At 56.9% G+C, this 115,343-nt stretch carries 92 protein-coding genes and 3 pseudogenes (2 of these 95 cut by a window edge); 64 read left to right on the top strand and 31 right to left on the bottom strand.

Annotation, left to right across the window (positions count from 1 at the left end; translation table 11 throughout):
* On the bottom strand, nt 1–727 hold the beginning of the coding sequence (gene recN, locus HWX74_RS14480) for a DNA repair protein RecN (protein ID WP_176014213.1). Its footprint begins 953 nt before the window's first position; only the first 727 of its 1,680 coding nucleotides appear in the window; its start codon is at nt 725–727; the stop codon falls past the left edge of the window.
* 103 nt (nt 728–830) lie between these two features.
* Between recN and HWX74_RS14485 the strand changes: the two genes are divergently transcribed.
* The 12 genes from HWX74_RS14485 (at nt 831) to HWX74_RS14540 (ending at nt 13,420) form a co-directional block, all read left to right on the top strand.
* Entirely contained in the window at nt 831–1,361 is a 531-nt protein-coding gene (locus HWX74_RS14485) for a methylated-DNA--[protein]-cysteine S-methyltransferase (protein ID WP_176014214.1), read from the top strand.
* A gap of 54 nt (nt 1,362–1,415) precedes the next feature.
* Nucleotides 1,416–2,489 (top strand): M42 family metallopeptidase, encoded by a 1,074-nt coding sequence (locus tag HWX74_RS14490; protein WP_217704966.1) that lies wholly within the window; start codon nt 1,416–1,418, stop codon nt 2,487–2,489.
* A gap of 162 nt (nt 2,490–2,651) precedes the next feature.
* Nucleotides 2,652–3,185 (top strand): FHA domain-containing protein, encoded by a 534-nt coding sequence (locus HWX74_RS14495; RefSeq protein ID WP_176014215.1) that lies wholly within the window; start codon nt 2,652–2,654, stop codon nt 3,183–3,185.
* Nucleotides 3,186–3,320: 135 nt separating this feature from the next.
* Nucleotides 3,321–5,390: an ATP-dependent zinc metalloprotease FtsH gene (gene ftsH / locus HWX74_RS14500; protein WP_217704967.1), complete on the top strand. Its 2,070-nt coding sequence runs from the start codon at nt 3,321–3,323 to the stop codon at nt 5,388–5,390.
* Nucleotides 5,391–5,405: 15 nt separating this feature from the next.
* Nucleotides 5,406–5,717: a DUF167 family protein gene (locus HWX74_RS14505; RefSeq protein WP_176014216.1), complete on the top strand. Its 312-nt coding sequence runs from the start codon at nt 5,406–5,408 to the stop codon at nt 5,715–5,717.
* 36 nt (nt 5,718–5,753) lie between these two features.
* Nucleotides 5,754–6,962: a cofactor-independent phosphoglycerate mutase gene (locus tag HWX74_RS14510; protein ID WP_176014217.1), complete on the top strand. Its 1,209-nt coding sequence runs from the start codon at nt 5,754–5,756 to the stop codon at nt 6,960–6,962.
* 11 nt (nt 6,963–6,973) lie between these two features.
* Entirely contained in the window at nt 6,974–8,428 is a 1,455-nt protein-coding gene (locus HWX74_RS14515) for a hypothetical protein (protein WP_176014218.1), read from the top strand.
* A 10-nt stretch (nt 8,429–8,438) separates the two neighbouring features.
* Nucleotides 8,439–9,200, top strand: a complete 762-nt coding sequence (locus tag HWX74_RS14520) for a CPBP family intramembrane glutamic endopeptidase (RefSeq protein WP_176014219.1) — start codon at nt 8,439–8,441, stop codon at nt 9,198–9,200.
* Nucleotides 9,201–9,333: 133 nt separating this feature from the next.
* Nucleotides 9,334–10,587, top strand: a complete 1,254-nt coding sequence (icd, locus tag HWX74_RS14525) for an NADP-dependent isocitrate dehydrogenase (protein WP_176014220.1) — start codon at nt 9,334–9,336, stop codon at nt 10,585–10,587.
* An 18-nt stretch (nt 10,588–10,605) separates the two neighbouring features.
* Nucleotides 10,606–11,517, top strand: coding sequence for a PTS sugar transporter subunit IIA (locus HWX74_RS14530; protein ID WP_176014221.1), 912 nt, complete (start codon nt 10,606–10,608; stop codon nt 11,515–11,517).
* 15 nt (nt 11,518–11,532) lie between these two features.
* Nucleotides 11,533–12,984, top strand: a complete 1,452-nt coding sequence (locus HWX74_RS14535; protein ID WP_176014222.1) for an ArsB/NhaD family transporter — start codon at nt 11,533–11,535, stop codon at nt 12,982–12,984.
* Between the two features lie 4 nt (nt 12,985–12,988).
* Nucleotides 12,989–13,420 carry a GNAT family N-acetyltransferase gene (locus tag HWX74_RS14540; RefSeq protein ID WP_176014223.1) on the top strand — a complete coding sequence of 144 codons (432 nt, stop codon included), beginning with the start codon at nt 12,989–12,991 and terminating at the stop codon, nt 13,418–13,420.
* A gap of 70 nt (nt 13,421–13,490) precedes the next feature.
* Here HWX74_RS14540 and HWX74_RS14545 read toward each other — a convergent pair whose 3' ends face one another.
* The 7 genes from HWX74_RS14545 to HWX74_RS14570 form a co-directional block, all read right to left on the bottom strand.
* Entirely contained in the window at nt 13,491–14,633 is a 1,143-nt protein-coding gene (locus HWX74_RS14545; RefSeq protein WP_176014224.1) for a metallophosphoesterase, read from the bottom strand.
* Between the two features lie 67 nt (nt 14,634–14,700).
* Nucleotides 14,701–15,654 carry a nucleoside hydrolase gene (locus tag HWX74_RS14550; RefSeq protein ID WP_176014225.1) on the bottom strand — a complete coding sequence of 318 codons (954 nt, stop codon included), beginning with the start codon at nt 15,652–15,654 and terminating at the stop codon, nt 14,701–14,703.
* A 66-nt stretch (nt 15,655–15,720) separates the two neighbouring features.
* On the bottom strand, nt 15,721–16,437 hold the full coding sequence (locus HWX74_RS14555) for a DUF4832 domain-containing protein (RefSeq protein ID WP_254872321.1): 717 nt from the start codon (nt 16,435–16,437) through the stop codon (nt 15,721–15,723).
* Entirely contained in the window at nt 16,434–16,601 is a 168-nt protein-coding gene (locus HWX74_RS20295; RefSeq protein ID WP_254872322.1) for a hypothetical protein, read from the bottom strand. The genes HWX74_RS14555 and HWX74_RS20295 overlap by 4 nt, the downstream gene beginning before the upstream one ends.
* A 52-nt stretch (nt 16,602–16,653) precedes the next feature.
* Nucleotides 16,654–17,334 carry a prepilin-type N-terminal cleavage/methylation domain-containing protein gene (locus HWX74_RS14560; protein WP_176014226.1) on the bottom strand — a complete coding sequence of 227 codons (681 nt, stop codon included), beginning with the start codon at nt 17,332–17,334 and terminating at the stop codon, nt 16,654–16,656.
* A 55-nt stretch (nt 17,335–17,389) separates the two neighbouring features.
* On the bottom strand, nt 17,390–18,454 hold the full coding sequence (locus tag HWX74_RS14565) for a substrate-binding domain-containing protein (RefSeq protein WP_176014227.1): 1,065 nt from the start codon (nt 18,452–18,454) through the stop codon (nt 17,390–17,392).
* A 355-nt stretch (nt 18,455–18,809) separates the two neighbouring features.
* A complete protein-coding gene (locus HWX74_RS14570; protein ID WP_176014228.1) occupies nt 18,810–19,520 on the bottom strand; it encodes a type II secretion system protein in 711 nt (236 codons plus the stop codon).
* A gap of 379 nt (nt 19,521–19,899) precedes the next feature.
* Here HWX74_RS14570 and HWX74_RS14575 point away from each other — a divergent pair, with 379 nt between their 5' ends.
* The 3 genes from HWX74_RS14575 to HWX74_RS14585 all read left to right on the top strand — a co-directional run bounded on the left by HWX74_RS14575 (nt 19,900) and on the right by HWX74_RS14585 (nt 26,550).
* Nucleotides 19,900–21,036, top strand: coding sequence for a GntR family transcriptional regulator (locus HWX74_RS14575; RefSeq protein ID WP_176014229.1), 1,137 nt, complete (start codon nt 19,900–19,902; stop codon nt 21,034–21,036).
* A gap of 63 nt (nt 21,037–21,099) precedes the next feature.
* Nucleotides 21,100–21,783, top strand: coding sequence for a type II secretion system protein (locus HWX74_RS14580; RefSeq protein ID WP_176014230.1), 684 nt, complete (start codon nt 21,100–21,102; stop codon nt 21,781–21,783).
* A 114-nt stretch (nt 21,784–21,897) separates the two neighbouring features.
* Nucleotides 21,898–26,550: a beta-galactosidase gene (locus HWX74_RS14585; protein ID WP_176014231.1), complete on the top strand. Its 4,653-nt coding sequence runs from the start codon at nt 21,898–21,900 to the stop codon at nt 26,548–26,550.
* 43 nt (nt 26,551–26,593) lie between these two features.
* Here the strand turns inward: HWX74_RS14585 and HWX74_RS14590 are convergent, their stop codons facing one another.
* On the bottom strand, nt 26,594–27,106 hold the full coding sequence (locus HWX74_RS14590; protein WP_176014232.1) for an AAA family ATPase: 513 nt from the start codon (nt 27,104–27,106) through the stop codon (nt 26,594–26,596).
* Nucleotides 27,107–27,276: 170 nt separating this feature from the next.
* Between HWX74_RS14590 and HWX74_RS14595 the strand changes: the two genes are divergently transcribed.
* Genes HWX74_RS14595 through HWX74_RS14605 form a run of 3 tightly spaced genes read left to right on the top strand, consistent with a single transcriptional unit; the run spans nt 27,277 to nt 31,964 of the window.
* Nucleotides 27,277–27,747, top strand: coding sequence for a MarR family winged helix-turn-helix transcriptional regulator (locus tag HWX74_RS14595; protein ID WP_176014233.1), 471 nt, complete (start codon nt 27,277–27,279; stop codon nt 27,745–27,747).
* Nucleotides 27,747–28,850, top strand: a complete 1,104-nt coding sequence (locus tag HWX74_RS14600; protein ID WP_176014234.1) for an efflux RND transporter periplasmic adaptor subunit — start codon at nt 27,747–27,749, stop codon at nt 28,848–28,850. Before HWX74_RS14595 ends, HWX74_RS14600 begins: the two co-directional genes overlap by 1 nt.
* A 3-nt stretch (nt 28,851–28,853) precedes the next feature.
* On the top strand, nt 28,854–31,964 hold the full coding sequence (locus HWX74_RS14605) for an efflux RND transporter permease subunit (RefSeq protein ID WP_176014235.1): 3,111 nt from the start codon (nt 28,854–28,856) through the stop codon (nt 31,962–31,964).
* Between the two features lie 96 nt (nt 31,965–32,060).
* On the opposite strand, the gene HWX74_RS14610 is transcribed toward HWX74_RS14605, so the two are convergent.
* From HWX74_RS14610 to HWX74_RS14625, 4 genes are all read right to left on the bottom strand, one after another.
* A complete protein-coding gene (locus tag HWX74_RS14610) occupies nt 32,061–34,868 on the bottom strand; it encodes a hypothetical protein (RefSeq protein ID WP_176014236.1) in 2,808 nt (935 codons plus the stop codon).
* 299 nt (nt 34,869–35,167) lie between these two features.
* The gene (locus HWX74_RS14615) at nt 35,168–37,507 is read right to left on the bottom strand and encodes a DUF4838 domain-containing protein (protein WP_176014237.1); all 2,340 of its coding nucleotides are present in this window, start codon (nt 37,505–37,507) and stop codon (nt 35,168–35,170) included.
* Nucleotides 37,508–37,571: 64 nt separating this feature from the next.
* Complete coding sequence (locus HWX74_RS14620) at nt 37,572–38,339, bottom strand: type II secretion system protein (RefSeq protein ID WP_176014238.1); 768 nt, start codon at nt 38,337–38,339, stop codon at nt 37,572–37,574.
* A gap of 311 nt (nt 38,340–38,650) precedes the next feature.
* Complete coding sequence (locus tag HWX74_RS14625; protein ID WP_176014239.1) at nt 38,651–39,586, bottom strand: DUF4434 domain-containing protein; 936 nt, start codon at nt 39,584–39,586, stop codon at nt 38,651–38,653.
* Nucleotides 39,587–39,779: 193 nt separating this feature from the next.
* On the opposite strand from HWX74_RS14625, the gene HWX74_RS14630 reads away from it, so the two are divergent.
* The 12 genes from HWX74_RS14630 to HWX74_RS14685 all read left to right on the top strand — a co-directional run bounded on the left by HWX74_RS14630 (nt 39,780) and on the right by HWX74_RS14685 (nt 57,652).
* Complete coding sequence (locus HWX74_RS14630; RefSeq protein ID WP_176014240.1) at nt 39,780–40,652, top strand: metallophosphoesterase; 873 nt, start codon at nt 39,780–39,782, stop codon at nt 40,650–40,652.
* Nucleotides 40,653–40,687: 35 nt separating this feature from the next.
* Nucleotides 40,688–41,413 carry a glycerophosphodiester phosphodiesterase gene (locus tag HWX74_RS14635; protein WP_176014241.1) on the top strand — a complete coding sequence of 242 codons (726 nt, stop codon included), beginning with the start codon at nt 40,688–40,690 and terminating at the stop codon, nt 41,411–41,413.
* Between the two features lie 52 nt (nt 41,414–41,465).
* Complete coding sequence (locus HWX74_RS14640; RefSeq protein WP_176014242.1) at nt 41,466–43,484, top strand: beta-galactosidase; 2,019 nt, start codon at nt 41,466–41,468, stop codon at nt 43,482–43,484.
* A 16-nt stretch (nt 43,485–43,500) separates the two neighbouring features.
* Nucleotides 43,501–44,046: a cysteine hydrolase family protein gene (locus HWX74_RS14645; RefSeq protein ID WP_176014243.1), complete on the top strand. Its 546-nt coding sequence runs from the start codon at nt 43,501–43,503 to the stop codon at nt 44,044–44,046.
* Nucleotides 44,047–44,317: 271 nt separating this feature from the next.
* Nucleotides 44,318–45,226 carry a DMT family transporter gene (locus HWX74_RS14650; protein ID WP_176014244.1) on the top strand — a complete coding sequence of 303 codons (909 nt, stop codon included), beginning with the start codon at nt 44,318–44,320 and terminating at the stop codon, nt 45,224–45,226.
* A 35-nt stretch (nt 45,227–45,261) separates the two neighbouring features.
* Nucleotides 45,262–45,459 carry a hypothetical protein gene (locus HWX74_RS14655; RefSeq protein ID WP_176014245.1) on the top strand — a complete coding sequence of 66 codons (198 nt, stop codon included), beginning with the start codon at nt 45,262–45,264 and terminating at the stop codon, nt 45,457–45,459.
* A complete protein-coding gene (locus HWX74_RS14660) occupies nt 45,443–45,619 on the top strand; it encodes a hypothetical protein (RefSeq protein WP_176014246.1) in 177 nt (58 codons plus the stop codon). The genes HWX74_RS14655 and HWX74_RS14660 overlap by 17 nt, the downstream gene beginning before the upstream one ends.
* 161 nt (nt 45,620–45,780) lie before the next feature.
* Nucleotides 45,781–47,859, top strand: a complete 2,079-nt coding sequence (locus HWX74_RS14665; RefSeq protein WP_176014247.1) for a TolC family protein — start codon at nt 45,781–45,783, stop codon at nt 47,857–47,859.
* Nucleotides 47,860–47,899: 40 nt separating this feature from the next.
* Nucleotides 47,900–53,410, top strand: a complete 5,511-nt coding sequence (locus HWX74_RS14670; RefSeq protein ID WP_176014248.1) for an MBG domain-containing protein — start codon at nt 47,900–47,902, stop codon at nt 53,408–53,410.
* An 11-nt stretch (nt 53,411–53,421) separates the two neighbouring features.
* The gene (locus tag HWX74_RS14675) at nt 53,422–54,195 is read left to right on the top strand and encodes an efflux RND transporter periplasmic adaptor subunit (protein ID WP_176014249.1); all 774 of its coding nucleotides are present in this window, start codon (nt 53,422–53,424) and stop codon (nt 54,193–54,195) included.
* Nucleotides 54,192–55,580, top strand: a complete 1,389-nt coding sequence (locus tag HWX74_RS14680) for an HlyD family efflux transporter periplasmic adaptor subunit (RefSeq protein WP_176014250.1) — start codon at nt 54,192–54,194, stop codon at nt 55,578–55,580. The genes HWX74_RS14675 and HWX74_RS14680 overlap by 4 nt, the downstream gene beginning before the upstream one ends.
* Nucleotides 55,577–57,652 (top strand): M50 family metallopeptidase, encoded by a 2,076-nt coding sequence (locus HWX74_RS14685; protein ID WP_176014251.1) that lies wholly within the window; start codon nt 55,577–55,579, stop codon nt 57,650–57,652. Before HWX74_RS14680 ends, HWX74_RS14685 begins: the two co-directional genes overlap by 4 nt.
* Here the strand turns inward: HWX74_RS14685 and HWX74_RS14690 are convergent, their stop codons facing one another.
* Complete coding sequence (locus HWX74_RS14690) at nt 57,653–58,789, bottom strand: MraY family glycosyltransferase (protein WP_176014252.1); 1,137 nt, start codon at nt 58,787–58,789, stop codon at nt 57,653–57,655.
* 114 nt (nt 58,790–58,903) lie between these two features.
* On the opposite strand from HWX74_RS14690, the gene HWX74_RS14695 reads away from it, so the two are divergent.
* Complete coding sequence (locus tag HWX74_RS14695; protein ID WP_176014253.1) at nt 58,904–59,866, top strand: radical SAM protein; 963 nt, start codon at nt 58,904–58,906, stop codon at nt 59,864–59,866.
* Between the two features lie 44 nt (nt 59,867–59,910).
* Here the strand turns inward: HWX74_RS14695 and mtnP are convergent, their stop codons facing one another.
* The gene (gene mtnP / locus HWX74_RS14700; protein WP_217704968.1) at nt 59,911–60,795 is read right to left on the bottom strand and encodes an S-methyl-5'-thioadenosine phosphorylase; all 885 of its coding nucleotides are present in this window, start codon (nt 60,793–60,795) and stop codon (nt 59,911–59,913) included.
* Between the two features lie 156 nt (nt 60,796–60,951).
* On the opposite strand from mtnP, the gene HWX74_RS14705 reads away from it, so the two are divergent.
* The 4 genes from HWX74_RS14705 (at nt 60,952) to HWX74_RS14720 (ending at nt 65,529) form a co-directional block, all read left to right on the top strand.
* Nucleotides 60,952–61,509 carry a UvrB/UvrC motif-containing protein gene (locus HWX74_RS14705; RefSeq protein WP_176014255.1) on the top strand — a complete coding sequence of 186 codons (558 nt, stop codon included), beginning with the start codon at nt 60,952–60,954 and terminating at the stop codon, nt 61,507–61,509.
* Nucleotides 61,506–62,585: a protein arginine kinase gene (locus HWX74_RS14710; protein WP_176014256.1), complete on the top strand. Its 1,080-nt coding sequence runs from the start codon at nt 61,506–61,508 to the stop codon at nt 62,583–62,585. The genes HWX74_RS14705 and HWX74_RS14710 overlap by 4 nt, the downstream gene beginning before the upstream one ends.
* A 90-nt stretch (nt 62,586–62,675) precedes the next feature.
* A complete protein-coding gene (locus HWX74_RS14715; RefSeq protein WP_254872357.1) occupies nt 62,676–64,679 on the top strand; it encodes an ATP-binding protein in 2,004 nt (667 codons plus the stop codon).
* Between the two features lie 112 nt (nt 64,680–64,791).
* Nucleotides 64,792–65,529, top strand: a complete 738-nt coding sequence (locus tag HWX74_RS14720; protein WP_176014258.1) for a hypothetical protein — start codon at nt 64,792–64,794, stop codon at nt 65,527–65,529.
* A gap of 212 nt (nt 65,530–65,741) precedes the next feature.
* Here the strand turns inward: HWX74_RS14720 and HWX74_RS14725 are convergent, their stop codons facing one another.
* From HWX74_RS14725 to HWX74_RS14740, 4 genes are all read right to left on the bottom strand, one after another.
* Complete coding sequence (locus HWX74_RS14725; RefSeq protein ID WP_176014259.1) at nt 65,742–66,407, bottom strand: type II secretion system protein; 666 nt, start codon at nt 66,405–66,407, stop codon at nt 65,742–65,744.
* Nucleotides 66,408–66,458: 51 nt separating this feature from the next.
* Nucleotides 66,459–67,607, bottom strand: coding sequence for a LacI family DNA-binding transcriptional regulator (locus tag HWX74_RS14730; protein WP_176014260.1), 1,149 nt, complete (start codon nt 67,605–67,607; stop codon nt 66,459–66,461).
* Between the two features lie 237 nt (nt 67,608–67,844).
* Nucleotides 67,845–68,420 (bottom strand): nitroreductase family protein, encoded by a 576-nt coding sequence (locus tag HWX74_RS14735; protein ID WP_176014261.1) that lies wholly within the window; start codon nt 68,418–68,420, stop codon nt 67,845–67,847.
* 14 nt (nt 68,421–68,434) lie between these two features.
* Nucleotides 68,435–69,604: a nucleoside-diphosphate kinase gene (locus HWX74_RS14740; protein WP_176014262.1), complete on the bottom strand. Its 1,170-nt coding sequence runs from the start codon at nt 69,602–69,604 to the stop codon at nt 68,435–68,437.
* A gap of 235 nt (nt 69,605–69,839) precedes the next feature.
* Between HWX74_RS14740 and HWX74_RS14745 the strand changes: the two genes are divergently transcribed.
* From HWX74_RS14745 to HWX74_RS14880, 28 genes and pseudogenes are all read left to right on the top strand, one after another.
* A complete protein-coding gene (locus tag HWX74_RS14745) occupies nt 69,840–70,442 on the top strand; it encodes an electron transport complex protein RnfA (protein ID WP_176014263.1) in 603 nt (200 codons plus the stop codon).
* A gap of 16 nt (nt 70,443–70,458) precedes the next feature.
* Nucleotides 70,459–71,301 carry an RnfABCDGE type electron transport complex subunit B gene (locus tag HWX74_RS14750; RefSeq protein ID WP_176014264.1) on the top strand — a complete coding sequence of 281 codons (843 nt, stop codon included), beginning with the start codon at nt 70,459–70,461 and terminating at the stop codon, nt 71,299–71,301.
* Complete coding sequence (gene rsxC, locus HWX74_RS14755) at nt 71,301–72,635, top strand: electron transport complex subunit RsxC (protein WP_176014265.1); 1,335 nt, start codon at nt 71,301–71,303, stop codon at nt 72,633–72,635. The genes HWX74_RS14750 and rsxC overlap by 1 nt, the downstream gene beginning before the upstream one ends.
* A gap of 16 nt (nt 72,636–72,651) precedes the next feature.
* The gene (locus HWX74_RS14760) at nt 72,652–73,776 is read left to right on the top strand and encodes an RnfABCDGE type electron transport complex subunit D (RefSeq protein WP_176014266.1); all 1,125 of its coding nucleotides are present in this window, start codon (nt 72,652–72,654) and stop codon (nt 73,774–73,776) included.
* Nucleotides 73,773–74,480 carry an FMN-binding protein gene (locus tag HWX74_RS14765; RefSeq protein WP_176014267.1) on the top strand — a complete coding sequence of 236 codons (708 nt, stop codon included), beginning with the start codon at nt 73,773–73,775 and terminating at the stop codon, nt 74,478–74,480. The genes HWX74_RS14760 and HWX74_RS14765 overlap by 4 nt, the downstream gene beginning before the upstream one ends.
* Nucleotides 74,477–75,166 carry an electron transport complex subunit RsxE gene (gene rsxE, locus HWX74_RS14770; protein WP_176014268.1) on the top strand — a complete coding sequence of 230 codons (690 nt, stop codon included), beginning with the start codon at nt 74,477–74,479 and terminating at the stop codon, nt 75,164–75,166. Before HWX74_RS14765 ends, rsxE begins: the two co-directional genes overlap by 4 nt.
* Before the next feature lie 234 nt (nt 75,167–75,400).
* Nucleotides 75,401–76,051: pseudogene (locus HWX74_RS14775) on the top strand (IS481 family transposase); the annotation flags it as partial.
* Between the two features lie 100 nt (nt 76,052–76,151).
* On the top strand, nt 76,152–77,306 hold the full coding sequence (locus HWX74_RS14780) for an IS4 family transposase (RefSeq protein ID WP_176014186.1): 1,155 nt from the start codon (nt 76,152–76,154) through the stop codon (nt 77,304–77,306).
* A gap of 117 nt (nt 77,307–77,423) precedes the next feature.
* A pseudogene (locus tag HWX74_RS14785) lies at nt 77,424–77,644 on the top strand (integrase core domain-containing protein); the annotation flags it as partial.
* Nucleotides 77,645–77,672: 28 nt separating this feature from the next.
* Complete coding sequence (locus HWX74_RS14790; protein WP_176014269.1) at nt 77,673–78,020, top strand: hypothetical protein; 348 nt, start codon at nt 77,673–77,675, stop codon at nt 78,018–78,020.
* A gap of 72 nt (nt 78,021–78,092) precedes the next feature.
* Nucleotides 78,093–78,485, top strand: coding sequence for a hypothetical protein (locus HWX74_RS14795; protein ID WP_176014270.1), 393 nt, complete (start codon nt 78,093–78,095; stop codon nt 78,483–78,485).
* A 204-nt stretch (nt 78,486–78,689) separates the two neighbouring features.
* Entirely contained in the window at nt 78,690–78,890 is a 201-nt protein-coding gene (locus HWX74_RS20720; RefSeq protein WP_368506829.1) for a helix-turn-helix domain-containing protein, read from the top strand.
* Nucleotides 78,796–79,449: an IS630 family transposase gene (locus tag HWX74_RS14800; RefSeq protein WP_176014271.1), complete on the top strand. Its 654-nt coding sequence runs from the start codon at nt 78,796–78,798 to the stop codon at nt 79,447–79,449. The genes HWX74_RS20720 and HWX74_RS14800 overlap by 95 nt, the downstream gene beginning before the upstream one ends.
* Nucleotides 79,450–79,709: 260 nt before the next feature.
* Nucleotides 79,710–80,921, top strand: a complete 1,212-nt coding sequence (locus HWX74_RS14805; RefSeq protein ID WP_176014272.1) for a GntR family transcriptional regulator — start codon at nt 79,710–79,712, stop codon at nt 80,919–80,921.
* Between the two features lie 36 nt (nt 80,922–80,957).
* Nucleotides 80,958–81,689, top strand: a complete 732-nt coding sequence (locus HWX74_RS14810; RefSeq protein WP_176014273.1) for a type II secretion system protein — start codon at nt 80,958–80,960, stop codon at nt 81,687–81,689.
* A gap of 236 nt (nt 81,690–81,925) precedes the next feature.
* A complete protein-coding gene (locus HWX74_RS14815) occupies nt 81,926–82,696 on the top strand; it encodes a hypothetical protein (RefSeq protein WP_176014274.1) in 771 nt (256 codons plus the stop codon).
* A 130-nt stretch (nt 82,697–82,826) separates the two neighbouring features.
* Nucleotides 82,827–84,953, top strand: coding sequence for a DUF6259 domain-containing protein (locus tag HWX74_RS14820; protein ID WP_176014275.1), 2,127 nt, complete (start codon nt 82,827–82,829; stop codon nt 84,951–84,953).
* A 133-nt stretch (nt 84,954–85,086) separates the two neighbouring features.
* Nucleotides 85,087–86,469: a hypothetical protein gene (locus HWX74_RS14825; protein ID WP_176014276.1), complete on the top strand. Its 1,383-nt coding sequence runs from the start codon at nt 85,087–85,089 to the stop codon at nt 86,467–86,469.
* A 123-nt stretch (nt 86,470–86,592) separates the two neighbouring features.
* Nucleotides 86,593–88,539 carry a sialate O-acetylesterase gene (locus HWX74_RS14830; protein WP_176014277.1) on the top strand — a complete coding sequence of 649 codons (1,947 nt, stop codon included), beginning with the start codon at nt 86,593–86,595 and terminating at the stop codon, nt 88,537–88,539.
* An 82-nt stretch (nt 88,540–88,621) separates the two neighbouring features.
* A complete protein-coding gene (locus tag HWX74_RS14835; RefSeq protein WP_176014278.1) occupies nt 88,622–88,828 on the top strand; it encodes a hypothetical protein in 207 nt (68 codons plus the stop codon).
* Nucleotides 88,829–88,857: 29 nt separating this feature from the next.
* Complete coding sequence (locus HWX74_RS14840; protein WP_176014279.1) at nt 88,858–91,140, top strand: DUF4838 domain-containing protein; 2,283 nt, start codon at nt 88,858–88,860, stop codon at nt 91,138–91,140.
* Nucleotides 91,141–91,243: 103 nt separating this feature from the next.
* The gene (locus HWX74_RS14845; protein ID WP_176014280.1) at nt 91,244–93,262 is read left to right on the top strand and encodes a beta-galactosidase; all 2,019 of its coding nucleotides are present in this window, start codon (nt 91,244–91,246) and stop codon (nt 93,260–93,262) included.
* Between the two features lie 35 nt (nt 93,263–93,297).
* Nucleotides 93,298–94,518, top strand: coding sequence for a Gfo/Idh/MocA family protein (locus tag HWX74_RS14850; protein ID WP_176014281.1), 1,221 nt, complete (start codon nt 93,298–93,300; stop codon nt 94,516–94,518).
* Between the two features lie 24 nt (nt 94,519–94,542).
* Complete coding sequence (locus HWX74_RS14855) at nt 94,543–96,063, top strand: DUF4838 domain-containing protein (protein WP_176014282.1); 1,521 nt, start codon at nt 94,543–94,545, stop codon at nt 96,061–96,063.
* Between the two features lie 152 nt (nt 96,064–96,215).
* On the top strand, nt 96,216–97,463 hold the full coding sequence (locus HWX74_RS14860) for a S9 family peptidase (protein WP_176014283.1): 1,248 nt from the start codon (nt 96,216–96,218) through the stop codon (nt 97,461–97,463).
* Nucleotides 97,464–97,537: 74 nt separating this feature from the next.
* Nucleotides 97,538–98,346 (top strand): annotated as a pseudogene (locus HWX74_RS14870) (hypothetical protein).
* A complete protein-coding gene (locus HWX74_RS14875; protein WP_176014285.1) occupies nt 98,339–99,262 on the top strand; it encodes a hypothetical protein in 924 nt (307 codons plus the stop codon). The pseudogene HWX74_RS14870 and the gene HWX74_RS14875 overlap by 8 nt, the downstream one beginning before the upstream one ends.
* Nucleotides 99,263–99,288: 26 nt before the next feature.
* Nucleotides 99,289–99,654, top strand: coding sequence for a hypothetical protein (locus tag HWX74_RS14880; protein WP_254872326.1), 366 nt, complete (start codon nt 99,289–99,291; stop codon nt 99,652–99,654).
* A 148-nt stretch (nt 99,655–99,802) separates the two neighbouring features.
* On the opposite strand, the gene HWX74_RS14885 is transcribed toward HWX74_RS14880, so the two are convergent.
* The 12 genes from HWX74_RS14885 to HWX74_RS14940 all read right to left on the bottom strand — a co-directional run bounded on the left by HWX74_RS14885 (nt 99,803) and on the right by HWX74_RS14940 (nt 113,608).
* Nucleotides 99,803–100,753: an IS4 family transposase gene (locus HWX74_RS14885; RefSeq protein WP_176014287.1), complete on the bottom strand. Its 951-nt coding sequence runs from the start codon at nt 100,751–100,753 to the stop codon at nt 99,803–99,805.
* 3 nt (nt 100,754–100,756) lie between these two features.
* Nucleotides 100,757–100,990: a transposase domain-containing protein gene (locus HWX74_RS14890; RefSeq protein WP_176014288.1), complete on the bottom strand. Its 234-nt coding sequence runs from the start codon at nt 100,988–100,990 to the stop codon at nt 100,757–100,759.
* Between the two features lie 77 nt (nt 100,991–101,067).
* Nucleotides 101,068–101,838, bottom strand: a complete 771-nt coding sequence (locus tag HWX74_RS14895; RefSeq protein ID WP_176014289.1) for a hypothetical protein — start codon at nt 101,836–101,838, stop codon at nt 101,068–101,070.
* Nucleotides 101,835–104,408, bottom strand: coding sequence for a glycoside hydrolase domain-containing protein (locus HWX74_RS14900; RefSeq protein WP_176014290.1), 2,574 nt, complete (start codon nt 104,406–104,408; stop codon nt 101,835–101,837). Before HWX74_RS14900 ends, HWX74_RS14895 begins: the two co-directional genes overlap by 4 nt.
* A complete protein-coding gene (gene hrpB / locus HWX74_RS14905) occupies nt 104,405–106,888 on the bottom strand; it encodes an ATP-dependent helicase HrpB (protein WP_176014291.1) in 2,484 nt (827 codons plus the stop codon). The genes HWX74_RS14900 and hrpB overlap by 4 nt, the downstream gene beginning before the upstream one ends.
* Before the next feature lie 57 nt (nt 106,889–106,945).
* Nucleotides 106,946–107,278 carry a hypothetical protein gene (locus tag HWX74_RS14910; RefSeq protein WP_176014292.1) on the bottom strand — a complete coding sequence of 111 codons (333 nt, stop codon included), beginning with the start codon at nt 107,276–107,278 and terminating at the stop codon, nt 106,946–106,948.
* Nucleotides 107,279–107,280: 2 nt separating this feature from the next.
* Complete coding sequence (locus HWX74_RS14915; RefSeq protein ID WP_176014293.1) at nt 107,281–107,850, bottom strand: flavin reductase family protein; 570 nt, start codon at nt 107,848–107,850, stop codon at nt 107,281–107,283.
* Complete coding sequence (locus HWX74_RS14920) at nt 107,850–108,395, bottom strand: hypothetical protein (protein ID WP_176014294.1); 546 nt, start codon at nt 108,393–108,395, stop codon at nt 107,850–107,852. Before HWX74_RS14920 ends, HWX74_RS14915 begins: the two co-directional genes overlap by 1 nt.
* Nucleotides 108,392–109,093: a uracil-DNA glycosylase gene (gene ung / locus HWX74_RS14925; RefSeq protein ID WP_176014609.1), complete on the bottom strand. Its 702-nt coding sequence runs from the start codon at nt 109,091–109,093 to the stop codon at nt 108,392–108,394. The genes HWX74_RS14920 and ung overlap by 4 nt, the downstream gene beginning before the upstream one ends.
* Nucleotides 109,090–111,042, bottom strand: coding sequence for an aconitate hydratase (locus HWX74_RS14930; protein WP_176014295.1), 1,953 nt, complete (start codon nt 111,040–111,042; stop codon nt 109,090–109,092). The genes ung and HWX74_RS14930 overlap by 4 nt, the downstream gene beginning before the upstream one ends.
* A 31-nt stretch (nt 111,043–111,073) precedes the next feature.
* Nucleotides 111,074–112,522, bottom strand: coding sequence for a methylenetetrahydrofolate reductase C-terminal domain-containing protein (locus HWX74_RS14935; protein ID WP_176014296.1), 1,449 nt, complete (start codon nt 112,520–112,522; stop codon nt 111,074–111,076).
* A 30-nt stretch (nt 112,523–112,552) separates the two neighbouring features.
* Nucleotides 112,553–113,608 (bottom strand): lysylphosphatidylglycerol synthase transmembrane domain-containing protein, encoded by a 1,056-nt coding sequence (locus tag HWX74_RS14940; protein WP_176014297.1) that lies wholly within the window; start codon nt 113,606–113,608, stop codon nt 112,553–112,555.
* 191 nt (nt 113,609–113,799) lie between these two features.
* Between HWX74_RS14940 and HWX74_RS14945 the strand changes: the two genes are divergently transcribed.
* On the top strand, nt 113,800–115,343 hold the 5' portion of the coding sequence (locus HWX74_RS14945) for a glycoside hydrolase family 3 C-terminal domain-containing protein (RefSeq protein ID WP_176014298.1). 997 nt of this gene lie beyond the right edge of the window; only the first 1,544 of its 2,541 coding nucleotides appear in the window; the start codon lies at nt 113,800–113,802; its stop codon lies beyond the right edge, outside the window.

Consider the following 115,343-nt stretch of genomic DNA (forward strand, 5'->3'; position numbering starts at 1 on the left):
CCGTCTCCGCTTCACAGAGCATCTGGCCGGACTGGCCGGTCAGTTCCAGCACCTGTCTGGCGTTGGCGGCCAGTTGGTGCTGGGCGGAAATCCGCTCGTCTTCGCCGGGTTCCGGCGAAACTTTTTCGATGTCGTAAACAACCGCTTCCAACTGTCTGGCTTCGGCGGCCGACGGCATCGCTGCGAACGCTTCGCTTCTGGCCTGTTCCAGTTGCTTCAATTCCAGGCAGCACTGCCGGCAGGCCGCTTTTTCCGCCTTCAAATTGGCATAGCGGTCGAGGATCGCCAACTGCCGGGCCCGGCTCAGCAGCGACTGGTGTTCATTGGCGCCGTGAATGTCGATCAACTGTTCGCCGAGCAGCTTCAACGTCTGGATGGTGACTGGCGTGTCGTTGACGAAATTGCGGTTCTGGGTTTTGGTGATGACCCGGCGCAGTTGGATTTCCGGGTGTTCCGGCTCCCACGGGATGCCGCAGTCGTTCAGCAGCCGGGCGAGCTCCTCCTGGTCCTCGGCGGAAAAGCTGATGCCGGCGCTGATTTCACAGCGTTCCTGGCCGGTGCGGATCAGGCTTTTGTCGGCGCGTTCGCCGAGCAGCAGGCCGACCGTCCCGAGCAGGATGCTTTTGCCGGCGCCGGTCTCGCCGGTGATGACGTTGAACCGGCTGCCGAATTCGACGTCGGCGCTTTCAATCAAAGCCAGATTGACGATTTTTAACCAATTGAGCATATTTTTATCATAAGGCGATTGCGTTGCGTTTTTTCAACGCTAAATTTACTTGAACAATGGATCAATACAAGTCCGTGAACGGAAGAATTGGGGGGGAATCGTCATGCGGAATACACCGGTGCAGTATCGCTGGACGACCGGCAAGGAACCGAAAATCGTGGAAATCCGGCTGGGGGTTGTCGCCGGAACTCCGCCGCCTCCGGCGCTGGCCGGCGCCGGCCGGAGTCTGGAGCGGCGGCTGGCGGGAGAGCTGCCGGCGTGGGATATGGCGCAGTTTGCCCTGGCCGGCGTCGGCGATTGGGCGCGGAAGGTGTTGACGCTGTTGTTCGCCCTGGTGCCGGCCGGCCGGGTGGTCGGCTATGGACAGTTGGCGGCGCTGGCCGGTCGGCCCGGCGGGGCGCGGGCGGTTGGCGGAGTGATGCGTTCCAACCCGTTGCCGCTGGTCTATCCGTGTCACCGGGTGGTGGCGGCCGACGGCAAATTGAACGGTTTCATGTGCAGCTCCGATGCGGCCGGAGCGGCGTTGCGGTTGAAGCGGTGGCTGTTGGAAACCGAAGGGGTGGAGTTCGATGCGGCCGGTCGGGTGAAAAAAGCGTTTTTTTTAACGGATCCGGTTGACATTTTGCCGGAATGAGGGAAGTTTATCAGATTGAATTTTTTATTTTATATTTGGAAGGAGAAATGAAAAATGTTGAAACAGGATAGTTTGCAGTTTCTGGAAGAGCTGCTGCGCAGCGCCAGTCCGTCCGGTTATGAGATGGAAGCCGCCGCGGTCTATCGCGAATACCTCGGCCGTTTTTGTCCGGAGGTGAAAACCGATGTGATGGGCAACACCATCGGCGTGCTCAATGCGGGTGCTCCGCTGCGGGTGATGCTGGCCGGCCATTACGACGAAATCGGCTTCCAGATCGTCTATATTTCCGACGAGGGATTGTTGTATTTCCGGCCGAACGGCGGTATTGACAAGCTCAATGTGCCGTCATCGGAAGTGGACATTCTGACCGCGGCCGGCCGGGTGCGCGGCGTGATCGGCAAAAAGCCGATTCACCTTTTGAAACCGGCCGAGCGCGATGTGCCGCCGGAATTGTCGGACATGTGGATCGACATCGGCGCCGAAGACCGCGAGGCGGCGGAAAAGCTGGTGGCGGTCGGCGATCCGGTGGTGATGCGGGCCAACTTCCGGCGTTTGAACGAGAACCGGGTGATGTCGAAGGGGATGGATGACAAGATCGGCGCTTTCGTCGTCGCCGAGACGATGCGGGAGTTGTCGGCGCGCCGGCTCAAGGTGGCGGTTTACGGGGTTGGAACGGTGCAGGAGGAGCTCGGCTTGCGCGGTGCGCATACCAGTTGTTTCGGTATTGATCCGGCAATCGGTTTTGCGGTCGACGTCGGTTTCACCACCGACATTCCGGATGTGGCGAAGAAAATCTGCGGCGATATCAAGCTGGGGAAGGGGCCGGAAATTACCCGCAGCGCCGACAACAATATTGTCCTGGGCCGCTTGATGCGCAAAGTTGCCGCCGAAAAGGAGATCGCCTGCCAGGAGTCGGTCGGGCACCGGGCGACCGGCGGGACCGATACGGCGCAGATGCAGATGACCCGCGCCGGAGTGGCGACCGCGCTGGTCAGCATTCCGAACCGCTATATGCACTCGGCGGTCGAAATCTGCGACCTGCGCGATGTCGAGGGTGCGGTGAGGTTGTTGACCGAGACGATCGCCGCCTTGCAGGGCAATGAAACATTTATTCCCGGAATCGATTGATAAAAACGGCGTTTTGTTTTTGCAATCGTCGATAGTGAGTGTTATATTTCTCCGGTCCCGGATTGCGCGGAAAAGTTGTACAGTCGGGCGCCGGGATTCCGGAGATGGGGTTTATTCATAATATTGAGAAAGTGATAACATCATAAGAGGGCGGCGGGTAAAATGGCAGGAAATCCGAAACTTATTGTACTGTCGGAGAAATTACGCGGCAAGAGCTTTGAGTTGACCAAGGAGGTCATGAGTGCGGGACGCAACGAACAGCGGGATATCTGCATCAAAGATCCGACTTTGAGTTCGCATCATTGCGACTTTGTCAAAACGGAACACAGCTATCTGGTGCGCGACAACGACAGTACGAACGGTACGCGGGTCAACAATGTGCCGATTACCGAGCAGGAACTGAAAAACTTCGATGTCATTCAACTGGGCGGTGTGGAAATCCTGTTCGATTTCGACGACGGGACGAATACCGCGGTCGGCTCCCGGACTGAAACCGGCATCGATCTGGATTCGACGACGAATACCGGATTGGCGACGGTGAAGCATTTTACGAATTATTCCCCCTTTGCCGAGCGGGATACGAAGCGTCAACTGCGCAATCAGAAGATGGTTTTGGTTTTGGTCGGCGTTCTTGGGATTGCGGTTCTGGCATTGTTGATTGCGCTGGTGGTCATGGCCATGAACAAAATGTCTTGATTTTTTGCCCGGACCGCGCCGGGCGGTGCGGAATCGATAGAGCAATATTGGGAACGAAGATGGGGAAAATGCAGCGGCATGTTCCATTTTCGTTCCGTTATTTTTTAATCTTGAATGAGGAGTCGTCTATTGAGTATGGATCAGAATGATAAAAAATCTTCGCCGGAGCAGAAAAAGCGTGGACCGGCCCTGCCGCCCGGCGGCCTGGGCGGGCCGCGGCGGGTGAACCGGGCTTCTTTGGTCTGGCTGGCGCTGTTTGCGCTGATGGCGGTGGCCGTCTGGATCAAGTTTGCGGAGCCAGCCGTCCAGCAGGAGTGGAACCAGACGGAATTCGAACAGCGTCTGGTGGCCGGACAGGTGCAATCCGCCGAAGCGATTCCCGATCCGGAAGGCGTCCTGAACATTACCGGCAAATTCGTTTTGCAGCCGGAGGACCTGCACAAATTGCCGGCCAAAAAGCGGCAGCAGAATGACGTCGGCTATTACAAGACCCGGGTGTTGAAGACGGAGCGGCTGGACGCGCTGCTGCAGGACAACCTGAAGGATTTCAAGGTGGAGCAGCAGAGCATGCTCGGCAGTTTCATCTGGATGGTGCTGCCGATGTTGCTGATCGTCGGGGTCATCTATTTCATGATTTCCCGGCAGTATAAAATGGCCGGCAAAGGGGCGATGCAGTTCGGCAAGAGCCGGGCGCGGATGATCCCTCCGGATGAGTTGAATGTGTCGTTCGACGACATCGCCGGCGCGGATGAGGCCAAGGAGGAAATCACCGAGGTGGTGGATTTCCTCAAGGATCCGTTGAAGTTCAAGCTGTTGGGCGGCAAGATTCCCAAAGGCTGCCTGCTGACCGGACCGCCGGGAACCGGCAAGACGCTGCTGGCCAAGGCGGTGGCCTGTGAGGCCAACGTGCCGTTTTTCTCGATCAGCGGTTCCGATTTCGTCGAAATGTTCGTCGGCGTCGGCGCCAGCCGGGTGCGCGATATGTTCGAACAGGCGCGCCGCTGTGCGCCCTGTCTGATTTTTATCGATGAAATCGACGCGGTCGGCCGTTCGCGTTTTTCCGGCATGGGCGGCGGCCACGATGAGCGGGAACAGACTTTGAATGCGATGCTGGTGGAAATGGACGGGCTGGAAAGCAGCCGCTCCAATGTCATCGTGCTGGCGGCGACCAACCGGCCGGATGTGTTGGATCCGGCTTTGCTGCGGCCGGGCCGTTTCGACCGTCAGATCGTCATGGATCTGCCGGATATCGCCGGCCGCAAACGGATTCTCGAAGTGCATGTCAAGAATATCAAGGTGGACGATAGCGTCAATTTGGAGGTTATCGCCAAAGGGACGCCGGGATTCAGCGGCGCGGACCTGGCCAATTTGTGCAATGAGGCTGCGCTGCTGGCCGCCCGCAACAATCAGGAAGTGGTGACCCAGGCCGATATGGAAGAAGCGCGCGACAAGGTTTGCTGGGGGCGGGAACGCCGCAGCCGCAAGATGAGCGAACACGAACGCAAATTGACCGCCTATCACGAAGCCGGCCATACGCTGGTGGCGCTGCACAGCGACAAGGCGGATGAATTGCACAAAGTGACGATCGTGCCGCGCGGCCGCGCGCTCGGCTTGACCTTCCTGCTGCCGGAGTCCGACGGCTATTCGATCAGCAAGCTGGAATTGCTCGACGACATGGCGCTCTGCATGGGCGGCCGGGTGGCGGAGGAGTTGACGATGGGCGACATCACCAGCGGTGCGGCGCAGGATATCGAGCAGGCGACCCGGCAGGCGAGGTTGCTGGTCTGTGTTTTCGGCATGGATGACAATATCGGACCGATCAAGTACGGCAGTTACGGTCCGGTCCATGTGCGCTACGATGCGCCGCCGGCCGACAGCTACAGTCCGGAGACCGCTCGGGAGATCGACTTGGCGATCAAGCATTATCTGCAGCAGGCGATGGATCGCGCCCGGCAGATTTTGAGCGACCACCGCGACGAATTGGAAAAACTGGCGCAGGCTTTGCTCGAACGTGAAACGCTGAGCGTTCAGGATATTTATGAGTTGTTCGGCTGGAAAGACGGCAAACCGGCGGCTTCGGCTTCCGCGGCCGCGGAAGCTGGAACGATCCGGAACGACGGCGACGCGGAAACGCCGCTGGAACAGCCGGCGGAGACGCCGAAACCGCTTGAAATCGTCAAGGAGCCGGAATCCGGCAGCTTATAACCGGGTTGTGGCAGGATGGCGGATTGGCGAACGGTGTTGCGGCCGGATGGCGCGGGCGGCTGTGTGGTGAAATGCCATGTGCAGCCGCGTTCCTCGCGCAGCCGGCCGGTGGGTCTTTATGAGGAAAGCCTCAAAGTGGCGCTGACGGCGCCGCCGGTGGACGGGAAGGCCAATGCGGAACTGATCGCCTGTCTGGCCAAATTTTTCGGCCTGCCCAAAGGACGGGTGTCGCTGTGGAAGGGCGCCGCCGCCAGGGACAAGCTGGTGGTGCTGGCCGGGCTGGCGCCGGAAGAGGCTGGCCGGCGGCTGGAAGAGAAGTTGAACTGAAATTTTGATGAAAATAAGGTTGATGGATTTTTTCCGATGAAAAGTATCATTTTCCTGGCGGACGGGATGGCCGACGAGCCATTGGAGGAGCTGGGCGGCAGGACGCCGCTCGAGGCGGTGGAAACGCCGGCGATGGACCGCATCGCCCGGCTTGGCGCGAACGGCACCTTTCTGTCGTTGCCGCCCGGCTTGCCGACCTCTTCCGATGTCGCCAACATGTCGGTGCTCGGCTTTTATCCGGAACGGAATTATCCGGGCCGCGGACCGATCGAGGCGGTCAGCCAGGGAATTGCCCTGGCCGATGATGATGTCGCCTGGCGCTGCAATCTGGTGACGGTGTCGCCGGACGGGATTTTGCTCGACTACTCGGCCGGCCACATCGACAATGCGGTTTCCGCCGAATTGATCGCCGCGCTGCAGCGGGAATTCGGTTCCGGGCGGGTGAGTTTTCATCCCGGCGTCAGCTACCGCAATCTGCTGGTGCTGCACGGCCGGGAATTTTCGGCGGACATCGGTTATCAGAAGCCGGATTCCTCGCAGGGCATCCCGGTCGATCAATTGCAGCTGACCGCGCTGGACGATTCGCCGGAAGCGCGTCATACGGTGCGGTTTCTGCAGGATTTGTCGCGGCGGGCCGCCGCTTTTCTGGCGGCGCATCCGCTGAACCGGGGCAAGACTTCGCCGGCCAATGAAATCTGGCCGTGGAGTCCCGGCCGCCGGCCGAATCTGCAGCCGTTCAGCCGGCGTTATGCCGGCCGGACCGGCGCGATCATCAGCGCCGTCGATGTCATCCGCGGCATCGGCAAGGCGGCGGGGATGACCGTCGTCGAGGTGCCGGGAGCGACCGGTTTTATCGATACCAATTACGAAGGCAAGGTCGCCGCGGCGCTGAAAGCATTGGAAGACCACGATTTCGTTTATATCCACGTCGAGGCGATCGACGAGTGTTCCCACATGGGTGATTTGGCGTTGAAAATGCGGGCGATCAGGGATTTCGACTGCCGGATCGTCGCGCCGGTGCTGGAGGCGCTGCGAGATCGGGAAGTGCTTTATGCGGTATTGCCGGACCATCCGGTCCCGTTGAAATTGCGCAAGCATACCCGTACGCCGGTTCCGGTGGCGGTCTGCGGTCCCGGCATCCCGGCCGACGCGGTCGGGGCCTACAGCGAGCGCCTGGCGCCACAGGGTGCGCTGGGGGCGCTCCGCGGCGACCAGTTGATGAAAATCATGTTGCAACTCGACTGACGCAGGCAGCGATGACCGCCGGGGAACAAGCAAGAAAACGTTGGGTGCTGCCGGTATTGTTGCTGGCGGCGCTTTTTTTCCTGCGTGGCGCCTTGTATCGCGATCTGTGGTTTGACGAGGCGTTGACAGTTTTGAATTTCATGCTGCCGTTGCCGGACGCCTGGGCGGTATACCGTTCCTATTTCATTCCCAACAATCAAATTCTTTATACGATTTTTCTGCAGAACTGGCACCACTTGGCGCCGGATTGGCTGCCGGTGGAATTGTTCTGGCGGCTCGGCAGCGTTGGTTTGGCGCTGCTGACGGTGAGTGTCCTGTTCCTGACCTTCCGGAAACGGCTGGGAAGCTGGCTCTGGGGCGGCGTGCTGGCGTTTTATGTCGCCTCGGTGCCGCTGGCGATCTACGGCACGGCGGTTCGCGGTTACATGCTCAGTTCACTGGCGCTCGCTCTGGCGCTGGCGGCCGGGCAGTCGCTCTGCTGCCGGTTGCGGCCGGCCAATCTGCTGGGCTATTTTGCCGCCTCGCTGCTGGCGGTGGGAACCATTCCGACCAATCTGGTGGCGCTGGGCGGCGTGGCGCTTTATTTCCTGCCGTATTGTCGGAAGAGGTTCTGGCGGGATGGCCGTTTTTACGCTTTGGTTTTGCTGCCGCCGGCGGCTGCCGCGCTGTTTTATCTGCCGATTGCCGGGGCGGTGCAGAAGGCGATGGCGCTGCAGGAGGGCTGGACGCAGCAGGGACGGGCGTTGCTCTACTTATATTGCGCGTTCGGATTCGCTTTCCTGCCGGTGCTGTTGCCGGCCTTGTGGGGCGGTTGGCGGTTCTGGCGCCGGAAGGCTTGCCGGCGGCGCTGGTGCTGGCGCCTTTTCATTCCGTTGCTGCCGTTGCCGTTGTGCCTGGGGTTGGCGGTGGCGCCGTTTCCGCGGATATTTTTCAATTTCTGGCCGTTGGGATTGTTGCTGCTGGCCGGGGGCATGCGTCATCTGACTGCCGCCAGACGGAAATCGTCCGACGGCCTGGCGCTTTTTCTGGCCGGCGTCGTGCTGGCCGGCGGCTGGGGTATGCTCCAGCGGGAGGCCGGCGGCTGGCTGGCCGGCCGGTTGAAGGCGTCCGGCCAGATGGACGATCTTTTTGAACCCTATTATATGCAGGATTCCTTTGCCGTCCAGCCGACGCTGGCGGAATTGCGCCGGCTGTTTCCGGAGCGTCTGCCGGTCACTTTCCTGACCTTCCGGGCGGATCCGTGGCCGGTGATGTTTTACGGTTCGTGGTATTACGGATTCGGCGAGGAATGGCGTTTCGACGGACCGCGGGGGCCGGTGGCCGCCCTGCCGAAGGACGCGCTGGTGATCATGCAGCGGCAGGAGGACCCGGTGGCGGTGCTGGACGAGCTGGACCGCCGTTTCGGCCGGCGTCACTGGGTGGAATTGTTCGAGAACGATTTTCACCGGGTTTACCGGAGTCGCTGAAGGGCTGGCCATGGCGGAAGAAAAAATGCCGGCGGATCCGGAAATGAGGGAGCCCGACAGATTGCTGTCGGCGGCCGGTCCGGCGGCGGTGTGCGCCTGGTTGTTCTTCTATCTACTGCTGCCGCTTCTGGTGGCCGGTTACGGTAGGGCTGAATTGGGTTGGGAGCGTCTGCCGGTCGGCTGGCAGGTCGGGTTGACGCTGGGGATGCCCTGCTGTACGCTGTTGACGGTGATGGCTTTTCTCCGGTGGCGGGCTGGCCGGCCGGTCGATTGGCTGGTTTTGTTCGGGCTGGCCGGCCGGAAAGACGACAATGTTTTATTCCGGGCGCTGCTGGCGGTCATCATCTGGCTGCCCTGGGTGGAATTGATCACCGGACTCTGGCAGGCGGTGTTGAATCAATTGCACTGGAGCTACGAATCGCAGCAGCAGATGGTCGCTTTGCTAAACGAGGTGGAAACGCGGCCGCTGCTGCTGGCGCTGCTGATTCTGGCAACCGTGGTGGTGGCGCCGGTAACGGAGGAGATTATTTTCCGGCGCTTGCTGTTCGAATGGCTGGCGCCCGGCTTCGGTCGGGCCCCGGCGGTGGTGCTGACCAGTCTATTGTTCGGTATCGTCCATTGGGCGCTGCTGCCGGCTCCCGGGTTGATTTTGCTGGCAATTGGATTCCAGTTGGGTTATCTCTGGCGGCGGTCGCTGCGGTTGCCGGTGATCTGGCATATGCTGCATAACGGTATCGCGCTGTTGGCGTATTATTGCTGGGATCTGGCCTGAATCTTGCAGATATCGCGCCGATTGACAGTACGGAAGCCGGAATGTTTCTGGTAAAAAGCCGGAAACGGTGGTATATTATCAGCGATATTGTTTGGGAATTTTGGATTATAACATAGAAAGGACGACGCGGGCCATGGCGACATTCGACAAGATCAACATTCCTTCCGGTGATAAAATTACTGTGAATGCAGCCGGGGAATTGAACGTGCCGGATCGGCCGGTTATCGCCTATATCGAAGGCGACGGCATCGGACCGGACATCACCCGGGCGAGCAGGTATATCTGGGACAGCGCAGTGGAAAAAGCCTATGGCGGCAAGCGCAGAATCGCCTGGATGGAGGTGTTTGCCGGCGAAAAGGCCAATGCCGTCTATGGGGAGAACACCTGGCTGCCGGAAGAGACGGTGCAGGCGATCAGCGAATATCTGGTGGCGATCAAAGGACCGTTGACCACACCGGTCGGCGGCGGAATCCGTTCGCTGAACGTCGCTTTGCGCCAGAAGCTGGATCTCTATGTCTGCCTGCGGCCGGTGCAGTATTTTCAGGGGGTGCCTTCGCCGGTGAAAGCGCCGGAAAAGACCGACATGGTCATCTTTCGGGAAAATTCTGAGGATATTTATGCCGGCATCGAATGGAACGCCGGGACGCCGGAGGCGCGGAAGGTCATCGAATTTCTGCAGCGGGAAATGAAAGTCGACAAAATCCGTTTCCCGGAAACCTCCAGCATCGGCATCAAGCCGATTTCCCGGGAAGGTTCCGAACGGCTGGTGCGGGCGGCGATGCGTTACGCGATCGCCAATAAGCGCCGCAATGTGACGCTGGTGCACAAGGGCAACATCATGAAATTCACCGAAGGCGGTTTCAAGAACTGGGGCTATGAGCTGGTGCGGCGGGAGTTCGCCGACGTGGCGGTGCCGGCGCCGGATTGCGACTGGCAGGCCCCGGCCGGCAAAATCCTGGTCAAGGATTGCATCTGCGACGCTTTCCTGCAGCAGATTCTGACCCGGCCGGAAGATTACGACGTCATCGCGACGATGAATCTGAACGGCGATTACGTTTCCGATGCGTTGGCGGCCTGCGTCGGCGGCATCGGCATCGCGCCGGGAGCGAACATCAATTACGTCACCGGCCATGCGCTTTTCGAAGCGACGCACGGGACGGCGCCGAAGTATGCCGGGCAGGACAAAGTCAATCCTTCTTCACTGGCGCTGTCCGGGGAGATGCTGTTGCGTTACATCGGTTACACTGAAGCGGCCGATTTGGTGCTGCGCGGCATTCAGCGGGCGATCGGCGACCGGGTGGTGACTTACGATTTCGCCCGCCTGATGGAAAATCCGACCGAAGTTTCCTGTTCCGGTTTTGCCCGGGCCGTGGTTGAACGGATGTAATATGGAAAGGTACGACAAATGAAACTGGTATCGTTGTTGAATGAGGAATTGATCTTCTGCGGGCTTACCGCGCCGGACCGTCGTTCGCTTTATCAAAAGATGGTGTCGGAGGCGTGCCGCCGGCTGGAAGACGTTTCCTGGGAAGTGCCGGCGCTGGTCGATTCGCTGATCGAACGCGAGGACAGTCTCGGCATGGCCTATGAAGGTGTGGCGCTGCCGCATACCCGGGTGGAGGAGTTGGACGATTTGTATATCATCATCGGCGTGCTCGAGGAGCCGATGACGATCAAGTCGGGAGACCTGAAACCCTGCCAACTGGTGATCATGTCGCTGATTTCCGGCAATACCTCGGCGACTTACTTGAAGATGCTTTCGGCGTTCACCCGCTATCTGAGCGATCCGGTCAATCTGCACAAGTTGACGGCAGTCGGCGACGCCGAAGAATTTCTGACGGTGCTGCGTGACGACGACGTCAAGGTCAAGCGCAACATCACCGCCGAGGATATGATGACGCGGGATTGCGCCCGGGTGCAGCCGGACGACAGTTTGTCGGTGGCGCTGGATATTTTCAACCGCGACAGCAGCGAGGTGCTGCCGGTGGTCGACGTGCACGGCAAGCTGGTCGGCGTGCTGGACGCGACCGAGGTGATCAAGAGTTTTATCCCCGATTACATTTTCATGATGGACCACCTGAAATTTCTGTCCAGTTTCGAGGTGTTCGAAAAGATTTTCAAGGAAGAGAATCGGCTGGCGGTCAAGGATTACATGCTGCCGGTCAAGGCGACGCTGGCACCGGAAACGCCGCTGATCCAATTCACCGTCGGGCTGGCGCGGCGCGAATGCTGGACCTATTATGTGGTGGATGCGTCGAATACGCTGCTGGGAGAAATTTCCGTACACAACATCATTCACAAAGTTTTGCGCGGTTGATCGAAGGATAGAAAAATGGCTTTTTGGTTTGCAACAATTGTTTTTTTCGGCACCTATATTTTGATCGCGTCGGAAAAAGTTCATAAAACGACGGCGGCATTGATCGGTTCTTCGCTGATGCTGCTTTTCATCCTGCAGGGGCCGCACCACGAGGCGGAACAGCATGCCGACCCGGTGCCGGCGGTGATCGAGCAGAGTATGGAGTCGACCGGCGGTGCGCCGACATTCGACCGGCAGACTGCGGAAGAGGGCGTGACGCCGGCGGCGACGGAACTGCGGCAGAAGTCCGGCCGTTACGACAAGCTGGACAGTTATGCGCGTTATGTCAATTTCGACGTTATTTTCACATTGGCCGGCATGATGGTGCTGGTCAACGTGCTCAGCGGGACCGGTATTTTCCAGTATATCGCCATCTGGTGCGCCAAGAAAGCCAAAGGTTCGCCGATCCGGACGATGATTCTTCTGGTGTTCGCCACCGCGGTGCTTTCCGCCTTCCTGGACAATGTGACGACGGTTCTGCTGGTGGCGCCGGTCACGCTGCTGGTGGCGTCCGAATTGTCGGTGTCGGCGATTCCGTTCCTGATGGCTGAGACGATGGCCTCCAACATCGGCGGCACGGCGACGTTGATCGGCGATCCGCCGAACCTGATCATCGGTTCGGTCGCCGGGCTGGATTTCGCGGCGTTTCTGGTCAATCTGGCGCCGTTCATCCTGGTGATTCTGGTGGTCTACTGCATCATCCTGAAACTTTATTACGGCAAACGCATGCATGTCACGCTGGAACAGCGGGCCCGCATCATGGAGCTGGACGAAAAAGCGGCGATCACCGATCCGGTGAACATGTGGCGTGGCGGCATCGTCATTTTGCTGACCATCTTCGGTTTTCTGATCCACGGCGCCGTCGGTCTGCAGCCGTGCGTCGTGGCGATGGCCGGCGCGGCGGTGGCGTTGGCGATCTGCAAAGTCAACGTCGACCAGGCGCTGGAGAAGATCGAATGGAGCACGCTGTTTTTCTTCATGGGATTGTTCGTGCTGGTTTGCGGCGCCGAACAGGCCGGCTTGATGAGGGCGTGCGGCAAACTGCTTCAATTTACCGACGGCTGGAATCCGCTGGTGATCGTGCTGGCGGTGATGTGGATCAGCGGCATTGCCGCCGCGGTGACCAACAATGTGTCGTTTACGGCGGCGATGGTGTCGATCATCGCGGCGTTCCTGGCGGAAACGCCGGCCTTCGCCTCCGTGGAACTGCAGCATCTGATGTGGTGGGGCCTGGCGCTGGCGGTCTGCCTCGGCGGCAACGGCACGCTGGTCGGCGCCGCCGCCAACCTGGTGACGGTCAACATCGCCAACAAAGCGGGAAATCATGTGACGTTCAACGATTTCCTGCGGTTCGGCGTGCCGGTGTCGCTGTGCAGCCTGGTGGCCGCGTCGGGTTATATCACAATCCGTTACTTCCTCTATTGCTGAGAAGATGGACGGCGGCGGAATCATTCAATATCGTCGGTTGACTGCCGCGGCTCCGGCCGCGGTGGGAAAACTGTATTGCTGTGCCGGCTGGATGAAGCCGGAGGACAATTTTGATTTCGTGCCGGCGATGATCCGCGGTTCATTCCGTTTTCTGGGGGCCTTCGACGGGGAAGAGCTTGTCGGGATGGCGCGGGCGCTGTCCGACGGCGTCAGCGACGGCTACATCCAGGATGTCGTCGTGTTGCCGGCATATCGCCATTGCGGCATCGGCCGGGAGTTGGTGCTGCATCTGGTGGCGGAGCTGAAAGCCGCCGGCGTCGATTGGATCGGCTTGATCGGCGCGCCGGGGACGGAGGCGTTCTATCGGCGCTTGGGGTTTGAACCGATGCGGCAATTTACGCCGTTCCATTGGGTGGAAGAATCCGGACAATCCTGAACCGCTTCGCCACAACGGTAGAAAACGTTACCCGACGCCTCGAAAATTCCGATTTTCGAGGCGTCTTTTTTTATTGGCCGGGCGCCGCGCGCAGGACCAGCCGGGTGATTTCCGCCGGCACTCCCAGCCGAATCGGGAAGCCGTTCCACAAGGCGGTGCCGGGACTGACGTAAAGCGGCATGCCGTCCACCTCGTACCAGCCGGAGACGAGGCCGTCGTTGAAGAGGGCGACCAGCCGGTCGAACAGCACGATCAAACCGCCGTGGGTATGGCCGGACAACTGCAGGTCGACACCGGCGGCCGCGTTGCGCGCCGCCTGGCGCGGCTGGTGGGCCAGCAGCAGGACCACCGTTTCCGGCGGCACGCCGTCGAGCGCTTTCCGAATGTCCGGCGGCTCGGCGTTGAAGCGTTCGGCGGCGTGATCGGCCAGCCCGGCCAGCGCCAGCGTGGCGCCGTTGTCTTCGATGAGAACGTGTTGATTGACCAGCAGCGGCAGGCCGAGTGCCGCGAAGTGCGCCTGCCATTCGTCAAACCCGGAATAATATTCATGATTGCCCGGCGAGGCGAAAACGCCGCAACGGGCTCTCAAATCCGCCAGCGGGGCGACGTCGGCCAGGCGGTTTGCCACTTTGCCGTCGACCATATCGCCGTTGAGGACGATCAGGTCCGGCTGCAGGGCGTTGGCTTTGTCGACGATCGCCCGCAGGAATGGTTCGGTGTTCAGCGCGCTGGCGTGCAGGTCGGCCAGCAGCACGACGGTGAAACCGTCGAGCGCGGCGGGCAGCCGCGGCAGGATGACCTCTTCGGTGCGGACGGCCGGGACGCGCAGCGCCTCCCAGGTCCCGTCGATGGCGAGCACCAGCGCGAGGATGCAGAGCAGGGCGGCGACCGGCCGGTGTGGGAAGGGGCGTCGCCACCGCGGCCGGAGCCGGCCGGCCAGCGACCAGACCAGCCGGATCAGGTCCTTGGCGATCAGCAGGAAAAAAAGCAGGATCAGCGCACCGTAGCAGACCGACGCGAAGATGATGAGCCAGCGCGGCAATTCCGGGGAGAAGAACATGCCGCCACCGATCCACAGAAAGACGGTATTCTTTTGCGCGATGAGCAGCAGCAGAAAGCCGGCGGACAACTGCCATCGCCATTTCCAGCGCAGCGGCAGGATCAGGCTGTAAAAGACATATCCGAAAAGAACCAGGGAAATCAACCACATCATCGGCCGCACTCCTCTCGCGTTTGGTTGTCCGGCAACCCTGCTACGATAGTACCGTGCGGCCGGTTTGTCAAATGGAAATTCGGGATCGCCCGGTTTCCGGTTCCGGCGGAAGCCGGCCCAGCAGCCGGTCGGTCAGGAACTTTTGAAACGCTTCCCGATCGGTCCAGCTCAGGGCGATGTCGACCGGCGGCGCGGCCGGATCCGGCCGGGTCCGGCCGTCATCGGCAATGCGGAGTCCCATCGTCCGGAACGCCAGGAATTGGCGGGAGAACGCCAGGAATACCGCGACAGTGTCGAACAGGATCGAACTGCGCGTTTCCGGCGACCAGTTGAGCTGCTGTTGATGATGCCACAGGCGGTATTGCTGGAACACCGCCGTCAATAACGGATCGCCGGAAGCGCGCAGGCGCTGATAGCCTTCTCCGCTCAGAACGACCTGGCCGCAGGTGTCGGGCGGGGTGATGACCGCCGAGTTCCAGGCGGCGGCGAAGACGGTCCGGGCGGCCGCCAGGTCGGCCCGGATGTTCCACTCCGCTTCCGGCGGCATTGCCGGGTCGCTGCCGTGCCGGATGCTGCCTTGCATGCCGACGAAATGAAGTTTGGCGGCCAGCTCCGGACGGCGCCGCAGCAATTCGCCCAGATTGGTCAGCGGGGCGATGGCGACGACAGTCAGCGGCACCGGCGATCGGTCGATCAGCTCGATCAGCGCGGCGATGCCGTCGCCGTGAACGGTGCCGGGATAATCGGCCAGGTCATAGCCGGCGACATAATCCCGGGCCGTCGGACGGTCGTCGGGCGTGTCGGTGGCCGGACCGATGCCGATCGGAATCCCGGTCCGGCCGGCGGCCGTCAAGATTTTGGCGGCAATCCTGGCCCGGTAAGTGGTATCGGCACAGGCGGTCATCACCATTTTCAGTTCAATTTCCGGACAGCGGAGCAGAAAAGCCAGCGCCCAGGCATCGTCGATGTCGGTGCCGAGGTCGGTGTCCAGTACGACGGGAATCGGTGTTTGATGCAGCATTTGATCGGACCGGTGGTTGGAATGGTTCATTGGGCGGCCGGCGTTTGGTCCGGCTCGACGGTGAATTCACCGAACAGGTTGATGCCGCCGTTGTCCTTCGGTATCAGCCAGGAATGTGACGTCGCCGTTGGCGAGCCGGATGGCGTAATCGCTGCGCCGGCGCAGGGAGGGGGCGGCGTCCGGCAGCCACAGACCCAGTCGGCAGCGGCCCGGCGCGATCGACTCCGGCAGCGGCAGGGCTGCGGAGGCGCGGTGAACGGCCGGCGGCTGTCCCGCTTCCGCCGGATACCAGCGGCGGGGATCGGTTTCGACCGGAAAGTCGAAACGCCGGCCGGCGGCGTCGATCAGGGTCAGGAAAACCGGCCGCGGATTGATTGGCGGGGCGAAACCGCGGTTGATCAGGGAGAAGGAGACTTCCAACGTTTCGTCCCGGTCGATCCGGGCTGGAAAGGCGGCCTGCTGCAGTTCCAGCCGGTAACCGAGATGATCGCGGATGTATTCATAGGCCGAACGCGGCACCGGCGTGCCGTCGCTGTCCTCGAAGTAACCGTCGGAGACCGGCAGGTTGGCGGCGGCCAGCTCTTCCGGCGTCAGCATGGCGGTCTGCCAGCGGTCGATGGAGTACGGTTCCCCTTCGAAACGGCTGTAGCTGTGCACCAGGCTGAAGGTGGTGTAATGGTGGTCGCGCAGCTGGGTGACGGCGGTCATCGCGTCGATTTCGCCGCCCTGATCCTTCCAGAAGAGTTCGCCGTCGACCGGCAGGAAACGGCTCTCGGCGGTCATCTGGTCGAAATCCGGATTGCCCGGCTGGCTGTAAGGCGGTTCCGGGAAGGTGCCGCCGCAATCCCGTCCGGCCGGATGCCGCGAAAGGTCCTGGTCGTGGCCGGCTCCGCGGCGATCAGAGCGCAGCAGGCCATGGCCAGCAGAAAGGTGGCTGATTTCAACATAAATTTCAATTCTCCGGGGTTTGATTGTCGATGAAAAATTTCAGAGATACGGTTAATTGCCGTAACCGCCGCGGTCGAAGAACGGCAGGTGGTCCAGCTTCACTTCCCAGCTTTTACGGGCCATGACATGTCCGTCGGCATAGAGCAGGTTGCCTTTCCGATTGTGGCGGTCGTCGAAATTCCAGTCGATGCCGTCGTAATTGGGGTAGCCGAACAGATCGGTGTCGGCTTCCTCCCGCTCGTCGGCGAACACCGGCGTCTCCGAAGCGGAATAGAACGATCCCAATGCCGGATAATGATAAGGCCCGCCGTCGCCGAACCAGTCGGAAAAAGTGGCCGGCGGCAGATAGATATTGTAAGCGTAGCCGAGTTTGCTCCACCAGCCCGGATCTTTTTCCCACAGCGGGCAGCTCCAGCAGGAAGCGAGCACGCGCCGCTTGTCTTCGGCGGTGAACGAACTTTGCGACGGCTCCGGCAGTCCGGTATAGGGCATCAACTGTTCGAGCCACATCACCGCGCCGTTCGCATAACGGGCGGCCGGCAGGCGGTCGCCGCTGTCGTTGGCGTACATGGTGGCCGCCAGGCCGCACTGTTTGAGATTGGACGTGCATTTGATGGCCAGGGCGGCGCTTTTGGCCCGGGTGAGTGTCGGCAGCAGCATGCTGGCTAGAATTGCGATAATAGCAATCACTATCAGCAATTCAATCAGTGTGAAATGTTTCTCCGTCGTCATTTCGGATTACTCCTTGGGGTTGAGTGGTTGAGGTTTTCTCTGGGATTTATAGAATTCAACGTTGAATGCTGGATCTGGCCGGAAGTTCGGCATGGAACCGGCCGCCGCCGTAAATCGCCTGTTGCGGCTGGATCTCCCGCGTCGGCGGCGCCGTCGTCTCCCGGAAGTGGCAAAGCGGCGGAATCGTGATTTTGCGATTTTTTTCGCCGGCGGCGAGCAGCTTGAACGCTTCTCTGGCGATGGCATCGACGGGATGTTCGATCGAACTGATGATTTCGGTCGTCGCGTCAATGCCGGCGATACTGATATCCCGGCCGATTTGGTAATTGGCTTTGGTGAAAGCGCCGGCCAGTTGCAGCGCGTAATAGTCGTGCGTGACCAGAACGGCGGTACAGGTGTCGTAGATGTCCTGGAGCAGTTCCGGCGAGAAGAAAATGTTGTTTTCCAGATCGGTGCGCAGCAGCGGCCGGGTGACCGCCAGACCGTTGTATTCCATGGTTCGGATGAAGGCGGCGATGATCTGCGGACTCATCGCGCCATTTTCATCGAGCAGCATGATGTAGCGGTGTCCGAGTCCGATCAAATGCTCGACCATCCGGGCGACGCCCGCTTCGATGTCGGAATTGACGCAATTCAGCGGGCCGCCGTTCAGCCAGAAATCATTGATGATGACCGTATTGATCTGCTGTTGCTGCAGTTGCTGCCAGATCTGCCGTTCCCGGCTGGCCCAGAACGGCGGCCGGATCAGGTAGCGGCAGCGGGCCGCTTTCAATTCGCGGATGAATTCTTCGGCTTTTTCGCCTTCGCCGACCAGCAGGTTGGCGCCGATCGCCTTGGCCTGGCGGGAGATGGCGGCGAGCATCGACAGGTGATAAGGGTTGTAAGTCGCATGTACCATATAGCCCACCATGTCGATGGCCTGCCAGAATTCCCGCTGGGCGACGAAAGTGCCGATGCCGTTCTGGCGGACCAGATGGCCGCTTTCGACCAGTTTGGCCAGCGTCGCCTGCACGGTCGCCTGGGAAATGCCGTAAGACGCGGCCAGGCTGCGGGCGTTGGCGAGCCGGCCGCCCGGCGGCAGGATGCCGGCCTGGATTTTACGGACCAGGTCGCGCCGCATGGCGTCTCCGCGTTTGTTTTTGGCCGTTTGAACGATGGTTGTCATTTTTATAAGGGTGATGATTGAGCTTTTATTCTGTTTCTATTTATTATAGATAATTTTTCAAAAAATGTCAATAACTTTTATTTTTATTTGCCAGCTTTTATTTTTGAGGAGAATAAGCCGCCGCCGGGGTGGTGCCATTCGGAGGAAGAGAGAGATACGGCTGCGGAGGAGGGAACGCCGAACCGCCGGGACCGTCGCGTCCGGTGGCCTGCGATCGGGAAATGCCGGAAAAGCGGGGGGCGTAAAAAAACGACTCCTCCGGCCGGATTTCGGCCGGAGGAGTCAGTGTACGGTGTTCCGGTTCGCCGGATCAGTCGGTGGTCGACCAGTCGCGGTATTTGGTGATCTTCTGGTTGGAAACGTGGCCGTCAACCCAGAGGTGGTTGCATTTGAGGTTGTGGATATAGGCAATCCGGGTGCCTTCGGTCCAACTGTCGGTACCGTCCAGCACGGCCGGAATCGGCACCTGATAATCGAGCAGGCTGGTGAAATCGCCGATGGCATAGGGACCGCTCCAGTAGTTGGCGTCGCAGGAGAACATGATCGTCCCGGTCGGATTGGGGATCGAAGTGATTTTGATTCCCTTGTCGAAACGTTTCGTGCTGGCGTTGGCGGTCGAACCGCATTGGTTCATTCCGTAATTGATGATCCAGTTTTTCTGGCTGTCATTCTGCGGATCGGCGAAAGGCGGGTTCAAGCCGCCCTCCTGGCCGGACGCGCTCGGGCACAGCCAGATGTCGCGCGGGCAGAAATTGCTCAGCAAGGCCGGATAATAGGAGTTGCCCTTTTGGGTGTAATTGTCGAAAACCGCGTCCGCCATATAGGCCGGACACATCGTGTCGTCGTTTTCGTCGACATACAGTGCAGTGCCGACGCCGATTTGCTTGAGGTTGCTGACGCATTTGATCGATTGGGCGGCGGCCTTCGCTTTGCCCAGCGCCGGCAGCAGCATGCTGGCAAGGATGGCGATGATGGCGATCACCACCAGCAGTTCAATCAATGTGAAACCCTTCTTTTCCATTTCATCTCCTTGTTGGTTTTCTCGGAAATTTGAAAAACTTTTTATCCGACATTCATCCTCTCAAAAGATATTTTAGCAAATTTGAATTCAAAAGTCAAGTCCCTTGGATGGAAAAGTCGATTTTTACAGCGAAATTTGATTGACTGGACCGGCAAATCGCCGTTTCGGATACATTTTATCCGATTCGGAACGGCAATTGCAATGGGCAATTTTTGAAGGAAGCGAAAAAACGGCGATTCCCGGTGAACCCGCCAATTGGGAAATTTTCGGGAAATTTTCGGGAAATTTCGGATTTTTCTCGCCGGGGGTATTGACTTTCTTGATTTTTTTTGATATAATTATAACTGTGTTACAACAGTGTAAATCAGGCGTGGGGGACATGGAAACACTCGAGAAAAATATCGCGACGCCGCTGTCGCGGCAGCTCTACCGGATTCTGCTGCAGCGGATTGCTTCAGGGCGTTACGCTGCCGGCCGCAAACTCGACAGCATTCGAGTGCTCATCCAGGAATTCAAGGTCAGCAGCATGGTGGTCAACCAGGCGCTGGAATTGCTGGAGAAAGACCGCCTGATCATCCGGGTGCCGGCCAAAGGCGTTTATGTCAGCAGTTCCGAGTCGGTGGCGACCAAGCCGCTGCAGTTGCTGATCGCCTTTCCGGAGCTGGCCATTTCGCCGGATCTGCTGCCGCTTTCCGACTGGCATGCCAATTCGGAAATCTACCGCGGCATCCTCGGCTTCGGTTCCCGCCACAACGTCAATGTCCATCTGGAATATTTTCAGGAAGCTGCCGACGAGTTTGAGCTCAACGGGCAACTGCGGCGGCTCGATGGCTACGATGCGGTGCTGTTTTACGGAAACCAGCGCCAGCGGCTGCGGGCTCTGGCGCATACCGTGGTGCCGTACGTGTTCGATGTCGGCTGGGCGGAGTTGCCGCACCGCTTCGGTCATGAGCACATTGTCGGCTTCACGGTGGCGGACAATGCCGAGGTGTTGCTGCGATTCATGCGGCAGCGGAATTTCCGCCGTTACGGTTCGATTACGCTTTATCATCCGGAAGAGGAACAGCACTTCCTGCTGCATCGGCTCGAACTGATTCATCAGCGGGCGGCCGGGTTCGGCGTCGAACCGGACGAGGAGTTTCAATTCGAAACCGCCGAAGCGCCGGCGGAAGCCGTCCGCCAGATAGCCGATCGGCTCCGCCGCGGATGTCCCGATTTGATTTTCTTCAATTCCGATGAACTTGAGCTGATGTACCGGGCGGCGGCCCGGGCCGGCCTGCTGCCCGGCCGGGATGTCAACTTCCTGTACATGGGGCCGGGGCCGGTTTGTCCGCAGGCGACCCGGGTGGCCGAACCGTATTTCCAGATCGGCGAAACCGTCGTCCGGAAGCTGGTCGAATGCGCCAGAGGCAATCAGCCTTGGGCGCCCGGCGTGACGCTGCTGTCCTCCCGGGTGATCGAGGGGGGCTCGACCGGGGCCGGCCGGGAGGAGCTGCCGGCGGCGAAGGTGGTTTGAATTGTTCCAGTCGTTTTTCCGTCGAACCGTAAAAATACAACACCAAAAAAAGGGAGGCAGGCGATGAGAAAGAAATTCACATTAATTGAGCTGTTGGTTGTAATTGCTATAATAGCAATACTTGCCAGCATGCTGCTGCCGGCTTTGTCCAAGGCCAAGGCGAAGGCACAACAGATCAAATGCACCAGCAATCTCAAGCAATTCGGCTTGACGTTCCATCTGTATGCCAACGATTATGACGACTTCATGCCGCCGGCGGGGATCATCACGCCGAAGTACTATCCCGGCTGTTGGTGGGCTTACTGGAGTGTGTCGGTCGCACCGTATTTTACCGCGGAACTGCCGTCGCCGCTGCCGGCGGATTGGAAGGCTCCGGACATTTATTTCTGCCCGGCCGGTTCCGACAATGGCTTTCAGGAGGACGGCTTCGATTATAAACACACCGGCTATTTTTACAATATCTCGATCGGACTGGTCGATATGGCCGGCGGGGCGGTCTGGGATACGCCGGTGAAAAAACTCTCCTCCTGCCGGCTGCCGTCCAATTTTGTCGCTCTGGTCGACGCCTTCAATGCGAATGGCTGGCCGCTGTTCAACAATGAATGGAAAGATAAATTCATCGGGCCGCACGGCAGCGGCGCCAGCAACATGACCTATGTCGACGGCCATGTCGGCAGCGCGCGGATTTACACCGTCACCGACGAGGAATTCTGGCGGGATTTCCGGTTCGGCGATGAAGGCTGGTGAGTGATTCGAAAACGGAAATAAAATCAGCGCGGGAGGTACGGCCTGCTCCGGCCGTACCATTCCAGCCGTTTTGACGGACTTGCTCTGAACAATGATACAGGTATGCGCATGCTTATGATGAACAGAAAACAGTGGGGATACTTGCTTTTGCTGGCCGGCCTCTGGTTCGGCTGGAACGGAACCGCCGGTGCGGCGGTTGCCGAGCTGGAACAGGATGGACAACGGCTTTACCGATTGTCCAACGATTGTCTGACCGTGGTGATCAATCCGTCTTGCGGCGGCCGGGTGGAAGAGTTCCGCCGTACCGGCGGGGTCAATCTGGTTTCGCCGCGGCCGGCGGATCTGGCGCCGGGCGGCAGCGGACTTGGACAGGAACGGCTGCGATCCGGCGGTGTTCTCGTCGATCGTACCGCCTGGGTGAAATGGAAAGTGGTTGCCGCCGGCGGGGAAAACGGCCGCAGTTTCGTGACGCTGGAAAATAGCGATTCGCCGCTGCATTTCGTCAAGACATACACGCTGCGGGACGGCATTGCCAGCCTGACGGTCGATTACGCGGTCGACAATCCGGGCACCGGGGATTTCATCGGCAACCTCTGGTTTATCACCGCGCCATTTCCGGAAGGAACCGGCGCCATGCGTTATTATTATCCGCTGGCGGAACAGTCGTCCTGGCCTGATTTGGCCGGCGGCCGGGCTTCGCTGGAACCGGTCCGCTGGCCGGAAACCGACGGCAATATCACGGTCAACCATGCGGCGGCCGGCTGGGTGGCGGCGCTGAACGACGCCGGCAACGGCATTTTACTGGAAACCGGTTATCCGGATTTGGGCAGTTTCTATCAATGGTTGCCCGACAATCCGATGCTGCAGGGGACGCTGGAATTTTTGACCGGGGATTTGAAAATCCGTCCGTTGTCGGAGGGCAAAGCGCTGGCGCAGGCCCGGCCGGAACGGGAGGACTCGCTGTTCGATTATATCTTTCGCACTTCATACAGCGTGATGCCGCTGGACGGCTGTGAAGCGGTGAATGCCGCCGACAATCACATCGCCGGGTATCTGACCCGGGAGGCAGGCCGGCTCCGCGCCGTACTGCGCAGCGACCGCGATTACGGCACGGTGACGGCCCGTTGCGGCGAAGCGGAACGGCCGGTGACGCTGAATGCCCTGGCTGCCGCCGAACTGGATTTGCCGCTGCCGGATGAATCGCCGGTCGTTTCGCTGGAACTGCTGAACGCCGAAGGACGAAAGATCGCCACTTTGGTCAAAAGTTTCGAGACCGCCCACCGGCCGCCGCCGGCGGCTGAAAAGAACACCCTGTTCACGTATGCGCCGAATCATGCGGAGCTGTTCACCGATTTTCCGCAAGACATCATTTGCTGGGCGGCCGATACCGCTGAAAAGACCAGCCTGCTGCTGTTCGCCGTCGCCTGGAGCCATCGCGACAGCGCCGAACTGACGGTGCGCGGCAATTTTGATTTCGATCTGGTCGAAGTGGGCTATCCGCATCAATTGGCATTCGACATCAGCGACAACCGCAGTTGGATTGCGCCGGATCCGGTGGACTACGCCCGCCGGATGGTCGACCGGGCGCATGAGGTCATCGTCATCGCGTCGACGATCCGCTGGGAAATACTGCCGGAAGAGGTCCGGGAGCGGATTGCGGCGCAGGTTGCCGAAGGGACCGGCCTGATTTATGTCGATCCGCCCGGCGGCATTGAATCGCTGGGACTGGAATTACATTACAATCCGGAAGCGACCGAGAACTTGAACCGCGCAGTGCCTTATGAAATGCTGCCGGCAATCCGAACCGATGCCGATCCGGCCGCTCCGCCGTTGAAAGTTTACGACTGCGGCCAGGGCCGGGTGATTGCCGTCAACTATCGGCTCAACCAGAATGACCTGGTTTGGCAGGTCGAGAGTTACGGCCTGGTTCCCGGCCCGGATTTTGCGGCTGGCTGCCGGTTCAATTATTATGATTATCATTTTTCGCAACTGCTGCGGGCAATCCGCCTGGCGGCACGGCGCCGGCCTGCGGCTGAAATTACCGGTATGACGGCCGACCCGGACCGCCTGACGCTGGCGGTTGCGGCGGCGGCGCCGGCGGCGGGATCGGTGGTTCTGGAAGTTAGGAACAAATATGGTGAAGTCGTCGACCGAACTGAATCGGAAGCGGTGCTGCCGCAAGGCGCCGGCCAACTGGTTCTGCCGCTGCCGACGACCCAGATGACTTTGGACGGCGACTATTTCTACAACGCTTTTCTGAAAATCGACGATCACACCGCCGATTGGTTCACGGTTGTTCAGAACCGGCCGGCGGCCGGCGCGATTGAGAAATTCACCCTGGCGAAGAAATCGTTCGAGCCCGGCGAAGCGGTGACCGGCACGATCCGCTTCCGGGGCGCAGTCGACGGCGCCGGGTTGTCGCTGGTGATGAAAGACCGTTACGATCGGCTTCTGGCGCGGCGGAATTTTACCGAACTGCCGCCGGAATTGACTTTTTCGATCGAACCGGCGGTACGGCCGGAAACGACGTTGAGCACGGTCGAACTCGAGTTGACCCGGGATGGCCGGCTGCTGGATCGAACCGAAGCGACTTGGACCACGCAACTGCCGCCGCGGAACGGGCTGACTTTCACCTGCTGGGGTTCCTGTTCGAACTATTTCGCCGATGAATATCATCGGTACCTGGTGGAAATGGGCTTCGATGAAGTGATCGGCTACGATGGGCAATTGACTGATTTCGGTCAGCAGCGGATTGCGGCGGAGTCGGCTTTGCGCAGCAATATCAACTATATTCCGATCGGCATTTCCCGGCTGATGGGGTGGACGGCGAATAGTAAGCCGAATTCCGACGGCATTCGCACGCCCTGTCTGCGCGACCCGGAATATTTGGCTGAACTCGGCCGTACGGTTAACGCAGTGGTGGCCAATATTGCCGACTACCAGCCCAACGCCTATTTCATCGGCGATGAAAATTCGCTTTTCATGTGGGATATTTTTCATGACTATTGCCATTCGCCCCGGTGTCTGGCGGCATTTCGGACCTGGCTGCGGACGCGCTATGCTTCGCTGGCGGAGTTGAATGCCGCCTGGCAGACTGATTTTACCGCCTGGGAGCAGGTAAAACCGCTCAAACTGGCGGAAGCGCAGCAGCAGCGGCAGTACGCCTCCTGGATCGAACACCGGACCTTTATGTTCACGGCGCTGACCGGCGCGGTGAAGACCGAATATGAAGCGATGAAAGCGGCCGACCCGGCCGGCCGGCTCGGAGTGTCCGGCATGGCGATGACCGATTTGAATGTCGGCTTCGACTGGCATGAGGTGCTGCCGTATCTGGACCGGGCGATCGTCTACGAACATTCCGGATTGGATGACGTGCTGCGCAGCTTTGCCCGGCCGGGCAGCGGTCTCGGCAGTTGGACCGGCTACAATGCGGCAGTGCCGGAAATCCGTGAAAACAACTACCGGCAGATCCTCAACGGACTGCGGGCCAACGGCAACTGGGCCAACGGCTATCTGCTGCGGCACGGCGACCTGAAGGTGAATGATTACGGCCGGCAGCTCAAGGAGATGATCGCCGAGCTTAAACAGTCCGGCCTCGATGTGATCACCGAGCCGGCCAACCGGATGCCGTCGCCGTTCGCCCTCTATTTCTCCATCCCGTCGATGCTGCTCTGCGACGCGACCGACGAACGGGTGATCGACAACCGGCGCTGTTATCAGCGCAATTTCGGCGGCTGGACCGGCCTGCTGGCCAATCTCGGCTGGCCGGGGCCGCTGGTGATCGGGCCGGGAGAATTGCCGGAACTGGACCCGGAACGCACCCCTTATCTGATCCTGCCGCTGGCCCAGGCGATGAGCGATGCCGACCTCGAAGCGATTGAACGCTATGTCGCTTCCGGCGGCAAATTGATCGCCGACGTGCTGCCCGGCGTTTGTTACGACAACGGCAATCCGCGGCCGGAAAATCCGTTCCGAAAGCTTTTCGGCGTGGAAGCGCGGCTCCGCAGTCCGGCCGACCCGGCGGAATGTCCGGTGTGGAACGGCCGGACTCTGGAGGCGGAACTCGGCGATTCGCAGCTCAAGCTGACCGGCGGCCGGCCTTTGCTGGCCGCCGACCGGCGGATCATGATCGGCAATGCCGGTCACCTGCTGCTGAATCTGCTGCCCAATCGCTACGGGCGGGGCCGGGCGAATACGGCATTGGCCGATCCGGTGACCGCCGTTTTCCGGACTGCGCTGGAGCTGGCCGGCGCGCGGGACGATTGGACGATTCTGCTGCCGCCGAATGCGGAGGCGGCCCGTTATACACTGGACGGCAACTGTTATGTCGGGCTGACCCGGGCGGCGGTCGGCAAAGAGGAACGCGATGACGCGGTGCTGCGATTCGATCGGCCATACTGCATTTACGATCTGCTGCAGCGGCGGCTGGTCGGCACCGCCGACTGCTATGAAACGGCGCTGGACGGCTGTGACGTCCGGCTGCTGGCGCTGCTGCCGGAACCGACCCGGCCTTATTCGCTGTCGGTGGCGAAACGGGGACGGGAGATGACTGCGGTGGTGGAAAATCCGGGCATCGCCGGGCTGTTCCGCCTGGAAGTCTTCCGTCCGGACGGGATGCTCTATCCGCCGGCGACCGGCAACCACGCCGGAAAACCGCGGACTGAAGTTGCCGTTGATCCCGGGTTGGAGCCGATGCCGGGAGAGTGGGTTTTCAAAGTGATCAATCTGCTGGACAACACCACGGTCGAAAAGACCGTTCGATGGTGAGGCGAACCGGCGGCCCGGCGAAAGAAAACCGGGCCGCCGAAGCTTAAAATGCCGGAAGCGAAGCGAGAAAGCGTTCGGTTTCCCGCGGCGTTTTTAAAACGACCAGTGTCGTCGATTCGTTCCGTTCCCGCAATACGGCCAGCACGCGCGGCAGCATTGCCCGGTTATAGGTCCAGATGTAACGCAGGAATTCCCGATTCAGCCGTTCCGGACAGCCTGCGGCCAGATCCTCACGGTTGCGGCGGCGGTATTGCCACCGGCGTTTGAAGGTTTGCCAGAAACAGCGCCGCCGGGAATACTGCAGCAGGATCACCGTATCGGCGTATTGCAGCCGTTCCGCCAGCGTTCGCTGGTAATTCCCGTCGATGATCCAGCGGTCCTGCCGGAGCAGGTCGGCCAGTTCGGCGTCGAATTGTTCCCGGGCTTTTTCCTGCCAGCCCGGTTGCCACCAAAGCCGGTCGAGGTGATGGACCGGCAGCCGGAGCCGTTTGCCCAGCCGCCTTGCCAAAACGCTTTTGCCGGCGCCGCAGCAGCCGATGATCAGAATTCTCTGCATGTAATTTCCTTCGCTGTCCGGTTACAATATTGCCGGTTTCCGGCTTGTCAATGCCGGATCTTTCATACCATCCGATCATTTTTCCAAAATTTCGCTTGACAAAATGATTAGTGCATAATATGTTTAGTATCTAAATAATATGGAATCTGAATATTAAGGGGGATGGAACTATGTCGACGGCAGTTGAGGAGGAAAAAGTTTGGAAGCAATTGTTTCGGACCGTGGAGGACATCCGGTTGTATCATGGCCGGACTACGCCGTTTTCGCCGCCGGCCCGGGCGACAATGACCCAGATGCGGGTGATGGGATATTTGATTGGAACCTTGTCCGGTTCCGTCAAGGTCAAGGACATCGCCCGGGAATTGGGCATCACTTCCGGCGGGGTTTCGCAGATTGTCGACACGCTGGTGAAAAGCGGCAAAGTGGAACGCTGCCGGGACTCCAGTGACCGCCGGAGCGTCTGCATTTCGCTCTCCCGGGAGGGGCGGCGGTTGCAGGCGCAGATCGATGCGTCGTTCACGGCGTTGTTCCGGAAGCTGTTGCGTTCCGTTCCGGAGGAGAAATTGCAGGTTTTTTATGAAGTGCTCGGCGCGATGAGCCATGCGCTGGAAGACGCAAAACAAAATGGAGAAAAAAATTGATGAAGCAGAAGTTGATTGCCGGTTTGTGTTTGGTCGTCCTGGGATCTCTGAGCATTCGGGCGGCCGACGGGCCCGGTGCGGCTCCGGCCAAAGCGGTGGTGGAAACCGGCAAGGTGACGGAAGTCGAGGATACCGAAAGCCGCCGTTATACCGGCCAGATCGTATCGCCGGCGGTGGTGCAGATTGTGCCGCGGGTTTCCGGTGAAATTCTGGAAGTCGGTTTCCAGGACGGTTCCTATGTCAAACAGGGGCAGATGCTCTACCGGCTCGATCCGGTGCAATACGAAGCGGCGGTCAAAAGCGCCGAAGCGAAAGTCGCCGAGTGCAAAGCCCATCTGGAATATGCCCAGAACAATTTTGACCGCAACAATCTGCTGTATGAGAAACGGGCGACGAGCCGGGATGTCATGGAGAATACCAAGTCCTCGCTGGAAGCCTACCGCGCTTCGCTGCTGGCAGCGGAAGCGGAACTGATCACCGCCAGGGACAATTTGAAGAATACGACGATCGTCGCGCCGATGGAGGGCGTCGTCGGCGTCACCAATTTCACTGCCGGCAATTATATCACGCCATCCTCCGGGAAGATGGTTTCAATCATCCGGGTGCAGCCGATCCGGGTCTGCTTTTCGATCAGTACGGCCGATTTTCTGTCGATGTTCGGTTCCCTGAAAGTATTGAAGGAGAACGGCAGTGTCCGGATCAGACTGGCCGACGGCAGTTCCTATCCGGACGAAGGAGGCATCGAACTGTTGAACAACGAGGCCAACCGCAAGACCGACGCGATTCAGGTCTATGCCAATTTCCCGAACAGTGATTACAAATTGATCGTCGGCAGTACAGTCGGCGTGACGTTATCGAAGAAACAGGGGCGCACGGTTCCGGCGGTGCCGCTGTCGGCGGTCATGCATGACAATCAGGGTACTTATGTTTACGTGGTGGATGCCGCCAACAAAGTGGAAAAACGTTATATTGTGCCGGAAAACGCCACCGATGAACTGCAATTGGTCGCTTCCGGACTGGAGGTCGGCGAAACGATCGTCGTCAAAGGGACGCACAAAGCGGTGCCCGGCAAGGAGATTGAACCGGTGAGCGCGGAGCGGTAAATCATGTTTTCTCGAATCTTTATTGAGCGGCCGCGTTTTGCCGTCGTCATCAGCGTGGTGATGGTGTTGGCGGGAATCATCTGTCTGTATAAGCTGCCGATTGCGGAATATCCGGAGATTGCGCCGCCGACGTTGTTCGTATCGGCCAGCTACGTCGGCGCCAGTGCGGAGGTGATTGCCGAGACCGTGGCGATGCCGATCGAAGACGAGATCAACGGCGTTGACGACCTGCTGTATTTCTCATCGACCTGCGACAATTCCGGCAGTTACTCCTGTTCGGTGACCTTCAAGAGCGGTACGGACACCGACATCGCGATGGTCAATCTGCAGAATGCGGTCAAACGGGCCGAGGCGAAACTGCCGTCGGAAGTGACCAAGACCGGGATCAACGTGATGAAGCGGGGCGGCGACATCCTGGCGATGTTCGCTTTCCTGACCGATGGCACCAGCATGAATTTGATGGAACTGAACAATTATGTCGAATCCAATATCAAGGATGCGGTCAGCCGGATCGAGGGCGTTTCCTCGGCCAGCGTGATGTCCACCCAGGAATATTCGATGCGTATCTGGCTCGAGCCGCTGCGCATGTCCGGTCTCGGAATTTCGACGTCGGACATCGCCCAGGCGGTCGAATCGCAGAATATCCAGGCGGCGGCCGGTTCGATCGGCACCGAGGACAGCAACCACTTCGTCAATTACAAGCTCAACGTCCAGGGCCGGTTGAAAACCGCCGATGAGTTCGAGAACATCATCCTCCGGCATGATGATGACGGCAGCATCGTCCGGCTCCGGGATGTCGCCAAAGTGGAGATCGGCGCCAGTTCCTACTCCGGCAAGAGTATGTTCAACGGCAAGCAGGTGGTCGGGCTCGGCGTCTACCGGACGCCGGAAGCGAATGCGTTGGCTACCGTCGAGCGGGTAAAGGCCGAACTCAATAACTGGGCGAAGCGGTTTCCGGCCGGCGTCAGCTACCAGATCGCTTACGACCCGACGGAGTTCATCACCGTTTCGCTGCAGGAAATTGTCACGACGCTGGTGGTGGCGCTCGGACTGGTGGTGTTGATCACCTGGCTTTTTCTGCAGGATTGGCGGGCGACGCTGATTCCGTCGATCGCCATCCCGGTCGCTTTGATCGGCACCTTTCCGTTCATGTACGCATTGGATTACAGCATCAACGTGCTGACGATGTTCGGTCTGATTCTGGTCATCGGTTCGCTGTGCGACGACGCCATTGTCGTGGTCGAAAATTGTCAGGCGCTGATGGAACGCGAAAAACTTTCCCCGAAGGAGGCCGCCATCAAATGTATGGAGCAGATCACCGGCGCGATCATCGCGACGACGCTGGTGACGGTGGCCTGTTATGTGCCGCTGGCTTTTTACGGCGGTATGGTCGGAGCGATTTACATGCAGTTTGCGGTGACCATGTGCATTGCTCTCTGTCTGTCGACGGTGGTGGCGATGACGTTGAGCCCGGCGCTCTGCGCGATCATGCTGCGCAAACCGGACGGGCATGTGCCGATCATCTTCCGGCCGTTCAACCGGGTGTTGGACGGCAGCCGGAGCGTCTATTCATTTTTCGTCGGTTTCCTGGTGCGGCGGGCGCTGCTGACGATCGTTTCATTTGCCGGAGTGGTCATGGTCATCTGGTTTTTGTTCAACAATATCGACAGTTCATTCCTGCCGAATGAAGACAAAGGCGTGATCATGTGCAACATCGAGCTGCCGAACGGCGCGTCGCTGGCGCGGACCGAAGCGGTGCTCGACGAATTTTCCGACTGCATCAAAGACATCAAAGGCATCAAGTCGGTGATGATGGTTTCCGGCATGAGCATGATGTCCGGTGACGGCGAGAACGTCGCCATGTGCATTTTGCAGTTGGACAACTGGGATCTCCGCCGGACGCCGGAGACGCAATTGGATGCGATTGTCGCAAATGTCCAGGCCGAAACCAGACGGATTGCCGATGCTTCCATCATCTGTTTCACGCCGCCGGCGATCATGGGACTCGGGGTGACCGGCGGCGCCACCTTCAATCTCTGCGCCATCGGCGACGTCAGCGCCGACGCGCTGTCGGTGACGGCGAAAGAGGTGGTCCGGGAACTCTCCGCCCAGCCGGAAACGCTGTACGCGATGACTGCTTACAACGCCGACACGCCGCAATTGTACCTGGACATTGACCGGGAAAAGGCCGAAACGCTTGGTGTCGAGGCCAGTTCGATTTTTTCGACGCTGCAGAGCAAACTCGCTTCGCTGTACATCAACGATTTCACGATGATGAGCCGGAATTACAAGGTGAAAATGCAGTCGACGGCCGAATACCGGAAGACGCTCGACGATATCCGGGAAATTCAAGTCCGGAATGACGAGGGCGAAATGGTGCCGCTCAGTTCGCTCGGCACCCTCCGGTATATGGTCGGGCCGCGGCAGATTACCCGGTTCAACAAGATGAGCAGCGCGGAGCTGAACACCCAGGCGATGCCGGGCGTCAGTTCGCAGAAATTGTTCGAACTGGTTGAAAATACCGAACTGCCGGACAATTATATGGTGGAATGGACCGGGATGAGTTATCAGGAAAAGCAGAACCAGGGACAGATCGTCTATTTGATGATGCTGGCGCTGACCTTCGCCTATCTGTTCCTGGTGGCGCAATATGAGAGCTGGACGATTCCGGTGCCGGTGATGCTGGCGGTGGGGTTTGCCGTGCTCGGGGCGCTGCTCGGTTTGCTGCTGACCGGCGAGACGATGAGCATCTATGCCCAGCTCGGCATGGTTATGCTGATCGGTCTGGCGGCCAAGAACGCCATATTGATGGTCGAATTTTCCAAGCAGGAACGCGAAGCCGGCAAGAGTGTGTTCGAGGCGGCGATGCGCGGCGCCAATCTGCGTTACCGCGCCGTGCTGATGACGGCCTGGAGTTTTCTGTTCGGGGTGTTCCCGCTGGTGATCGCCACCGGAGCCGGTTCGGGCAGCCGCCGCGCCATCGGCATTACGACTTTCTCCGGTATGGCGCTGGCGACCTTGATCGGCATCATATTCACCCCGGCGCTCTACGCGGCGTTTCAGCGCAGCCGCGAATGGCTGAAGTTGAAATTGGGGTGGCAAGCCAAACGATAGCCGTTCGGTTCCGGAAGTTGCGTCCGGGAAAGAACCGGGAAAAGGCCGGAAAAGTTTTTGCCAAACTTTCCCGGCCTGAACATTCGGTGCCGTGAATTATTTTTCGGAAGCCAGCCATTGCAGCAGCCGGAGCCGTTTGGCCGGAAAATCGAGCTGCTGGTCGGCGATCAACGCATCGACCTCGGCCGTCCGGCCGCACTGGCGCAGTTGCTGGATCATCACAAAATCCTCCCAGGCTTCCCGCATGTCCTCGCTCTGCAGCGATGCGACCGGTGCGGCGTTGCCGGGGAAATAAATCAGGTAATCCATCTCGGCGCCGTCGAAATCATCCCACGGATCGAAGCGCGGCGCGAAGATCGAATAAAAACCCCAGCCGTCGAGCCGTTTGGCGGCGGAGGTCCAGGCCAGGCGGCGGCCCGGGCAGGGATGGATGTAGGTGACGTTGAACCAGCGGTCCGGCTTGCGCCACAATTCGACCAGTTTTTCGTTGTCTTCCAGCCCTTCGATCGGGCAAGAGAGGTCGATGAGGTCGTACCAGTCCCGGTAGGCGGCAAGGACTTCGTCGGCCGGCGCGAAGCCGCGGTCGGTCCAGCAGCACGGGTCGCAATACAGCCGAACGGCCGGATTGTGGGCTTTGATGATCTTCACCAGCTCCCGCATCAGCGTGACGCCGGGAGTGGTGCCGGGTTCATCCCAGAGCTCGCCGTACCAGCGGTCGTAATCCAACCCGGCCTTTTGCATGCGTTCGACCACTTCATCGACATAATCGGTTACCTCCTGGCGCATTTCCGGCGTGACATCTTCGGCGGAAATCTGATTGGAATAACCGCCGTGCACCAGGCGGTCCGGAATGATCTGGATATGAATTTTGCTTTCCGGAAACCGGGCGGCCTGCTGCCACAGCGGCGATTCGGGCGCTTCCCAGTAGATGTTCCAGCCGGCTTCGCGGCGGAACGCGGCCTCCTGCCGGTGGTAATCCGCGTCGCGGACCGGAAAGAACGGCGCCGTGCTGGCGTTCCAGGTCAGGATTGCCTGTTTGGCGGGCCGTTCGAGCGTGGCGTCGACGACCTCGACGGCGACCGGCACGGTCGGCCCGTTGGCGATCGTCAGCGGAGCGGAATAACGGCCGGGCGCCGCCTGGTCGGTGGTGAGCTTGACGTAGATTAGAGCCGCCTGGGCCGGCTGCAGTTCGAGCGTCGGAAAATCGGCGATCTGGGAGCCGTTCAGCAGATAGCGTTCCAGCCAGGAGCGTTCCAGCAGCGACTGCCGGTCGAACAGCGGCCGGAAGACATTGCTGTTCCGGCGGGTGTTCATAATGCCGCCGACCAGCAGTTCCCCGGTGACGCCGGCCGCTTTCCGGCCGTCGGCCGCCATGAATTCGCCGAGGGAAATTTCCGGGCGGCTGACCTGCCGGCCGGATGGGTTGACGACGTAAAAGGCCAGGTATTCGGATTCATTGCGCGCCAGTTGCAGCGGCGTTGCGGCGGCGACCGGTTGTTTCAGCACCTGGCTGGCGGCCGGGGCCGGATTGTTCGGTTCGCCCGGCACCAGTACCGCCGGCGCTTCCGCCAAATCGCCGAGCGCCTCCTGCCAGTTGAGGAAATCCGCCGCGGTGGTGATGCTGGCGGCAATGCCGGGAAACAGTTGATATTGGACGTCGGCGTCCGCCTGTTCGTCGTGCGCCTTGATCCAGGCGAAATGCGCCGGCGCCAGCGCGAAATAACCCGCATCGGAATAAGGCCAGGAGGTCAGGGTTTCCGTCTCGGCGGCTATGCCGCCGGTGCGCCGGGTTCGTTCCAACGCCAGCCGCCAGGCCTGTCGGCCGTCGCGTTCCGGGCCGACAAAATCGACGGTGGAGAGCAGCATTTCCGCCGTCCAGCCCCAGGGATGCTGCTGTACTGCGCTTTGCGAGTCGAGCGGTTTTCCGCTGAAAGTCGGATCGATCATCCGGCTGGTGTCGTTGATCTTCTGGCCTTCGGAATTGACGGTCAATACCGCGAAACGCCCTTCGGAGACATCGGCGCGATTGAAGCAGACTTCGACCATGTCGTCCGGCCAGGCGGCAGAGGCGGCGGCAGGGTCCTTGATCCGCCGGCCGGCCATATCGGGCTCCCGGCAGATCCAGGCGACGTAGATGCCGCCCGGTACGTAGGCCAGATAGGCATCGGTCAGCGTATCGGGCTGATCCGGATGCTGGAGCGTGCACAACGATACTTGGCGCATTTGCTGCAGATCGTTTTCTGCCGGTTGTCCGTCGATGACGGGAACTTCGGGCAGGGCCGGCAGGGTGAAGGTTTCATACGAGACCGTCGACGTCTGCTGAGGAGCCGCCGTGCCGTCGCCCCAGATGGCGACCTCTTCCAGGATGAACCACCGTTGGGCGTGGAGCCGCAGCCGCAAAACCGTTCCTTCGGCCGGTTCGAGGGCGATGCGTTTCATCACGTCGGTCATCGCGCAGCTCCCTTCGGCGACTGTTTGGAACGTTGTGCCGTCGCCGACCTGAATTTGATAATGAACCGGCGTATCGCCTTCCCGATTGCCCACCGCCAGATCCACCTCCGAAAACCGGTAGGGCAGCGCGAAGCTCCAGTCGACGGTGGATGCTTCCGGAGCCGAGGACGGAGGAAGGATGACGCCGGCGGTCAGCGTTCCGTCGTTCAGCGCGCGGTCGGCGGGAATGCGCCAATCGGGAATTTGAGGGTCTCCTTTGGCGGTAATCCGATAGGAAACATTGGTGGCGATGGCGTAATCGGCAACTTGCCGGCTGTTTTCACTGAGCAGCAGTCCGGGCAGTCCGGCGGTGTTGTCGGCGGTTCCGTCGGCCCAGATCAAGTCGCGGGCCTGCGCGGCGGCGGTCAGCAGCGTCGCGCCGGCGAGCGCTGCGGTGGCGATCCAATGCTTCATGGCAAATCCTCTGTTTTCATGGTTTGCGAAACGTTTCATTTATCATGGCCGTTTCACCGGTTATTATGTTCAAAAGAAAATAACGCAAAAAGTGAAACGTTTCATTTTTTGTTATTTCTAAGTATAGCAAAATAATCGTGAAAAGTCAACACTTTCGGAAATTTTTTGAGAATTTTTTCTGCCGGTGAGACGAAAAAAGCTGGCCGGTTGGCCGGAAGGAGCGGCCGGGGAAAGTCTGCGGGCCGGAAAAAGCCTGCAAAGGCTCCCTCCGGCCCATCCTGGAATTTGTCCGGCGCGATCTATTCCGGCCGGCCGGCCAGCCGGACCACCACGATCCGGTCGACCCAGATATTTCCCTGCCAGCCGGCGGTCATTGGCGCGACATAAGCCTCCCGCCGGACGCCGGGGGCAAAGCCGTCGAGTTTGAACCAGCGGTAACGGTCGCTCGGCAGTTCGTCGAATTTCAACTCCACAGCGGTGTTGACATCGTTGTCCAAATCATGTACGCCGATGACCGCCGCCGGCGCCTCCGCGACCTTGTTTCCATCGGCGCGGAGGCTGAAGTACACCTCAAACGTATCCGTTGACGTTGCCGGCCCGGCCGCCAGAAATTCCGACAGCGGCAGCTGCATCAGCCGCCAGATTTGTTGGTTGGGCAGCCGGGCCGCCCGCCCGTAGGGTGAGGAAGCATCCGCTTCCACCGTCACCCAGTCGCCTTCCTTGAGCAGCGTGAAGTCGGCGGCGGAAAATTCATACCAGTCCGCATCCGCGATTCCGGTACAGAACTCCGGCACGTCGCCGGACCGGCGCAGGTATTTCGGCCCCGCCAGCAAGCCCGGCATCCGGCGGTATAAAACATCGATTTTATCCAGTTCGTTGAGGCGTTCCACCCGGTTGCGGGTATAAATTGCCTGCACTTCCGCCCATAACCGTTGGTTGGCGCGATAAGTTTCCCGGCCCAGTGCCGGGTTCCAGGCCGAGGATTGCGGTGCGCACAAATAGACCAGATCGAACGGCAGCCGGGCCCGCCGCAACCGTTCCTGAAAAATCGCCCGTTCCGCCGCCGGCAGCTTTTCCAGTTGCCGTTCCGCTGCGGCGAAGCGTTCCCGGATGGCGGCGATTTCGGCGAAAGGGAGCCAGTCGTTGACGTTGGCCCGGTAGCAGCCGAGCGGTTTGCCGGCAGCCGCGAATACCGCCTTGCAGCGGTCGATCACTTCCAGCAGGATTTCGCCGGCGGCCGGCGAATAATAACCGTTCAGGAATTCTTTCATCAACGCTCTCTCATCCGACGACGGGTCCCACAGAAGATGGGCGATCACCCAGGCTTTGAGTTGGATGAAGTCGCCGCAGTTTTCGCTGCCGAAGTCGCCCTGCGAAAAAACGAAAACCACATTATTGGCCGCGTACAGCCGGAGATTGTCGCCGAACGTTCCGTAATTCGGATGCGGAATCAGGTAATTGCTAAAGTTGGCGATGTAGTCCCAGATGGCGATTTTGCCGGCGATCTGCCGCCAATCGTTCAAATCGCCGGCGAAGGCCGAATTGGCCGCATCGGTATACGGCCGGGAAAAGTCGTTGAGATACGGACAGAGCCGCACCAGCACATTGTCATGCACCTTCATCTTCAACGGCGCGGCCTGGGAGTAACAGTAAGCCAGCGTTTCGATCAGAACATCCGGGTATTTTTCGCCGACGGCTTCCGCCACGGCGTTGACTGCGGCGATGATCGGCGCCGCCGGCGAACCGCCGGCCGCTTCCATCGCTTGGCATTGATCACACTCGCAACGCAGCCAGCCGTCCATCTGGCTGACCGAGATGATCGGCGCGCCGGGTTGCCGGTCCAGCCATTCGAGCACATTGCGGCTCAATTCCCGGATCATCGCCTGGTTGGACCAGCACACCTGGGCCGGCACGCCCCGGTCGTCCAGCACATACCACTCCGGATGCGCTTCGAAATACCGCTCCGGCGGCAGCAGAAAGGTAATGGTGTGGACGTAACCTGGTTCGGCGATTCGCACGTGACCGCCTCGATTTTCCGGGATGGGTTGGAAATGTCCGTTGCATTTCAGCTTTACCGCAAATTCCGGATTGGTGTTGATCTGGCTGTAATGCGATTCCCGGCTGAAAAATGGCGGCGCGTAACGATAAGTCAAATCATCCGGCAATGACAGTGTCGCTTTTTCCGGCACCCATTCCTCGGTCGGACTCCACCAGCGTACTCCCCAGAATTTTTCCAGCAGAGTGTAAACCGCATACAGCGTGCCGCGCGGCCGGTTGCCGGACAGCACCACGTTGTCGCCGTCGACTCGGATGATGACGCTGTCGGCTTTCCCCCGCCATTGATCATCCTCCGCTGTTCCGGATAACAACTGCCGCCATTCCGGAGCATCGCCGACCAGAATATTGCCGCCTGCCGGCTGCGGAGTGTTGAGCACCGGCAACTCTTCCCCGGTCATTAAACTGATATATTTACGCAATTCTTGGGCAGCCGTCTGTTCCGGCAGTGGTGCATCGGCCGCCACGACGATGACGGCCTGACTGTGCCCGTTGTCCACGAGTTCGATCGCCGCTGCTTCGTTGGCCGGGATAAGCGCCAGCAGGCAGAATCCGTACCGCCGGAAATTTTTCCATCGCATCATATCAAGTTTCTCCGTGAAAAGCGGCCGGCGCCGCCATGGAGCGGCGCCGGCGAGGGTTGATTGATCAATCGAGCCAGCTCGGCCACCACAAGTTTCCGGTGTGGTCGTTGTAAGGAGACCAGTAAATGCCGCCCTGAAAATCGGCTTCGATCAACGGCACCGCTTCGACATGGCTGTCGAGCATCACGGCATTGGCGTGGTTGCCGTGCCGGGTGTGGATCTGATAGAAGCCCAGCTCATGGCTGGGATAAGAATAGTCGCCCCAGTTCATAAAATAAGAGGGGGCCCAGGTGCCGGTGGCGTCCAGGACGATCTGGGTTGGAACGGTGTCGGCCGCATACATCAATTTGCTGGAGCTGAAGCGGTCGAAATCCGACCGTTTGTGCGGCGTATAGTAGACATCCGTCCAGGAATTCACCCCGAAGCTGTTCAGATAGACGCCGTAACTGTAGTTCGCTTTATCCTTCAACAAGTTCTCTTCGCTGACGATACCCTGCGGCGAGGAGGGGCACTCGAAACTCCAGCCGGAAAAACCGTAATTGTCGATCAATTCCCAGCCCCAGACGCGGGAACCTTCGCCGCCCCACGGATTGATGCCTTTGAATTCGGCCGGCATACACCAGTCGTCATTGTCATTTTGATAAAATGCATGTCCAAGGCCGAGTTGTTTCAAATTGCTGACGCATTTGATATTTTGCGCGGCGGCCTTGGCTTTGGTCAGGGCCGGCAGCAGCATGCTGGCGAGTATCGCGATGATGGCGATCACTACGAGCAGTTCAATCAGGGTGAAATCTCTTGGCGCCCGACGACATTTTTTCGAGGTTTTTCTCATTCTTTCTCTCCAGAAATTTAGGGAAGTTCATTTTGCCAAAACCGATTGAACAGTTCATCCTGTCCAGCTCGATCAAAAATATCTATTTTTAAGAATATTATAGCAAAATTTCTATTGAAAAAGAATATGGAAAATGAGCGAAAAGATGAGTATTCCGCGCAAAAGAAGGAATTTTACGATATCTTGATCCGGAAAACGCCGGCCAAGTTCAGCCAATCCGCTGACGCGGAGGAACAATTGGCCACAAAGGACGCGGGACATTGCCGCCGGAATCGCCCGGCGGCAATGCGTTAACCGCAAGCGGAACCGTCTCAAAATTGGAGGTTGAAGTACTCGCAGTAGCGTTCGTAAAGTTTGCCGGCCTGCAGGTAGCAGGAATTCGGACTCATGAAATGCGAAAATTCAAAAGTAATCGCTTTGTCCAGTCCGGCTTCCTGGGCCGCCTTGAGTTTGAGCAGCATTTTTTCCCACTTGATCGGCAGGAATTTGATCGGCATATCGCGGTCGAATGATTCGCAGTTGGTCCAGCAGCTCATGCCGTATTTGTCGGCCAGCTTTTTGTTGATCCGCATATAGTCGGCCAGTTCGTCGTATTCGCAGTGGCCGTCCTGAAAGGCGATGATGTTGACGGAATTTTTGATGGCGTCGAGAATTTCGTTCCACTCCTGTTCGTGCCGGTTGAGGCCGATACCCTCTTTCTTGCCGAGCGTACTGTCGAAAGCGTACACGTTTTTGACGCCGTCGATATACGGGGAGATCATCGTCGGCAGGTTGTTCGACAGATCCTTGCAGAATTTGCCCATACTGGCGTAGATGTCGATGATGCCGTGCGCCTTGCGGCTGACTTCCTGGTTGAGGTACCAGCCCTGAAAGGAGCGGTGATGGCCATACCGCTGCCAGACTTCCTCGGCAACGGCTTTGTTGAGGTCGATTTCCGCCTGGAATTCGCCGTTGCACCAGTATTTGCCGGAATCGTAGGTGCCGAAGAAGAATTTCATCTGGTATTTGTCGGCCAGCGTCAGGAACAGCTCCAGCAGATCCAGCGGCGGCACGTAACAATTTTCACGTTCCTGCAGAACCCGGGAGGGATAGGTCATGAAACGCTTGTGGCCGCAGCGGATCAAAATCACCGTATCGATGCCGATTGCTTTCATCGACGCAAAGTCTTTGTCCCAATCTTTCTCGCCCCAGTTTTGATGGGGAATGTCGTGAGAGATTTCGTCGAGAAAAGTGCCGGTGATTAACATCTTTAATGCTCCTTGCAGGTTATGTTTGATTTAATCCGATAAATCTACACTTATTCAGTGATTTTTCAAACGGCGGTTCGCCGTTGCCGAATAAAAGAAACCACTTTTTGAGCCGGAAGGTTTGCATTTCAGGCTGCCATGCGGCAATTTAAAGACGGGAACAAGTGTATCGAAATTGTGGAGAATGCGATATTTGAAAATCGGAACATGGCGGCAGCGGCCGTGGCTGTGGGCGGCGGCGGCCGGAACGGTGCTGTTCGGCGTCTGGCTCTATGACCAGAACAATACCATTGAGGTGACGGAGTATGCGGTTGGTTCGCCCCGGGTGCCGGCGGGGTTCGAGGCGTTCCGCATCGTGCAGTTGTCGGATTTGCACAACGCTTCTTTCGGCCCGGACAACCGGCGTTTGCTGGAAAAGGTGGCGGCGGCCCGGCCGGACCTGATCGTGCTGACCGGTGATATGAGCTCCTGGAACTCCCGCGATACGGCGCTGTTGGAAAATCTGTACCGGGAACTGGCGGGAATGGCGCCGACTTATTGCATTTTGGGCAACCATGAGGTAAAGTACGGTGAGTTGGAGGAGCTGCAGCAGCTGGCGGCGCGGACTGGAACGCATCTGCTGCGCAATGAACTGGTGGAAATCGAACGGCATGGCGACCGGATGGTGCTGCTGGGGCTGGACGATGTGCTGGAAATGAAGCCGGAAATGACGGCGGCGCTGGAGCGGTTGGCCCAGACGCCGCCGGAACAAATGCGGGTGGTGCTGACCCACCGGCCGCATACGGTCTACGACGACGAAGAGGGCCGGACCTTCAAGCTGGTGGATTACGGATTCGACCTGGCGTTGGCCGGGCACATGCACGGCGGACAGTGGCGGATTCCGTATTGGCGCGGCTTTCTGGTGCCGCGATACGGCTTCTTTCCGAAGTATACCGGCGGCGTCCATGCGTTTGACGACGGCTGGCTGGTAATTTCCCGGGGATTGGGCAACGGGCTGGTGCCGCAGCGGTTGTTCAACCGGCCGGAAGTGGTAGTGGTTACGCTGCATCATGAAGCGGAAAAATAGTGAACTTTTAACCGAAACCGAAAAGGAATCAGATTATGTTATTGATCGCTCATCGCGGAGAGTCGGAAGCCGTTCCTGAAAACACCATTGAATCGTTTGTGCTGGCCTGGACGCGCGGCGCGGCCGGGATTGAAGGGGATTTTCACCTGACCAAGGACAAGCGGCTGGTCTGCATGCACGACGACAACGCGCTGCGTACCTGCGGCGTGAACCGCCGCATCGCCGACATGACGCTGGATGAAATCTGCGAACTGGATTGCGGCCAGTGGAAGTCGCCGGCCTGGGCCCACACCGAGGTGCCGACCTTGGAGGAGGTGCTGGAAACCATTCCGGAGGACGGCCGGATCTATATTGAATTGAAGACGATCGGTTCCGAGGTGGTCGACGAGTTGCGCCGGGTGGTCGAAGAGTCCGGCCTGCGCGAAGAGCAGTTGGTCATCATTGCCTTCGACCGGGAGGTGGTCAAGGCGAGCAAGGCGGCTTTCGGCGGCCTGAAGGTTTACTGGCTGACCTGCCTGGACGAAGGCTTGACGCCGGAAAAAATGGTGGCGACGGTCAAGGAACTCGGTGCCGACGGCGTCGATTGCCATGCCACCGACAAGCTGACGGCGGAATATGTCGAGGCGATGCACCGGGCCGGATTGGAGTTTCACGTCTGGACGGTGGACGATTGCGAGCAGGCCAGACGGCTGATCGAGTTCGGCGTCGATTCGATCACCACCAACCGGCCGTATGCGCTGTGGTGCGAATTGAACGGATAGTCGGAGAGCCGCCGCCTGGCAATTGGCCGGCCGGCGGCGGGGGTTTTTTCTGATGAACAGTAGTTTCTGCAATCCGGGGAGGTTTGGCGCTCGAAAGGGTGCCGGCTTCAAGCTCAAGCTGGCGGCCGCCGGGCTGGCGCTGTGGTGCGGATCGGCGGGGTTGGCCGGGGCGGAAACGTTCCGACCGATTCCGGAACCGGCCGGAACGGCGATCCAGGCGCGCGGCGAAGATTGGACTGGCGATCTGATTGCCGTCCAGACCTGGGGGCAGCCGGAATACAATCTGGTCACCAAAGCCGGGCAATGGCTGCCGCTGCTGCGCGACGGCTTGAAGGTCAACGCTGTCTGTTTCCGGCCGCCGGCGGTCTTCAACCACCACCGCCGCGGCATGAGTCCGCCGGGCCACCAGCATACGCCGCCGGAAGAGTATTTCAACAGCGAGGAGGCGTTTGCGGCGGCGCACCGTTTGTACCGGGCCTCCGGCATCCGGCTGATTCTCTATACCGGGCTGGTGAATCTCGGCCATGCGCCGCAATGGGACGACGGAACGTTGCAGCGGGAGCATCCGGACTGGCTGCAGCGCGGCGCCGACGGCGGCACGGTGTCGCATTTCGGCAACCTCTGGCTCTGTCCGAACAGCGGCGCGCTGGATTATGTGATCGATTATTCGCGCCGGTTGTTGGAGCGGTATCGCCCGGATGCGCTGATGTTCGACAACAATTTCTATCACAATGCCAACAGTGGCGAAGCGGCGGAGCGAACCTGCTACTGCGTGAATTGCGAGGCGAAATTTGCCGCCTATGTCGCCGAACGTTTTGCCGGCCGGACCGAGGAGCTGTTTCAATTGAAGCCGGCGGAGATCCGTATTCCGCGCCGGGAAGGGCTGTTGTGGAATGTTTGGCTGGACTGGCGCAACCGCTCGTGGGCGGACGCGATGCGCCGTATCCGGCGGGAATTGCCGTGCGTCGTGTTTGCGAATACCGAATTCATGTGGGATGACTGGACGCTGGGCGTCGACCGGGTGTTTGCCGAAGAGGACGCGGTATTTTCCGAAACCGACAATTTGGCTACGCTGTCGGAAAAATTGGCGGTCGGCAACTCGTTTGCGCCGGACCGTCCGGTATTCAATTACCTGATCGCCTTTGAAACCGAGAAAGAGGCGTTCTGGAATTTGCGCCCGGAGGCGGAAATCGCCAATTTGATCGGTTATGTGCTGGCTTACAAGAACAACCCGTGGCTGATGTTCCACGGCTGGGATCCGGAGCTGGGGTATCCGGAACCGGTCGGCGATGCCAACGCCGCCGGGCAGGCGCTGATCAAGCGTTTTTTTCAATTCCGGCATGACAGAGGAGAATGGTTTCGGGAGATGCAGCCGGCATCGGATGCCGGTATCGTTTACGCCAGCCGCAACCGGTTGTACGGCGAGCAGCGGCAGGATACCGCCGCCTTGCGCTATCTGTTGCGGCAGGGCTATCCGGTGCGGGTGATCTACGATTTGAATCTGGCGGACGGAACCGGATTGGAACGGCTCAATGTCCTGGTGGCCGACCATTTGCGTTTCCTCAGCGATGAGGAGGCGGCGCAGTTGGCGGCGTTCCTGCGGCGCGGCGGGACGATCCTGGCCACCGCCGACTTGGGGGAATGCGATCAGTTCGGCCGCATCCGGCCGGTGCCGGCGGTGATGGCCGCGTTGCAGCGGCAGCCGGACGGGGAGGATCTGGCCGGCCGAATCGACGATTACCGTGTGCCGGCCGATTTGCCGGAATTGCTCGACGGGACGAGCGAATGGGGCTTGCCGGAGACGGCTGCCGCGGCATTTGAACTTGTCCCGTGGCAATTGCCGGACGGCCGCTGGCTGCTGCACGGCGTGCGGCGGCTGAATGGTTCGGACGGCGCGGCGGAGCTGCGGTTGCCGCGCCGGTTGGCCGGGCAGGCGCTGGCGGTGCGGCTGCATTCGCCGTTTGGGGCGGAGGCATTGGAATTGCCGCTCGAAGACGGTGTGGTGAAGTTGCCGCAAGTGCTTTACTATTTTGTTCTGGAAGTGTGCCCGGCAGAGGCGGCAACCCGTTAGGAAGGAGTGGGACGAAGTGGAAAAGGCGGTATTGTTGGTGGTCGATGTGCAAAACGGTCTGGTGGAAAATAATCCGTACAACCGGAACGCTTTTCTGTCCAATGTCCGGAATTTGATCGCCGCCGGCCGGCGGCGGGGCACTGAAGTGGTGTATGTCCGGCATGACGGCAGCGGCAGAGGGATGCTGTGCTGCGGCAGCCGGGAGTGGGAAATCGTTCCGGAAGTGGCGCCCCTGGCCGGTGAGAAAATTTTCGACAAGTGCTTTTGCAGCGCATTTGGCGGAACCGGCTTGAAAGAGTATTTGGACGGCAAAGGGATCGGGACGATCATTCTGGTGGGCATGCAGACGGAATACTGCATCGACACGACCTGCAAGGTGGCGTTTGAATACGGTTATAAAGTGATTATTCCGCAGGGCGCGACGACGACCTTCGACAATCCGCCGATTGCGGCGGCCGCTTTGTGCGAATTTTATGAAAATAAAGTGTGGGGCGGCGGTTTTGCCGAGGTATTGCCGGCGGAACGGGTGTTGAACCGACATGATTTTCCGAGTGCGCGATAAAGGCTGGCGCTCCAGGACGGGCCTGGCCCGGTCCGACGGCGGAATGCTGCCGGACCAATCCAACAGGTGAAACCGGCCTCCGGGTTGGGGCTGGCGATCGACCGGAACAAGGCTGTATTCTTTAGGCTGAAAAGCGATACGGTGACGGCGGGTCCGGTATTTTTTTTGCAAAAAATTCTGGCGTTTTTATTTTTTTATGACATAGTAATCCCATGGAGTAGAGAAAATTGGCCCGGGAATGGAAGGAAAAACCGGGCGGGGAGGAGAATCTATGTTTTTCGGAATTCTTTCCGGCGTCGGCGCGGCTTTGTTTCAAGGCGGCGGCTATATCCTGTCGCGGCGATATGTCCGCCGCACTGGCGACGCCTGGTCGCTGCTGATTTACACCCAGGTGATCATGGCGGTATTCAGTCTGCTGATCCTGCCGTTCGCCTGGCAGGAGGATTTCTGGCGTTCCTGGCGCTGGCTGCTGCCGTTGCTGGGTAGCGCCGGCGGTTCGGTCGGCGGGCAATTTTTCTTTTTCAAGGCCGAGAAGAAAATCGAAGCGTCCCGCCTGGCTTCGCTGATGGGATTGCGGGTGGTCTTGCTGGCGGTCGTGTCGGCGTCGGTCGGACTGGAGTCGTATGATGCCCGGCAGGTGTGCGGCATCGTGCTGGCGGCGCTGGCGGCGCTGGTGATGAATTACCAGAACGGCCGGCTGGTCTGGGACGGCATGCATTTTCTCGGTTTGGCGCTGCTCTGCTACTGCGTGTCGGATTTGAGCGTCAAATACCTGGTCGACGGTCTGGCCGGCGGCAGTGTCTGGCAGAATGCACTGCTGGCGATGTGTCTGGTCAATTTCCTGCTGGGGTCGCTGGCGCTGCCGTTCGTGGCGGGGCGGCGCTGGAAGCGGGAGAAGGCGGTCGGAGCCTTGCCGTTTGCCGGCGCCTGGTCGGTCAAACAATTCTGCTTGTATACCTGCTACGCGCTGATCGGGCCGGTCTTCGGCAACGTCATCCTGACGGCGCGAGGACCTTTGACGATCGTTCTGACGTTGATATTGGTGCACTTTCAGGTCCGTTATCTGGGCGATCATGCCGATTGGCGAACCTGGCTGCGCCGCAGCGCGGCGACCTTGATGATGATCGTGGCGATCGTGTTGTATTCCTGGAGTGTATCGTCCGGCCCGGCCGGTTTGTAACAGCAACAGTCATAATTATGGAACGAGGTGTGAAAATGAGTACGAGATGTCAGGAAAATTTATTGAAAACGGCGGAAATGCTGGCGACGAAATGTCTGGCCGAAAACCGTTATCCGAAGGATGTCGCCGGCGAATGGCTGGTGGTGTATCCGCTGGTGTCGCCATGCTATACGCTGTCGGAGCTGGTTGACGCCATCGACGCGGTGATGACGGAGAATGCCTGCGACGATTGAATCGCGGGCAGCCGCCTTGTTCCGTCCGGTTCCGCCGGAAGCGGATTGCCGGCCGGACCGTTTGGTTGGGACGATTGTCCTGACCGGCGGAGGCTGTCCGCGGCGGCGGAAACGGAGCGCATTCGGGATGAAGGAGGGCTGCCGGTTGATTTATAGCTAATTTCTTACCGTTTCGGTAGTTTTTCTGCCAATTTTCCGGTCTGGAAAATGGCAGAATTTTTTTCATGATTTTTTTCCATTTTTCGATTTGTTTTGAGCAGACTTTGACAGTATATTCATTAGGTGAATAACTCCTCCATCTTTAATGTGCAAGGTTAGTCAATGCTTAATAATCGTACTTTTCTGTTTTGCGGTCTTCTCGCTGCCATGCTTGCCGGTTGTAAATCTCAGGAGGATTTCGTCAACGAGCGGGCAGAGTTTGCGATCTCTTACTTCGATAAAATTGATAAAATGGTGCCGGATGCCGGCAGAGTTTATACATTGCCGGAGTGTATTGCGGCGGCGCTGGAATCCAATCTGGATTTGAAGGTCAACCAGATCAACGAACAGGTGGCCAAGGAGCGCAAGACTGCCGAGGCGCTCGGCATGCTGCCGGACCTTTATATTTCCAACGGCACGACCTATCGCGACAACCAGCCGGGATCGACCAGCATCAATGTGAGAACCGACGAACAGTCGCTGGCGGCGAGCCGCAGCTCGGAGAAGTTCGAAAACAGCCTGCGGCTTGAGATGGCGCTCAGTCTGCTGGACTTCGGGTTGGCCTATGTCAATTTTGCCCAGGCCCAGGACCGTGAGCTCCTGGCGCAGTATCAGACCCGGCGCGCCGCCCAGAATCTGGCGCTGGAAGTGGCGCAGACCTATTATAAAGTGGCGGTGGCGCAGCAGGCGATCGAGGATACCGAAGCGTTGCTGGAGCGCTGCCGCAATGTCCAGGCCGAATTGGAGAAGCTCGGGTTGGACAAGAAGATTTCGCCGTTCCGGATGTTCGACGAAAGCCAGCGGTTCATTCAACTGGAAAAGCGGCTGGTTGCCTATCAGCGCAGTTATGAAAATTCCTGTACCGAATTGCGGGCGCTGATGGGATACAAGCCGACGGCGGTGATCCGGGTGGATGCCGGCAATCTCGACAACATCAATCCGGTGCAGTTGCCGGCGATCGCCGAGCTGGAAAAATTGGCGCTCTATCAGCGGCCGGAACTGTATCAACTGGACATCAATACGAATATCACCGTCAACGAAGGCCGCAAAGCGTTGCTGATGATGCTGCCGAACGTCCGGATGTTCGTGGATTTCAACAATTCCAGCAATCCGCTGCTGTACAACCAGTCCTGGTGGGAGATCGGCGTGCGCGCCGCCTACAATTTGCTGAAACTGCCGCAGCAGATGAAGCGTTATCAGGCGATCGGCCAGGAAGAGGAGATGCTGAAGGCGCAGTTGCTGGCGCTGTCGGTCGGCGTGTTGTCGCAGGTGCGCATCGCGGTGACCAACGTCGGCGAGGCGGAAAATCGTTATCGGATCAACAAGCGGGTTTACGACTCCTACAGTCGTTATCGGGAGGCGGCGATCCAGGCGCACACGTTGACCGGCAGTCTGTCGCAGCTGGAGCTGGACCGGGTGGAGCTGGAGACGGCGGAAGCCAAGATCGACTGTCTGATTGAGCTGGGCAACTATTATGTCTCCTATTACCGGCTGTTGAACATGGTCGGCATGTCGGAATTGTCCAACGAAACCTTGCAGCAGATGAACGATCGGTTGCAGGAAGCCATGCGGCGGATGGAGGACAAAACTGCCGGTGAAGCGTCGGCTTCGCCGGCGCCGGCGCTGGCGGCGGCGATTCCGACGGAACCGGACGCCGAGGAACCGGCGCCGAAAACGGAATCGGCGGACCGGAGCATCGTCTGCGGCAAGGTGATGCGGCTGAAAGAGCCGCTGGACAATTGTCGTTATGTGCTCGCTTCCAGTTTCGCCGAAAAACTGCGGGTGCTCTGTGTGCTGCGGGGCGAAGAGGCGGCGTTTGCCGACGCGCTCGGCGAACAGTTGCTGGTGGAAGGCGAATTGGCGGAGGATCCGAAATTCAAAGTGCCGGTGATGACGGCGATGCAGTGGAAAGCACTGCCGGCTGACAATGTGGTCCGGCGGCAGGAATACCGGCCGGATCCGAACCGGCAGGAAGCGATTGCCGGCAAATTGATCCGGTTGCGCGACAATCGGCTGAATTTGAAATACGCGTTGGCGGAGGAGCAGCCGGAGGGACGCCGGATTGTCGGTTACCTGGCCAACACCGCCGACGATTGCGGGGATTATCTGGGGAAAGAGGTGGAGATTCGTGGTGCGGCCCGGTTGATCGAGGATTGGGGAGTTCCGATTGTCGGGATGGAAGCGATGAAGGTGCGGAATTGAAACCCGGAATGGATCCGGATGCGTAAGGATCGGTGGCGGTATGTCTTTTGAATTGGAGAAAAGGATTTTGTTCGACGGAGCCGGCTTTGCCGAAGTGGCGGCAGCCGCGGAGGCGGTCGAAGCGGTGGATCATGATCACGATGCCGGTGTTCCGGCCGATGGCCGGGACGCGGTCGAACAGTTGCTGGATGCCGACCTCGGCGGCCTGCTGCCGGCGGACCAGGCGGCAGGTTCGGTTTCGGGCGGGACCGATGTGGTGTTTATTGCCGGATCGCTGCCGGATAGCGAATTGATCGGCCAGGTGGCTGCGGAACGCGGCGAAGTGGTCATTCTGCAGTCCGGAGCGGACCCGTTTCAGCAGATGGCCGATTATCTGGCCGGCCGCTCCGATGTGGCGGCGATCCATATCATCAGTCACGGCGAAGCCGGCAAGCTGGTGATCAACGGCATTTCCATCGATGCCGATTATCTGGAAAGCCATCGCGGGGCGGTCGGGGCGCTCGGCGAAGCGATGACGCCGGATGGGGATATTCTGCTCTATGGTTGTGATCTGGCCGATTCCGCCGCCGGGCGGGAGTTGATCGGGCAGCTCGCTTCGTTGACCGGCGCGGATGTGGCGGCGTCGGAGGACGCCACCGGCTACGGCGGCGACTGGGATCTGGAATATCAGTTCGGCTTGATCGAGACTGAGGCGATTCAAATCGACAATTACGATTACCTGCTCAGCAGCGCCGGAGAGACGATCTATGTCAAAGTGGACGGCAGCGACGCCTGGCTGGGGCGCGGCAATGTTTATACCGATTTGCAGACGGCGCTGCAGGCGGCCGGGGACGGCGATCAGATCTGGGTGGCTTCCGGCCGTTATGTGCCGACCCGGGAGATGGTGGACGGCGATCCCCGCAGCGTCTCTTTCGTGATCGGCGACGGTGTGGAGCTGTACGGCGGTTTCGCCGGGACGGAACATGCCGTCGGCGAACGGACCGATTTCGGTTTCGGCGGGCGCAACGAAACAGTCCTGAGCGGTGATGTGCTGAACAACGATAGTTGGTCGGTGGTCGGCGATAGCTTTGTCGATGACGCCGGCTCGGCGGCCGACAATGCTTACCATGTCGTTTTCGTCGGGGAGGATGTCAGTTGCACGATCGACGGTTTTACGATCACCCGCGGGGTGGCGGCCGACGTCGGTCGCGACGCCAATGGCGGTGGGGTTTACAACGCCGGGGAGGCGCTGATCCGCGACTGTTGTATTACGGTGAATTATGCCGCCAACGAAGGCGGCGGTATCTGGCTTGGCGGCGGCCGGCTGGAAAATTGCCGGGTGCTCGACAATGTCGCCGGCAATCAGGGCGGCGGCGTTTTCGCTTCCGATGCGAATGCCGTCATCACCGCCAGTGAAATTTCCGGCAACCGGACGATCGGCGCCGGCGGCGGCGGCGGCGGTGTTTTCATGGCCAACGGCAATCTGCGGGACAGTTGGCTGCATGACAACCACAGCAGCAGCGCCGGCGGCGGATTGTACATTTGCGCCGGAACGGCGGAGAATAGCAATGTGACTTACAACCACAGTCTGGACGGCGGCGGCATCTGGATTGCCGGCGGTGAAGTGGTTTCCTCCAGGGTGTTCGGCAATACCGCCCAGGTCAACGGCGGCGGTATTTACGCGATTGGCGGAGCGGTGACGCAGACGGAGTTGGTGAACAACAGCGCCGGCGGCATGGGCGGCGGCCTGTGGAGCCTGAACCTGGAACGCGGTGAAAATCTGCTGGTGGTCAACAATTATGCCGAACGCAGCGGCGGCGGCATGTACCTGCTGCTCGGTACGGTGGTCAACGCGACGCTGGTCAACAATCTGGCCGCTTACGGCAGCGGCGCTTACCTGGGCACCGGCGGGGTGCTTCACAATTCCATTTTGTGGGGCAACCGGGAGTCAGGCGGTGATAAAACGCAGTTGCGGCTGGCCGGCGGCAATATTTTGAATTCCGGAGTCGAAGGCGGTGTGGCGGTCGGCAGCGGTAATTACAAATTCAGCAGTGACAATTCCGGCAGCCGGCCCGGCGAACTCTATTTTAACTTCGTTTCAGCGACTTCGTTTGCCGGCAACGCGACGAGTCAAGCGCAACTGGCGGAGCTGGCTCGGGCCGACTGGCAACTGGCCCGCGGTTCCCATGCGGTCAACCGCGGCGACAACGGTATTGTCATCACTGAAAATATTGCCGAAGACCTGATCGGCCACGACCGTATTCACAACGCGGCCGGTGGCGGCATTGTCGATCTCGGCGCGTATGAATCGGTCTGGAAGGGCGTTCAGATTGCGCCGGTGATCGACGATATCATGTACGGCGATACTGCGCGGCTGCCGGACCGGAGCGAAGCCGGTTTGGAAATTGCCTATGAGAGCCGGGATACTTCAATCATCGTCATCGACGGCAAGGAATTGACCGGGGTAAAAGTCGGCGAAGCGGATATCGGCATTAAAATCGACGGCAATGACAACTGGGAGGCGTTGGACTATACGCAAACCGCGGTCAAGGTGACGCCGCGGCCGATTACCATCATCGCCGACGATCAGCGGAAAGTGTACGGCGAACTGGATCCGGAATTTACTTTTGCCTACGGCGCCGGCAGCCTGCAGTTGGTTTTTGGTGACAAAATTACTCTCGACCGCGGCGACAAGGGGGAAAACGTCGGTGTTTATGATATCGATCAATATCTGCTCGAAGACGGCAATGGCGGTAAAAATTATGCGGTGACGCTGGTAAAAGGAGAATTGACGATTACGAAGCGGTCGATCACGATCGTCGCGGACGATCAGCATAAAACTTACGGCGAATCGGACCCGAATTTCAGCTATCAGGTGGTTGGCGGTCTGGTCGGCAGCGACAGCGTGACGTTGAACCGCAGCGACAAGGGCGAGAATGTCGGCGAATACGCGATCGACGACTATGACTTGACCGGCGCCGAGAATTACGATGTGACTTTCGTGGAAGGGACGTTGACGATCACGAAGCGGTCGATCACGATTGTTGCGGACGACCAGCATAAAACTTACGGCGAATCGGACCCGAATTTCAGCTGTCAGGTGGTCGGCGGTCTGGTTGGCAGCGACAGCGTGACGTTGAACCGCAGCGACAAGGGTGAGAATGTCGGTGAATACGCGATCGACGATTATGACTTGACCGGTGCCGAGAATTACGATGTGACTTTCGTGGAAGGGACGTTGACGATCACGAAGCGGTCGATCACGATTGTTGCGGACGACCAGCATAAAACTTACGGCGAATCGGACCCGAATTTCAGCTGTCAGGTGGTCGGCGGTCTGGTTGGCAGCGACAGCGTGACGTTGAACCGCAGCGACAAGGGTGAGAATGTCGGTGAATACGCGATCGACGATTATGACTTGACCGGTGCCGAGAATTACGATGTGACTTTCGTGGAAGGGACGTTGACGATCACGAAGCGGTCGATCACGATTGTTGCGGACGACCAGCATAAAACTTACGGCGAATCGGACCCGAATTTCAGCTGTCAGGTGGTCGGCGGTCTGGTCGGCAGTGACAGCGTGACGTTGAACCGCAGCGACAAGGGTGAGAATGTCGGTGAATACGCGATCGACGATTATGACTTGACCGGCGCCGCGAATTACGATGTGACTTTCGTGGAAGGGACGTTGACGATCACGAAGCGGTCGATCACGATTGTCGCGGACGACCAGCATAAAACCTACGGCGAAGCAGACCCGAATTTCAGCTGTCAGGTGGTCGGCGGCCTGGTTGGCAGCGACAGCGTGACGTTGAACCGCAGCGACAAGGGTGAGAATGTCGGCGAATACGCGATCGACGATTATGACTTGACCGGCGCCGCGAATTACGATGTGACTTTCGTGGAAGGGACGTTGACGATCACGAAGCGGTCGATCACGATTGTCGCGGACGACCAGCATAAAACCTACGGCGAATCGGACCCGAATTTCAGCTATCAGGTGGTTGGCGGTCTGGTCGGCAGCGACAGCGTGACGTTGAACCGCAGCGACAGGGGTGAGAATGTCGGCGAATACGCGATCGACGATTATGACTTGACCGGCGCCGAGAATTACGATGTGACTTTCGTGGAAGGGACGTTGACGATCACGAAGCGGTCGGTCACGATTGTTGCGGACGACCAGCATAAAACCTACGGCGAATCGGACCCGAATTTCAGCTGTCAGGTGGTTGGCGGCCTGGTCGGCAGTGACAGCGTGACGTTGAACCGCAGCGACAAAGGCGAGAATGTCGGTGAATACGCGATCGACGATTATGACTTGACCGGCGCCGAGAATTACGATGTGACTTTCGTGGAAGGGACGTTGACGATCACGAAGCGGTCGGTCACGATTGTTGCGGACGACCAGCATAAAACCTACGGCGAATCGGACCCGAATTTCAGTTATCAGGTGGTCGGCGGCCTGGTTGGCAGCGACAGCGTGACATTGAACCGCAGCGACAAGGGCGAGAATGTCGGCGACTATGCGATCGACGACTATGACTTGACCGGCGCCGCGAATTACGATGTGACTTTCGTGGAAGGGACGTTGACGATCACGAAGCGGTCGATCACGATTGTTGCGGACGACCAGCATAAAACCTACGGCGAAGCAGACCCGAATTTCAGTTATCAGGTGGTCGGCGGTCTGGTCGGCAGCGACAGCGTGACGTTGAACCGCAGCGACAAGGGTGAGAATGTCGGCGACTATGCGATCGACGACTATGATTTGACCGGCGCCGCGAATTACGATGTGACTTTCGTGGAAGGGACGTTGACGATCACGAAGCGGTCGATCACGATTGTCGCGGACGACCAGCATAAAACTTACGGCGAAGCAGACCCGAATTTCAGTTATCAGGTGGTCGGTGGCCTGGTTGGCAGCGACAGCGTGACGTTGAACCGCAGCGACAAGGGCGAGAATGTCGGCGACTATGCGATCGACGACTATGACTTGACCGGCGCCGCGAATTACGATGTGACTTTCGTGGAAGGGACGTTGACGATCACGAAGCGGTCGATCACGATTGTCGCGGACGACCAGCATAAAACTTATGGCGAAGCAGACCCGAATTTCAGCTATCAGGTGGTTGGCGGCCTGGTTGGCAGTGACAGCGTGACGTTGAACCGCAGCGACAAGGGCGAGAATGTCGGCGAATATGCGATCGACGAGTACCGTTTGAGCGGGATGGATAATTATGACGTGACCTTTGTCGAGGGATCGTTGACCATTGTTGCCAGGCCGGTCGGTGATGGCGTCGCGCAATTCAATATCGACAAACAGCATCAGGAAATCGACCGCAGTTTTATGGAGTTGGAAGCGTTCACGCTGGAGCGCAGCCGGCTGGTTGCCGAATTGAATGCCGCGGTGAAACATCTGCCGCCGGAAGTGGAAGAATTGACGCCGCTGCCGGACGGAGAATATCTGCTCAGCGATTATGCGCCGTTGCGGCCGGTCCGCGAGGAGATCGAAATTCCGGATCTGCTGAAAACGCAGTTGGACCGGGATCTGGAATCGCTGTTGGTGATCTGAGGAGAAAAACTATGATGTGTCCTGTTTGGCGATGGTGCGCCGTCTGGATGGCCGTCGTCCTGTCGGCTGTTGCCGGTGAACCCGGTGTCGGGGGGGAGTTTATCGCGGTGCTGATCCCGTATCAGGAAGCGGTGGTTTCGGCGCGGGTCAGCAGTGTGGTCGGCGAATACCGGTTGAAGGATGGCGACGCCGCCGCCAAGAATGCGGTGATCGTCGAACTGGACACGGCGGAATTCCTGCCGTTGAAGGAAAAGGCGGAGGCGGTTTATCAGGAAAGCGTCACCCAGCGCAATTATTACAGGAAAATTTACGACGGCAATCTCGAACTGTTTCAAAAAGGCCTGCTCGGCGAACAGGAACTGGCGAAGAGCAAGCTGGACTGGGAATTGGCCGTGGCCCGGGAAAAAACCGCCATCGCCGATTTGCGGTTGACCAGCTTCAATGTCGTGGAATGCTCGATCCGGATGCCGTTCGACGGCAAGCTGGCCGAACGGTTGTGCAAGGCGCACGAATTCGTCCGGGCCGGTATGCCGCTGGTGTCGGTCATCGACGACAGCAAGGTTTACGCCGTCGCTTTCCTGCCGCTGGAATTGCGCAGCCGGTTGCGGCTGGGAGAACCGCTGTGGTTTTTGACCGATGAGCAGGCGATGCCGCTGGAGGGGAAAATCGCCTTTCTGGCACCGCGCGGCGATGCCACCAGCGGTAATTTCGAATTGCGGTTGTTGCTGGACAATGCCGACGGGAAATTGCTGCCCGGCATGTCCGGAGTGATTCGCTGCCGATGACTACCGAAGCGCAGCAGTTGCGGGGGCGCCTGGCGGCGTTGTCCCAGATCATCAAACTGGGGCAGGGGGCGTTTGAAGCGCCGACGCCGGCGGCGTTGGCTTCTTATATCGTCAACCGGAGCCTCGGTTTGATTCCGGCGGATCGTTCCACGCTGTTGGAGGTCCGGCAGAGACGAGTCCGGGTTCTGGCCCAGGCCGGCCAGGCCAAAGTGGTTGGCGATTCGGCTTACAATCAGGCGCTGCGGACGATTGCGCCGGCGTTTCCGGCTTTGGAGTCGGTGACGCTGTTGGCGCCGGATGTCGAAAACGACGTTTGTCCGCTGCGGGATCGCACCGCCTTCAGCGCGGACCGGGAAATCCTGGTGGTCGTTCCGCTGCGTTCCGGCCGGCGGCGGCCGGACGATTGTGCCCGGTTCTGGGTATTGGGCTTCTGGCAGGAGGCGTCCCGGCCGGCGGCGGACGGCAGTCTGCCGTTGTTGCGGGTGCTGTACCGTTTTTACGCCGATGCGTTCGAAAGCCTGGACGGCCGGGGAACCGGTCGTTTCCGGCTGGCGCCGGGGCGGTGGGGACGGAGCCGTTGGCTGTGGCTGGCGGTGATTGTGGCGGCGCTGTTGGTGTTCGTCCGGGTGCGGGATACGGTTAGTGCCGATTTTGAGCTGCGTCCGCTGGAGGAAAATGTCGTCTATGCGCCGTTTCCGGGAACGTTGCGGGAGTGCCTGGTCGGCGACGGTGCGCCGGTGAAGGCCGGCCAGGCGATTTTGCGTTATGACAGTGACGAGGTGAATTTCAAATTGGTGCAGGCGATGCGCCGCTGCGAATTGGCGCGGATGCGCTATGAGGTTGCCCAGAAACAGTCGGTCAAGGACCCGGCCAGCCTGGCTGCCGCCAAATTGCTGCAGTTGGAGATGGCCAGCGAGGCGGCCGATGTGGATTTGTGCAAGTGGTATGTCGAACATTCGACGCTGTACGCCGGTGCCGATGGCCGGGTTTTCTTCAACGATATCGCCAAACTGCTGAACCGTTCGCTGACGGCGGGAGAGCGGTTGTTCGAGGTGATTCCGGAGCATGGCGCGTTGATTGCGGAAGTTTATTTGAACGAACGGGACGCTGCGGTGCTGACCGATCCGGAACAATTGTCGCTGGCGCTTTATTTGCATACCCGGCCGGAACAGTCGCTGCGCGGTGAATTGCTGTCGGTCAGTCCGCAGGCGTTGCCGATCGGTCTGAATCATTACGGCTATCGGATTCGGGTGAAGCTGGCGCCGGAAGAAAATTCACCCGAATTGCTTTCCGGCATGCGCGGCATTGCCCGGGTGCAGGGCCCGCGCGTTTCACTGGGCTTTTATCTGTTCCGCAATCTGCTGATCTGGTGGCATGGCGTATGACGGCAGCGAGGGAAGAGAACGTCCCGCAGGTCGCTCCGTTGCGGCGGGACCTGAAATTGCTGCACAATGCCGAAGGCGCAGTGTGGTTCGATCCGGTGGCGGATCGTTATTTTCAATTGGATGAGGCGTTGCTGACGTTATCCGGTTTTTTGAAGGACGCGCTGCCGCTCGATGAATTGCTCGCGCGGGGAGCCGCCGCCGGCTTGGATCGGGAAACGGTGCTGCAGGGGGTGCTGTTTCTGAAACATCACCATCTGCTTCGTCTGCCGCCGGAGGAGGCGATGGCGGCCGCCGGTAAAGTTGCGGCGCTGGAACGCGGCATGCTCTGGCAGAAAGTGCTTTCTTCCTATCTGTTTTTGCAGTTTACCCTGTGTCGTCCCGACCGCTTTCTGACCCGGACGCTGCCATGGGTCCGGATGATCTTCAACCGGCCGGTGGTGTGGCTGCTGCTGCTGTCGGCGGCGGCCGGTTATCTCGGCCTGATCCGGCATTGGACGGCGGTCGGCGATATGTTTGCGCATTCTCTATCGCGGCGGGGACTGATCAATTATGCGCTGGCGGTGACGGCGGTGAAGATCATTCATGAGCTGGCGCATGCTTATGTCGCCAAATCCTACGGCGTCCGGGTGCGTCGGTTCGGCCTCGGTTTCATCGTTTTTCTGCCGCGCTTGTTTACCGATGTCACCGATGGTTGGCAGTTGTCGGATCGCCGCGGCCGGATTTGGATCGACGCGGCCGGAATCGCCGCCGAAGTAGCGATCGGCGGTCTGGCGGCACTGATGTGGGCGGCTTCGTCGCCGGGTGCGCTGCATACGGTCTGTTTTTATCTGTTTGCCGTCAGCGCGCTGAATACGGTCTTCGTCAACGGCAATCCGCTGATCCGCTATGACGGTTATTTTCTGCTGATGGATGCGTTGGGCATCCATAATCTGCAGCAGCGCAGTTTGCAGGAGGTGCGACGGCGTTTTCAGCATCATGTGCTCGGCATGCCCGCCGGTCCGGCTCCGGAACGGTCGGGCTGGCTGCTGGTTTACGGTATCGCTTCGTTCATTTATCGCCTGTTCTTGTATACGGCGATCATCATGGTGGTCTATTTCAGGTTCACCAAGACGATCGGCCTGGCTTTGCTGCTGCTGGAATTCTATCTCCTGGTCTGGCGGCCGCTGCGGCGGGAGTTTCAATGGTATTGGCGGCAGCGGGAGCGCCTCCGGCCGGCCCGGGCGGTGCTGTTCGGCGGGGGGCTGCTGGTTCTGCTCGGTATCCTGGCGCTGCCGTTGCCGTGGACGTTGCGGCTGCCGATGGAAGTGTCGGCCGGAGCGGTGGAGTACTTCTATGTCCGGCAGCCGGGATACCTGCAGAATTGGGCGTCGGATGGCCAATGGGTGGAACCGCAACAGCCGTTGATTGAAACGATGAATCCGGAATTCGACAATGCGGCGCAAAGGGCGCAATTGGCTTTCCGCCGTGCGGAGGAAGAGTTCCGGCAGGCCGGCCGAACGCCGGAACGGCAACGGGAATTGCCGGCGCTGGAACAGCAGCGGCAGCGGGCGCTGGAAAATGTCCATGAAATGGTGCGGCGGCAGCGGCAATTGCGCTGCGAAAGCGCCTTCGCCGGCCGTTTTGCCCGGATTGCCGATTCCGCCCATGTCGGTGAATTTCTGGCGCCGGGCCGTTTGATGGGGGTGCTTTACGATGAAAAACCGTTGATTCGGGCCTATGCCGGCGAGAAGGAGATCGGCTGGTTGCGGGAACGGCAGGAAGTGCAGCTTCGCCTGGCCGGTGAATGGAACAGTTGCCGGGGGATCATCCGTTCGGTCGGCGCGATTCCGGTGGCGGTGGTCAATTCGCCGTTGCTGGATCTCTACGGCGGGCCGTTGGCGACGGTTCGCGGCCGGGATGGCCGTCCGGAGTTGCAGGAACGCTTTTACCTGGTGGAAATCGTCCCGTCGGCGGGAGAATGGTCCGGGCAGTTCGGCCGCAGCGGTGAAGTGAGCTGCCGGCGTTACCGCTCGTTGGGGATGCTGTTGTTCCGGCAACTTTTCCAGTTGCTGCGCCGGGAACTGAGTTTTTGATTACGGTTTTTTCGCCGGTTGATCGGTCGGGGGGCCGGAGGCGGCCGGCAGGGTCTTGCCGGCGTTGAGCAGCAGCGTCAGGAAGCTGAGCAGGAACAGCAGCTGCACCAAGATGACCACGGCCGTCTGGAAGGTTCCCCACAACAGCGGCAGGACGCTCAAATTGATGACGAACATCAACGTATGCAGCAGCAGCACCGCCCGTTTGCGGCTCATGCCGAGCCGGACGAAGCGATGGGAAAGATGGTTGTGGTCGCCGATCCAGAAGGGTTGGCGGCGGAGGCTGCGGATGACGATGACCGACAGCGTGTCGAACAGCGGAATCGACAGGATGAACAGCGGCAGCAGAACCGGAAAACGCGACAGCGAAAATTCCGGTGAATAATAGGTGACGCTGGCGCTGACCACCGCAATCAGGTAGCCGAGGAAGTGACTGCCGGAATCCCCCATGAAGATGGTTGCCGGCGAATGGTTGAAAAACCAGAACCCGAGACCGACGCCGCAGCTCAGCGAGGCCAGGGTGGCAACGAAATATTGCTGCTGGATGCCGGCAACGATGGCGAAGAACAGCATGGCGATGGTGACGGTGCCGACCGCCAGTCCGTCCATGTTGTCGAAGAAGTTAATTGAATTCATCATCAGCATGAACCAGAAGACGGTGGCCAGCCAGGTCAATACCGGCACATCCAGGAAGATGCTGATCCGGATGCCGGCGAACTGGACGGCGATCAGGGCGACGAGGAACTGGCCGGCGAATTTCGGCGCCGCCTGCAGATGGCAACGGTCGTCGGCCAGTCCGAGCAGCATCGCCAGCGCGGCGCCGAGAATGATGAACAGCAGCTTGACAGAGACGTGCGCCAGTCCGGCGGTATGGGCGGCGATCGCCTGGGAGATCTGGGTCGCCAGCCCGGAATCCAGCGCCAGAAAGGCGAACAGGAAACAGCAGAGCCAGGCGGAGAACATCGCCGCGCCGCCGAGCAGGGCGACCGGCTTGCCGTGGCCTTTGTGTTTTTCGCCTTTCGGGCGGTCCATGAAATCGAGTTTTTCCGCCAGCCGCTGAAAAAGCGGCGTGGCGATCAGCGTCAGCCCGGCGCCGCCCAGCAGCGTGATAAAGTACAAATGCGGCCACAGTATCATAAGCAAAATCCCGGTTTATTGATGAATGATCGTTGTAAAAAACTGAAATAAAACTATGTTGATGGAATAACATAGCAGATTTACTTCACTTTGAAACCGGGGAATTCAAAAAAAATGTCTCGACAATATATTTTCGGACCGGTTGCCTCCCGGCGGCTCGGTGTTTCGCTGGGGATTGATTTGGTCGAACCGAAAACCTGTCCGCAGAATTGCGTTTATTGCGAAGCCGGCGCCACTACCCTGCTGACGATGGAACGGCGCGAATACGTGCCGGTCGCGACGGTGCTGGCCCAGCTCGACCTGGTGCTGCGGAGCCGTCCGCCACTTGATTACGTCACCTTTTCCGGTTCCGGCGAACCGACGTTGCATTCGAAAATCGGCGAAGTGGTCGCTTTCCTCAAGACCCGTTATCCGGAATACAGGATTTGCCTGCTGACCAACGGCATGCTGCTCGGGGACCGGGCGCTGCGGCGGGAAATTGCCGCCGTCGATCTGGTCGTGCCGTCGCTGGATGCCTCCTGCCGGCCGGAATTCGAACAGATCAACCGGCCGGCGGCGATGTCGGATTTCGACGTTTTTGTCGCCAATCTGATCGATTTCTGCCGAAATCGCACCGCCGAAACGGTGCTGGAACTTTTTGTCGTGCCGGGCGTCAACGATTCCGAGGCGTCGCTTGAGCGGTTTGCGGCGATCATCCGGCAGTTGAAAGTGGGCAAAGTGCAGCTCAATACCCTGGATAGACCGGGCTGCGTGGAGTGGATCCGGCCGGCCACGTCGCGCGACCTGGGGCGGTTCATCCGGGCGCTGGAGCCGTTCGTGCCGGTCGAAGCGGTGGGCGTCTATCGCTACAAGAGCCCGGCGTTGCATAAAAAGCTGGAACTGAGCGAACTGGACAAACGGATTCTGGATTACGTGTTGCGCCGTCCCGCCACGGTGGCGGATCTGGTGGTGGCGCTCGGTTGCGATGCCGCCGAAATCCAGCGGGCGGCGGCCCGGCTGGTGGACGGCGGCCAGTTGCAGTCCGAGCGCCTGGCGCGCGGCGAATTTTTCAGTCGCGGCGGCCAGAGTGCCGGCTGAAGCGGGCATGCGGCTGAACAAAATTTAGTTTTCGCCTGTCAACTTCACAGATATTTGCCGATGAGCAGTTCGAATTTCCGGCGGTTTTCGGCGGAGATCGCCGTTGGGCGGGTGATCAGCGCGTGTTCCAGGGCGTGCGGACACGGACAGCGTACGGGCAGGCCGGCGACCCGGCCGGCGACCAGCCGGATGATCTCTTTGGCCAGTTTGACGTTGGCGGTAAGGTTCTGGACGACCAGTTTGACGGTGACATGGTCATGGTCGGGGTGCCAGCAGTCGTAATCGGTGACCATCGCGACGGTGCAGTAACACAGTTCGGCTTCCCGGGCCAGCTTGGCTTCGGCCAAGTTGGTCATGCCGACGACCGACAGGTGATTGTCGCGATGGAAGCGGGATTCCGCCTGGGTGGAAAAGGCCGGGCCTTCGATGTTGACGTAGGTGCCGGTTGGGAACACCCGGCGGTCGGGCGCTTCGGAGCCGGCGATGGCTTCGCGGGCGGCGGCGGCGGCCAGGCTTGATAGTTCCGGGCAGACCGGATGGCCGAATGCGATATGGGCGGCGACGCCGCCGCCGAAAAAGGTTTGCGTTTCGCCGCCGCGCTTGGTACGGTCGAAATACTGGTCGATGATCACGACGTCGCGCGGCCGCATTTCCTCGGTCAGGCTGCCGACTGCCGAAATGCTCAGCAGGTGGGTGACGCCGAGTTGTTTCATCGCATGGATGTTGGCGCGGTGGTTCAACTCGTGCGGCAGCAGGGTGTGGTTGTGGCCGTGGCGCGGCAGGAAGACCACTTCGACGTCGTGCAGGCGGCCGCAGGTGAATTGGTCGGAAGGCGTTCCGAACGGAGTGTCCAGTGTTTGCGTGTGAAGTGCTTCGAGTCCTTCGATGTCATACAGGCCGCTGCCGCCGATGATGCCGAGTTTTGTCATGGTTGTCATTCCTTAAAATAGTCGTAAAAACATTGTTACTTTCCTGCGGGAGGAGGTTGCCAGCACGGTTTCCAACACTATATTATGCCAGAGCGGGATTGTCAAGAACGGGGAATAGTCCTCGAAATATTTTATTTCGGAAAGTGATTGAAAGTTATGTTATGTGAGATATGCAAACACAATGAGGCGACAATCCATATTCAGGAGATTGTCGGCGGCAATAAGAAAACGATGCACATCTGCAGCGATTGCGCGGCGCAGAAGCAGAGCAACGGCGGGTTGGATTTCGGCGGCTTCAACCTGGCGGAGATGTTGTACAATCTGTCTGCCAAATTCACCGATCCGGCGACCGGCGCCAAGGAGCGCCGGGAGGAGGACGCCGCGGTGGAACCGGCCAACGCCTGTCCGAATTGCGGTTGGGATATCGTCGGATTGCGGAAAACCGGCCGGCTGGGCTGTCCGGTTTGTTATGAGACGTTCAAGGAAGTGATCGATGAGGCGTTGACGAAGATGCACCGCGGCAAGGTCCATGTCGGCAAAATGCCGCACGACGGGCACGATGCGGACAATTCGCAGTGGTTGCGGGAGTTGACGATGGCGCAGCAGAGCCTGGCCGAATCGGTCAAGCGGGAAGAGTATGAACAGGCGGCGGTCTTTCGCGACCGCATCAATGAGTTGAAGAAGAAACTGGCGGATCGCGGGGTGCAGTTATGAGCGCGGCGGATATCGAACGGCTGTGGCGGAACAATGTCAGTTGGCTGGCGAATTGCGAGGAGGACAATGACATTGCCATCAGTTCGCGCATCCGGCTGGCCCGCAATGTCGTCGGTTTTCCGTTTCCGATTGCGGCGACGGCGGAGCAACTGGAGCTGCTGGACCAGAATGTCGAACAGGCATTGAAGAGCAGCGGCTGCCTGGGAGAAGCGCCGCTGAGCTTCAAGCTCAATGAATTGAGCGAAATGGAAAAGCAGTTGCTGCTGGAGCGCCGGCTGGTCAGCCCCGACTTCCTGGCCCGGCGGCAGGGGGCGGAATTGTTCGTTCAGGCCGATGAGGTCAGCGGTATCATGGTCAACGAAGAGGACCATCTGCGGCTGCAGACGCTGCTGCCCGGGTTGCAGTTGCAGGAGGCCTGGCAGATCATCGACCGGCTGGATTCGCGGCTCGGCGAATTTCTGGATTATGCGTTCGACGACCGGCTCGGCTATCTGACCTGTTGTCCGACCAACGTCGGTACCGGCATGCGCGCTTCGGTGATGCTCCATCTGCCCGGCTTGGTGTTGTCCGGGCAGATTACTGCGGCGATTCAGGGCGTCGGCAAACTGGGGATGGCGGTGCGCGGCATTTTCGGCGAAGGCTCGGACAATCGCGGCAATCTCTTTCAAATTTCCAACCAGAGCACGCTCGGCGAGAGTGAGACGCAGATCATCGAGCGGCTGAGCAATGTCATCGCGATGATGATCAACCATGAGAAAAACGCCCGTTATTCGATGCTGGAAAAGAATCAGGCTTTCCTGCTGGATCAGGTGGGGAGAGCTTACGGCATGTTGCGGCACTCCTATATTTTGAATTATGAGGAAGCGTTGAATTTGCTGTCGCGGCTGCGTTTCGGCGTCGATATGAAGATGTTTTCGATGGTCAACGTCAAAACGGTCAATCTGCTGTTCATGGCGATCGGGCCGGCGCATTTGCAGAAATATGCCGGCCGGGTCCTGTCCGGCGGCGAATGTGATGTCGTCCGGGCCGCGATGGTGCGCGAACGTTTGAAGGAGGCCAATGAAAACGGCAATTGAATATCGGGCGGAGCCGTAACGGTCACGGCGTCTTTCGCGGTCCGGGAGGCGCCGTCAACATGACAGGGGGGATGAATTCTTTTGGATACGATGCTGGTATTGCTGCTCGCATTGCTGGAGATGACGTTTATTTTTGTCGGCTTTTGCCTGCTGCACAGCCAGCGCAAGGTATTGGGGTCGGCGGCGTTCTACATGACCTTCGGGTTGATGTTCCTGATGATGCAGTTGGTCTATGCCGCCGATTTGCAGGTGCAGGGGCCGAACGTCCTGTGGTTCGGGTTGTCGTTCCGGTTGAGTTCAACGGTATTTTTCATGCCCTGCCTCGCCGCTTTGCTGCTGTTGTATGTCACCGAAGGAACGCTGGCGATCCAGCGTTTCATCATCGGCTTGCTGGTGTTGTTCGGCATCTTCTTCTACCTCGGCGACCTGACCAGGTTGCAGTGCGCCTGGCAGGAGTTCTCCATTTCGCAGGGCATTGCGGCCAACACTTTCGAATTCCTGCTGGAACGCAGCCGGCAGGGCCTGCTGGCGACGCTGGTCGCCCAGATCATCGACCTCTTCCTGCTGCCGATCGTCTATACCCGGCTGCGCAACTCCAACAGAAATTTATTCTGTTGTCTGTTCGGCGCGCTGATGGTGGCGCAGCTGGCCGATTCGCTGGTGTACATGCTGCTGACTTTCCGTACCCAGCCGCTCTGGCCGGTCGAATTGAACAATACCTTCGTCATCCGGACGGTGACGGCTTTCTGGTTCGGCATCCTGCTGACGGTTTACATCCACAAATTCGAGCAGGGCAACGAGAACAAAGAACACAATCCGCTGGAGATCGTCTTCGCGTTTTTCGGCGGTTACGGCCGTTCGAAGATGCTGGAAAAAAATCTGCTCGAATGGGAAGGCCGTTATAAAATGGTGGTGGAAAACGCCACCGAGATGGTCATCCTGATCGACAACCTCGGGATGATCATCGAGTGCAATCCGGCCACCGCCAAAATGCTGAAGATGAAATCGCCGCTCGACTTGGCCAACCGGGATTTTTTCGAATTGATGTACGATGTCGATGAAAACATGCGGCGGGTGATGCTGAACACGCCGCCGACGGCCGACGGCCGCGGCGCCCGTTACAAGGTGCGGATGGCCGGCACCCAGAATTTGGATCTGCTGATCGATCTGACGATTTCGCCGATCAATGTCCACGGCGTGCTGATGCTGATCGTTTTCGGCCGCGATATCACCGAAGAGACCCATCTGGCGGAAGAACGGGAGATGCTGCGCGAACAATTGGCGCATTCCCAGCGTTTGGAGTCGCTGGGCAAACTGGCCGGCGGCGTCGCCCATGATTTCAACAATTACGTTCATGCGATTCTGGGACATATCGATGTGATCAATATGATTTACGCGGTGGACAACCCGAAGATCAAGCAGCATCTCGACAAGATTGAAATGGTCGCCGAACAGGCCAGCCGGCTGACCGGCCAGTTGCTCGGTTTCGCCCGCAAGGGAAAATATCAGGAGGCTGAACTGGAATTGCGCCAGTTGTTGCTCAAAAGCGTCGAGTTGTTCCGGCTGAGCTGCAAGCGGCATATGAAATTGATCGAAGCCTATGGCGACAGGGAGTGCTGGATTTGCGGCGATCAGCTGCAGTTGCAGCAGGTGATCGTCAATCTGCTGATCAACGCCCGCGATGCGATGCGCAAGGAAGAGGGGTATCTGCCGGTGGTGGAAATTTCGCTGGGGGAGGCGTCGCAGTGTCCGGTCAAGCCGCATCCGATGGAATTGCCGCCGGAAGGATTCGAACCGGCCGATTTCTATTACATCATGATCCGGGATAACGGCCGTGGGATGAACCGGGCAACGATGCAGCGGATTTTCGAACCGTTCTTCACGACCAAGCCGGTCGGAGAGGGAACCGGCATGGGGCTGGCGATGGTTTACGGCACGATTAACCATCACCACGGCGCGATGCAGGTCCTGAGCCGGGTCGGCAAGGGGACTACCTTTATCATTTTCCTGCCGAAACTGACCAACCGCCGGCAGGCCGACCAGCAGAGCAGCATTCAACTGGCGACCGAAGAGATGCCGGCGCCGGAAGTGTGACTTTATCCCTCTGGTAAACAAGCGGAAAAGCAACGCGGCGCAGTGAGCGTCCAGCCTGTGGCCGGCAGGTGTGGGCCGGCAGCGACTGCTCTATGTGCCGGGTTCCAGTCGAATGAAACCGATGTGGCAACAGGCGATGCCGGAACAAAGCGTCATCTACCGGCGGGAATGGGCCGGCCGGACCGAATTGGCGCTCTATTCGCCGACGGAAGTAGCGGAGGAATCTTTGCTGATCCGGTTGCCGTCAGACCGGCAGAACGCGTTGGAAATGATCCGGCGCGACCGGCTCAACCGGTTGCAGCGGTACGTACGTATTTCACCGCTGGAATCTTCGTTGCCGCCGGTGCGGCCGTTTGTGTTGACCGCGCAAGAAGTCGTGGCCTTGACGGATATGGAGGATTTGGAGGTATATCTGGCGGAATATCTGCAATCTTTGCAGCAACGCGATCGCGAGAATGCATCATATGATGTGGAAGTGACGGTATCGCCGCTGACCGGCCGGCCCGGCTGTTATGCCATAACCATGAAGTCTTTTGACCAACTGAAGCATGAAGTGGTTGCTGCTCCGGCTTTGCTGGTGGAGAAGGGAACGGTCGGAACGGTGGAATTATTGGGACCGGGAACGACCTCTCACTGGTTTCAGACCGAATTTTTTGAAGAAGTCAAGGTGTCGGGATATGGTTATGTTGCCAAGACCAGAGTCGATCCGGCGGACGGTGGTAAAATCCGGTTACGGATAGCCTGCATGTTCCGTTTGCGGAGTGGAAACGGAAAAGAAGATTCTACCAGGTTGATCGAGAAAGAGCTGTGGTTGGAATCCGGGGAACCGGTGACGTTGCGGGGAAATTGAGAATGGCCGCCGTCTCCGGTTTGAAACCGGAGACGGCGGCGGACATTGGGCGACGCGGATCGGTCGCGTTGTTGCCTAATCGACGGTAGACGGTTTCGACCTTCGGCTTCGGATTGTCGAAGGTCATGAACCGCATCTGCCGGGGCCGCCGGGGGCAGCGACAGATTGTGATCGTCGAACGGCAATTACGGCCCGGCAAAACGTACCTTTCTTCAATCGCCGTATGTGCTGTTCCATTTTTCGTCATTGTCGGCAAGCTCTGTGGCGGACATCGGCTGGACATGCCAGTCGGCAAACAGCATGTTGGTCTTTTTGTCATGGACCATGCCGGCTCCCATAAAAGTGGTCTGGTTTCTGACATTCCAGGCGTTATCCGACCAGCTCGGGAAATAATCGATGTAACCGCCGCCCTCGCTGGAACAATCCGCCAGTACCGCCAGAATGGTCGGCTGCTTCATCTGGACGGTCTTTTTGCCTCGCCCCAGGCGCGCATAATTGTGGACATAATTCATGCCGTAGGGATTGTCCATCGTCGAGTTATCGTTCCACCATTGACGGCTGTTGGTCGGGCATTGCCAGACACCGGACAGCGCCCGGCCGTCCCATACTTCGTTGCCGGTCTCATACCAGCCGAGATCCAGCCACCAGGTGGTGTTGCTTTTACCGAATTCACCAAAATCGTAATGCGCCAGGTAATTGTCATCGTAGTCGTTGGTGTACATCGAATAAGTGATGCCCAACTGTTTCAGGTTATTGACGCATTTGATTGACATCGCCCTCGCTTTGGCTTTGCCCAATGCCGGCAGCAACATACTGGCAAGAATGGCGATAATCGCAATCACGACCAGCAGTTCGATGAGTGTGAAACTTTTCTTCATGGTTACTTTCCTTTCCGATTTAGATGGAGGTTTTTGGTGTTTTATATACAATTAAGAGAGTGCAAAAGTTCCATCGGCAACTTGGATGGCTTCGACCGCCGCCTTCACCTGCAAGTCCGGTTTCTGAATGACGTGCAGCGAACGGTTCGGCGGCGGCGCCGTCGAATGGCGGACGATGATTTCGGCATTGTTTTTGAACATGTTCAGATTGAAGCTGATCTCTTCGAAAGTCCGCTTGCCTTCTGCCAGATCGAGAACGCTCAACGCCGCTTGTTGGCCGAGGATGAACGTATGGTCGTCGAAGGTGGTCATCTGAATGATGCCGTAACGGCTCAACGGCGTTTCCAGCGAGATGATGCTAATGTCCTGCGGGCAGTTGCCGCCGGCCTCGATGAAACGGTTCAAAAAACCAGCGGCAAATTGATCGGTGGCCGCCAGCGCGGTGAAGCGCTCGGCCAGCGGCATCGCCAGCCATTCCCCGGCCAGCCGGGCACCGCTGATGAACTCCTCCGCCTGGTAAGGCGGGAACTGCAGTTCCAGGTCGTTCCAGAGATTTTTGGCGCAAAGCCGTTCGCGGGCCTCCTGGTAAATTTCCCGGGTGAACAGGTAATAAACCGGTACGGCAATCCGGCGGTGCCCCAGGCTGTAAAAATAGGAAAGAATGCGTTCGCAACTCTCCTGTTCGTCGGTGTTGACGCAGAGGATGTCTTCCGGGTATTGACCACCGATGATGACGAACGGCAGTTTGGTCTTCTGAATTTCACGGACGACCTGCAAATCGGTGATCCCGGCCAGAATCAGGCCGTCGATGTTGCACTGACGAATGTTGGTCGGCATGATGAATTCGTTGATGTCGCTCATGTCGTAGGTGGAGATAACCACGTTGTATTTTCGTTTCCGGCAGATGTCGTGAACGCCGGACAGCATCGTGGCGAAATAGTTGTTGGCCAATCCGAGCGTTACTTTGCAGGAAAGCAGAAAACCGATCTGATAGCTTCGCTTGCTGGAAAGCATCCGGGCCGCACTCTGCGGAACGTAATTGTGGGTCTTGATGATTTGCTGTACCCGTTCTTTGGTCTGGGCGCTGATTTTCGGACGGTTGTTGAGTACGGCGGAAACCGCCGCCGTCGAAACGCCGGCCAGTCGGGCAATATCACTGATTCGTAATTTGCCGTTCTTCCGTTCCGGGGCTGTACTCATGAGCGTCTCATCCTTGTTGTCATTCATCGTATCGTCATGGTTAATGATTAGTGAATCGATTTACTTCGTTTGCTATATAGTATAGTAAATCGGTTAACAAAATGCAATAGGGAAATCTAAAAAAAATGAAATTTTTTTTGTTTTTCTTTGATTTTGATGAGAAGTGGGAAGATGATAGTCGGCCGGCGGCGGCTTTCTACCCGGCGAAAAGTGGGATGAAAAGCCGCCGCCGTGGCTTCAGCGCCAGGAAACGAGATCGTCCAGCCGGTATTTCGGCACGTGCAGCACATCCCGGTCGTCGAGATAATAACTGGCGTCCTCATCCAGCGCCACGGTTTCGCCGACCGGCATTTCAGCCGGATAGCCGACCGCCAGCAGATAAAGCAGCCGCCGCGGCGCCGAAAAATCCAGCAGGCTTTCGACCGCCCGGGCGTCGAAAGCGCCGATCCAGCAGCAGCCGAGTTCCTGGTCGGCGGCCATCAGTTCCATGCTCTGGATGGCGGCGCCGGCGTCGGCGTAAAGATGATTGTTCGGCGTCGCGTCGCTGTAAACGGCGATGAAACACCGAGGCGCGGTTTCGCCGGGCACCGGATTGCGCCGGGGAGCGACCTTGGCGGCATAACGGGTATGCCGGAAGATCTCGCCGACCAGCGATTCATCGCGCAGAACAAGATAACGCAGACGCTGCAAATTGGCGGCGCAGGAACTCTGCCTTGCCGCCTCCAGCATCCGTCGCAGCGCTTCCTCCGGGACCGGGCGCTGCTGAAAGCGCCGGATGGTCCGGCGCCTGGCCAGCAAAGTGTTGAAATCCATGATTGCCCCCCGGCTCAGTTGGCGGCCAGAAATTCGTCGATCTTGGCGGCCAGATGATTGCGGCTGATCTTGATGATGCGCTCTTCGCGCCGGACGCTTTCCGGCGAATCGGAGGCGTGGGCGGTGTTGACCATGACGTTGCTGCCGAAATCGCGCCGGACGGTGCCGCCGGGCGCTTTGCCGGGATCGGTCGGACCGAGGACGCGACGGATCCGCTGAATGGCGTCCTTGCCCTCGTAAATCAGCACCAGGCACTTGACCAGGCCGGGCTCGTTGCGTTCCGCTTCCGGACAATCTTCCGGCCGGCGGCCGGACATGAATTCGATCAGGCTGCCGAACTCGTAGTCGGCGTAGCGCATGCCGACGCTGGCGGTGAGTTGCTCCAGGACGCCGTTATCCAGCGGGCAATGCAGTTCCTGCTCGAGCAACTGGCGCGCCCTGTCGCCGATCTTCGGCGCCAGTTTTTCCTGCAGCGCCTGCTGGACCGGGCCGTAGAATTCCAGCGCTTCGGCGATGCTCATCCGGTAAAGCTTGCAGCCGACGATCCGCAAACCGGTACGGCTGAGCATGTCGATGATGTTGCCGGGCCGGCTGCTGGGATAGCGCCAGTTGTCCGGCTTGATGATGACCAGCGTCTGTTCGTCGTCCGGTGCCGAACCGACGGTATTGGCGATAATGTTCGGCGACTGGGAGGCGACTTCGGCAAACAGTTTCAGGGCCGGCACGGCGCGGTTCCAATCCTCCGGCGCCAGCACGGCCGGCTCGAAATAGCGGATGACGGCCGGATTGTCCCTGTCTTCGATCAGATCGGCGTAGGTGGCGCGAATCGTGTCGCCGTTCATCAGCGAGTGCGGTGCCTGATAGGGAATGCCGCCGACGATTCCGGCAATCTTGCGGCAGGCGTCTTCGCCTTTGAACAGCACCAGCAGGAAGCGTTTGTTCTTGCCTTCGCCGGTGGGAGTGAAGTTTTCAAGGACGTAATCGGCGAGCATTTCGGAATTTTTCGATTTCTCCTGGCGCAGCAACGCGGCATAAGCCTGCGTCTGTTCCGGGGTGAAGGCCAGAATCTGGGCGCCGATGAGTTCCAGGTCGGTCCTGGACAGCAGCCGGGCGAGAATGACGCCGGTACGCGCTTTGATCAGACTGTACGGAGAGATTACGACATACGATAATTCAACAGCCATTTGTCACATCCTTGCGTTTTGGTTGTCTCAAGAGATGGCCCGGCTCCGGAGCCGGGCTCTAGCTAAATCAACTGTAATATAGCCAGATGAATGAAAAAAAACAACTGCGGTTGACGGCTTTTTTTGCCGGAGCACCTGAAAGATGCGTTGACAGCGGCGGCTTGGAATGATACATTGTATTCGTCCGTTTTTTTAGCGGAAAATGACGTGCAAACCAGAGAAACAGGGAATATCTATGGAGCAACAAAATTACTTGGAATTGACCATTGGAGCGGTGCTGGTGTACAATTTTGTACTGGCCCGTTTCATGGGCATCTGTCCGTTCCTCGGCGTGTCCAAACGGTTGGATACGGCGCTGGGGATGGGAAGCGCCGTCGTCTTCGTCATGACATTGGCTTCGCTGGCGACGGCATTGGTCTTTCAATATGTGCTGCAGACACGGGAAATTTTCGGCATTTCGGTCGACCTGAAATTTCTCCAGATTATTCTGTTCATTCTCATTATCGCCGCGTTGGTGCAGGTGGTGGAAATCTGCCTGCAGAAACTTTCGCCGGCCCTCTACCGATCGCTGGGCATTTACCTGCCGCTGATCACCACCAACTGTGCGGTGATGGGAGTGGCGTCAATCAACGCCCAGGCCGGCCGGCCGGTCTGGCCGGCGACATTGTTCGGCTTCTGTTCCGGCGTCGGTTTCGCGTTGGCGCTGCTGATCTTTGCCGGGGTGCGGGAGCGCCTGGCACTGTCGCAGATTCCCCGGCCGTTTCAGGGCATGTCGATCGCGTTGATCACCGCCGGCATCCTGGCGATGGCCTTCATCGGTTTTTCCGGAATCTGCTAAGGAGGCACCCCGAATCATGGAGACGATTTTCGTATCGGTCGGCATTGTGCTGGTCATCGGCGGCTGCCTGGGCGCGGTCATCGGGCTGGCGGCCAGAATATTCAAAGTGGAAGTTGATCCGCGCATCGAGCTGGTCACCGAATTGCTGCCGGGCGCCAATTGCGGCGGCTGCGGCAAAGCCGGCTGCGCCGATTTCGCCAAGGCGGTGGTCAATGGCGAGTTGCCGCCGAACAAGTGTCCGGTCAGTTCCCAGGAAGTGGTGGCGACGATCGCCAACACGCTGGGAATCGAAGCGGGCAGCAGCTTCAAACAGGTCGCCGTCGTGCTGTGCGGCGGCGACATCAACCAGACCCGGCTGCATGTTCTCTACAACGGCGTTCGCGACTGCGTTTCGGCTTCGCTGGTGGCCGGCGGCCCGAAAGGGTGTTCCTATGGCTGTCTCGGCATGGGCAGTTGCGCGCGCGCCTGCCCGTTCGGCGCGATTGAAATCATCAACAATCTGGCGGTGGTGCACAATGAACTGTGCGTCGGCTGCGGCAACTGCGTCAATACCTGTCCGCGGCATCTGATCAAACTGGTGCCGGCCGAAGCCAGGGTCCATATCTACTGCAGTTCTCCACAGCGTGGCCCCTTGAAAAAGAAAGTTTGCGCCGTGCCGTGCATCGCCTGCCGGAAATGTCAGAAAGCGGGCGCGGAAGGTCAGTTTGTTCCGGACGGATTCAAGCTGTCGGTCAATTACGGCGCGGAATCGTTGCCGGGACCGGCAGTGGTCGAAGCGGCCGGCTGTCCGACCGGTTGCCTGCTGACGGTGGATGGGCATTTGCAGATTGAACGCAATGAAATTCTGGAGAATCATTGATGAGCGATAAGAAATACAAGGTTGTCACCTTCAAGGGCGGTGTGCATCCGGAGAATGACGGCAAAGCGCTGTCCGCCGATGCGGCGATCCGGACGGCGCCGCTGCTGGAGCGTTATGAAGTGATTGTGCCGCAGAATGTCGGCGCGCCGCCGAAAGTGATTGTCCAGAAAGGCGATACAGTTAAGAAAGGCCAGATGCTGGCCGAAGCGGCCGGTTTCGTTTCGGTGCCGCTGCATGCGCCGACCAGCGGGACGGTCGAGGGAATTGTCGAAATCGACGGTCCGATGGGATTGCCGGTGCCGGCGGTGGCAATTGTTGCCGACGGACAGGACGAGTGGGGCGAGCTGCCGGAGAAGCTTGACTGGCGGAATTGTGACGGAGCCTTATTGAAGGAACGCATCGCCGCGGCCGGGATTGTCGGCATGGGCGGCGCCGCGTTTCCGAGTCACGTCAAATTGTCGCCGCCGCCGGACAGGAAAATTGATTTTCTGGTGCTGAACGGAGCGGAGTGCGAACCGTATTTGACCGCCGATCACCGGGTGATGCTGGAGACGCCGGAGAAAGTATTGACCGGCGCGGCGATCATGGGGCGGATTCTGGGCGTTGAACAGATTTATATCGGCGTCGAAGTCAACAAGCCCGATGCCATTGAGGCGATGCTGGCCAGAGCCGAAGAATACCGCATCGGCATCGTCGGCTTGAAGGTGCAGTATCCGCAGGGAGCGGAAAAGCAATTGATTTATGCGGTGACCGGCCGTAAAGTACCGGCCGGCGGTTTGCCGATGGATGCCGGCTGCGTCGTGCAGAACGTCGGCACGGCGGCGGCGGTTTGCGACGCGGTGACGCAGGGCTGGCCGCTGATCGAGCGGGTGACGACAATCACCGGGACGCCGGTGCGGACGCCGGGCAATTGGCGGCTGCGGCTCGGCACGCCGATTTTGAAAGCGATGGAATTCGCCGGCGGGGTGACGCGGGAGCCCGGCAAGATCATTCTGGGCGGGCCGATGATGGGATTCGCACAGAAATCGCTCGGCGTGACGGTGATGAAAAATACTTCCGGCATTCTGTTGCTGGCGCCGGAGGAGGTGGTGCAATACGATTCCACCGCCTGCATTCGCTGCGGTCAATGTCTGCGGGCCTGCGCGATGGGGATTTCTCCGGGACCGTTGAGTACGGCGATCGAAAGCGAACAGTTCGATCTGGCATTGCAGAATCATGTGATGGACTGTATGGAGTGCGGCTCCTGTGCGTATGTTTGTCCGGCGCACCGGCCGTTGGTGCAGCATTTCCGCCGGGCCAAGGCGGAGATCCGGAACCGGATGAAAAAGAAATAATTCAGGTGAAATAGAGATGAGCGAAGCGAATTGCGAAAAATTATTGTTGCCGAAAGGCGAGGAATTGGTGTTGAGTTCTTCGCCGCACATTCATGCCAGGGAAGATGTGCGCGGCATCATGTTGAAAGTATGCGTCTGCCTGTTGCCGGCGACGGTGATGGGAATTTATTTTTTCGGCTGGGCGGCATTGCAGGTGATCGTGCTGACCGTGCTGTTTTCGGTCGGTGCGGAAATGCTGTGGTGCCGGCTGGCCGGCAAACCGGTATTGGGAACGGTGAAGGATTGCAGCGCGGCGCTGACCGGCTTGCTGCTGGCGTTGAATTTGTCGGCCGGGGTGCCGTGGTGGATCTGTCTGATCGGCGCTTTTCTGGCGATCTGGCTGGGCAAACAGGTATTTGGCGGGCTCGGTCACAATCCGTTCAATCCGGCGCTGGTGGCGCGGGTGGCGCTGCTGATCGCGTTGCCGGCCTATATGACTTTGTGGATACCGGCCCGGGATATGGGGCCGGAGAATGCCGAATATGCCCAGAAATTTTATACGGCCGGCGACTGGCAGGCGTTGGAGCAGGGGACGGCCGGGATCGACCAGTTGACCTGTGCGACGCCGCTGGGCGGCATCACGGCGCCGGGCGCGAATGAGAACGCTTTTGCCGATTATATTGACGGCGGCAGTTACTGGAATTATTTCATCGGCAATGTCGGCGGCTGTCTCGGGGAAACATCGGCGCTGGCGCTGTTGATCGGCGGGGGGGCGCTGATGCTGATGCGGGTGATCAAGTGGCAGATTCCGGTTTTTTACATCGCCACGGGGGCGGTGGTCTCCGGCGTCGTCAACGCCTGCTGTCCGACGGCGACGCCGCCGGCTTTGTTCCATCTGTTGACCGGCGGCTTGATGCTGGGGGCTTTTTTCATGGCGACGGATATGGTCACTTCACCGATTACCGGCTGGGGCTGCGTCATCTTCGGCGTCGGCTGCGGCATCATCACCTGTGTGATCCGGTTGTGGGGCAGTTACCCGGAAGGAGTCAGTTTTTCGATTCTGCTGATGAATGCGCTGGTGCCGCTGATCGACCGGTGCTGCCAGTTGCGGCCGTTCGGCTATGTGCGGCGCAAAGCCGCGAAGAAAGAGGTGGCGGCATGAAGCTCAAGGACAGTGAAAATTATCTGGTGCTCGGAACCTTCCTGGCCCTGACCGGCGGGATTGCCGCTCTGATCTTGGCCGGCTTTGCGCAGTTGACGGCCAAGCCGATCGCCGAGGCGAAATTGCGCAAGGTCAATCAGGCGCTGCAGGAAGTGCTGCCGGCGTTCGACAATACGCCGTCGGAGAATACCGTAGTCAAAACTTCTCCGAACGGTTGGGAGGTGACGTTTTACGGGGCGTTGCAGGGGGGTGAACTGGTCGGGGTGGCGGCGACGGCTTCCAGTCCGGACGGTTACGGCGGCAAACTGACGTCGCTGTTGGCGCTGGACCCGGACGGAACGGTCCGGACGATTCAGACCGGCGACCAGCAGCGCTCTGCCGTGCTGATCACCGAACAGACCGAAACGCCCGGTTTGGGGACGAATGTTTGTGAGCGCAAAAATGTCAAGACGATTTTCAATTTATTTGAAGACAAATCGAATGCGGGGTTGCCGCCGAATCGGGTGCTGGATCAGTTTGCCGGTAAGACGGCGACCGCGGCGGCGCCGTGGAAAGTGGAAAAAGACGGCGGCGAAATGATTTATATCACCGGCGCGACCGTGACCAGCCGGGCGGTGACCGAACTGGTTTATCAGATTGCAGTGACTTACGACCGGGATCGCGACGCGATCAACGCCGCGTTGCAGAAAGGAAACAGGCAATGAATTTCATCGGTGATTTCGTACGGGGATTGTGGAAGGAAAACCCGGTGCTGGTGCTGCTGCTCGGCATGTGTCCGACGCTGGCGACCACTTCGAATGCGATCAACGGTCTCGGCATGGGGTTGGCGACGACTTTTGTGCTGCTGGGCAGCAACGTGGTGATTTCGCTGATCAAGAACATCGTACCGCGTAAAATCCGGATTCCGGTTTATATCGTCGTCATTGCGACTTTTGTGACGGTGGTCGATTTGTTGATGTTGGCGTATGCGCCGGAGGCGTTGTACTCGGCGCTCGGTATTTTCATCCAGTTGATCGTGGTCAACTGCATCGTGCTGGGGCGGGCGGAAGCGTTTGCCTCGAAAAATACGCCGGTCCGTTCCTTTTTCGACGGTCTCGGCATGGGTTTGGGATTTACGCTGGCGCTGACGGTGCTCGGGGCGACGCGGGAATTTCTGAGCAGCGGTTCGCTGTTCGATGTCAAAGTGATCACCGCCTGGACGGTGGATTTCATGCTGCCGACCGGGGCGCCGGGGGCGTTCATCATTCTTGGCTGCTTCCTGGCATTGATGAATTATCTCAATGCGCGCCGGGCGATCAAACGCGGTGAAGTCTATGTCCCGCCGCAAGGATTGGATTGCCGGCATTGCAGCATCTGCGATCTCGGCAGGAGCAAAGACACCGATTCTTAAGCGATCGGTATAGGTATCCTTGAATTGCCATGCTCCCTGGGTTGTGGCCTGCGGGACCCGCACGGAACTTCATCCGGCGTTTGATAACGCAACGCCGGATGAAGTTGCCGCGTATTGTCGAAATTCATATCGTGCCGTACTCCAAGTTGCGGCAGGCTGGCGCACTCTTTCAGCTCCTGCCGGCGACCTTTCCCAAGATAGTTTGCAGGTCTTTTTACACTGATTCCGAATGCCAAGAATCGTGTTGCGCCCGAACTGGAGTCTCGCGTGGTCAAAATGGCTCTTGACAATCCGGCATTGGGCCAACAACGAGTTGCTAATGAGTTACGCAAGGAAGGGCTGTTTATTTCTCCAGGCGGAGTTCGTTCTGTTTGGCAGAGGCATGATCTGGAAACTTTTTGGAAACGCCTCAAAGCACTGGAAGCCAAAATTGCTCAGGAAGGGATCGTGCTGACCGAATCACAGCAGCAGGCTGTGGAAAAAGCCAAAGAGGAAAAGGAAGCCGTTGGAGAAATCGAAACCGGACATCCGGGTTATCTCATTGCTCAGGATTCCTTCTATGTCGGCAATATGAAAGGCGTGGGACGCATCTACCAGCAGACAGTTATCGATACCTATTCCAAGGTGGCTTTTGCTAAACTCTACGACCGTAAAAACGCTTTAATTGCCGCTGACATGCTCAATGATCGCGTGATTCCCATTTTCGACGTAAATGAGATTCCAGTCTTACAAGTTCTGACGGATCGCGGCTCGGAATATTGCGGGAACCGCGAACATCATAAATATGAACTTTACCTGGACTTAGAGAATATTGGCCACACCAAAACCAAGGCAAAATCGCCACAAACCAATGGCATTTGCGAACGATTCCATACAAACATTCTCACACGCCTGTCCTAACAAACTTTTGAAAGGGTGAAAAAAGTGGAGCCAACTTGTCCGTAATAGTATATTACGGTTGCCTAAACCACAAGGAGGCTCCGTAATGAAGAATACATCAGTCAGTCTTTTTCGTCAAGTGTTGGATTTGATACCGAAGCGAGAATTTGAAGAAATAGTCATGAAACACAATGGAGACAAGCGAAAACAGTCCTTTGACAGTTGGGCACATTTTGTGTCGATGATCTTCTGCCAGTTGGCGCAGGCCAATAGTCTGCGAGAGATTTGCGGAGGTTTGAAAACCTGTGGAGGCAAATTGAATCATCTTGGAGTGGAATCCGCTCCAACCAAATCCAACTTGTCGTACGCCAATGCCCATCGCTCTCCGAAAATGTTCGGCGATATTTTCCATATGCTTCTGGGACACTGCCATGCAATTGCGCCACGGCATGAGTTTTCGTTTCCCAAGAAACTTTACAGTCTCGACGCAACGCTGATTGAGCTTTGCGTTAAAGTTTTTCCATGGGCAACCTATCGGCAAACCAAAGGGGCAATCAAGCTCAATATGCTGTTGGATCACGATGGTCATCTTCCCGTGTTCGTTGATTTCACCAATGGAGATGTTCATGAGGTAAACAGCGCCAGACGAATGGAACTCCCGCGTGACAGCATGGTGGTTTGTGATCGCGGATACGTTGATTTTTCCATGCTGTATAAATGGAATCTCTCCGGTGTGGATTTTGTCACGCGCCTCAAGACCAATACGACCTACGACATCCCGGAATACGATGTCAAGCAATATCCCGGAACCGTTTTGAGCGATGAAGTCATTTTTCTGCGTGGTTCGCAAGACAAATATCCGGAACGTCTCCGCAAAGTGGTCGTCTGCGATGTGGAAAACCATCGGACATTGACCTTGCTAACCAACAATTTTGAGCTGGACGCACAAACGATCGGCGACATCTATAAGGCTCGCTGGCAAATCGAAAGCTTTTTCAAGATGCTCAAGCAGAACTTCAAGATCAAAACGTTTATCGGCACCAGCGAAAATGCGGTTCGGATTCAAGTTTGGACAGCGCTTATCGCTATTTTGCTGACCAAGTACCTGAAGTTTTTGTCGAAAGCGCAATGGCATTTTTCAACCCTGGTCACTTTCCTGAAATGGAATCTATTTGTTTACCGCGACTTGCGCCAATGGCTGGATCAACCATTTACCAAACCACCGGAGCCGGAATCATTTCAACCAGAGTTCGCTTTTTAGGACAGCAGATTTACAACAAAGGGGGGCTACTTTTGAGAATTGGTGTGAAATAGATGAAAATGAGGGGGCGTAATCAGAAAATTACGCCATTTTGAAAATTGTTAGGACAGGTGTGACATTCTCAATGAGTTTTATCAGATTGCATTCCGCAAAAAATCTATGATTCCATCGAAATGCTACAGAAAGATCTCGACGAGTGGATACTGGATTACAATCAGCAGCGCCCTCATAGTGGAAAATATTGTTACGGAAAAACTCCAATGCAAACATTCCTGGATTCTGTACCGCTTGTAAAAGAGAAGATGTTACAGTATAGTAATCAGCCGTCGGAGCAATAGAAAATATGACAAATCGTCAGATAAGGTCGTGACTTCTACAACTAATATGGGTAATTATGGTGGCGCAAACTGGGGAACTAGTCAACAGCCTTTACCTATTGTTGCTCATTCTTTATCTAAAGAAACAGGTTTCTATCCGTTATTCCGTGTTCCTACCAAGATTGAATATGCCAGTTTCTTATACGACTTTGATTTAGAGACAATTCGTTGCTCTAAAGCGGAATTGCCTCTGGAGAGTCTAGCGCATCTGCGTTGGATTGGAAATGCTTGGTTTGTAGAGGGAGCTGAGCTTGGACCGTTTGGCCAAGCGTACCGAGCGATTGGTACTCCTGCATTTCTTATCTTTGCCGGAATATCTGCTATTTTTGGAGATTGATTTATATATTTTATTGGGTCCTCTATTTTCTTAACTAGTTTTTATTACATCTTAAGTGATGAGAGAAGTAAAATGAAATTTTTAGTAATGATTTTACTGTTATTCACAGTTGGTTGTAGAGCTCTTATTCGTGAGTATGAATTTGATTTGATCGATAATTCCGCACAAGGAAAATCTTCGCAGTTATATTCTTCTTTGGAGGGATTTGCCCAAAAATACGAAATACCAAAATATGAAGTTCAGAAAGGAAGTGGTGACAATATTACTTATCTCTGGTATGGATATGGTAGAGGAATATCTTTGTTTTATATTCCCCATAAGAATGAAATTATTTTAAGATTTAATGATGTAGACCAACCAGCGGAAGATAGTATTTTTAAGGATTTTCAGATTCGCTTGCATGAAATGGGAATTTACTCTACAATAAAATTTATAGTATGGCGTGAACCATGGTTCCAATTTTAAGATTTTCTTATGGGATAATCCTGAATATGGATAAATATAACTGAGGTAGATAAGGAATTGTTCAATGTGGATAACAGTGCAAATAATAGTATAGATTCGGCAATTAGCATACGTGCATGTATATTATCATCATGGAAACTCAAGATGCACGAAAACTCGATAAGGTCGCTCTTGAAGAGCGGCGCAAGCAGGCCGTGAGATTGTATCAAAGCGGCAAGTGTAATAAATTGTACGGAAATCGGAAAAATCGTTGGAGCGCACCGCAATACGGTGGGCAAGTGGATAAGCAGGTGGAAAAAAAGCGGCACGGTTGCACGTCAAGATTTCGTTTGGAATCGAAATACCAGTCCGAACCTTGGGGGAGTACTTGAAACGCTGGGGATTTGCGCCGCAAAAACCAGTTAAGAAAGCTTATCAGCGCAATGAGGCGCACGTTCAAAAATGGCTGATTGAGGAGTATCCCCGAATCAAAAAGCTGGCAAAATCAGAAGACGCGGATATCTTTTGGGGGGATGAAACAGGAATTCGCAATGACGAGGCCAAGGGCCGCAGTTATGCGCCGAAAGGCAACCCCCCGGTACAAGCAGTCAATCCGGTACGCGAAAAAGTTAATATGATCAGCGCGATTACCAACCAGGGGAAAACTCATTTCATGTTTTACAGCGAAACGATGACGGTTCAACTTCTGATCCAATTTATGGAACGTCTGATTCATCAAAATGAGCGGAAAGTGTATTTGATTCTGGATAACCTGCGGGTTCACCACAGCAAAACGTTGACTGGTTTTCTGCAGGAAAACGCGGCTTTCATCAAGTTATTTTTCTTGCCGAGCTACAGTCCCGACCTGAACCCGGATGAATATCTCAACCGCGACTTGAAAATCAAATCTGAGCAACAAGCCCTTGGGGCGTGCCAAAGGAAAAATAACCGAACATGCCAAGCAACATATGGAAATGATAGCTAAACAGCCGGAACGAATCAAGAAATTATTCCATTCCAAGACTGTTTTATATGCAAGTTAGTTAGTTGCCGGTACAATAACATTTTGAGCACAAAAATATGTAATCGTCGTGTTCCAGCCAAACATCGACACGGGTTCCGTCTTCCGACAGCTTTACCTGCACGACCTCCACGGTTTGGACAGATTCAGCAGCTTTTGATAAAAGTCTTCTACCATATGAGTGTTGTGAATTTTTACCCACAAAAATTCCCGAAGCGCCTCTTTTGATCTATTTTGATCTATTTAAAAAGGTAAAAAAATACTATTTTCCTTCAAGACAGTTGACTTTTTTTTGGGGTTTTGCTATAATTAAAAACATGGAGAAGGATATGATACAGCTAAAGAAAAAGACAAAATCGCAACAGATCATTGAGACTTTTCTGGATGCCATGAATGCAGGTGTTCTGGTGCCGGGCTCCCGGATTGAAAGTGTCCGGGAAATCGGTGCCAGATTTGATGCCAGTCTTTCGGTAGTCAATAATGCGTTGAATTATCTGGAACAGCAAGGGCGTATTATTCGGCGCCCGCGTTCTGGAGTGTTCGTTAAAGCGCCCGATCATACCAGAGAGCTATTGAATGATTCTGTTCTGGTTTGTATGCCGTTGGAGGGACACGTCTGGGGGACGTTGTTCAGTCTGATCGTACGTGCGCTTAACCAGCGCGGATTGAGTGCTATCACAGTGCACAGTGATATGTTGATGACCCGGGAGCCCACAGCGGAGTTGTCACTGCATATTCACGAACTAATTCATGATCGTTTGCGCGGAGCCATTGTCATGGGATGCGACTATTGGAAAAATCCGTTTCTGAGTGATTATTCGCGGAATAAAATTGTCTTTATTTTTGAGTTGGACTATCCAGAAATCTGCGGAAACGGTGTCTTGGTGGATTATGAAGCCGCTTATCATGCGATGACCACCCATCTGATTGAAACTGGACGGCGCCGGATTGCTTTTATGGTTCCTCCGGAAGCTATGCGCGAGGGACAGCGGCGGATGGTGCACTTCAATCAGATGTGTAATGGTTACGAGCGAGCTCTGAGAGAACATGATTTGACCGGAAACTGTCGGTACCTGACAGAATTTGATGGTAATGATCTGCGTAGCATTCGAGCGTATCTGGCCGATATTATGAATTCATCTTTGCCGCCAGATGCGATCATGTGCTATATGGATGCGATTGCGATGCGGATCATCAAGGCGGCCCATCATCTGAAAATAGCCGTTCCGCGAGAGCTTGCCGTGACTGGTTTTTACCATACTCCGTGGGCTGACTTTGCTCCGTTGCCGTTAACGACCGCCCGCTTTGATCTGGACGCCATGGCTAAAAAAGCGGTGGAGATTCTGCTGACCGAGCAAGAAGTCCCTCAAATCATTTATGTGAAACCGGAATTGCGGCTTGAAGCCTCTTCCGTTGCCCTTGATACCAATAAATAACCCCTGTCAAAGAAACAAGAAAGGAAGGAAAAACAAATGAACCGAAAATTCACGCTTATCGAGCTCTTGGTTGTCATAGCAATCATAGCCATCCTTGCTAGCATGTTATTGCCGGCATTAAACAGGGCTCGAAGTAAAGCTCAGGAGATTTATTGTGTCAATAACCTGAAGCAAATCGGGTTAGGGTTTGCTTTTTATCAGAATGACTATGATGATTATTCGTTGCCATGGGTTGCTGCAGTTCCCAATGTGGCATATTACTGCTACTTTCCAGCCACGCTGAATCAATTATACAGCGTTCCTCGCAAGGTATTACAGTGTCCGGCGGAAGGTAATGCCAGCTCCACGGATCCCTTTCCGATTGACGACGCTGTGCTGGGGTCTTATGGTTACGGTATGAATGTTGACAGTATGGGATTGGGACCGGCTGAAGACACCAGAACCCGTCAGGTGTCGTCGATGATGTCACAAGGATGGTCAACGGACAGTGTGGTGATGGTTGACACAATTACTACCAAAAAGCATATTTACTGTAGCATGATGTGGAGCACTACTGGTGTATTTCCGTTGGTGCCGGACAACGGGTGGGTGCAGGTCAATGCTCAGAGGCACGGCATGCGCGCCAATACTTTGCATCTGGATGGCCATGTACAAAGCAATGCGGCACAGGCGTTGGCAAAAAACGAGAAGAATGATAGTTCAAATATGGAAAACCGCTTCTGGTATCCGAAAATCAACAATCCAACTAATACCCCGACTTGGTATTGATGGCATTGGCGTGCTGATTCAATAATAAATAGGTTTTGTCCCAAATTTTGTGAAAGAATGGATGGCATGGCAATGAGCGTTGATTTTCACTGACTCATAGTAGTCGCACGAAATTCTATTTTTCAAGTTCACAAGGATTTTTCCTCGTTTCTTCCTTAAGGCATAGAAAATTCACGGCTCGAAATGCTCTTTATCTTCACAAAATTTTGGACAATAACAATAAATAAGGAACAACCATGGAGTTAACGTTCAATTTTGCCTTGCTCGCGGTGATGCTCTGCACTTTCATCGTTATCCATATCTGCAAGAAAAGGGAAAAAACATTGCACCATGCATCTCTGTATGCAATTCTGGCCCTGTTGGTACTGCTGGTGAGTTGCGGTTTATTTCTATGGCTCAATTTTTTGCGTGCCATCGTCACCGATGCCGGGAGTATAGCACTGGAACGTGCCGAGATGCAATGGTACGCTCAGGGGTGGCGTATGGCCCGGATACTCACGGAATTTCACAGTGACGATCTGAATAATACTGCCTCCATTCTGGTACTTCATGGCGGCATGGCGAACCAGAAGAGTCGGTTGGATGCCTTTGTTGCCGCCATGACCGCGAATGGAGTGCCGCAAAGTGCTATAGAACTTCATGTGGTGCCGGTTTCCGGGCCTCGAGCTGGCATTGCTCCTGCAGAGAGTTTGGTGACGACCAATGATTTAAAAAAGGCTATGAGTCATTTTTCCGGTCCCGTCGTGATTTCTCTATTGGGGGTTCCTTCCGATGCCGCGGCCAATCGTTTTGACTTCACCAAACGCGGCCGTCAGCTTTTTGTGGCTGGCGGCGATGTTACCAATTATACGTCAGAAGTTTTGCAGATGGTTCAAAACGGCAAAGTCGATGCTCTCGTTCAAACGCGCCTTGATGCGCCACAATTTGGAGAAACGTATTCTCGAGATCCGGAGCGGGCGTTCAACCAATTCTATACTCTGGTCACTTCTACCGCCAAGACTCCGTAAGCGGTTATCAAATCACATCAGATTCTGTCCTTTTTTTGTTTAGAGCCAATTTCAAAAAAATTGGCTCAGTACCATAAATTAAAAAAATAAATTAACGAACGTCAGATATCATAATACAAGGAACTATGATATGAATTTTTCTGTAAGCATTTTGGCTGCATATTGTTGCTGTATTACTTCGCTGATTACGGCGGCACCGGTGGAATTGAGCAATGACCGTTTCCGAATCGAATTGGCAGGAGAGGAACATGGCATGGGCGTTCGGCAACTGGAAGACTGTAGCCGCGGTACCATTTTCTGGAAAACATCGGTCCAAAATCCATTGCTCTGGCGTATCCACTTGTCCGAAGCCGGTTCGGATCAGACCGTGTTATCCCGCGACAACCGTGATGCGTCCGAGTGTCGGATCATAGAACAGACTCCCGATTATTTGCGGATTCGCTGGAGCGGTTTTGCTGGACTGCGAGATGCTGAAGCTTTAACCGTGGATTTGCAAATTTCACTTGATGCCGCCGGTCGCTCGAGCTGGGAGCTGGTACCTGAACTGAATGATGATCGCTATACTTTCACTGGTATGGTTTTCCCATGTGTAGAGAATGTCATTGATCCGACCAAAGAAAAAATTCTGTTTCCGGTCGGCAATAACGGTAGCCGAATAGTCAACTTCTCATTGAAAGGGCTTTACCCTTCGTTCGAGGCGCAATTGCAGTTCTTCGGGTTCCTGCAGGAGCAGGGAGCACTCTATATGGGACTGCATGATCCTGAAGCTTCAATAAAAAGCTTTGAACTTTCGGATCAATTGGAATTGTCAGTATTTAATTACAGCATGAACACCTCAATTGCCGGACAATCGAGAACTCCTTCTTATCCAGTGATAATGGCACCGGCAGCGTCATCATGGGAGTGTTGTGCTCTCTATCGCGATTGGGCAGAAGATCAGCAATGGACGTCACGCGGCAAACATAATGAACGTAAAGACCTCCCGCCTCGTTCAGAAGAAATCGGTTTGTGGCTGAATCTTGACGATGATCCGGAAAAAACAACCCGTGAAGCTCTCTCGGAAGCGCCTTTGCAAAAAGATCCATGTGCTGTTCACTGGTATCATTGGAATAAACGGAAATTCGATCGTGAATATCCGGAAATGTTTCCGGCGAAAGAGGGGTTCCGAGAAGCAGTACAAGCCATGCGTAACGCCGGAATGTTCGTGTTTCCCTATATGAATGGGCGTTTGTGGGATACGACTTCAGACAATTTTGAATCTGTACGGCATGAAGCTTGTTCCCAGCTGGATGGAACACTCATTGCAGAGAATTACGGGAGCGGCGCTTGGCTTGCGGTCATGTGTCCAACTTCAGCAACCTATGCTCGAAAACTATACGATAACGTTGCCACTGCGATCAATGAATATGGCCTTAATGGCATCTATCTCGACCAGATTGCTTCATGCGCTCCGGTACGGTGTTGTAACCCCGACCATGGGCATCCGATCAGTGGTGGTGGCTGGTGGCAGCAAAACTATCGTTCTCTCATGAAACCAATTATCGACGATTTCGGGAGTAAGGCAGTTTTTCTTACGGAAAATGGCGCGGAACCCTACATCGACAGCTTTAATACATTTTTACTATGGGTGCAGGTTTACACCGACGATTTCCCATCTCTGATTGCAGTCTACAACCAGTATGCCTGGTATATGTGTTCCATGGTGGTGCCGGAGGATGATTTACAATCTTTTGCAGGCCTGATAAGCCGTTGTCTGCTGTGGAATATACAGCCGGGCTGGCTGAACTGGCTGCACGGTACTGACACTGATCTTTCTGAAGTTCCAGATGCAGCAATCAAGCGTGACTATATCGACCGGGTACTGCAATTGCGTCATGCTGCTGCAGAAGTCGTTCGGGATGGAATTCCGTTTGGAGATGTTATCTTCACGCCGGCTGCTGAACTCATCACGTTGCGTTATCATCGTAATACTAATTACGGACGAGTACCGGTTACCCCCGGGGAGTTTCCGTCGTATTATGGAACTTGGTGGCAGGCGGAGAAAGGAGACAAATGGGTGGCGCTCCTGGCTGAATTATCCGGTCATGAACAATCTTCCGCTTTTGTTGCTCTCCCGCCGGGCTTTGAAAAGGATGCGGCAGGGAAAGCGGTCTACAGAATCTTTGAAGATGGTCGGAAAGAGCAAGTGGAAATTGAAAATGGGGTTATTCCGGTCAAATTTGTTCCCTTTGACCTGCAATGTTACATCATAGAATGAATATGATTTTCACGACGACTTCAGGCGGTTCTTTGAATTGGCAGCGACGCAACGACTATTGGCAATCTTCTCGTTCGCAGATAGATAGATCATGTTCCATCACAACAATTGGGATAATAACGGGAATTGAAAGATGAATATTGTATTCGTTGGCGGAGGCTCATTTCGGACTTTGCCAATTGTGCGTGCTGTTTTATCAGAAAGAAACATCCTGCAGGGCGGAAGTATCCGACTGGTGGACTTCAATCTCAAACGGGTGGAAAACGTCAGTCGTTTCATCATGAAGTGTCCGGAGTTTGCCGACAGCGGCTGTACTGTGGAATGGACCGATAAAATTGAACGAGCATTGCCTGGCGCAGACATGGTGAGCGTGAGCTTTCCGGTTGGCTCGCCAAAGGTCTGCCGCCTCAGCGAGCTAGCCTGTCAAAAGTATGGCTTTTTCGGTTCCGATCAATTGTCGCTCAGCGGTGCATTCCGCTCGATCACTGGAGGAATTATTCTTCACAATATTGCCCGGATGATGGAAAAATATTGTCCGCAAGCTTGGCTGGTGGATTTTTCCAATCCAGTGGCTGTCTACAGTGCCTTGGTCAACAATCATACCAAGATCAAAGCACTCGGCATTTGCGCCGGTTTTGCCAATTACTGCTGGGATCTGGCGCGTCTTCTCTTTGATCGGGACGAATGCTGCAACGAATTCAAGGTTGCTGCGGCTGGGGTTAATCACTGTAGCTTACTGGTGCGCGGTACTTATCGTGGTGAGGATATCTACAAATTACTTGATCGCAAGATCAACGTGGCTGGCTGGGAACCGTGTCGGATTTCATCGGCATCACCCAATGATGAGAAATATATTCGCTACGGACTGCTAAAGCTGGCCGAAATGCGGCGACGTTTTGGTACGATGCTTTTTTCTGCAGAGGTAGATGGTTTGCAAACGGTATTTTTCGGAGAAGAGCCGCTTCCTCCGATAGCTGTCGGTGTCGAGCTGGATCAAGAGCTGGCAAAACTTGCAGCGACAAGAAAGCACGAACAGATTGAATTTGATTCCTGCCTAGAGAAGCAACTGGATGATTCATTTTGGGCGAAGTCGCCGCAGGAAGCTCCGCACTTTGCGGCGAATCCCCAAGATGTCACGGTGCCGATCATCCGAGCGCTTTCCGGTGTGTCCAGTGAATGGATCGTGGCGAGTCTGCCAAACAACGGCGCTATCGCCGGCTTCAAGGATAGAACAGTACTTGAATATTCATTGTACTTGGATAAAGATGGCGTCCATCCTGATGCTGAGCTTGTCATCCCTGACTATTTTCATGGCTTGGTGAGCGCTCTTGCCTCCCACCAGACGTTATTAGCGGATGCAATCGCCACACTGGACCCGAAGTTGTTCGCCTCTGCTCTTTTCGCATATCCGATCGGCCGTGATAATAGGACTACCAAAGCACTTTGGCGGGAACTGCTTGAAATCCATGAACAGGAGATACCGGAAGTATTTAACAAGACGAAAGATTATTTTTAAGCATTCAGGTGACGCAACTTCAAAAATAAATAACAAATGACAAATTTTAGAAATTACAGAACAACAACAAACTCGAAACTCATCGGGCTAATAACCATTATCCTGTTATTGTGTGGAGTAATCATGGCGGAATCCAATCTGCGCCCAGCTGGCATTTTCAGCGACCATGCGGTGTTTGAACGTAACCGGGTGTTGCCGGTGTGGGGACACGGGGCGCCCGGCGGTGAAGTTACCGTAACCTTGAATCAACAGAGTGTTACCACTCGGATTTCCCCCGATGGTTACTTTATGGCGCGCTTTCAGCCACAAGAGGCTGGTGGCCCTTATACCTTAACCTTCCGTTCTGCGGACGAAGAGCTGATCTACCAGGATATCTACATCGGAGAGGTCTGGCTTTGTGCCGGGCAATCCAACATGGAATTCACCATTGCAAATGAAACTCCACAACCACTTCCGGGCGAGCTTGATCGGCCGTTAATCCGTACTTTCCGAGTGCCAATGGCCGCATGGCCTGCCGGCCGTAGCGATGTCGATGCTGCCTGGTTGCTAGCGACGCCGGAGAATACACCCACTTTCTCGGCAACCGCCTTTCACTTTGCGGACTGCCTGCAAACGGAATTGGATGTCGCCATCGGTATCATCGACGTGAGTTACGGTGGAACCAACATCGCCGCATGGTTAAGTCGAGAGGCTCTTTATGATTTGCCTGGTTATCGGGAACGACTGGAACTTTATGACCGTTGCGCTGATCAGCGCGGCATCTCCGGGGCCGACGGTACGCCAGATCGGGGAGCGGTCGAAGATATATTCATTAAGCAGGTTACTCCTCCCTTACGCCACCCTGAAGCGACCGAATATGGGTGGCATATGCCAGACTTCGACGACTCTGACTGGGAATTGCAAAGTCTGCCGGATAGTTGGGCGCTGGCCGGATACAACCATCATGGCGTTTTCTGGTATCGGTTCGAATTTGACTTGCCGGAAGCGTTTGCTGGCCATGATCTGTTGCTGTCGCTTGGGCGTATTGATCAGCAGGATCGGACTTGGATCAATGGTGTCGAAGTTGGAGCGAGCGGTGGCGGGACAAATCTTGGCACTTACGGTATCTATCGACGCTATCAGATTCCGGCCGAAGTATTACGTCCGGGGCGGAATGTCTTGGCAGTTCGTGCGGTCAGTGTCTTCCCGATTGTGCTTTCCGGAGGGCTAATGGGGCCAGCGCATGAGATGTTTTTGACCATTGACGACGCCTTCGAAAAAAAAATGTCTTTGACTGGAATGTGGCGTTTCAAGCTGGAACAGCGTTTTGAGCCGGAAGCCACACCGGAGCAACTGCAACTCGTTGGAGCCGGAGAAGCACACAGTTTGGCGATGATGTATGAGAACATGGTACGCCCGGTGATTCCTTATGCCATTCGTGGCGTGGCTTGGTATCAAGGGGAAGCTGACTCGGTCGGTGTTACCATGAATCGAGATTACGCTATTCTGCTAAATAAGTTACGAGACGAATTCCGTCGGAAATGGCAAGATGCAAATCTGGAGTTTTTAATTGTTCAGTTACCGGCTTTCGCCATGCCGGCCGAATATCAGGAAAATTTATGGAGCCTCACTCGAGAAGCGCAGTTGCTGGCAGCCTTGGCAGAAGGCTCCTATCCGGTGGTATTGTGTGATACTGGCGATGCATATGATATGCATCCGAGTGACAAACGTGTAGTTGGTAAACGATTGGCGGAATTGACTTTAGGATTGCGTAGTCAAGATCGTGCTCGTGCCTGCGGGCCGGTGCCGGCCGGGATCGAACGTGACGATGATAAGCTCGTCATAACCTTTGACCTTCCGGTAGTTTGGCGCGATGATAACCCATATGGATGGGTTGTCGCCGGAGTCGATGGCATTTTTCATTCGGCATTGGCACAAATCACGGCAGAGACACGAATTGAGGTGAGCTCTCCAGAGGTTGCAGCCCCTATCGAAGTTCGTTATGGCTGGAGTATCAATCCTATGCAGGCTAACTTGACAGGAAACAACGGTCTTCCGGCCAGTCCTTTCCGCCTTCGTAGCCGGGAGTAATCCTTTGTTGGCATGAAAGAGGAGATCGAACATAAATAGTCGATTGTAATTTCCGTTCTCGGTATTCCGGCCGAAGCGAAGAATGATTTTACGCAAAGGGAAAAAACGGGCATTTATCGCCAGAGGAAATGCCACTGATGTTACTCTGGAGGTTTTGGATCTTGTGGGTGTCGGAATGGTTACGGCAGTCGTTGTCGATAAAGCAGGCGTTCCACAGTACAATGATCCTTATTCTACCAATCCGGACAAAGCATTTGATCAGATTGCCCGTAACCAGATGTTACCTTAAACCCTAGAAATAAGGATACGAATACTATCATGAGATTTCTTTTCGCTTTTATCCTGTTATACGGAGTTTCAGTAGTCGGTTCCAGTTTTCTGTCTCCTCAGGGAGAAACAGCTGAACTGGCTTTAGAACAAGCCAAAATCTTGCTTCCGCAACAGCCGTCGGAGACAGAGCGTAAAGCGGCTGAACTTCTGGTGGATTATTTGCACCGGATTTATGATGTGACCATCCCCGTGTGCCAAGAGCCCGCGCCGGGAACAGCTCCAGTTATCAGCGTCGGTGCAACAGTACTGGTTCCCGAAGATATGGATCTGGGCGAAGTCGGGTATGATATTCGCGAAGTCAACGGAAACCTGATTCTCACTGGCGGCCGCCGCAGCGGACCGACCTCCGCGGTTCTAGCGCTTCTGGAAGAAGATTTGGGATGCCGCTGGCTGGCTCGCGATATGGCTCCGGTTGTTCCGAAACAAGAATCTAAACGCCTGGTTTTTGTACCCCGCTCTTATGTGCCGCCATTCGAAATCCGCGATCCGTTCTTCATTGAAAGCTTCGATTCGCAATGGTGTGCTATGAATCGTACCAATCCGTTCATTCTAGGGGATATTCCGGCGGAATTCGGTGGTCGGATCAATTTCCACAGCCAATACTTCTGCCATACGTTCAAAACCTTGTTTCCAGCAAAGGAATTTGGCGAGAGCCATCCGGAATTTTTCCCTCTCATTGACGGGAAACGGCGTATTGGTGATGATGGACAGTTGTGTTTATCCAATCCTGCTCTGGTGCCATTGGCGACGACCAAGGTTCTAGCGGCGATTGAAGCGGAACCCGATGCCGAATTAATCGGAATTTCGCAAAATGACTGCAAAAATTTCTGCCAATGCCCTGCATGTGCTGCTATTCAGGAAAAAGAGGGGTCTCCGGCCGGTCCTGTTCTGGCTTTTGTCAATCAGATTGCCGATGCGGTCCGAGTGAAATATCCGGATAAAAAAATTGTCACTCTGGCGTATATGGAGAGTTTTGTGCCTCCCAAAAATATTCGGCCTGCCGAAAATGTGATTATTTTGCTCTGTACCGATGCACACACCGGGGCCAACCCGTTCCTTTTTGTCGATGAAAGTTCCAGTTTTGCTCCGGCTATGCGCGGATGGCGCGAGCTTGGTGCCGTTTTTTACATCTGGGACTACGTCGTGGACTATTTGCATTATGCGCGTCCTTATCCCAATTTACACGTAATGGATCATGCCATTGATTTCTATCTGCGCAATGGAGCCAAAGGGGTGATGACCCAAGGTGGTTATACTGTAGCTGAATGTGCTCCCGGTGGCGCGCTCAAGGCATGGTGTGTTGCCAAAAAATTATGGAACCCATCGTTGCGTCTCCCGGAGTTGGCGCGGGAGTTTATTTCGTTATACTATGGCGATGCCGCACCCGAAATGCAGGAATTTTTTGATTTGCAGGAGCGCGAATGGGCGGTATTTCATGCCAATGCCGAAGAAGGGGATGTTTTCTTTTTTTCGAAGGATTTCCTGCCGCAGGCGCGATCCCTGATTGCTGCGGCTCTGGTCAAAGCCGAAGGAGACGGAGTACTTATTCGTCGGATTCGGATTGAAGAATTTTCCATCCGCTACCAATATGCTTATGATGGCTTGCCCAGTCGTGGTGAACTGGCGGATTACCTTGCCAATATCGATTGGCTGGAACAGAGCATGGCTGAACGGCAAATGACCTCCCTTTCCGAGTTGGGGCCGGTTGGCAACCTGTTCGACCAGTGGCGTGCCCACGCTCAAAGCGCGGCACAGCCAGCTTATTCGGAAAATGCGATCCGGCCCATTCCCAATACGACTGTTTTTTCGAATTTCCCGGTATCCACTGTCGAGGAACCGGAACTGCCCGAAGGAAGTGCGCTGCGACAGCCGGGTGGCAATACCGACTGGACTATTCAAATCACGGTTGCTAATTTTTCTTCCCGGTTGCAGCCGGGGCATGATTATGTTGCATGGATGCCGGTACGATTTGAATTTACGGAAGTTCCGGAACCGGGAACTCCTCTGTTTGTGTTGGGGCAGCATAATCCGGAGAAAAGAGGAAATGCTTTTATCGGAAAAATGCCGAAAGTATTGCCGGATCGTGGTTATTGCCAGATGCCGTTGGGAATTTATCGTGCTACTACCAGTCGATCTTCGTCAATTTTGTTTATCACACCTTATGGCGGCGCTCCTGTTAAAGCGTTTTATTACGGAGCACTCCAGTTGATTCCGGTGGATAAATATCGCGGAGAACTTCCGGTCGATCTGCCCCGGGAAAAATTATATTGATATCCTTGAAGCAATAACAGAAGGCGCACGTCAGCATGACGGGAAAAGTCATTCCGGTGGTGTTGGAGCCTTTTGATCTGCAATATTATATTTTGGAGTGAGAATGAAAGAGTTTGTCAAAAAACCGGCTTTTGTTTTCGGCACCCAGTATTACCGGGCACCGACTCCGTTACCGGAGGAGTGGGAAAACGATCTTGACCGAATCAGAGAATTGGGTCTGAATGCTATTCAGATCCGGGTTCAGTGGCGCCGTAATGAACGTTGTGAAGATGAATATACCTTTGATGATATTGATCGACTGTTTGATTTGGCGGCGGCACGGAAACTGCCGGTTATTTTTAAGTTTCTGATGGAAAATGCTCCGGATTATATTTATGAGAAATACCAGGGGTTTCGTTACGGATTGGACGGGCGTGTGATCCGGCCGGGAGCGCATGGTGCATTTTATATCGGTGGCTGGCTTCCGTGTTTTGATCACCCTGAGGTGATCCGGCGTGCGGAAAAATTCGTCGAAGTGATGGTGATGCGCTACAAGGATCGTCCTGAGTTGCTGCATTGGAATGTGTGGAATGAACCACGCAGCAAACCGATCGGCGAGTGCTGCTGCACCCATTCGGTGGCTTCCTATCGGCAGTTTCTGTATAAGCAATTCGGCTCCATAGAAGCATTGAATCAATGTTATGGCAAGGCCTGGGAAAGTTTTGATACGGTTCAGCCTCCGGCAATGCCGCACGACTATGCAGAATTATATCTGTGGCGGCAGTGGAGTTGGCAAAGCGTTTACAACCGGTTGGCCTTTATGGCACGGAAAGTTCGCGCACTTGACAGTACGCATCCGGTGATGTCTCATGTCGGAGGCTGCAATGTTCTGCAGGATGCCGCCGGAGATGGTTCCGATGATCATTTGAATGCCTCTTTGTTTGATTTTTACGGAACCAGCCTGCCGATTCCGGAACGCTTTGACGATCCGTTGACCCGATGTCTACCGTTTTTTACCTGCGACTGGCTGCGTTCGGTTTCTCCGCAGTTCTGGGTTTATGAGTTGTATCCGGAATGGGGTGACTGGGGAGAACGGACGCGGCCGCAGGATTTTCGCTACAAGGTTGACAGCTGTCTGGCAAGCGGCGCCAAAGGAGTTTTGTTCTGGCAGTTTCGGGCTGAACGCCTTGGCGTGGAAAATGACCTGGCCGGTATTGTGAATATTGACGGCAGTTCCAAGTCGATTACGGAAGCTGTTCAGGCTGCTGCCGACTGGGTGGCCGGACAGGCGGATTTTCTGGCCGAGGCCGAGGCGGTTCCGGATGCTGTGGGTATTCTATATTCCCGTCACAGCGATCTGATCAGCCGGATTGAGGCGACTGGAGTGAATGCGCCGGATCTGCGCGATTTCGAGTTGCGGGGATCCTATACCTATAAATTTAATCTTCAAGGAGTTTATGCGTTGTTTCATGAACTGGGTTTTGCTCCCCGGATGATGGATGACCGTTTTCTTGAACGTGATTTGCCTCAGGTAAAGCTGGTTTATCTGCCGGAGTTTTTTATTATGACCCCGGAAGCAGCGCGGCTGCTGCGGGAATTCGTCAGCAAGGGTGGTACCGTGATTGCTGAGGAAGGATTTGCGTTACGGGATCAGCGTACCTGGCTGCAATACCCGTGGCCGGGGAATGGATTTACCGCTGATTTCGGTATTAAAATTTCAGAACGTTTTGCAAACGCCAAATTACGGCACTCAATTCCGGGTTGCCCGTGCGGGGATTATTTTGCTTCCGTTGCGATTGAGCCGGGAACTGAAGTTTTGCGCCGAACGGCAGATGGAAGACCTCTGGTTACTCGGCGCAGGAGATGGATTTTTCTGGCGACTGATTTGGGTATGGCCTATTTCAGGAATTATGCGGCGCATGGTGAAGAGTGTTTGTGCCTGCTGCATGACATTCTGCCGGTGGCTCCGGATATTGCCGCAACTTCGAAGGTTGCCGTCCGGCGGCTGCAGACCGCGACGGAACGAATGGTTTGGGTGTTCAACCGGAGCGATCGGAATTATCAACAGAACATCGACGGACAGAATATTTCGGTCCCGGCGGATACGACTGTCGCAATTCGTTATCGCCGTCAGGATGTTTGATTCACGTAACGCAACAGAAATGAAAGATTTTCTTCATGAAAAAACAAATAACCATTGCTGTCATCGGTGCCGGTTCCCGTGGCACGATGTATGCCCGACTTGCTCATCTAGCTGAAGACGGCAAATGCCGTGTTGTCGCTGTGGCAGAACCCCGGGATCTGCAGCGTCGGGAACTGGCTGACTATTGTCAGATCCCTCCTGAGTGGCAATTCCGGGATTGGCGTGAGCTCGTGCAACTTCCACGTCTGGCTGATGCCGTGATTGTTGCCACCCAGGATCATGAACATACCGGCCCCGCACTGGCGTTTCTGGAGGCGGGTTATCATCTTCTGCTGGAGAAACCGATGGCGCCGACGGCGGAGGAATATCGTGCCATTGTCGAAGTTGCTCGTAAAAATCAGCGTATTGTCGGCGTCAGCCATGTGCTGCGTTATACTCCGTATTTTCGCAAGCTCCGGGATTTGTTGCAATCCGGGTTGATCGGTGATCTGGTCAGTTTCCGCCACTTTGAAGGAGTGGTTTACTGGCATCAGGCGAAACTCCGGGAGTCTTCTCCGATGATCCTTGCTAAATCCTGTCATGATCTGGATATCCTGCTTTTCATGACCGGTCTGAAGTGTTGCCGTTTAAATAGCTTTGGTGCTCTGCGCCATTTCATACGTGTCAATCAACCTGTCGGTGCCGCAGAACACTGCCTGGATTGCCCGCTGGCGCAAACCTGTGTGTACTCGGCTGTCACCTACTACAGGCGTCATCTGGCGGACGGCAATCACGGTTGGCCGCTGGATATCATTACCGACGACTTCACCGAAGCCGGATTGAACCGGGCGTTGCGGGAGGGACCGTATGGACGTTGTGTATATGCGTGCGACAACGATGTGGTGGATCACCAGACGGTGAATTTCCTCTTTGACAACGATGTATCCGGGACATTCATTTCGGAGGAGGGACGTGGCCGCGAAACCGAATTTTTCGGTACCCACGGCTCCATCTGGGGCAATACCGCCGTGATCAAAGTTCATTGTTTCAACGGTGAAACCTATGAATATGATATGACGGAAACCAACGGTATGCTGGACGGAGGCCATCTGGGAGGAGATGCCGGGTTGATTCATGACTTCATTGAAGCATTGCGCTTTGAAGATGCCTCCCGGTTGACTTCAAGTCCAGAGGTTTCTCTGACCAGTCATCTGATGGCATTTGCCGCCGAAGAATCACGGCTGCAGAATGGGCCGCGTCAAGAGATTGTATTTTAAGATGGAAAGGAAGCCTGTGTTACCATGCTGATGACGATTATGTTGTTTTTTTCCGTTGTTTCCGGTTTCTATGCTGCAGGCGGGGAAGAAGTTGCGGCGGTTGCCGAGGTGCAGCTTGCCCGGGAGGAGAATACCTGTTATGTCATTTGTGTGTCGGAAGATGCGACGGTGTCGGAGCAGGAGGCTGCCCGCGAGTTGAAATTCTGGCTTAACCGGATGACCGGTGCGGATTTTGCGCTGGGGCCGGACTCGGCAGAACAGACGATCTATGTGGGAAATTCCGTCGCGTTTCGTACCGGATTTCCGGAAAAAGCAACTCGTAGCCGGGGACACGATGGCATTTACCTGGCTGCCTCTGCCGATGGGCGGGATATCTTCCTGACGGGAGGGGATCCACGCGGAACGTTGTACGCAGTTGCGACATTTCTGGAGGATTATTGTGGTATTCACTGGTGGACGGCGACGGAAACCCATGTACCGTATGCTCCGGATTTGACAGTCCGGAGGCCCGATCTGGATTATGTGCCTCCATTGGAATTCCGGTCATTGTTTTATTATGGTTATATTACTTCCGGGATTCCCGAACAGGTACGGTTTCGCGTTCGTAACAAGATGAACGGGCATGGCGAGGTGATTCCTCCCGAACTGGGCGGGCATCTGCGGATACTTGGTCTGGCACACACCTTTGAGCAGATGCTGCCGTACCGGGAGTATGGGGCGGAACATCCGGAATGGTTCAGTCTCGTCGACGGAAAACGAATCGGCGGGCAGCAAGAAGGGCAATTGTGCCTGACCAATCCGGAAGTCCGGGACGCCTTGCTGGCAAAATCACTTGAATGGCTGACGAAGAATCCGGATTGCCGAATTATTTCCATTTCCCAGAATGACAACTCCAATGGATGTGAATGTCCCTCTTGTAAGGCATTGGATACTGCGGAGGGGGCTCCGGCGGGAACCCTTTTGGCGTTCATCAATCCGATTGCAGAAGCCATCGGACGTCAATATCCGGAGGTGAAAGTTCTGACTTTGGCGTATTTGCATACTGAAGAGCCGCCAGCAACTTTGCGGCCCGCTTCGAATGTATTGATTCAATTGTGTCCTATTACCACGCGTCGCACCTGTCCTTTTACAGATCCGGCGAACTGTAAATTCATGGAACGGCTCAAAGGGTGGAGTGCCATTGCACCGAATTTATTCATCTGGAATTATAATTGTCAATTCAGTGATTATTTGTGTTTTGTTCCCAACTACTTTTTTCTTGGGGAAGATCTGCGTCTGCTGATGCATCATGGCGCCAAAGGAATTTTTGCTCAGGGAAATTATCAGCTTCCGGTCGGAGATTTCGATGAATTGAAAGGATGGGTTATAGCCAAAATGCTGTGGAATCCCGAATTGGACAACCGGGAACTGGTGAAGGAATTTGCCGAAGGGTATTACGGTGCGGCAGCTCCATGGATTCTGAAGATTCTGGAGCGACTGAGCCTGAATGCTGAAAATAATGAACTTGGTGCATCGCTGGAAGAAGTGATTGCGTTGGATGAGTAGAGGTCTTCGGAACCGTTGCCGGCATAATTCCGGTGCTTTCAGTCGATTTTTTTCAGAAAAATAGCTGTGTCGAAAAAACATTATCGTGAAACTTGAAACTAGGAACGTTGGTTCTATCTCTAAACATTTGTCTTATTTTACTGGAGCTGATTATGAATAGTTTTTTTACATTGGCACTCGCCGGACTATTTTGTACCGAATTGAGTGTGTTGGCGCAGAGTGAAACTATTACGGTGGAAGAACGTTATCTTTCGGAAATCCCCGCAGTGGAGGATGCCACCTTTTTTTCCTGGAACTCGCAATTGCCCACTCGCGGCCTTTATTATGACGGGCCCGAGTATCAAGGAAAGCCTACGAAAGTATTTGCTTTTCTCGGGATTCCGGAAGTTCCAGAGGGAAAAACCGTGCCTGGGATCGTGTTGGTTCATGGAGGCGGAGGAACCGCCTTCCGGGAATGGGTGGAACTATGGATGTCGCGCGGATATGCTGCCATCGCCATGGATTTGTGCGGAGCAATTCCAGTCTACGCTCCGGGAACTCATAGCTGGATGCGCATTCCGGATTCGGGAGGACCGGCCGGCTGGGATGCCTCCTTTTCTCAATTGGATCAACCGATAGCCGATCAGTGGCCGTATTATGCGGTAAATGCCATTGCGCGAGCCCGGACACTCCTCGGCAGTCAATCCGGCGTTGATACCGACCGGATTGCCATTACCGGAGTTTCATGGGGTGGTTATCTGACATGTATTACCGTCGGAGTGGATTCGCGCTATGTTTTCGCCGCTCCCATTTACGGGTGCGGCTTCCTGCGCGACAAATCGGCCTGGATGGAGACTCTCCGGAAACCGGAGATGGCGCTGTGGAACGAATTGTGCGATCCGGCCGCTTATCTGGCTTCGGTGTCCATGCCGATTCTATGGGTTGCCGGTACCAATGACGGTGCTTATCCATTGGAATCCCTGCAGAAAAGTGCGGAACTGGTACCGGCTCCGGTAACCCGGTCCATTACGATGCGGATGCCCCATGGCCACGGCGGTTCAGGAGAGCTGCCGGAGGCTGTCCGAATTACCGCTGATTATTTCTGCAAAGGAGAGGGGGCGCCTTTACCGGCCATTTCCGGGGCGACAGTGTATAACGGAATTCTGACAGTTTCCGGGACTGCGAAGCTGCCGGTTGTACGTGCTGAGCTGTTGTTTACATCCGATCGGGAAAATGTGAAAAAAAACTGGGTGGACTTGAACTGGAAGGCCATTCCGGCCGAATGCCATGCAACGCCGGATGGTTTTGAAGCTGTGGTGGCAATTCCTGCTGACGCCACCCAGTATATTCTCAATGTTTATGATCAGCGCGATGTTCCTGCCAGTACTCGTTTGTTTACTGTTATTCCAGAGGAGAACTGATTGAGATGTTGTCTTATTCGTACAGAAAATACGGTAATTTCAGTGCCGACGGCCGTGAATTTGTCATCACCCGGATGGATACGCCCCGTCCATGGCTGAACTACGCTTGGAGCCGTCATCTGCTTGCTGATATCGATCAATGCGGAGCGGGATCAAGTTTTTATCGCGATGATAACGGGAATCGTTCTGTGCCGATCAATCGCCGTTTTATCTATCTGCGCGATAGTGCTTTCGGCGAGTTCTGGACGGTTAGCTGGGGGATGTCCGTCGCGAAAAGGCGGAATACCGCTGCCGTCACGGGCTTGGCTATTCGGTTCTTGAATGCCGTTATCGTGATTGGGAATGCCGTTGGACGATCACTGTCGGAGGCAATGATGCTGAAGTCTGGCACATGGAAGTGGTAAACCTGGCACCGGAGGCGCGGGACATCGAACTCTATGCTGGAGTCGGTTTTGAGCTTGGAGGCTGGGTGCCCTATGGCGGTCTCGAAAACTATGCAGTGGCGGAAGCATTGTCTGCCGGGTTGATTTATGCCGACAACAGTTACGATCGTGAACGTGCCGACGTCCGTAACGATGCATTTTTCGCTGCACTCCGGAATCCTGACGGTGTGGCATGTAGCAAGCGACGTTTCATGGGGGATGTGTACCGGAACTGGGATGCACCACAGTCTGTCGTGGCTGGAGGAACTCCTGACAGCACCCGGGCTATGAACGAGGATATGGTCGGTGTGGCTTATTACCGACTTCATATTGCTGTTGCGAAGCCGTGGCATGCCGAGTTTGTCAATGCACCTTTGATGAAGCCGAAGCGCAAAAACTGGTGCAAGCTGCTGATTTTGCAGCGGCTATGCGTGAAAATGCAGCCAGAACAGAATGTTTAAACGGGTTGATTTCGAACTGCCGGATATGGAGTGGAGCCGCTTTTTCAATATCTGGGGCAAACAGCAGCTGATGCTGCTCAAAGATTACGCCCGGATTTTTCTGATCGGTTTTCGCGATACCCTGCAGGATGCGATGGCAATCGCCGCATATGCGCCGGAATTGGCTGCAGATTCGATCCGCAATACCCTGCGTCATCAATATGCTGACGGGAGTACTCTGCGTGGTTGGTGTCCTCTGGATACGCACAAGTACGGCGATGGGGGTGTTTGGATTGCTCCGGCTGTTGCCGAATATGTGAAAGAAACCGGAAATATTGAGTTTCTGGATGAAATGGTGCCGTACTTTGATGGAGGCAGTGCATCGGTATGGGAACATTTGCAGCAGGCGTTCCGTTGGTTTGAAGCGAACTTGGGGCGTCACGGTTTTCCTAAGCTGTATTTTGGCGATTGGAATGATTCGCTGAATATCGGACATGGCGGTGAAGGGGAAAGCATCTGGATTGCGCTTGCTCTGATTGTTGCGTATGATGATGCAGCGCTTCTGGCACGTCATGCCGGCAAAAGCAAGGATGAAGCCGATTTCACTGCTCAAGCGGCCGTTATGCGGAAACGTGTCGAAAAGCTGGCCTGGGATGGCAACTGGTATTTACGAAGCCTTCACGATGCGGGAGGTCACGTCGGAGGGCACGCCAACTCTGCCGGATCGATTTTTAGTGAACCGCAAAGCTGGGCGGTTTTTGCCCGGATGAATCCGGAACGGTTGAAACTGGTGCATCGTGCAGTAGCAGAGCGTCTCCGCACTCCGATGGGTCTGTTGGTATGCGATCCGCCATTTATGCAGTTCGATCCTGTTTATGGGCGTATCACCTGCATGCGTTCCAGATGGGGGGAAATGCCAGCTGTTATTGCCATGTGACCGCGTTTCAGGCAGTTGCCGATTGCATGATGCGGGACGGAGAAGCTGCCTGGGCAAGCCCGGAATCCATAGTTCCATTTAACCCGGCACTGTCAGTGGAGGTCAGCCGGCTTGAACCTTATGCATTTACCAACATGTTCCGCGGTCCCGCCAATGTCTGGACAGGAGAAACCTTCAAAGGTTGGACTTTCGGTACCGTGCCATGGGCCATGCGGGCAATGACACATTATATGCTTGGAATCCGCCCTGATTATGATGCGCTCCTCCTGGATCCGGTCTGGCCGAAGCATTGGGATCTCGTGTCAATTCACCGGCAATGGCGTGGTTTCGATTTTGAAATGGAGCTTCTTAACCTCAATACTGCTTACTTAGTTAAAATCATGGATTGTTGACACCTTGGAATCGACAAAAAACACTTTTTATACTCCATCCTTTGACTTTCGCTTCACCGCTCATTCGCGAGTAACACCGCGTGAGGATACGCATCGCGTAGCGGCGATTTCTTCAATAATTTCGCGTCGGATATTTTTAATCAGATTCCTACTGAGGGGGAAAACGCGCGGAGGTGATCTTTCTCCGCAAAATCCTGACAGTTCCGCTAAACGATAACGAATCCGGATCAATGTGTTTTTTCAGTGCCGCCTTGTACATCAATGTCCGTACCGTATAGTGTGCAAGGAAAAATCCATAAAGTTCCTGAATAACCAATTCCGGGGTTTTGCTTCGTAGATTTGTCCCCGGCAATTTCAAGTGATTTTTTAACTCGTCATACCCAATTTCAATTTCCCATCGTTCCTGGTACAATTGTGCGAGTTCAATTGCCGGAGCTTCTTCCGGCACAAGTATATTTGTGATCAGGCGGTATTTCTCTTTCGCACCTTTGAGTGTATATTCAATAATCCGCACCTGAATTCCATTGATCTTTTTCCGATGTTCTAAACCGCTGTAAAATGTACTCAAAAATGAGCCGTCAGGCAACATCTTTTCACATTCAAATTTCATATTATTTCGGATCCGAAACAGCAAAGCAGCTTCGGATGTCATAGCTTCCGCAAAAAATGGATAACAGCCGAAGCCACGGTCGGCAATCAACAGCATGCTTGAGTCCAAGTGAGGAATCAAACGCTTTGCTTGAGTATTCTCGCCTTCCCGGAAAGGTCCATGTGTTGCAGCTGTGATGGCGTGTGTGCCGACTTCAATCATTGCCGTCAAACGTAATTGAGGAAACGCCGTGGTTCCGCGAGAACAAGGCGGGAGACCAAAATAATCACTGTTCGCTTTTTCATCCGGGAGAGCGAAAGTTGTTCCGTCTATCGCCATCAAGCGCCATTTTTTGTAAAAAGCAAATGTTGACTCCGACGAGGCCAGAGGGCGACAAACATCTTGAAATAAGACTTCCATTAACTTACTGCCCAAGCGTTTTCTTGCGCGTGAAATTCCTCCGCGGCCTTCAATGGCTCCGCAGGGAAGTTTTAACTTCAGCCACTGCATACCTTACAGGAGGCATCGAAGAACTTCCTGCAAAGACACGCTCGAGTAGAGCGAAAGACAAATAACGTAATATGCCATCAATTCCAACGGCAATTTGCGATAGCGTTTTGTTGCAAGACCGCATTTTTGCAGCGCATTGGTGAGCGCATCGAAAGAAACAACTCCAAGCAGAGAGGCTAAGGTCAAAAAATCACTTTCACGAAAATTAGCCGACAAACAAGATTTTGTACGCGCCATACAGTCCTCCGGGGGATTTGATGGATAATATAACATTGTTCTTGTAAATGTCAAGTTTTAAGTAAGCAGTATTGAGGTTAGCGGCCGACTTTTTCGGCGAAACTTTCGGCCATCTCCTGCAACGCTTCCTGATCGGCGGCAGCTTCACTCTGGAACACCAGGCAGAAATAAGGGCCGAAGCCTTCCCAGAGTTCCTTGGGTTCCAGGTAGAATGTTTGCGGCGGCAGGACGGTCGCTTCGATACCGTCCTGGCCGCGCTGGCGGAAAAAGCTCCGGCCGTCGATGGAAAAGATGTAATTGTCGTAGCGGTTCTGGACGATTTTCATGCCGTGCGGCAGCGAGGTGATCTGCTTTGCGCCGGCCGGCAGATCGAACAGCCAGTTGTAGGCTTCCAAACGGGCGCCGTTCTGGTCGGTGCTGTTGAGCGTATTGATGCGCAGCAGCGCGATCGGCCATTTTTTACTGATGAAAATGGAATAATCCAGCAAAAAATTCCGGATGCCGGCAGTGCTTTCGCCATTGTATTCGCAGATGACTTCCAGTTCCATCCAGTCCGGCGTCGCCGTACTCGTTCTGGTGCGGACCAACTGATTGACGACGCTGCGTCCGAAGGTCGGCTGATACGCGCTGCCGGTCTCTTCATAAAGAATCAGAGCGAAATTCAATTTCATCAGTTCCTGATCGGGGGCGGCGATGAAACTGATTTCCGGCGCGTTGGAGGTTGACACCTGAGCAAAAACGCTCGAGGTACCGAGCTGGTAACGCGAAACCGCCCGGCGGGAATTCGTTTCGCCGAAGCTTGGCAAACAGGACAAAAGCGCCGTCAGCAGCAATAATACTTTCATCATTTATCTCCTTGTGGCGAACTGGAAGGGGCGGCCGGAGTCGGAAAATGGCGGCTGCCGCTCAGCAGTCTGGCCATGGCGGCCCGCAATTTCAACAGTTCCGAAGCGTTGGCATTGTATTGGGTTGGCGTGGTGACCAGTTGTTCGTAACAGCGTTGCCATAAGGACAATTCCTTCAGCAGTTCTTCGCCGAATTGCCGTTCATCATCACTCAATTGCGGGAGCAGGGCCGAGATTCGCCCGGTCTCCTGGCGCAGCAGTTGGAAATATTCGCGATCTTCCAGACCGTCGCGGATCATTTCCAGCCGTAACGACGGCAACGGCGCTTCGGTCACCGGCGCCGTTGCGGCCTGGCGGTTCGGCGGATAGATCAGCAAGCCGTCGCCGTTGCTGCGCGGACGCCCCTCCGCGGTATAAGTCATGGCGTCTTCCCAGGGATTGCGCAGGTTGCCGTCCGGCAGCCGGCCCAGCGCATCGATGGCCCAGTACCATGAACCGTCGATGCCGTAACTTTCCGCCAGCCAGAAACGCAGCCGCGGCAGGACGGCCGGGCTGTCGATATTGTTGCCCGGATAGGGATAACGCTGGCGGCTGCTGACCTGCCACCATAGCTCGTGATTCCTGCCCAGTTGTCCGATGGTTGCCGGATCGAGGCCGTGCAGCCGGAGCAGCCAGGCGTCGGCGCTTTCCGCCATGCGCTGCAGGGGATCGCGCGGCAACGGCTTCAAAATTTTAATGCCGTCATCCGGCGGCGGTTCGACATTGGAATCGGCCGGCGACGCGAAGAAATAGCATTGCTCCAGCCAGTGGTGATCGGCCAGAAAGGCCCGGAATTCCGGATAGTGTCCGGTGGGCATCCAGCCGGCCGGATTGAAGGAGTTGAAATGATCTTCATCCAGATATTTTTGTCCGGCAGTCTCGAGTCCCGCCCGGTTCAAGGCACCGTCCTCCTGCAACGCGGGAGTAAATTGAAAAACATTGTCGGGCGCGATGCGGTATTCCTTGAGCAAAGCCAGCGTCCGGTCGAAGGCGGCTTGACGTTCTGCCGCGGATTGCAGCCCCATGAAGTCGAACAGTTCGCCGGTGAGCGCGTAGGAACTGCGCATCGTCGTCGTTTCCGGCAGGTCGAAATCGAACACCTGCAACCCGACCGGGATGGACAGCATGTCCGCCGGATTGGCGGTTTTCAGCATGACCAGTCCGCGGTAAAAACCGCTGGGGGTGCCGGCCGGAACTTTGACCCGCAGATAAAATAGATTATTGACGTTCGGTTCGGCATGAAATTGGCCGGCCAGCGGAACCAGCGGGTCGGCCCATCGGCCCGGATAGCCGAATTGGTCGGAGGCGATGGCCACATTGACGCGCTCCAGTTGAAAACATTGAAAATGTTCCGCCGTCAGAATTTTGCCGTCCTCGGTGGAGAAATCGGCCACCGTCACTTGATAATCCTGCGCCTGTTCGGACCGGATGATCAGTTGGACCGCTTCATATTCGTTGCCAGCGGCGGAGAATCTGGCGGCCGGCTGAAAGGCCTCCGGCACTTCGGCATCGGCGGCAACCTTGCTGGCCGACGGTGCCGTCCAGACCGTGCAGTTGGGCCGGGCCAGCAATCTGGCGGCTCCGGGAATGCCGGCGGCCGGTTCGACATAATCGATGGCCCTGAAAATACCGGCGCTGTATAATTGATTGTTCCGGTAGAGCCGCAGCAGAATGCGGTTGTCCGAAGTGAACTGTTCCGGGGACAGCGGGACGATGATTTTGGTGCCGGACAGCGAAAAAGTTTCGGTGGTGGAACGGCTGGCGTTGGTGATCGTCACTTTGAGCTGATCTCCGGCCGGACAGGAAATCGACAGCGCCGGCGGCTGGCGTTCTACCGTCACGGCCAGCGCGTTTGGATGAGGAGAAACCACCGCCGGCGTAAAAAGTGCCGGCAGTTGCCAGGTGCTGGTGCTGCCGTTCAGATAAAATGTTTGCGCGGTTCCGTCGGGAAACTTCACGGTCCTGGCACAGTTGAAGCCGAACAGCGCTTCGCCGAACCCGGCGGCTTCAAAATAATTGAGCGGAATCGCCAGTTTCAGTTGCCAGCCGTTGGCGGTCTTGACGACGGAGCTGCGGGTCGTGCTGTTCCAGCGGTAGCTCCACATCTTGCCGTCGGCGATCTCATTGGCCGGCGTGGCGTTGATGAAAAAGTAGTTGCGCAGTTTCAAACCCGGATCGAAGAGAAGGCCGACATGCTCTTCCCCGGCGAAAGACGCGTCGCGCTCCGTTCTGAATGGCGTCGGTTTCACCGCTGCCGGTAACGGTTCCGGCGTTGTCAGATCGAGTGAAAGGAAAAGCGTCCGGTCATTGGCCAGAAAGCGGACAGTGGTTCCGGCTTCCGGCGGCCCGAACGACTGGACGGGCGCTTCGGCGAAGGCTGCATCGTCCGGCAGCAGATTGCTCGACAGCTCCGTTACCGGGATGGTCAGTGCCGCTGCCGGCGTAATTTTGACCACTTCCGTTCCGACTGCGGAAAAGACGTAATTTGCTGCGCTGAGCAGCGCCAGGGCGAGAATGGTTGACAGGATTTTCATTCAGAGTCACCTCGATAACGGTTGGCGGCACAAGACAGGGCCCGCTTGGTTTTGGCGCTCGGCGTCGCCTGCCAGGGATTGTCCGGCCAGGGATGCTTGGGATAACGCCCCTTCAGTTCGGCTTTGACGTAATCGTAGGAGTTGTCCCAGAAACTTTTCAGATCCTCGGTGATTTGAACCGGCCGGCCGGCCGGAGAACAGAGATGCAGCAGTAATTTTACGTTACCGTTCAAAATGGTCGGGGTTTCCCCCAGGCCGAACAACTCCTGCAGCTTGACCGCCAGCACCGGCCGCGGTCCGGAATAATCAATGCGGTGCTCGGCGCCGGACGGCACCCGGATTTTTTCCGGCGCCAGTTGCTCGAGCAACTGGCGTTGCCGGTAATCGAGCCGGCTGTGCAATGCACCGGCCCAATCGATTTCGGCAACGAAATTTTTTTTCAGATGGGACGGCAGGAACGGTTCGAGAAACGTCGGCAATTGGCGCAGCAATGCTTCGTCGGACAAGTCCGGCCAGGCTTGTTCCGGCAGGTTGTCATGCAGAAATTGAACCCGGCTCCGCCACTGGCGCAGGGCGGACGTCCAGTTGAGACAGTCAAGACCGCTCCGTTTCAAATATTCCAGTTGGGCTTGCCGGCGCAATTCCGGCGGCAGATCCGGCACACTCTTTTCAGAGATGATCAATTGGCCGAGCTGCAGACGCTCGAAAACGAAACAGCGGCCGGCCGCCAGATCGTATTCGACACCGCCGCGGCGCTGCAGACGGTGCCCGTGATAGCGCTCCAGCGCTTCCGGACTCAGCTCGGCTGCCAGGCGGATCCGGGCGGTCGGCCCGCTGCCGTCCAGGTCGGCGACGACCAGAAAGCGGCAGCGTTCCAGCGTACAGGCCGACGGAAAAACGGCGGCCCGGCCGTTGGCCAGCAGAAATCCATTGTCGCGCCGGCCGGCAATCCGATCCGGGTAGGCGAAACTCAACAGAACGCCAGCCAGTTCCGGCCGCTGCTGCCGACGGTCCAAATGCAGCCGGCCAGCCAGGCGGTCGGCCAGTTCGGCGACCCGGCGGTCGGTCTGCAGCAGCAGCGCTTCGACATCCGGCTGGCTGAGACGGCGCAAATCGCCCTCGGTCAGCCAGGCGGCTAACTGCAGGGCGGTGCCTTCCGCCTGCAGGGCTCCGGACTGTAGCAGCATGTTGGCCAGGCGCGGATGCAGGCCGCTCTGGAGCATCCAGCGTCCGGCCCCGGTTAAATTGCCGGTCCGGTCCAGCGCCTCCAATTGCTGCAACAGCGCGACCGCCTGACGGTAATTGCCGGGTGGCGGCGGATCCAGCCAACGCAATTCGGCCGGGTTTTTGACGCCCCAACCAGCCAGCTCCAACGCCAGCGGCGCCAGATCGGCACTGAGAATTTCGGGCGGCTGGAACGGGATCAGTTGTTCTTGAACTTCCGTCGTCCACAGCCGGAAACAAACGCCTTCGGTCAATCGTCCGGCCCGGCCGCGGCGCTGGTCGGCGGAGGCCCGGGAAATCCGGACGGTTTTCAGGTGGCCGATGGCGGAGTTCGGATCGAAACAGGCAACCCGTCCCAGGCCGCTGTCGATGACTATCCGGATGCCGTCGATGGTCAGACTGCTTTCGGCAATCGACGTGGCTAGGACGATTTTGCGTTCCGGTTCCCGGCAGGGGGCGATCGCCAGTTGCTGTTCTTCCGGCGTCAGGCGGCCGTAGAGCGGGTAGAGCCGGATGGCCGGATCGGTCAGATGGCGGCGCAGCGTTTCGACGCAACGCCGGATCCAGCTTTCGCCGGGCAGGAAAATTAACAGGCTGCCCGTTTCGGTCCGCAGCGCATGAAGAACGACGTCGGCGACCAACTCTTCCAGCGGGCGTTCCTGAGCGACCGCCCGGTAAATGGTCCGCACCGGAAATTGCCGGCCGGCGGACTGCACCAGCGGCGCCGCCAGAAAAGCGCCGGTCTTTTCGGCATCCAGCGTGGCCGACATGACCAGCAGGCGCAAATCTTCGCGCAATTCGGCGGCGTCCAGCGTCAAGGCGAGCGCCAGGTCATTTTGCAGACTGCGCTCATGAAATTCGTCGAAAACGACCGCGGAAACGCCTTTCAACTCCGGATCTTCCTGGAGCATACGGACCAGGATCCCGTCGGTAACAACTTCGATCAGCGTTTCCCGGCTGCTCTTGGTGGCCAGGCGCATCCGGTAACCGATATGTCTGCCGACCGGTTCGCCAAGCAGAGCGGCCATGCGTCCGGCCGCGGCCAGCGCCGCCAGGCGGCGCGGTTCCAGGATGAGAATTTTGCCATGTCTCCAGGGTTCGTTCAGCAAAGCCAGCGGCAGAACCGTCGTTTTGCCGGCTCCGGGCGGCGCGCTCAGCACGCAGCGATGTTCCGACTGCAAATGCCGGCGCAGGTCGTCAAGGACGGCCAGCGCCGGATACTGGTTGCGGTTCAATTCTGCCGGAAAAGGAATCATCGACAATCCTGATTGGGGTTAACAACAGTCTTTGACCTCAAAATCGGCCGGATTGTTCTACTGGAAACACGTTTCGTACTCTTCTGCCGCCGCCGTGATGGTTTCCCACAGGTAATCGAGCGTTTCCGCAACGGTGTCCGGAATATCTGCACCCATCAGGTCGATGGTCTGCTTGAAGCGCAATTGCGGATTGAGCAGCAAATCGAAGGTTTCCTCATCGCAGACGACTTCGAGAAAGACGTGCGACCAGCCCGACCGGCGGCTGCCGGAGGAGGAAACTAGCTTGCCTTCGCGGTCGACAGCGATTTGACCGCCGGTCATTGTGCCTTCCATATTTTGCAGCAGCATGTCTTCCAGGACGGGACGGATGGCGGCCAGATCGATCTTCATCTTCACGCTCCGGCCTTTTCGTCGTTTTCCCTGTTATGGCGATAGGCTTCCGTACCGGAAATGTGGACGACGGAACCGATGAACAAATGATGAAAATCCCGTTGAGGATAACAATCCTTGAGGATGGATTTCTCCAGGAAATTTTTGCCCAGCAGCTTATCGATATAGATCTTCCGGCATTCGATGACCAATTCGGCTTCCGCAAAGGCCGGCGCCGCCACCCGGGAGGCCGCCGCCAGGGTCAGATTGCAGGCGGCGAATTTATCTTCGTCCCGACCGGAGTGACTGCCGCAGAAAGCGAGAATCGCCCGGCAGGATTCCGGAAACGCGCTCAGCGTAAAGGTTTCGTATTCGTTCATGAATTCCAGCGTATGGCGCTGCGGCCGCACCGCCGCCGTCACCACCGGCAGATTCCACATCGTTCCCATCATGCCCCAGCCGACCGTCATCGCGTTGAATTTGCCGGCGGCCAGGTCGCCGGCCGCCAGCAGCATCCAGCGTTTGCTGAGCAATTGAAAAATCCGGCAATTGAACTCTTCCGGTGCGATATCCGTCAAAAAATCTTTCATCATCACTTCATCTCCTGTTCCTGAAATTTATGGCCGTGCGCTTCGAGAAATTCCACCGCCAGGTGGATGCTGATGCGCCAGGTCCATTTTAATGCTTCGAACAACAGCAACAGCGGGTCGGCTCCGGCTGTTTCGCCGTTTGCTTCGGCGGCGGCATGCCAGCGCTGGAACGCATCGGTCATGTCGCCGGGAAAATTCAGCGATTTGAAATGGCCGACCAGCCCGTCTCCGGCATACAGCGGCACCTTGCCGTCGAACATGCCGGACGCGTCGAAGGTCACCGGCGTATGGGTGCAATGACTGGCGACCGCTTCGGCCGCCTTGGCGTAAACATAAGTGAACAGCGACAAAACTTCCGCTTCGGAAAATTCCGTCCGGTGCTCCTGTTCCAATTGTCTGGCCATCGATTCGAAGAGAAGCCGGAAAAGTTTTTCCTCGCTGTCGACCAACTCTCTGATGACGCTCAGCGGGCCGTTCAGATAACCGGCGGCACGCGCCTCTTCGATCATCGTCCGGGCCAGCGAACGGTAGACATTCGATTCCATCATCGCCCTCCTGTAGTTGTGCGTTGCCAGTCAATGCCGCCGCCGCGGTGGGCGGCGAGCCAGGCGTTGGCCTGCGAAAAAGGCCGGCTGCCGAAAAAGCCGCGGTAGGCCGATAACGGCGAGGGGTGGGCGGCGGCCAGTACCAGATGCTTGTTTTCATCGATCAGCGGACGTTTTTTCTGGGCCGGCGTTCCCCACAGCAGAAATACCGCTCCCGGACTTTCGGCGCTGACCAGCCGGATTGCCGCATCGGTTACAGTCTCCCAGCCGTGCTTTTGATGGGAATTGGCCTGGTGGGCGCGAACCGTCAACACGGTGTTCAACAGCAGCACGCCCTGGCTGGCCCAGCCGGTCAAACTGCCGGATTGCGGTGCCGGGCAGCCGAGGTCATCGGCCAGTTCTTTGTAAATATTGCGCAACGAGGGCGGAATTTTAACGCCGTCCGGAACGGAAAAGGCCAGGCCGTGTGCCTGAAAATCGTCATGGTAAGGATCCTGGCCCAGAATGACCGCCTTGACCGCGTCCGGCTGCAGCGGTTCGAAGGCGGCAAAACAACACTCTTCCGGCGGAAAGACCGTATGCTGGCGGCGCTCCTCCTGAACGAACGCCGCCAGCGACTGCAGCACTTCCGTCGGCACCAGCGCGTTCAAACCGCTCCGCCAGCCCGGCGGCAGCCGGTCAAATAACCCTGCGGAAGTCATTTCGCGCAATTGAGCATGCCGCCGGCCAGAATGATCCGGACATCCTCGTCGGCCAGTTGACGGTTCAACTCGATTTCCAGCGTTTCGCCGGCCGGCTTGACGACTCTGGCGACGATCGGCACCGCGGAATTCTGCAATTGCTCACGGATATTTTCGATTTTCACCGCGTCGCCGGCCTCGATTTTGTCATAATCCGCCGCTTCGGCAAAGGTCAGCGGCAGGATGCCGAAATTGACCAGATTAGCGCGGTGAATCCGTTCGATCGCCAGTGCGATCACCGCTTTGATGCCGAGGTACATCGGACAAATCGCCGCGTGTTCGCGGCTGGAACCCTGACCGTAGCTGTCGCGTCCGACGATGATGCCGTGGTGATGGCGGTCGCGAACCGCCGCCGCCCGTTCGGCAAAGGTCGGCTGGCCTTCGGTGTTGAAACATTCGAAGACGACTTTGGAGTAGGCCGGGATGTTGCTGCGCAACTTCAAATGTACTCCGGCCGGCATGATGTGGTCGGTGGTAATCTTGTCGCCGACTTTGATCACCACTTCGCCGTCGATTGCGTCCGGCAGCGGCGTATTCAATGGCGGTTCGCCGATGGTCGGCTTGCGAACGATCTCCGCCGCCGGATTCCGGCCCGACGGCGTGATCATATTGTCGTTGATCAGGAAATGGCTGATCTCTTCGATCACCGGACAGTCGATGCCCAGTTCGCGCGGATCGGTCAGGTTGCCGGTCAGAGCGGCGGCAACCGCCGTTTCCGGGCTGACCAGGTAAGCCTGGTCGCCTTTGGTGCCGGTCCGGCCGGCGAAATTGCGGTTGAACGTTCGGACGCTGACGGTGTCGTTGGCCGGACTCTGGCCCTGGCCGATGCACGGTCCGCAGCCGCTCTCCAGAATGCGGGCGCCGGAGGCGATGATGTCGGCCAGCATGCCGTTGCGGGCGAGCATTTCCAGCACCTGGCGGCTGCCCGGCGCGATGGCGAAAGTGACGTTCGGATGAATCCGGCGGCCCTTCAGCACGGCGGCGACCAGCGCCAGGTCGCGGTAGGAGCTGTTGGTGCAGGAGCCGATGATCACCTGGCCGACCGGCAGATGATTCAGCTCCTTGACGGTTTTGATGTGGTCCGGGCTGGACGGGCAGGCGGCCAGCGGCACGAGTTCATCCAGTGCGATCTCAATGACTTGGTCGTATTCGGCGTCGCGGTCGGCCGACAGTTCGACGAAATCCGTCGCCCGCTCCTGGGCCGCCAGAAATTCGCGGGTCCGTTCGTCGGACGGGAAAACCGATGTGGTGACGCCCAGCTCCGCCCCCATGTTGGTGACGGTGGCGCGTTGCGGCACCGATAAAGTGGCGACGCCGGGACCGAAATATTCGACGATGCTGCCGACATTGCCTTTGGTGGTCAGGATCGACAGCAGTTTCAGGATGATGTCTTTGGCGGCGCACCACGGCGACAGCGTCCCGGTCAGTTTGACGCCGATCACTTTCGGGTAGGGAATATGGAACGGTCTGCCGGCCATCGCCAGCGCGACATCGAGGCCGCCGGCGCCGATCGCCAGCATGCCGATGCCGCCGCCGGTCGGCGTATGCGAGTCGGAACCGAGCAGGGTTTTGCCCGGAATGCCGAAGCGTTCCAGGTGCAGTTGATGACAGATGCCGTTGCCGGGAGCGGAGAAATAAACTCCTTTGGCGGCGGCCACCGATTGCAGATACAAATGATCGTTGCGATTTTCCGGCCCGTTCTGCAGCATATTGTGGTCGACGTAGGAGACGGACAGTTCGGTTTTCACTTGCGGGACGTTCATCGCCTCCAGTTCGAGATAAGCCATCGTGCCGGTGGCGTCCTGGGTCAAGGTCTGGTTGATGCGGATGGCGACCGGCCGACCAATGCACTTGTCGCCGGAGACATAATTGCGGTCGATGATTTTCTGTACGACGGTACCTTTGGCCATATTGATGAAATCCTTTGCTTCCAAATTATTGTTAAGATTGCGTTTTTTCCTGAAACGGCATTTCGATATATTGTTCTTCCAATACGTTGAGCGCCTGCTGCCACTCGGCGTACGCCATCACCCGGCTGAAGATGCACTCCTGGTGCGGGTTGAGCTCGCACATGCCGCGCGGGGTCGAGCCGCCGCACGGACCGTTCGACAACCGTTTGGGACAACGCTCCGGGCAGACGAAAAACGTCTGCGGCAGCCGGCAGCGTCGGCAGCCGGAACAGCCGGCGAACAATTTTTTCAGCAACCGCCGGTCGCCGGCCGGTTGGCGGTCGGCGCTGGGAAACAGAAAGCGGCGCAGATGATAGCCCAACCGCTCCCGGCCGGAAAGTTCCGGGCGGCTGAAGTTGAGCAGCCGCGGCGTATTGTCCAGGTACGGGCGGGTCAGCAATTGGTCGAACAGGTAAAAACTGTTCGTGAAAGGCGCCATTTCCGCCCGCGCCATATAGGACTGGTACTCGGTGATCCAGTGTTCGAAGGAACTGTATTCGCGCAGCGCTTCGCTGACGCGGCGGACGGCGATTTTGACTTTGTCCGGCGTATCGACGCCGGCCAGTTGAATACCGCTGTAGCCGAGCAGCCGGCAGCCGGCTGCCTGCAACGCGAGACGCTGCCATTGCGCCGCTTCGAATTGCTTGGCGGAATAGCTCAATTCTTTCCGCAGACTGTTTTGCAGGTCGTTGGAAATATGGATGCCGGGCCAGGCGCCGTTGAGAATTTTATCCATCCGTTCCGGCGTCAGCAGGATCAGCCGGGCAATAGTCGGGTATTCCAGGTTCCGATAGCTCAAATACCAGCGGAGCGCTTGCAGTTTGGCCATGTCCCAGCCGGCCTGCACCATGATGAAATTGGCGCCGCAGTTCAGTTTTTTGATCAGTTTGAAATACTGCATGAACATGTCGTACGGCTTGTATTTGAACGGGTTGACCACGCAGCCCGGGAAGAAGGGCGAGTGCTCGGTCTCCTGCAATTGCTTCAGGACATGGACGTCTTCGGTGAAACAGCGCTGCCGGGTGGCGCGCTCATCCTCATCGGGAAAGCGGTCGCCGGTCACCGGCACGACATTGAAGACGCCGGCCGAAGCGCAGAGGCTCAGCAGTTCCCGCATCTCCTGCGGCGTCGTCCCGCGCCCGCTCAGATAAAGGACGTGGCGGTCGCGCATTTCCGGCGCCAGCGCCGCGGCGTATTCCGCCGTCCGCCAGCAGTCGGTGAAACTGTAACGGTCGGTGATCGCCAGCGAACACGGCAGCTCCGTCCGGCTCAGGACGGCATATTCCAGCGCCGCCAGCCGTTCGGAGGCGGCGCCGGGATCGGTGTCACGGCCCGGCGCGCTGTGTTCGATCAACAGCGAAAAAATACCGTTGTTCAGACACTCGCGCCAGCGGTTGGCCGAAGTGCCGAAATTCATTTCCAGTTGTAATGCGTCGTTCATCGTCCTCGGAAAACTTGAAAATTGCCTGGTTTACCTGGTTCGCGCTCCCGGGTCGAAAATGAAGAACAACCCGCCGAAAATATTGAAAATCAGAATCAGAAACGTGTACATGACCGGGATGACGACGCCCTGTTCGACCCCGCCGGCGTTCAGCAGTTCGCAGATCGTCACGTCGCGCAAACCGATGCCGGACATCGTCAACGGAATCAGACCGGCGATATTGCCGATGGTGACGGCCGACAAAACGGCCAGATAGTCGAAATGGAACAGGCCCAGTCCGCAGATGATGAAACCGACAGCCACCACCGTCATGATATGAATGAAGAAAATGCTGACCACCGTCAACCCCATCAGCAGCTTCCAGCGCCGGCGGTACAGGTCGAGCGCGGCGGTCATCCGGCTGACCATGCCGTCGGTATGGGCATCGCCCCACTGCATCAAGTGGCCGACCGGCCGGATCCGGCTCAACGGCCGGTGAAAGAACAGCACCAGCATGGCCGCCAATCCGGCCAGGCAGAGCGCCAGTAAGCCGACGATCAGCAGAATGCGGACCCCGTCGGTCGTCGTATAATCGGGAATCGGCAGATTGACCCGCATCAGCATCGGCAGGGTGGCCAGGCAGATGACGATCGCCAGCACGAACAGCGCCACCATGCCGATGATCCGGTCCATCAGCACGGTGAAGGCTCCTTCCGCCTTGGCGCCTTTCGGCGACCGCAGCGTCAGGGCGGCGACCCGGGCGACGTCGCCGCCGATGGCGCCGCCGGGAATGACCAGCGAATAGAAATAGGCCTGCATCGTCAACGACAACGCTTCCGGGAAGGAGAGCCGGACGCGGATGACTTTGGCCAGCTCATACCAGCGCCAGGCGCTGACGACCATGTGGGAAGCGTAGGCCAGACCGGCCGGAATCAGCCAGTAATAATTGAACAGTTGCAGATTCTCCAGGAATTTTTCCCGGTTGGCGGCGATCAGCCACCAGATGATGCCGGCCGCCAGCAGGATTTTGGCGGCGAACAGCAGATTTTTTTTCAAAGCGCCGCCGGCCGTCCGGGCAGGTTGTTCCACGCAATCGCTCATTTTCATTCCCGTTTGTTTTCCTGGTTGTAATCCCGGTAATTTAGCATCGTTTCGACCGGTTGACAAAGTGAATAATTGACTATTCGATCATATTATTGGTCAAAGCTGGGATTTGCACGGCCATCCGGTTTGAATTTCCGCCGGCCCGGTGATATCTTGGAACAAAAACGAAATAACCCTTTGCCAAGGAGAGGACGATGTATCCTTATTTGAACAGCGATCTGGACATGGAAAGCAGAGTGGAAGATTTGCTCGGCCGCCTGACTCTGGAAGAAAAAATCAGCCTGTGCCACGGCTGCAGCTATATGGAGATCGGCGGCATCGACCGTCTGCAGATCGGCCGGATGGAGATGGCGGACGGTCCGCAGGGCGTCCGGCTGGAGGACGGCCGGCATACGACGGCGTTGCCGTGCGGCATTTCGCTGGCCTGCAGTTGGGATCCGCAGGCCGCTTATGAATTCGGCGCCGTCATCGGCCGGGAATCGCGCGGCGTCGGCAATTATGTCAGTCTGGGGCCCGGATTCAATATTTTCCGGACGCCGCTGAACGGCCGCAACTTCGAATATTACGGCGAGGACCCGGTGCTGGCCGGCAAGATCGCGGCGGGATATATTGAAGGCTGCCAGGACGCCGGGACGGCGGCGACGCCGAAGCACCTGGCGTTGAACAACCAGGAAATTTGCCGTACCGTCGGCAGTTCGAACGTCGATGAACGGACGATGCGGGAACTTTATCTGACGGCGTTCGAGATCGTTACCAAAGAGTCGTCGCCGTGGATGATGATGTCCAGCTACAACCGGATCAACGGCGTCTATGCCTCGGCGAACCGCCAGACTCAGCAGGAGATCGTCAAAGACGAATGGGGGTTTGACGGCGTGATGGTTTCCGATTGGGGCGGCGCCCATGATGCCAGAAGTTGTGCGCTCGGCGGACTGGATCTGGAGATGGGGCAGGGGCTCGACTCGATCTTCGGCGAGCCGCTGCTCAAGCTGGTACAGGCCGGCGAAATTCCGGAATCGCTGATTGACGAGAAGGTGCGCCGGGTGATCCGGCTGATGATGCGGGTCAAGCTGCTGGACCCGCCGGAGGAGCGTTCGAAAGGGGAAGTCGATACGCCGCGCCACCATCGGATTGCCCGCAATCTGGCGCCGCAGGGCATGGTGCTGTTGAAAAATTGCGAAAATTTGTTGCCGCTGAATGTCAATCAATACCGGAAGATTGCGGTGATCGGGCCGAATGCCGATTATCAGCACAGCATGGGCCCCCTGCAGAATTGCGGCGGGGCCGGCGCGGGGCATCCGGCTTACGAAATCACGCCGCTGGCCGGCCTCCGGAACTATTGTGAAGGCAAAGTCGAAGGGCTCCCTGCGCCGGGCTGCGTGTTTGCCAATGCGGCGGTCATTCCGACGGATTTGCTGCGGACGCCGGACGGCCGGCGCGGTCTGCAGGTGGAGTATTTTCACAATGGCGAAGACGGCCGGGTTTGTGAAGCGAACCCCTTCCTGACCCTGATCGATGAAAATATGAATCACTTCTGGTCGGAACATCTGCAGGTGGCGGTGGCGCGCCATCCCGATTTGCCGAGCAAGGATTTTACCGCCCGGTGGCATGGCTTCCTGACGCCGGCGTCCGGCGGGCCGGCCAGACTGCAGGTCAGTGTGCTGCACTCCCGCGTCCGGTTGAAAATCGACGGCAAGGAGGTCATCGATTCCAGCCACAATGCCCAGTTGGTGCATGGCGA

The organism is Victivallis sp. Marseille-Q1083 (assembly GCF_903645315.1).
Classification (GTDB): Bacteria; Verrucomicrobiota; Lentisphaeria; order Victivallales; family Victivallaceae; genus UMGS1518.

What these genes read in the sequence shown, in the direction of transcription:
- HWX74_RS14580 (WP_176014230.1), top strand. Translation starts at nt 21,100, where the DNA reads ATGAGAAAGAAATTCACATTAATTGAGCTGTTGGTTGTAATTGCTATA.
- HWX74_RS14515 (WP_176014218.1), top strand. Translation starts at nt 6,974, where the DNA reads ATGACCGCCGGGGAACAAGCAAGAAAACGTTGGGTGCTGCCGGTATTG.
- HWX74_RS14660 (WP_176014246.1), top strand. Translation starts at nt 45,443, where the DNA reads ATGCCTGCGACGATTGAATCGCGGGCAGCCGCCTTGTTCCGTCCGGTT.
- ftsH (WP_217704967.1), top strand. Translation starts at nt 3,321, where the DNA reads ATGGATCAGAATGATAAAAAATCTTCGCCGGAGCAGAAAAAGCGTGGA.
- HWX74_RS14535 (WP_176014222.1), top strand. Translation starts at nt 11,533, where the DNA reads ATGGCTTTTTGGTTTGCAACAATTGTTTTTTTCGGCACCTATATTTTG.
- HWX74_RS14830 (WP_176014277.1), top strand. Translation starts at nt 86,593, where the DNA reads ATGGCGGAATCCAATCTGCGCCCAGCTGGCATTTTCAGCGACCATGCG.
- HWX74_RS14810 (WP_176014273.1), top strand. Translation starts at nt 80,958, where the DNA reads ATGAACCGAAAATTCACGCTTATCGAGCTCTTGGTTGTCATAGCAATC.
- HWX74_RS14730 (WP_176014260.1), bottom strand. Translation starts at nt 67,607, where the DNA reads ATGAGTACAGCCCCGGAACGGAAGAACGGCAAATTACGAATCAGTGAT.
- HWX74_RS14885 (WP_176014287.1), bottom strand. Translation starts at nt 100,753, where the DNA reads ATGCAGTGGCTGAAGTTAAAACTTCCCTGCGGAGCCATTGAAGGCCGC.
- HWX74_RS14575 (WP_176014229.1), top strand. Translation starts at nt 19,900, where the DNA reads ATGGAAACACTCGAGAAAAATATCGCGACGCCGCTGTCGCGGCAGCTC.
- HWX74_RS14765 (WP_176014267.1), top strand. Translation starts at nt 73,773, where the DNA reads ATGAAGCTCAAGGACAGTGAAAATTATCTGGTGCTCGGAACCTTCCTG.
- HWX74_RS14840 (WP_176014279.1), top strand. Translation starts at nt 88,858, where the DNA reads ATGAGATTTCTTTTCGCTTTTATCCTGTTATACGGAGTTTCAGTAGTC.
- HWX74_RS14860 (WP_176014283.1), top strand. Translation starts at nt 96,216, where the DNA reads ATGAATAGTTTTTTTACATTGGCACTCGCCGGACTATTTTGTACCGAA.
- HWX74_RS14920 (WP_176014294.1), bottom strand. Translation starts at nt 108,395, where the DNA reads ATGATGGAATCGAATGTCTACCGTTCGCTGGCCCGGACGATGATCGAA.
- HWX74_RS14680 (WP_176014250.1), top strand. Translation starts at nt 54,192, where the DNA reads ATGACTACCGAAGCGCAGCAGTTGCGGGGGCGCCTGGCGGCGTTGTCC.
- HWX74_RS14655 (WP_176014245.1), top strand. Translation starts at nt 45,262, where the DNA reads ATGAGTACGAGATGTCAGGAAAATTTATTGAAAACGGCGGAAATGCTG.
- HWX74_RS14490 (WP_217704966.1), top strand. Translation starts at nt 1,416, where the DNA reads ATGTTGAAACAGGATAGTTTGCAGTTTCTGGAAGAGCTGCTGCGCAGC.
- HWX74_RS14640 (WP_176014242.1), top strand. Translation starts at nt 41,466, where the DNA reads ATGAACAGTAGTTTCTGCAATCCGGGGAGGTTTGGCGCTCGAAAGGGT.
- HWX74_RS14910 (WP_176014292.1), bottom strand. Translation starts at nt 107,278, where the DNA reads ATGAAGATCGATCTGGCCGCCATCCGTCCCGTCCTGGAAGACATGCTG.
- HWX74_RS20295 (WP_254872322.1), bottom strand. Translation starts at nt 16,601, where the DNA reads ATGTTGAAATCAGCCACCTTTCTGCTGGCCATGGCCTGCTGCGCTCTG.
- HWX74_RS14740 (WP_176014262.1), bottom strand. Translation starts at nt 69,604, where the DNA reads ATGGCTGTTGAATTATCGTATGTCGTAATCTCTCCGTACAGTCTGATC.
- ung (WP_176014609.1), bottom strand. Translation starts at nt 109,093, where the DNA reads ATGACTTCCGCAGGGTTATTTGACCGGCTGCCGCCGGGCTGGCGGAGC.
- HWX74_RS14560 (WP_176014226.1), bottom strand. Translation starts at nt 17,334, where the DNA reads ATGACGACGGAGAAACATTTCACACTGATTGAATTGCTGATAGTGATT.
- HWX74_RS14690 (WP_176014252.1), bottom strand. Translation starts at nt 58,789, where the DNA reads ATGATACTGTGGCCGCATTTGTACTTTATCACGCTGCTGGGCGGCGCC.
- HWX74_RS14825 (WP_176014276.1), top strand. Translation starts at nt 85,087, where the DNA reads ATGAATATTGTATTCGTTGGCGGAGGCTCATTTCGGACTTTGCCAATT.
- HWX74_RS14750 (WP_176014264.1), top strand. Translation starts at nt 70,459, where the DNA reads ATGGAGACGATTTTCGTATCGGTCGGCATTGTGCTGGTCATCGGCGGC.
- HWX74_RS14895 (WP_176014289.1), bottom strand. Translation starts at nt 101,838, where the DNA reads ATGATGAAAGTATTATTGCTGCTGACGGCGCTTTTGTCCTGTTTGCCA.
- HWX74_RS14940 (WP_176014297.1), bottom strand. Translation starts at nt 113,608, where the DNA reads ATGAAAATGAGCGATTGCGTGGAACAACCTGCCCGGACGGCCGGCGGC.
- HWX74_RS14890 (WP_176014288.1), bottom strand. Translation starts at nt 100,990, where the DNA reads ATGGCGCGTACAAAATCTTGTTTGTCGGCTAATTTTCGTGAAAGTGAT.
- HWX74_RS14935 (WP_176014296.1), bottom strand. Translation starts at nt 112,522, where the DNA reads ATGAACGACGCATTACAACTGGAAATGAATTTCGGCACTTCGGCCAAC.
- HWX74_RS14695 (WP_176014253.1), top strand. Translation starts at nt 58,904, where the DNA reads ATGTCTCGACAATATATTTTCGGACCGGTTGCCTCCCGGCGGCTCGGT.
- HWX74_RS14520 (WP_176014219.1), top strand. Translation starts at nt 8,439, where the DNA reads ATGGCGGAAGAAAAAATGCCGGCGGATCCGGAAATGAGGGAGCCCGAC.
- HWX74_RS14855 (WP_176014282.1), top strand. Translation starts at nt 94,543, where the DNA reads ATGCTGATGACGATTATGTTGTTTTTTTCCGTTGTTTCCGGTTTCTAT.
- HWX74_RS14665 (WP_176014247.1), top strand. Translation starts at nt 45,781, where the DNA reads ATGCTTAATAATCGTACTTTTCTGTTTTGCGGTCTTCTCGCTGCCATG.
- HWX74_RS14715 (WP_254872357.1), top strand. Translation starts at nt 62,676, where the DNA reads ATGCTGGTATTGCTGCTCGCATTGCTGGAGATGACGTTTATTTTTGTC.
- HWX74_RS14820 (WP_176014275.1), top strand. Translation starts at nt 82,827, where the DNA reads ATGAATTTTTCTGTAAGCATTTTGGCTGCATATTGTTGCTGTATTACT.
- HWX74_RS14780 (WP_176014186.1), top strand. Translation starts at nt 76,152, where the DNA reads ATGAAGAATACATCAGTCAGTCTTTTTCGTCAAGTGTTGGATTTGATA.
- HWX74_RS14795 (WP_176014270.1), top strand. Translation starts at nt 78,093, where the DNA reads ATGAAATTTTTAGTAATGATTTTACTGTTATTCACAGTTGGTTGTAGA.
- HWX74_RS14705 (WP_176014255.1), top strand. Translation starts at nt 60,952, where the DNA reads ATGTTATGTGAGATATGCAAACACAATGAGGCGACAATCCATATTCAG.
- HWX74_RS14615 (WP_176014237.1), bottom strand. Translation starts at nt 37,507, where the DNA reads ATGATGCGATGGAAAAATTTCCGGCGGTACGGATTCTGCCTGCTGGCG.
- HWX74_RS14570 (WP_176014228.1), bottom strand. Translation starts at nt 19,520, where the DNA reads ATGGAAAAGAAGGGTTTCACATTGATTGAACTGCTGGTGGTGATCGCC.
- HWX74_RS14650 (WP_176014244.1), top strand. Translation starts at nt 44,318, where the DNA reads ATGTTTTTCGGAATTCTTTCCGGCGTCGGCGCGGCTTTGTTTCAAGGC.
- HWX74_RS14585 (WP_176014231.1), top strand. Translation starts at nt 21,898, where the DNA reads ATGATGAACAGAAAACAGTGGGGATACTTGCTTTTGCTGGCCGGCCTC.
- HWX74_RS14720 (WP_176014258.1), top strand. Translation starts at nt 64,792, where the DNA reads ATGAAACCGATGTGGCAACAGGCGATGCCGGAACAAAGCGTCATCTAC.
- mtnP (WP_217704968.1), bottom strand. Translation starts at nt 60,795, where the DNA reads ATGACAAAACTCGGCATCATCGGCGGCAGCGGCCTGTATGACATCGAA.
- HWX74_RS14605 (WP_176014235.1), top strand. Translation starts at nt 28,854, where the DNA reads ATGTTTTCTCGAATCTTTATTGAGCGGCCGCGTTTTGCCGTCGTCATC.
- rsxC (WP_176014265.1), top strand. Translation starts at nt 71,301, where the DNA reads ATGAGCGATAAGAAATACAAGGTTGTCACCTTCAAGGGCGGTGTGCAT.
- HWX74_RS14880 (WP_254872326.1), top strand. Translation starts at nt 99,289, where the DNA reads ATGATGCGGGACGGAGAAGCTGCCTGGGCAAGCCCGGAATCCATAGTT.
- HWX74_RS14590 (WP_176014232.1), bottom strand. Translation starts at nt 27,106, where the DNA reads ATGCAGAGAATTCTGATCATCGGCTGCTGCGGCGCCGGCAAAAGCGTT.
- HWX74_RS14635 (WP_176014241.1), top strand. Translation starts at nt 40,688, where the DNA reads ATGTTATTGATCGCTCATCGCGGAGAGTCGGAAGCCGTTCCTGAAAAC.
- HWX74_RS14530 (WP_176014221.1), top strand. Translation starts at nt 10,606, where the DNA reads ATGAAACTGGTATCGTTGTTGAATGAGGAATTGATCTTCTGCGGGCTT.
- HWX74_RS14875 (WP_176014285.1), top strand. Translation starts at nt 98,339, where the DNA reads ATGTTTAAACGGGTTGATTTCGAACTGCCGGATATGGAGTGGAGCCGC.
- HWX74_RS14845 (WP_176014280.1), top strand. Translation starts at nt 91,244, where the DNA reads ATGAAAGAGTTTGTCAAAAAACCGGCTTTTGTTTTCGGCACCCAGTAT.
- HWX74_RS14550 (WP_176014225.1), bottom strand. Translation starts at nt 15,654, where the DNA reads ATGCTGCATCAAACACCGATTCCCGTCGTACTGGACACCGACCTCGGC.
- HWX74_RS14595 (WP_176014233.1), top strand. Translation starts at nt 27,277, where the DNA reads ATGTCGACGGCAGTTGAGGAGGAAAAAGTTTGGAAGCAATTGTTTCGG.
- HWX74_RS14685 (WP_176014251.1), top strand. Translation starts at nt 55,577, where the DNA reads ATGACGGCAGCGAGGGAAGAGAACGTCCCGCAGGTCGCTCCGTTGCGG.
- HWX74_RS14545 (WP_176014224.1), bottom strand. Translation starts at nt 14,633, where the DNA reads ATGATGTGGTTGATTTCCCTGGTTCTTTTCGGATATGTCTTTTACAGC.
- HWX74_RS14745 (WP_176014263.1), top strand. Translation starts at nt 69,840, where the DNA reads ATGGAGCAACAAAATTACTTGGAATTGACCATTGGAGCGGTGCTGGTG.
- HWX74_RS14675 (WP_176014249.1), top strand. Translation starts at nt 53,422, where the DNA reads ATGATGTGTCCTGTTTGGCGATGGTGCGCCGTCTGGATGGCCGTCGTC.
- HWX74_RS14915 (WP_176014293.1), bottom strand. Translation starts at nt 107,850, where the DNA reads ATGATGAAAGATTTTTTGACGGATATCGCACCGGAAGAGTTCAATTGC.
- HWX74_RS14850 (WP_176014281.1), top strand. Translation starts at nt 93,298, where the DNA reads ATGAAAAAACAAATAACCATTGCTGTCATCGGTGCCGGTTCCCGTGGC.
- HWX74_RS14760 (WP_176014266.1), top strand. Translation starts at nt 72,652, where the DNA reads ATGAGCGAAGCGAATTGCGAAAAATTATTGTTGCCGAAAGGCGAGGAA.
- rsxE (WP_176014268.1), top strand. Translation starts at nt 74,477, where the DNA reads ATGAATTTCATCGGTGATTTCGTACGGGGATTGTGGAAGGAAAACCCG.
- HWX74_RS14485 (WP_176014214.1), top strand. Translation starts at nt 831, where the DNA reads ATGCGGAATACACCGGTGCAGTATCGCTGGACGACCGGCAAGGAACCG.
- HWX74_RS14900 (WP_176014290.1), bottom strand. Translation starts at nt 104,408, where the DNA reads ATGAAAATCCTGTCAACCATTCTCGCCCTGGCGCTGCTCAGCGCAGCA.
- HWX74_RS14670 (WP_176014248.1), top strand. Translation starts at nt 47,900, where the DNA reads ATGTCTTTTGAATTGGAGAAAAGGATTTTGTTCGACGGAGCCGGCTTT.
- HWX74_RS14815 (WP_176014274.1), top strand. Translation starts at nt 81,926, where the DNA reads ATGGAGTTAACGTTCAATTTTGCCTTGCTCGCGGTGATGCTCTGCACT.
- HWX74_RS14610 (WP_176014236.1), bottom strand. Translation starts at nt 34,868, where the DNA reads ATGAAGCATTGGATCGCCACCGCAGCGCTCGCCGGCGCGACGCTGCTG.
- HWX74_RS14835 (WP_176014278.1), top strand. Translation starts at nt 88,622, where the DNA reads ATGATTTTACGCAAAGGGAAAAAACGGGCATTTATCGCCAGAGGAAAT.
- HWX74_RS14600 (WP_176014234.1), top strand. Translation starts at nt 27,747, where the DNA reads ATGAAGCAGAAGTTGATTGCCGGTTTGTGTTTGGTCGTCCTGGGATCT.
- HWX74_RS14930 (WP_176014295.1), bottom strand. Translation starts at nt 111,042, where the DNA reads ATGGCCAAAGGTACCGTCGTACAGAAAATCATCGACCGCAATTATGTC.
- HWX74_RS14620 (WP_176014238.1), bottom strand. Translation starts at nt 38,339, where the DNA reads ATGAGAAAAACCTCGAAAAAATGTCGTCGGGCGCCAAGAGATTTCACC.
- HWX74_RS14510 (WP_176014217.1), top strand. Translation starts at nt 5,754, where the DNA reads ATGAAAAGTATCATTTTCCTGGCGGACGGGATGGCCGACGAGCCATTG.
- icd (WP_176014220.1), top strand. Translation starts at nt 9,334, where the DNA reads ATGGCGACATTCGACAAGATCAACATTCCTTCCGGTGATAAAATTACT.
- hrpB (WP_176014291.1), bottom strand. Translation starts at nt 106,888, where the DNA reads ATGATTCCTTTTCCGGCAGAATTGAACCGCAACCAGTATCCGGCGCTG.
- HWX74_RS14710 (WP_176014256.1), top strand. Translation starts at nt 61,506, where the DNA reads ATGAGCGCGGCGGATATCGAACGGCTGTGGCGGAACAATGTCAGTTGG.
- HWX74_RS14540 (WP_176014223.1), top strand. Translation starts at nt 12,989, where the DNA reads ATGGACGGCGGCGGAATCATTCAATATCGTCGGTTGACTGCCGCGGCT.
- HWX74_RS14625 (WP_176014239.1), bottom strand. Translation starts at nt 39,586, where the DNA reads ATGTTAATCACCGGCACTTTTCTCGACGAAATCTCTCACGACATTCCC.
- HWX74_RS14565 (WP_176014227.1), bottom strand. Translation starts at nt 18,454, where the DNA reads ATGCGGCGCGACCTGGTCCGTAAAATCCAGGCCGGCATCCTGCCGCCG.
- HWX74_RS14555 (WP_254872321.1), bottom strand. Translation starts at nt 16,437, where the DNA reads ATGACCGCCGAGAGCCGTTTCCTGCCGGTCGACGGCGAACTCTTCTGG.
- HWX74_RS14725 (WP_176014259.1), bottom strand. Translation starts at nt 66,407, where the DNA reads ATGAAGAAAAGTTTCACACTCATCGAACTGCTGGTCGTGATTGCGATT.
- HWX74_RS14495 (WP_176014215.1), top strand. Translation starts at nt 2,652, where the DNA reads ATGGCAGGAAATCCGAAACTTATTGTACTGTCGGAGAAATTACGCGGC.
- HWX74_RS14735 (WP_176014261.1), bottom strand. Translation starts at nt 68,420, where the DNA reads ATGGATTTCAACACTTTGCTGGCCAGGCGCCGGACCATCCGGCGCTTT.
- HWX74_RS14505 (WP_176014216.1), top strand. Translation starts at nt 5,406, where the DNA reads ATGGCGGATTGGCGAACGGTGTTGCGGCCGGATGGCGCGGGCGGCTGT.